106 protein-coding genes, 3 tRNA genes and 2 pseudogenes (2 of these 111 only partly in view) are annotated in these 115343 nt (G+C 54.2%); 50 read left to right on the top strand and 61 right to left on the bottom strand.

The annotated features are described in order from the left end of the window. The 19 genes from tilS to rpsB all read right to left on the bottom strand — a co-directional run. Positions 1-428, bottom strand: partial view of a tRNA lysidine(34) synthetase TilS gene (tilS, locus tag CPA59_RS05020; protein ID WP_107758815.1) — the 5' end (the start) only. It extends 946 nt beyond the left edge of the window; only the first 428 of its 1374 coding nucleotides appear in the window; it begins with the start codon at positions 426-428; the stop codon falls past the left edge of the window. Beyond that, complete coding sequence (locus tag CPA59_RS05015) at positions 418-807, bottom strand: VOC family protein (protein WP_049854464.1); 390 nt, start codon at positions 805-807, stop codon at positions 418-420. The genes tilS and CPA59_RS05015 overlap by 11 nt, the downstream gene beginning before the upstream one ends. Before the next feature lie 184 nt (positions 808-991). Beyond that, positions 992-1951 carry an acetyl-CoA carboxylase carboxyl transferase subunit alpha gene (gene accA, locus CPA59_RS05010; protein WP_038661476.1) on the bottom strand — a complete coding sequence of 320 codons (960 nt, stop codon included), beginning with the start codon at positions 1949-1951 and terminating at the stop codon, positions 992-994. 12 nt (positions 1952-1963) lie between these two features. After that, positions 1964-5446, bottom strand: coding sequence for a DNA polymerase III subunit alpha (dnaE, locus tag CPA59_RS05005; protein ID WP_107758814.1), 3483 nt, complete (start codon positions 5444-5446; stop codon positions 1964-1966). Between the two features lie 75 nt (positions 5447-5521). Beyond that, a complete protein-coding gene (gene rnhB, locus CPA59_RS05000; RefSeq protein WP_107758813.1) occupies positions 5522-6118 on the bottom strand; it encodes a ribonuclease HII in 597 nt (198 codons plus the stop codon). Next, the gene (lpxB, locus tag CPA59_RS04995) at positions 6115-7263 is read right to left on the bottom strand and encodes a lipid-A-disaccharide synthase (RefSeq protein ID WP_107758812.1); all 1149 of its coding nucleotides are present in this window, start codon (positions 7261-7263) and stop codon (positions 6115-6117) included. Before lpxB ends, rnhB begins: the two co-directional genes overlap by 4 nt. A 3-nt stretch (positions 7264-7266) precedes the next feature. Continuing rightward, a complete protein-coding gene (gene lpxA, locus CPA59_RS04990) occupies positions 7267-8055 on the bottom strand; it encodes an acyl-ACP--UDP-N-acetylglucosamine O-acyltransferase (protein ID WP_038661490.1) in 789 nt (262 codons plus the stop codon). 3 nt (positions 8056-8058) lie between these two features. Continuing rightward, a complete protein-coding gene (fabZ, locus tag CPA59_RS04985) occupies positions 8059-8514 on the bottom strand; it encodes a 3-hydroxyacyl-ACP dehydratase FabZ (protein ID WP_013316761.1) in 456 nt (151 codons plus the stop codon). A gap of 149 nt (positions 8515-8663) precedes the next feature. Next, positions 8664-9686, bottom strand: coding sequence for a UDP-3-O-(3-hydroxymyristoyl)glucosamine N-acyltransferase (gene lpxD / locus CPA59_RS04980; RefSeq protein WP_038661494.1), 1023 nt, complete (start codon positions 9684-9686; stop codon positions 8664-8666). Between the two features lie 3 nt (positions 9687-9689). Further along, a complete protein-coding gene (skp, locus tag CPA59_RS04975) occupies positions 9690-10187 on the bottom strand; it encodes a molecular chaperone Skp (protein WP_107758811.1) in 498 nt (165 codons plus the stop codon). A 145-nt stretch (positions 10188-10332) separates the two neighbouring features. After that, complete coding sequence (gene bamA / locus CPA59_RS04970; protein WP_038918088.1) at positions 10333-12750, bottom strand: outer membrane protein assembly factor BamA; 2418 nt, start codon at positions 12748-12750, stop codon at positions 10333-10335. A 34-nt stretch (positions 12751-12784) separates the two neighbouring features. Further along, positions 12785-14140 carry a sigma E protease regulator RseP gene (gene rseP, locus CPA59_RS04965; RefSeq protein WP_038918087.1) on the bottom strand — a complete coding sequence of 452 codons (1356 nt, stop codon included), beginning with the start codon at positions 14138-14140 and terminating at the stop codon, positions 12785-12787. 21 nt (positions 14141-14161) lie between these two features. Beyond that, positions 14162-15019, bottom strand: coding sequence for a phosphatidate cytidylyltransferase (gene cdsA / locus CPA59_RS04960; protein WP_107758810.1), 858 nt, complete (start codon positions 15017-15019; stop codon positions 14162-14164). Positions 15020-15028: 9 nt separating this feature from the next. After that, the gene (gene ispU, locus CPA59_RS04955; RefSeq protein ID WP_038918085.1) at positions 15029-15790 is read right to left on the bottom strand and encodes a (2E,6E)-farnesyl-diphosphate-specific ditrans,polycis-undecaprenyl-diphosphate synthase; all 762 of its coding nucleotides are present in this window, start codon (positions 15788-15790) and stop codon (positions 15029-15031) included. Between the two features lie 181 nt (positions 15791-15971). Next, positions 15972-17165 carry a 1-deoxy-D-xylulose-5-phosphate reductoisomerase gene (ispC, locus tag CPA59_RS04950; RefSeq protein ID WP_038918083.1) on the bottom strand — a complete coding sequence of 398 codons (1194 nt, stop codon included), beginning with the start codon at positions 17163-17165 and terminating at the stop codon, positions 15972-15974. A gap of 199 nt (positions 17166-17364) precedes the next feature. Beyond that, entirely contained in the window at positions 17365-17922 is a 558-nt protein-coding gene (gene frr / locus CPA59_RS04945; protein WP_024104878.1) for a ribosome recycling factor, read from the bottom strand. A 266-nt stretch (positions 17923-18188) separates the two neighbouring features. Further along, positions 18189-18920 carry a UMP kinase gene (gene pyrH, locus CPA59_RS04940; RefSeq protein ID WP_013316752.1) on the bottom strand — a complete coding sequence of 244 codons (732 nt, stop codon included), beginning with the start codon at positions 18918-18920 and terminating at the stop codon, positions 18189-18191. A gap of 169 nt (positions 18921-19089) precedes the next feature. Next, positions 19090-19947 (bottom strand): translation elongation factor Ts, encoded by an 858-nt coding sequence (gene tsf / locus CPA59_RS04935; protein WP_038918082.1) that lies wholly within the window; start codon positions 19945-19947, stop codon positions 19090-19092. A gap of 125 nt (positions 19948-20072) precedes the next feature. Beyond that, positions 20073-20798, bottom strand: coding sequence for a 30S ribosomal protein S2 (rpsB, locus tag CPA59_RS04930; RefSeq protein WP_033569777.1), 726 nt, complete (start codon positions 20796-20798; stop codon positions 20073-20075). 364 nt (positions 20799-21162) lie between these two features. On the opposite strand from rpsB, the gene map reads away from it, so the two are divergent. From map to CPA59_RS04910, 4 genes are all read left to right on the top strand, one after another. Continuing rightward, positions 21163-21957 carry a type I methionyl aminopeptidase gene (gene map, locus CPA59_RS04925; protein ID WP_038918081.1) on the top strand — a complete coding sequence of 265 codons (795 nt, stop codon included), beginning with the start codon at positions 21163-21165 and terminating at the stop codon, positions 21955-21957. A gap of 52 nt (positions 21958-22009) precedes the next feature. After that, positions 22010-24691 (top strand): bifunctional uridylyltransferase/uridylyl-removing protein GlnD, encoded by a 2682-nt coding sequence (gene glnD, locus CPA59_RS04920; RefSeq protein WP_107758809.1) that lies wholly within the window; start codon positions 22010-22012, stop codon positions 24689-24691. 65 nt (positions 24692-24756) lie between these two features. Next, positions 24757-25581 carry a 2,3,4,5-tetrahydropyridine-2,6-dicarboxylate N-succinyltransferase gene (gene dapD, locus CPA59_RS04915; RefSeq protein ID WP_038661525.1) on the top strand — a complete coding sequence of 275 codons (825 nt, stop codon included), beginning with the start codon at positions 24757-24759 and terminating at the stop codon, positions 25579-25581. A gap of 122 nt (positions 25582-25703) precedes the next feature. Beyond that, a complete protein-coding gene (locus tag CPA59_RS04910) occupies positions 25704-26090 on the top strand; it encodes a DUF3461 family protein (protein WP_038661528.1) in 387 nt (128 codons plus the stop codon). Positions 26091-26179: 89 nt separating this feature from the next. Here the strand turns inward: CPA59_RS04910 and CPA59_RS04905 are convergent, their stop codons facing one another. The 4 genes from CPA59_RS04905 to syd form a co-directional block, all read right to left on the bottom strand. Next, positions 26180-26632 carry a flavodoxin gene (locus CPA59_RS04905; RefSeq protein ID WP_038918078.1) on the bottom strand — a complete coding sequence of 151 codons (453 nt, stop codon included), beginning with the start codon at positions 26630-26632 and terminating at the stop codon, positions 26180-26182. Between the two features lie 28 nt (positions 26633-26660). After that, positions 26661-27434 (bottom strand): tRNA pseudouridine(65) synthase TruC, encoded by a 774-nt coding sequence (truC, locus tag CPA59_RS04900; protein ID WP_100849054.1) that lies wholly within the window; start codon positions 27432-27434, stop codon positions 26661-26663. 2 nt (positions 27435-27436) lie between these two features. Continuing rightward, entirely contained in the window at positions 27437-27757 is a 321-nt protein-coding gene (locus CPA59_RS04895; protein ID WP_038918076.1) for a YqcC family protein, read from the bottom strand. Positions 27758-28437: 680 nt separating this feature from the next. Next, positions 28438-28986, bottom strand: coding sequence for a SecY-interacting protein (syd, locus tag CPA59_RS04890; protein WP_038918074.1), 549 nt, complete (start codon positions 28984-28986; stop codon positions 28438-28440). A gap of 261 nt (positions 28987-29247) precedes the next feature. Here syd and ppnN point away from each other — a divergent pair, with 261 nt between their 5' ends. Beyond that, a complete protein-coding gene (gene ppnN / locus CPA59_RS04885; RefSeq protein ID WP_107758808.1) occupies positions 29248-30612 on the top strand; it encodes a nucleotide 5'-monophosphate nucleosidase PpnN in 1365 nt (454 codons plus the stop codon). 53 nt (positions 30613-30665) lie between these two features. After that, positions 30666-31427, top strand: coding sequence for a flap endonuclease Xni (gene xni / locus CPA59_RS04880; RefSeq protein ID WP_107758807.1), 762 nt, complete (start codon positions 30666-30668; stop codon positions 31425-31427). A 52-nt stretch (positions 31428-31479) separates the two neighbouring features. On the opposite strand, the gene rlmM is transcribed toward xni, so the two are convergent. The 4 genes from rlmM to CPA59_RS04860 form a co-directional block, all read right to left on the bottom strand. Next, a complete protein-coding gene (rlmM, locus tag CPA59_RS04875) occupies positions 31480-32580 on the bottom strand; it encodes a 23S rRNA (cytidine(2498)-2'-O)-methyltransferase RlmM (protein ID WP_038918072.1) in 1101 nt (366 codons plus the stop codon). A 1-nt stretch (position 32581) separates the two neighbouring features. Further along, entirely contained in the window at positions 32582-32968 is a 387-nt protein-coding gene (locus CPA59_RS04870) for a DUF423 domain-containing protein (protein WP_038661549.1), read from the bottom strand. A gap of 49 nt (positions 32969-33017) precedes the next feature. After that, positions 33018-33944: a transcriptional regulator GcvA gene (locus tag CPA59_RS04865; protein ID WP_038661551.1), complete on the bottom strand. Its 927-nt coding sequence runs from the start codon at positions 33942-33944 to the stop codon at positions 33018-33020. Between the two features lie 353 nt (positions 33945-34297). Continuing rightward, complete coding sequence (locus CPA59_RS04860; protein WP_039691636.1) at positions 34298-34519, bottom strand: YgdI/YgdR family lipoprotein; 222 nt, start codon at positions 34517-34519, stop codon at positions 34298-34300. A gap of 171 nt (positions 34520-34690) precedes the next feature. Here CPA59_RS04860 and csdA point away from each other — a divergent pair, with 171 nt between their 5' ends. Together csdA and csdE are read left to right on the top strand one after the other, a co-directional pair. After that, a complete protein-coding gene (gene csdA / locus CPA59_RS04855; protein ID WP_107758806.1) occupies positions 34691-35896 on the top strand; it encodes a cysteine desulfurase CsdA in 1206 nt (401 codons plus the stop codon). Between the two features lie 3 nt (positions 35897-35899). Next, positions 35900-36343, top strand: a complete 444-nt coding sequence (gene csdE, locus CPA59_RS04850; RefSeq protein ID WP_049854456.1) for a cysteine desulfurase sulfur acceptor subunit CsdE — start codon at positions 35900-35902, stop codon at positions 36341-36343. On the opposite strand, the gene tcdA is transcribed toward csdE, so the two are convergent. Further along, a complete protein-coding gene (gene tcdA / locus CPA59_RS04845; protein ID WP_100849052.1) occupies positions 36331-37164 on the bottom strand; it encodes a tRNA cyclic N6-threonylcarbamoyladenosine(37) synthase TcdA in 834 nt (277 codons plus the stop codon). The two genes, csdE and tcdA, sit on opposite strands and share 13 nt — an antisense overlap. A 218-nt stretch (positions 37165-37382) precedes the next feature. Between tcdA and CPA59_RS04840 the strand changes: the two genes are divergently transcribed. From CPA59_RS04840 to CPA59_RS04825, 4 genes are read left to right on the top strand one after another with little or no spacing between them, the layout of a single operon-like run. Next, complete coding sequence (locus CPA59_RS04840; RefSeq protein WP_100849051.1) at positions 37383-37829, top strand: GNAT family N-acetyltransferase; 447 nt, start codon at positions 37383-37385, stop codon at positions 37827-37829. A gap of 23 nt (positions 37830-37852) precedes the next feature. Continuing rightward, positions 37853-38863: a D-2-hydroxyacid dehydrogenase family protein gene (locus tag CPA59_RS04835; RefSeq protein ID WP_049854454.1), complete on the top strand. Its 1011-nt coding sequence runs from the start codon at positions 37853-37855 to the stop codon at positions 38861-38863. Further along, positions 38863-39342 carry a GNAT family N-acetyltransferase gene (locus tag CPA59_RS04830; protein WP_038918066.1) on the top strand — a complete coding sequence of 160 codons (480 nt, stop codon included), beginning with the start codon at positions 38863-38865 and terminating at the stop codon, positions 39340-39342. Before CPA59_RS04835 ends, CPA59_RS04830 begins: the two co-directional genes overlap by 1 nt. 53 nt (positions 39343-39395) lie before the next feature. Continuing rightward, a complete protein-coding gene (locus CPA59_RS04825; protein ID WP_107758805.1) occupies positions 39396-39908 on the top strand; it encodes a GNAT family N-acetyltransferase in 513 nt (170 codons plus the stop codon). A 59-nt stretch (positions 39909-39967) separates the two neighbouring features. Here CPA59_RS04825 and mltA read toward each other — a convergent pair whose 3' ends face one another. After that, on the bottom strand, positions 39968-41119 hold the full coding sequence (gene mltA, locus CPA59_RS04820; protein WP_107758804.1) for a murein transglycosylase A: 1152 nt from the start codon (positions 41117-41119) through the stop codon (positions 39968-39970). A gap of 210 nt (positions 41120-41329) precedes the next feature. Between mltA and CPA59_RS04815 the strand changes: the two genes are divergently transcribed. Together CPA59_RS04815 and CPA59_RS04810 are read left to right on the top strand one after the other, a co-directional pair. Then, positions 41330-41406 (top strand) — tRNA-Met (locus CPA59_RS04815). A gap of 39 nt (positions 41407-41445) precedes the next feature. Further along, positions 41446-41522, top strand: a tRNA-Met gene (locus CPA59_RS04810). 79 nt (positions 41523-41601) lie between these two features. On the opposite strand, the gene amiC is transcribed toward CPA59_RS04810, so the two are convergent. Next, positions 41602-42840 (bottom strand): N-acetylmuramoyl-L-alanine amidase AmiC, encoded by a 1239-nt coding sequence (amiC, locus tag CPA59_RS04805; protein ID WP_038918062.1) that lies wholly within the window; start codon positions 42838-42840, stop codon positions 41602-41604. 224 nt (positions 42841-43064) lie between these two features. Here amiC and argA point away from each other — a divergent pair, with 224 nt between their 5' ends. Beyond that, positions 43065-44390 carry an amino-acid N-acetyltransferase gene (gene argA / locus CPA59_RS04800; protein WP_013316727.1) on the top strand — a complete coding sequence of 442 codons (1326 nt, stop codon included), beginning with the start codon at positions 43065-43067 and terminating at the stop codon, positions 44388-44390. Positions 44391-44511: 121 nt separating this feature from the next. Here the strand turns inward: argA and ptrA are convergent, their stop codons facing one another. From ptrA to rppH, 9 genes are all read right to left on the bottom strand, one after another. Then, entirely contained in the window at positions 44512-47409 is a 2898-nt protein-coding gene (gene ptrA, locus CPA59_RS04795) for a pitrilysin (protein WP_107760767.1), read from the bottom strand. A 39-nt stretch (positions 47410-47448) separates the two neighbouring features. Then, the gene (locus CPA59_RS04790) at positions 47449-47856 is read right to left on the bottom strand and encodes a prepilin-type N-terminal cleavage/methylation domain-containing protein (protein ID WP_038918061.1); all 408 of its coding nucleotides are present in this window, start codon (positions 47854-47856) and stop codon (positions 47449-47451) included. Beyond that, positions 47822-48268, bottom strand: coding sequence for a YgdB family protein (locus CPA59_RS04785; RefSeq protein ID WP_174213728.1), 447 nt, complete (start codon positions 48266-48268; stop codon positions 47822-47824). Before CPA59_RS04785 ends, CPA59_RS04790 begins: the two co-directional genes overlap by 35 nt. After that, positions 48258-48851: a prepilin peptidase-dependent protein gene (locus CPA59_RS04780; RefSeq protein ID WP_107758803.1), complete on the bottom strand. Its 594-nt coding sequence runs from the start codon at positions 48849-48851 to the stop codon at positions 48258-48260. Before CPA59_RS04780 ends, CPA59_RS04785 begins: the two co-directional genes overlap by 11 nt. Further along, the gene (locus CPA59_RS04775) at positions 48845-49336 is read right to left on the bottom strand and encodes a prepilin peptidase-dependent protein (RefSeq protein ID WP_107760765.1); all 492 of its coding nucleotides are present in this window, start codon (positions 49334-49336) and stop codon (positions 48845-48847) included. The genes CPA59_RS04780 and CPA59_RS04775 overlap by 7 nt, the downstream gene beginning before the upstream one ends. Positions 49337-49585: 249 nt before the next feature. Further along, positions 49586-50380: a thymidylate synthase gene (thyA, locus tag CPA59_RS04770; RefSeq protein ID WP_038918059.1), complete on the bottom strand. Its 795-nt coding sequence runs from the start codon at positions 50378-50380 to the stop codon at positions 49586-49588. 31 nt (positions 50381-50411) lie between these two features. Continuing rightward, positions 50412-51275, bottom strand: a complete 864-nt coding sequence (gene lgt, locus CPA59_RS04765; protein WP_038918058.1) for a prolipoprotein diacylglyceryl transferase — start codon at positions 51273-51275, stop codon at positions 50412-50414. Positions 51276-51468: 193 nt separating this feature from the next. Further along, on the bottom strand, positions 51469-53715 hold the full coding sequence (ptsP, locus tag CPA59_RS04760; RefSeq protein ID WP_049854492.1) for a phosphoenolpyruvate--protein phosphotransferase: 2247 nt from the start codon (positions 53713-53715) through the stop codon (positions 51469-51471). 14 nt (positions 53716-53729) lie between these two features. Continuing rightward, the gene (gene rppH, locus CPA59_RS04755) at positions 53730-54257 is read right to left on the bottom strand and encodes an RNA pyrophosphohydrolase (RefSeq protein ID WP_038661599.1); all 528 of its coding nucleotides are present in this window, start codon (positions 54255-54257) and stop codon (positions 53730-53732) included. Positions 54258-55029: 772 nt separating this feature from the next. Between rppH and mutH the strand changes: the two genes are divergently transcribed. The 4 genes from mutH to CPA59_RS04730 all read left to right on the top strand — a co-directional run bounded on the left by mutH (position 55030) and on the right by CPA59_RS04730 (position 58159). Further along, positions 55030-55716: a DNA mismatch repair endonuclease MutH gene (gene mutH / locus CPA59_RS04745; RefSeq protein WP_038918057.1), complete on the top strand. Its 687-nt coding sequence runs from the start codon at positions 55030-55032 to the stop codon at positions 55714-55716. A 98-nt stretch (positions 55717-55814) separates the two neighbouring features. Further along, the gene (locus CPA59_RS04740) at positions 55815-56531 is read left to right on the top strand and encodes a TerC family protein (protein WP_038661605.1); all 717 of its coding nucleotides are present in this window, start codon (positions 55815-55817) and stop codon (positions 56529-56531) included. A 153-nt stretch (positions 56532-56684) separates the two neighbouring features. After that, positions 56685-56903: a YgdI/YgdR family lipoprotein gene (locus tag CPA59_RS04735; RefSeq protein WP_038661608.1), complete on the top strand. Its 219-nt coding sequence runs from the start codon at positions 56685-56687 to the stop codon at positions 56901-56903. Between the two features lie 215 nt (positions 56904-57118). Continuing rightward, complete coding sequence (locus CPA59_RS04730; RefSeq protein ID WP_107758801.1) at positions 57119-58159, top strand: NADP(H)-dependent aldo-keto reductase; 1041 nt, start codon at positions 57119-57121, stop codon at positions 58157-58159. A 56-nt stretch (positions 58160-58215) separates the two neighbouring features. Here CPA59_RS04730 and CPA59_RS04725 read toward each other — a convergent pair whose 3' ends face one another. From CPA59_RS04725 to trmB, 4 genes are all read right to left on the bottom strand, one after another. Next, positions 58216-61236, bottom strand: coding sequence for an autotransporter domain-containing protein (locus tag CPA59_RS04725; RefSeq protein ID WP_255412267.1), 3021 nt, complete (start codon positions 61234-61236; stop codon positions 58216-58218). 1143 nt (positions 61237-62379) lie between these two features. After that, on the bottom strand, positions 62380-63099 hold the full coding sequence (locus CPA59_RS04715) for a DUF2884 domain-containing protein (RefSeq protein WP_107758799.1): 720 nt from the start codon (positions 63097-63099) through the stop codon (positions 62380-62382). Positions 63100-63207: 108 nt separating this feature from the next. Next, a complete protein-coding gene (locus tag CPA59_RS04710) occupies positions 63208-63552 on the bottom strand; it encodes a YggL family protein (protein ID WP_107758798.1) in 345 nt (114 codons plus the stop codon). Then, positions 63552-64271: a tRNA (guanosine(46)-N7)-methyltransferase TrmB gene (gene trmB / locus CPA59_RS04705; protein ID WP_107758797.1), complete on the bottom strand. Its 720-nt coding sequence runs from the start codon at positions 64269-64271 to the stop codon at positions 63552-63554. Before trmB ends, CPA59_RS04710 begins: the two co-directional genes overlap by 1 nt. A 158-nt stretch (positions 64272-64429) precedes the next feature. On the opposite strand from trmB, the gene mutY reads away from it, so the two are divergent. The 4 genes from mutY to ansP all read left to right on the top strand — a co-directional run bounded on the left by mutY (position 64430) and on the right by ansP (position 68849). Then, complete coding sequence (mutY, locus tag CPA59_RS04700; RefSeq protein WP_100850410.1) at positions 64430-65515, top strand: A/G-specific adenine glycosylase; 1086 nt, start codon at positions 64430-64432, stop codon at positions 65513-65515. A gap of 2 nt (positions 65516-65517) precedes the next feature. After that, on the top strand, positions 65518-65790 hold the full coding sequence (locus CPA59_RS04695; RefSeq protein WP_013316704.1) for an oxidative damage protection protein: 273 nt from the start codon (positions 65518-65520) through the stop codon (positions 65788-65790). Positions 65791-65844: 54 nt separating this feature from the next. Next, complete coding sequence (gene mltC, locus CPA59_RS04690) at positions 65845-66927, top strand: membrane-bound lytic murein transglycosylase MltC (protein WP_107758796.1); 1083 nt, start codon at positions 65845-65847, stop codon at positions 66925-66927. Between the two features lie 464 nt (positions 66928-67391). Beyond that, positions 67392-68849 carry an L-asparagine permease gene (gene ansP, locus CPA59_RS04685; RefSeq protein WP_038918049.1) on the top strand — a complete coding sequence of 486 codons (1458 nt, stop codon included), beginning with the start codon at positions 67392-67394 and terminating at the stop codon, positions 68847-68849. Positions 68850-68922: 73 nt separating this feature from the next. Here the strand turns inward: ansP and CPA59_RS04680 are convergent, their stop codons facing one another. Further along, on the bottom strand, positions 68923-71076 hold the full coding sequence (locus CPA59_RS04680; protein WP_107758795.1) for an ornithine decarboxylase: 2154 nt from the start codon (positions 71074-71076) through the stop codon (positions 68923-68925). 665 nt (positions 71077-71741) lie between these two features. On the opposite strand from CPA59_RS04680, the gene CPA59_RS04675 reads away from it, so the two are divergent. Both CPA59_RS04675 and CPA59_RS04670 read left to right on the top strand, forming a co-directional pair. Then, a tRNA-Phe gene (locus CPA59_RS04675) sits at positions 71742-71817 on the top strand. A gap of 161 nt (positions 71818-71978) precedes the next feature. After that, positions 71979-73226 (top strand): integrase arm-type DNA-binding domain-containing protein, encoded by a 1248-nt coding sequence (locus tag CPA59_RS04670; RefSeq protein WP_107758794.1) that lies wholly within the window; start codon positions 71979-71981, stop codon positions 73224-73226. Between the two features lie 141 nt (positions 73227-73367). Here CPA59_RS04670 and CPA59_RS22970 read toward each other — a convergent pair whose 3' ends face one another. Then, positions 73368-73538, bottom strand: coding sequence for a hypothetical protein (locus CPA59_RS22970; protein ID WP_162847981.1), 171 nt, complete (start codon positions 73536-73538; stop codon positions 73368-73370). A gap of 140 nt (positions 73539-73678) precedes the next feature. On the opposite strand from CPA59_RS22970, the gene CPA59_RS04665 reads away from it, so the two are divergent. From CPA59_RS04665 to CPA59_RS04635, 7 genes are all read left to right on the top strand, one after another. Beyond that, positions 73679-74020 (top strand): hypothetical protein, encoded by a 342-nt coding sequence (locus CPA59_RS04665; RefSeq protein ID WP_107758793.1) that lies wholly within the window; start codon positions 73679-73681, stop codon positions 74018-74020. 902 nt (positions 74021-74922) lie between these two features. Next, positions 74923-75666: a MobC family replication-relaxation protein gene (mobC, locus tag CPA59_RS04655; RefSeq protein ID WP_107758791.1), complete on the top strand. Its 744-nt coding sequence runs from the start codon at positions 74923-74925 to the stop codon at positions 75664-75666. Between the two features lie 58 nt (positions 75667-75724). Then, on the top strand, positions 75725-75943 hold the full coding sequence (gene ccdA / locus CPA59_RS04650) for a type II toxin-antitoxin system antitoxin CcdA (RefSeq protein ID WP_038918044.1): 219 nt from the start codon (positions 75725-75727) through the stop codon (positions 75941-75943). A 2-nt stretch (positions 75944-75945) separates the two neighbouring features. After that, positions 75946-76251, top strand: coding sequence for a type II toxin-antitoxin system toxin CcdB (ccdB, locus tag CPA59_RS04645; protein ID WP_107758790.1), 306 nt, complete (start codon positions 75946-75948; stop codon positions 76249-76251). Between the two features lie 429 nt (positions 76252-76680). Next, positions 76681-76956, top strand: a complete 276-nt coding sequence (locus tag CPA59_RS23080) for a restriction endonuclease (protein ID WP_255412266.1) — start codon at positions 76681-76683, stop codon at positions 76954-76956. After that, the gene (locus CPA59_RS04640; RefSeq protein ID WP_255412265.1) at positions 76866-78407 is read left to right on the top strand and encodes a site-specific DNA-methyltransferase; all 1542 of its coding nucleotides are present in this window, start codon (positions 76866-76868) and stop codon (positions 78405-78407) included. The genes CPA59_RS23080 and CPA59_RS04640 overlap by 91 nt, the downstream gene beginning before the upstream one ends. Beyond that, positions 78398-81031, top strand: coding sequence for a DEAD/DEAH box helicase (locus CPA59_RS04635; RefSeq protein ID WP_107758789.1), 2634 nt, complete (start codon positions 78398-78400; stop codon positions 81029-81031). The genes CPA59_RS04640 and CPA59_RS04635 overlap by 10 nt, the downstream gene beginning before the upstream one ends. 93 nt (positions 81032-81124) lie before the next feature. Here the strand turns inward: CPA59_RS04635 and CPA59_RS04630 are convergent, their stop codons facing one another. The 5 genes from CPA59_RS04630 to CPA59_RS04610 form a co-directional block, all read right to left on the bottom strand. After that, positions 81125-84121 (bottom strand): DEAD/DEAH box helicase family protein, encoded by a 2997-nt coding sequence (locus CPA59_RS04630; protein WP_107758788.1) that lies wholly within the window; start codon positions 84119-84121, stop codon positions 81125-81127. Further along, a complete protein-coding gene (locus CPA59_RS04625; protein ID WP_107758787.1) occupies positions 84121-86112 on the bottom strand; it encodes a site-specific DNA-methyltransferase in 1992 nt (663 codons plus the stop codon). The genes CPA59_RS04630 and CPA59_RS04625 overlap by 1 nt, the downstream gene beginning before the upstream one ends. Positions 86113-86363: 251 nt before the next feature. Then, positions 86364-87488: a site-specific integrase gene (locus CPA59_RS04620; protein WP_038918036.1), complete on the bottom strand. Its 1125-nt coding sequence runs from the start codon at positions 87486-87488 to the stop codon at positions 86364-86366. A gap of 117 nt (positions 87489-87605) precedes the next feature. Next, a complete protein-coding gene (locus tag CPA59_RS04615) occupies positions 87606-87830 on the bottom strand; it encodes a DUF1778 domain-containing protein (protein ID WP_107758786.1) in 225 nt (74 codons plus the stop codon). Positions 87831-88153: 323 nt separating this feature from the next. Further along, on the bottom strand, positions 88154-88396 hold the full coding sequence (locus tag CPA59_RS04610) for a helix-turn-helix transcriptional regulator (RefSeq protein ID WP_107758785.1): 243 nt from the start codon (positions 88394-88396) through the stop codon (positions 88154-88156). Positions 88397-88501: 105 nt separating this feature from the next. Between CPA59_RS04610 and CPA59_RS04605 the strand changes: the two genes are divergently transcribed. The 5 genes from CPA59_RS04605 to CPA59_RS22820 all read left to right on the top strand — a co-directional run bounded on the left by CPA59_RS04605 (position 88502) and on the right by CPA59_RS22820 (position 89898). Next, on the top strand, positions 88502-88756 hold the full coding sequence (locus CPA59_RS04605; protein ID WP_049854491.1) for a helix-turn-helix domain-containing protein: 255 nt from the start codon (positions 88502-88504) through the stop codon (positions 88754-88756). Between the two features lie 84 nt (positions 88757-88840). Next, positions 88841-89089: a helix-turn-helix domain-containing protein gene (locus CPA59_RS04600; RefSeq protein ID WP_039691666.1), complete on the top strand. Its 249-nt coding sequence runs from the start codon at positions 88841-88843 to the stop codon at positions 89087-89089. Positions 89090-89256: 167 nt separating this feature from the next. Then, complete coding sequence (locus CPA59_RS23275; protein WP_369831428.1) at positions 89257-89322, top strand: hypothetical protein; 66 nt, start codon at positions 89257-89259, stop codon at positions 89320-89322. Beyond that, positions 89303-89617, top strand: coding sequence for a CcdB family protein (locus tag CPA59_RS04590; protein WP_049854443.1), 315 nt, complete (start codon positions 89303-89305; stop codon positions 89615-89617). The genes CPA59_RS23275 and CPA59_RS04590 overlap by 20 nt, the downstream gene beginning before the upstream one ends. Positions 89618-89748: 131 nt before the next feature. Next, on the top strand, positions 89749-89898 hold the full coding sequence (locus CPA59_RS22820; protein WP_071605160.1) for a transposase: 150 nt from the start codon (positions 89749-89751) through the stop codon (positions 89896-89898). On the opposite strand, the gene CPA59_RS04585 is transcribed toward CPA59_RS22820, so the two are convergent. The 6 genes and pseudogenes from CPA59_RS04585 to CPA59_RS04560 all read right to left on the bottom strand — a co-directional run bounded on the left by CPA59_RS04585 (position 89882) and on the right by CPA59_RS04560 (position 97603). Then, complete coding sequence (locus tag CPA59_RS04585; protein WP_107758784.1) at positions 89882-91024, bottom strand: Fic family protein; 1143 nt, start codon at positions 91022-91024, stop codon at positions 89882-89884. The two genes, CPA59_RS22820 and CPA59_RS04585, sit on opposite strands and share 17 nt — an antisense overlap. A 237-nt stretch (positions 91025-91261) precedes the next feature. Then, a pseudogene (locus tag CPA59_RS04580) lies at positions 91262-91629 on the bottom strand (GNAT family N-acetyltransferase); the annotation flags it as partial. A 238-nt stretch (positions 91630-91867) separates the two neighbouring features. After that, the gene (locus tag CPA59_RS04575) at positions 91868-92674 is read right to left on the bottom strand and encodes an oxidoreductase (protein ID WP_107758783.1); all 807 of its coding nucleotides are present in this window, start codon (positions 92672-92674) and stop codon (positions 91868-91870) included. 45 nt (positions 92675-92719) lie between these two features. Next, positions 92720-95782, bottom strand: coding sequence for an efflux RND transporter permease subunit (locus tag CPA59_RS04570; RefSeq protein ID WP_107758782.1), 3063 nt, complete (start codon positions 95780-95782; stop codon positions 92720-92722). Next, a complete protein-coding gene (locus tag CPA59_RS04565; RefSeq protein ID WP_107758781.1) occupies positions 95779-96891 on the bottom strand; it encodes an efflux RND transporter periplasmic adaptor subunit in 1113 nt (370 codons plus the stop codon). The genes CPA59_RS04570 and CPA59_RS04565 overlap by 4 nt, the downstream gene beginning before the upstream one ends. Before the next feature lie 94 nt (positions 96892-96985). Beyond that, positions 96986-97603: a TetR/AcrR family transcriptional regulator gene (locus CPA59_RS04560; RefSeq protein WP_100850408.1), complete on the bottom strand. Its 618-nt coding sequence runs from the start codon at positions 97601-97603 to the stop codon at positions 96986-96988. Between the two features lie 124 nt (positions 97604-97727). Here CPA59_RS04560 and CPA59_RS04555 point away from each other — a divergent pair, with 124 nt between their 5' ends. The 7 genes and pseudogenes from CPA59_RS04555 (at position 97728) to CPA59_RS04520 (ending at position 105827) form a co-directional block, all read left to right on the top strand. Next, positions 97728-99209 (top strand): efflux transporter outer membrane subunit, encoded by a 1482-nt coding sequence (locus tag CPA59_RS04555; RefSeq protein WP_107758780.1) that lies wholly within the window; start codon positions 97728-97730, stop codon positions 99207-99209. A 32-nt stretch (positions 99210-99241) separates the two neighbouring features. Continuing rightward, the gene (locus CPA59_RS04550; protein WP_049854437.1) at positions 99242-100651 is read left to right on the top strand and encodes an MATE family efflux transporter; all 1410 of its coding nucleotides are present in this window, start codon (positions 99242-99244) and stop codon (positions 100649-100651) included. Positions 100652-100752: 101 nt separating this feature from the next. Beyond that, positions 100753-101053 (top strand): annotated as a pseudogene (locus CPA59_RS04545) (transposase); the annotation flags it as partial. A 236-nt stretch (positions 101054-101289) separates the two neighbouring features. Next, positions 101290-102393, top strand: coding sequence for a hypothetical protein (locus tag CPA59_RS04540; RefSeq protein ID WP_255412264.1), 1104 nt, complete (start codon positions 101290-101292; stop codon positions 102391-102393). 664 nt (positions 102394-103057) lie between these two features. Further along, positions 103058-104194, top strand: coding sequence for a linear amide C-N hydrolase (locus tag CPA59_RS04530; protein WP_038918025.1), 1137 nt, complete (start codon positions 103058-103060; stop codon positions 104192-104194). Between the two features lie 245 nt (positions 104195-104439). After that, on the top strand, positions 104440-105108 hold the full coding sequence (locus CPA59_RS04525) for a glycoside hydrolase domain-containing protein (protein ID WP_107758778.1): 669 nt from the start codon (positions 104440-104442) through the stop codon (positions 105106-105108). Between the two features lie 74 nt (positions 105109-105182). Next, positions 105183-105827 carry a hypothetical protein gene (locus CPA59_RS04520; RefSeq protein WP_107758777.1) on the top strand — a complete coding sequence of 215 codons (645 nt, stop codon included), beginning with the start codon at positions 105183-105185 and terminating at the stop codon, positions 105825-105827. Between the two features lie 174 nt (positions 105828-106001). On the opposite strand, the gene CPA59_RS22965 is transcribed toward CPA59_RS04520, so the two are convergent. Both CPA59_RS22965 and CPA59_RS04515 read right to left on the bottom strand, forming a co-directional pair. Further along, positions 106002-106151, bottom strand: a complete 150-nt coding sequence (locus CPA59_RS22965) for a hypothetical protein (RefSeq protein ID WP_162942909.1) — start codon at positions 106149-106151, stop codon at positions 106002-106004. 9 nt (positions 106152-106160) lie between these two features. After that, entirely contained in the window at positions 106161-107015 is an 855-nt protein-coding gene (locus CPA59_RS04515) for a hypothetical protein (RefSeq protein WP_038918023.1), read from the bottom strand. Between the two features lie 475 nt (positions 107016-107490). Between CPA59_RS04515 and CPA59_RS04510 the strand changes: the two genes are divergently transcribed. From CPA59_RS04510 to CPA59_RS04485, 6 genes are all read left to right on the top strand, one after another. After that, a complete protein-coding gene (locus CPA59_RS04510; RefSeq protein WP_038918022.1) occupies positions 107491-107880 on the top strand; it encodes a hypothetical protein in 390 nt (129 codons plus the stop codon). A gap of 19 nt (positions 107881-107899) precedes the next feature. Continuing rightward, on the top strand, positions 107900-108292 hold the full coding sequence (locus CPA59_RS04505) for a hypothetical protein (protein ID WP_107758776.1): 393 nt from the start codon (positions 107900-107902) through the stop codon (positions 108290-108292). 1 nt (position 108293) lies between these two features. After that, positions 108294-109370, top strand: coding sequence for a hypothetical protein (locus tag CPA59_RS04500; RefSeq protein ID WP_107758775.1), 1077 nt, complete (start codon positions 108294-108296; stop codon positions 109368-109370). Positions 109371-109388: 18 nt separating this feature from the next. Continuing rightward, the gene (locus CPA59_RS04495; protein WP_107758774.1) at positions 109389-110501 is read left to right on the top strand and encodes an HBL/NHE enterotoxin family protein; all 1113 of its coding nucleotides are present in this window, start codon (positions 109389-109391) and stop codon (positions 110499-110501) included. A 66-nt stretch (positions 110502-110567) separates the two neighbouring features. Continuing rightward, on the top strand, positions 110568-111620 hold the full coding sequence (locus CPA59_RS04490; RefSeq protein WP_049854433.1) for a hypothetical protein: 1053 nt from the start codon (positions 110568-110570) through the stop codon (positions 111618-111620). 122 nt (positions 111621-111742) lie between these two features. Continuing rightward, on the top strand, positions 111743-112270 hold the full coding sequence (locus CPA59_RS04485) for a GTPase (RefSeq protein WP_107758773.1): 528 nt from the start codon (positions 111743-111745) through the stop codon (positions 112268-112270). Between the two features lie 173 nt (positions 112271-112443). Here CPA59_RS04485 and CPA59_RS04480 read toward each other — a convergent pair whose 3' ends face one another. The 3 genes in view from CPA59_RS04480 to CPA59_RS04470 are tightly spaced (each overlapping or abutting the next) and all read right to left on the bottom strand, a layout consistent with a single transcriptional unit that may run on beyond the window. Further along, a complete protein-coding gene (locus CPA59_RS04480; RefSeq protein WP_107758772.1) occupies positions 112444-113736 on the bottom strand; it encodes an efflux RND transporter periplasmic adaptor subunit in 1293 nt (430 codons plus the stop codon). Then, positions 113729-115195, bottom strand: a complete 1467-nt coding sequence (locus CPA59_RS04475) for a TolC family protein (RefSeq protein ID WP_107758771.1) — start codon at positions 115193-115195, stop codon at positions 113729-113731. The genes CPA59_RS04480 and CPA59_RS04475 overlap by 8 nt, the downstream gene beginning before the upstream one ends. Next, a protein-coding gene (locus CPA59_RS04470) for an ABC transporter permease (protein WP_107758770.1) crosses the window boundary here: on the bottom strand, positions 115188-115343 show its end. 1131 nt of this gene lie beyond the right edge of the window; only the last 156 of its 1287 coding nucleotides appear in the window; the start codon falls outside the window, past its right edge — the gene reads right to left on this strand; it ends in the stop codon at positions 115188-115190. The genes CPA59_RS04475 and CPA59_RS04470 overlap by 8 nt, the downstream gene beginning before the upstream one ends.

Genomic DNA, 115343 nt, shown 5'->3' with positions numbered 1-115343 from the left:
TCATCCTGATGTTGGGCCGTCAGCAGCGTTTCCCCGTCATGCAAATGTTGTTGCAACGCCTGATAACGCGCGGACCGCGCAGCGGCTTCAACGCCGCCGTCGCGGGCATCCACCTGAACCTGCAACACATCAAACGGCACCTGCCAGCGCAGGCACTGGGCGCGGCAATGTTCAGCCCACGCATCGGCATGCGCGCTCAGGCCGTGATGCACATACACCGCCCGCAGAGGCAATTCCTGTAAAGACAATTCCTGTAAAGACAATACCGGTAAAGACGATACACGCCGTCGGCGTAAACGCATCATCAAATGCAGCAGCACGCTGGAGTCCAGCCCGCCGCTGTAGGCCACCAGATAGTGCCCATCGGCCGCAATCTGCGCGTCAATCGCCGTCAGCAGTTCGGGAAAAATATCGGTATCAGCGTTCATACAACTCAAGCGGCAATCCGTCCGGATCGGCAAAGAAGGTAAAACGGCGGCCGGTATACTCGTCTGTCCGCACCGGCTCGCAGTCCACCCCCGCCTCGTTCAGCGCAATGACCGCCTGTTCGATATCGTCAACCGCAAACGCCAGATGACGCAGCCCGCAGGCTTCCGGTCGGCTGACGCGTGCCGGCGGCGAAGGGAATGAAAACAGTTCGATCAGATAAGCGCCGTTAAGCGCCAGATCGCCTTTCCAGGAGTCACGGGCCGCCCGGTAGACCTCCTGTTGCAGCGTAAAACCGAGCACGTCGCAATAGAAACGCTTACTGCGCTCATAATCCGAGGCAATAATCGCGATATGGTGAACATCCAGCAATGTCAGCATAAGAGTGGTTCCCTTGAATGGCGCGCCACCACGCTCGCCGATGCCATGTCATGGTTGAGGAGAAAATGCGGGTCGAACAATAAGCCGCCGCGGTGATGGCACGTCGCGTAACACCGTTATCAGCATAACAAAAAGTCCGCGATCGTTCCCAATCGCGGACTTGTTTGATGCATAGCGAGGTAAATCAGCAGTAGCCGTAATTCATCAAACGCTGGTAACGGCGGTTCAGCAATTCCTGTTCGCTCAGCGTATCCAGTTCGTTCAGGTCAGACAGCAACTGTGATTTCAGCGATGCGGCCATTGCTGCTACATCACGATGGGCTGAGCCCAGCGGTTCCGGAATCACCGAGTCAATCAGCTTCAGCTCTTTCAGACGCGGTGCGGTAATCCCCATCGCTTCCGCAGCCAGCGGCGCTTTGTCGGCGCTTTTCCACAGAATCGAGGCGCAGCCTTCCGGCGAAATAACTGAATAGGTGCTGTACTGCAGCATGTTCACCTTGTCGCCGACACCGATAGCCAGCGCGCCGCCGGAGCCGCCTTCGCCAATCACCGTACAGACGATCGGTACACGCAGGCTGGACATTTCGCGCAGGTTGCGGGCGATCGCTTCAGACTGGCCGCGCTCTTCCGCCCCTACGCCCGGATACGCGCCCGGGGTGTCGATAAAGGTGATGATCGGCATTTTGAAACGTTCAGCAGTCTCCATCAGGCGTAGCGCCTTGCGGTAACCTTCCGGCGCCGGCATCCCGAAATTGCGACGGATTTTTTCTTTGGTTTCGCGGCCTTTCTGATGACCAATAATCATAACCGGACGCCCGTCAAGACGGGCGATGCCCCCGACGATTGCCTTGTCATCGGCATAGGCGCGATCGCCGGCCAGTTCGTCAAAGTCGGAGAAAATGTGCTGAACGTAGTCCAGGGTATAAGGACGCTGTGGATGGCGCGCCAGTTGGGCAATCTGCCAGGCGCCCAGATCGGCGAAGATTTTGCGCGTCAGCTCTACGCTCTTTTCACGCAGACGCTTAACTTCTTCATCCAGATTAATATCCAATTTTTCATCTTGGCGGCTGACTGCGGTCAGGGAATCAATCTTTGCTTCCAACTCTGCAATCGGCTGCTCAAAATCAAGAAAATTCAGACTCATAGTATTCCTATTTTAGTCAAATTCCAGTTCTACCTGTTCATTACCAACCAGGGTACGTAAATCATTCAGCAACCCATCGGTGGGCGTGATACGCCATGCCGCACCGAAACGTAGCCGGGCACGCGCGTCCTGGCGCTGGTAGTAGAGATGCACCGGAATCGTCCCCGATCGATGGGGTTCCAACGACTGACGGAGACGGTTTAACAACTGGTCATCAATTTGCCTGTCAGTCAGCGAGATAGCAAGCCCGCGCGCGTATTTTTCCCGCGCTTCGCTGATATCCATTAGCTCTCTGACCGTCATTTTAAGTCCGCCGCTGAAGTCATCAAAGCTGACCTGTCCGCTGGCAATCAAAATGCGATCCTGCTCCAGCAGGTGCTGATATTTTTCCAGCGCGTCGGTAAACAGCATCACTTCCAGACGACCGGAACGATCATCCAGCGTACAGACGCCAATACGGTTGCCCCGTTTGGTCACCATCACCCGGGCGGCGAGCACCAACCCGACGGCAGTGGTCATTTTTCCCCGCTCCGTGGGGTGCATGTCTTTTAAACGCACGCCTCCCGCGTAGCGTTCAATTTCCTTCAGATACTGATTGATGGGGTGTCCGGTCAGGTACAACCCCAATGTTTCCCTTTCGCCGTCCAGCACCACCTGTTCCGGCCACGGCGGCACCGTGCTGTAGGATTGCTCCACCTGCTCAGGCGTTTCCGCCAGCACCCCGAACATATCCGCCTGACCGATAGCCTCCGCTTTCGCGTGCTGTTCCGCCGACTTCATGGCATCCGCCAGCGAATTCATCAACGCCGCCCGGTGCGGCCCCAGCCGGTCAAACGCGCCGGACATAATCAGCTTTTCCAGCACCCGCCGGTTCAGCTTTTTGATATCGGTACGGGCGCAGAGATCAAACAAATCGCGGAAATAACCATCGTTATTACGCGCTTCAATGATGGCTTCGATCGGCCCTTCACCCACGCCTTTGATGGCGCCGATGCCGTAGACGATCTCGCCGTCATCGTTGACGTGAAAATGGTACAGACCGCTGTTGATGTCCGGCGGCAGGATCTTCAGCCCCATACGCCAGCATTCGTCCACCAATCCGACGATCTTGTCGGTGTTGTCCATATCCGCGGTCATCACCGCCGCCATGAACTCCGCCGGATAATGGGCCTTCAGCCACAGCGTTTGATACGATACCAGCGCGTAGGCGGCCGAATGCGACTTGTTAAAGCCGTAACCGGCGAACTTCTCCACCAGGTCGAAGATTTTCATCGACAGCTCGCCGTCGACGCCCATATTCTCCGCGCCCTCTTTAAATACCGAGCGCTGCTTGGCCATCTCTTCGGGCTTTTTCTTACCCATCGCACGACGCAGCATATCCGCGCCGCCAAGGGTATACCCCGCCAGCACCTGGGCAATCTGCATCACTTGTTCCTGATACAGGATGATACCATAGGTCGGTTCCAGCACCGGTTTCAGCGTCTCATGCTGCCACTCGATATCCGGGTAGGAAATCGCTTCACGCCCGTGTTTACGGTCGATAAAGTTATCCACCATGCCCGACTGCAGCGGCCCCGGACGAAACAGGGCCACCAGTGCGATCATATCCTCAAAGCAGTCCGGCTTAAGGCGTTTGATCAGGTCTTTCATGCCGCGCGATTCAAGCTGGAATACCGCCGTGGTTTCCGAGCGTTGCAGCATATCGAAACTTTTCTTGTCGTCCAGCGGGATGGCGGCGATATCCACCGGCTCCAGCCCTTGCTTGCCGCGCCGGGCGTTGATCATCTCCAGCGCCCAGTTGATGATGGTCAGCGTGCGCAGGCCGAGGAAGTCGAATTTCACCAGACCGGCGTATTCCACGTCGCTTTTGTCGAACTGGGTGACCGGGTGGTTGCCTTCCGGGTCGCAGTACAGCGGCGCAAAATCGGTAATTTTGGTAGGCGAAATCACCACGCCCCCGGCGTGCTTGCCGGCGTTGCGGGTCACCCCTTCCAGTTTGCGCGCCATGTCGATCAGCGCCTTAACCTCTTCGTCCGCTTCGTAAATTTCACCCAGTTGCGGCTCGGCGGCGAAGGCTTTCTCCAGCGTCATGCCAGGGTCGGGCGGCACCAGTTTGGAAATGCGATCGACAAAACCGTACGGATGCCCCAGTACCCGGCCAACGTCGCGGATAACCGCTTTGGCAGCCATGGTACCGAAGGTGATGATCTGCGACACCGCGTCGCGGCCGTACATGTCCGCCACGTGATCAATCACCAGATCGCGTTTTTCCATGCAGAAGTCGACGTCAAAGTCAGGCATCGAAACACGCTCCGGGTTAAGGAAGCGTTCGAACAGCAGGTCAAACTCCAGCGGATCCAGATCGGTGATTTTCAGCGCATACGCCACCAGCGAGCCGGCGCCGGAGCCGCGTCCCGGCCCTACCGGCACGTCGTTGTCCTTCGACCACTGGATAAATTCCATTACGATCAGGAAGTAACCGGGAAAACCCATCTGGTTGATGACGTTGAGTTCGATTTCCAGACGTTCGTCGTATTCCGGGCGGCGCTGGGCGCGAACCTCTTCATCCGGGAACAGGAATTCCAGTCGTTCTTCCAACCCTTTTTTGGAGCACATCACCAAATAGTCTTCGGTCGACATGTCGCCGGTAGGGAATTGCGGCAGGAAATACTCGCCGAGCCGAATGGTGACATTACAGCGTTTGGCTATCTCTACGGTGTTGATGAGCGCTTCGGGGATATCGGCAAACAGCTCGCACATCTCCTCCTCGCTGCGCATGTACTGCTGCACGCTATAATTTCGGGGGCGTTTCGGGTCGTCCAGCGTGAAGCCGTCATGAATCGCCACGCGGATCTCATGGGCCTCGAAGTCATCCTGACTGATGAAGCAGACCTCGTTGGTGGCGACCACCGGCAAGCCATGCGCGGTCGCCAGCTCCACCGCCGCATGCAGGTAGCTTTCCTCATCCGGCCGGCCGGTACGGATCAGCTCCAGATAAAACCGCTGCGGAAAATGCTGCTGATAAAAGGCGACGCTCTGTTCCACCAGCACCTGATTGCCGCGCAGCAAAAACTTGCCGATGTCGCCGTGGCGCCCGCCGGACAACAGCAACAACCCGGCCTGATACTCCACCAGCCATGCTCGATCAATCGTGGGCCCGGCCGCGCCGTACCCGCGCTGATAGGCGCGGGAAATCAACAGCGTCAGGTTCTGATAACCTTCGTTGTTCATCGCCAGAATGGTGAGGTGCGCCAGTTCGTCGCCCAGCTCTTCACTCTGCAGATAAAAATCCGCACCGATGATTGGCTTGATGCCGGCGCCGTGCGCGCCGCCATAGAATTTCACCAGCCCGCACAGGTTGGTAAAATCGGTGATCGCCAGCGCCGGCATCCCCAGCGCAGCCGCTTTTTTTACCAACGGGCCGGTTTTCGCCAGCCCATCGATCATGGAATAGTCACTGTGAACACGCAGGTGAACAAAACGTGGTTCGGCCATTTCCGGATCCCATAATCTCTTCAGTAACCCGCCTGGTGAACAACATCAGGCACATATGCGTTTTATGCGTTTGCGTTATGCCAGGTCCAGCGCCCGTTTGACCGGGGCGAAACTGCGCCTGTGATGAAGGGTGGCGCCCAGCGTCGCCAGCTTTTCAAGATGATACGCCGTAGGATACCCCTTGTGCTGCGCAAATCCATACTCTGGAAACTGCTGGTCCAGCACTTCCATTTCGCGATCTCGCGTCACTTTGGCCAGAATCGAGGCCGCGCTGATTTCCGCCACCCGGCTGTCGCCTTTGACCACCGCCTGCGACGGCATCGGCAACGATGGGCAGCGATTACCGTCGATCAGCACAAAATCCGGCGTGATGGGCAATCCGGCTACCGCGCGCTGCATCGCCAGCATGGTGGCGTGCAGAATATTGAGCGTATCGATCTCTTCCGGTTCAGCGCGGCCAAGACTCCAGGCCAGCGCTTTTTCACGGATTTCGTCGTACAGCGCCACACGGCGCTTCTCGCTAAGCGTTTTGGAATCCGCCAGCCCGGCAATCGGCCGGTTGGGGTCCAGAATTACCGCCGCCGTAACCACCGCGCCCACCAGAGGGCCGCGGCCCACTTCATCCACACCGGCAATACAATGCGCCTGGGGATAAACAAAAACCTCACTCATGACCGCCACAGCTCCAGTACAGCCTGCGCCGCCTGCTCATCGGCGTCGCATCGAATCTGCTCATGCAGGTGCAAAAAGACCTGCTGCAATTGCTGCGCCGCTTCGCCGCCAGCCAGCCAGGGCTGCAGCGCCGCCGACAGTTTGTCAGGCGTGCAGTCATCCTGCAGCAATTCCCTGACCAGCTCGCGCCCGGCCAGCAAATTGGGCAACGACACCCACGGCGTTTTCACCAGTCGTTTCGCCAGCCAGAACGTGAAGGGCTTCATCCGATATCCAACCACCATCGGACTCTTCGCCAGCATGCACTCCAGCGCGGCCGTACCGGACGCGAGTAGTGTGGCGTCGCTGGCGATCATCGCTTCACGCGCCTGCCCGTCCAGCAGGCGAACATCCATCTCTGGCGCAACCTCAGCTTTAATCTGTTCAAACTGTTCGCGGCGACGTTGGTTAACCATCGGCACCACGACTTCCAGCCTAGGATAGGTTTGCCGCAGCAATTGCGCCGTTTTCAGAAAATCGGCGCTCAGCATTTCCACTTCGGCGCTTCGGCTGCCGGGCAGTAGCGCCAGACAACGCGCATCCTCAGCCAGCCCGAGCGCACGCCGGGCCGCAGCTTTGTCCGGATGCAACGGCATTGCATCCGCCATGGTATGGCCGATAAAACGGCAAGGGACATTGAAACGATCGTAAAACGCTTTTTCGAACGGCAGAAACGCCAGCACCAGATTGGTGGCTTTACCGATTTTAAACACACGATTCTGCCGCCATGCCCACACCGACGGGCTGACATAGTGAATGGTTTTGATGCCATTCTGCTTGAGGCGGCCTTCCAGAGTAATGTTGAAATCGGGGGCGTCGATGCCGACAAACACATCCGGCTGCAATTCGCTGAAGCGCTGCGTCAGGTCGCGACGGATCTTCAGTAAGCGCGGCAGGCGCCCCAGCACCTCCACCACGCCCATCACCGCCAGCTCTTCCATCTCGTACCAGGCTTCGCAACCTTCCGCCTGCATACGCGGCCCGGCCACGCCGACAAAGCGGGCATCGGGCACGTGCGTTTTCAGCGCGCGGATCAGGCCTGCGCCAAGAATATCGCCGGAGGTTTCTCCGGCGACCAGTCCGATAGTCAGGGGACGCGGCGTCATAACTTAGCGAATAATGCCGCGCGTCGAGCGGGTAAAGAAATCAAGGTATGCCTGTACCGCCGGGTGCTCCGCCGCCAGCGCTTCAAGATCGGCTTTCACTTCGTCCAGCGTTCTGCCGCTGCGATAGATCAGCTTGTAAGCGTTGCGGATAGCATGCAGGGTTTCTTTTTCAAACCCACGGCGCTTCAGCCCTTCAATGTTGATGCCGAACGGCGTGGCGTGGTTGCCCTGCGCGATCAGATACGGCGGGACATCCTGCGCCACACCGGAGCAGCCGCCCACCATCACGTGCGCGCCAATTACGCAGAACTGATGCACCGCCGTCATGCCGCCAATGATCGCGAAATCATCAACGGAGACATGACCGCCCAGCGTGGCGTTGTTCGCCAGGATACAGCGATTGCCAATGACGCAATCGTGAGCGATATGCGTATTGATCATCAGCAGGTTATCATTACCGACTTTAGTCAACCCGCCGCCCTGCGCTGTGCCACGGTGAATGGTCACGCTTTCACGGATACGGTTACGGTCGCCCACTTCAACGCGAGTCGGCTCGCCTGCGTATTTCAGGTCCTGATTGACTTCACCAATCGTGACAAACTGATAGATTTCGTTATCACAACCAATCTTGGTGATACCGTTAATGACGACATGAGATTTCAGTACCGTACCCGCGCCGATTTCAACCTGCGCACCGATATGGCAGAACGGCCCAATATGCACACCGGCGCCGATAACAGCGCCGTCTTCAACAATCGAACTGGGGTGAATAAAGGCGGTTTGATCAATCACGAATCAGCCCTCCCGACGACGAGCGCACATCATTTCAGCTTCACAAGCAATTTCACCATCAACTTTGGCAACGCCCTTGAATCGCGCGATACCGCGGCGTTCCTTGAGGAACTCGACTTCCAGAATCATCTGATCGCCCGGCGCAACAGGACGTTTGAAACGCGCTTCGTCTACAGCGGCGAAATAGTACAGCTCGCCCGGTTCCAGTTTACCCAGGCTCTTGAACGCCAGAATACCGGTAGCCTGAGCCATAGCTTCCAGAATCAGCACGCCGGGAAAAATCGGTTTACCAGGGAAATGCCCCTGAAAGAACGGCTCGTTAAAAGAGACATTTTTTACCGCGCGCAGGAATTTTCCTTTCTCAAAATCCAGTACACGATCCACCAGCAAGAACGGATAGCGGTGCGGTAGTAGATCCAGAATCTCTTCGATATGCAGAGTATGCGTGTCTGTATTCAAAATACTCTTCCTGTCAATAAAAACGATAGCATCAACAACACGGCCTGCACATTCCCCAACCAGGGAGGAACAACATGCAGGCCGCAAATAAAAATTGCGCACACGGCGCCAGTCTTGCGTCCGAAACGCAGGGTTGCGAATACGGGTGATTAACGGTCTTCGAGCTTACGCTCGACAGCTTTGAGCCGTTTGCTCATCTCGTCAATATTCATCACCAGCGCTGCAGTCTTACGCCAGACCTTGTTCGGCTGCAATGGGATACCGGAAGAATAAACGCCCGGCTCAGTGATAGGCCGCATGACCATCCCCATCCCTGTGACTGTAACCTTGTCGCAAATCTCCATGTGACCATTGATCACGCTGGCGCCACCAATCATGCAGTACCGGCCAATCTTCAGACTGCCCGCCATGATTACCCCGCCAGCAACCGCGGTATTGTCCCCAATCACAACGTTGTGTGCAATCTGACATTGGTTATCAATGATGACACCGTTACCAATAATGGTATCGTCCAGCGCGCCGCGATCGATGGTGGTACTGGCGCCAATCTCGACACGATCGCCGATGATGACCGTTCCCAGCTGGGGAATTTTGATCCAGTTACCGCGATCATTAGCGTAACCAAATCCATCCGAACCGATTACCGCACCGGACTGAATCAGGCACTGTTCGCCCAATACGACGTTATGGTAAATCGTGACATTGGCCCATAACCGGGTTCCAGCCCCGATACGGGCATTCTTGCCGATAAAGCAGCCCGCGCCAACGATCGCGCCATTACCCAGTTCCACGCCGGATTCGATAACAGCATTCGCGCCCACCGAAACCCCATCTCCTAAACGCGCATCAGGAGCAATCACCGCGGAAGGTGCGATCCCCTGTGCAGGCGCCGGCGTTGTATCCATCAACTGCGCCATACGCGCATAGGCCAAATAAGGATTCTTTACTACCAGAGCGGCCTTGTCGCAAAACGGCAAATCGGCCTCTGTCAGCACCACGGCGGAAGCCTGAGTGCTGCTCAGTTGCTCGCGATAGCGGCTATCGGATAAAAACGTAATCTGTCCTGCCTGCGCTGAATGCATAGAAGCAACAGCGGTGATGACGATATCGCCATCACCGTGTAATTGTGCATCCAACTGTTGAGCCAAGGCGTCCAGTCGAATTGAAAACATGAATTATTTAACCTGTTTCAGCACATCTGCAGTAATGTCTTTCGCGTTGTCAGCATAGGCAACCGCGTTAGCGTCGATAACCACATCATAGCCCTGCTTAGTGGCAACCGCTTTGACCGCGTCCTGAATACGGCTCAGGATCTTGTTGCGCTCTTCCATCTGACGACGACGGTTGTCCTGATCGAACGCCTGAGCTTTGCTGGAGAATTGCTCGCGCTGGGCCATCACGTCGCTTTCCATTTTGGAGCGTTCGCTGACTTTCATGGTAGAACCATCACGCTGCAGTTTCTGCATTTTTTCCTGCAGAGCACGTTCCATAGACTGCAGCTCAGAGGCGCGGCCTTTGAACTCGTTCTCCAGCTGTTTGCCCACTGCTTCACGCTGCGGCAGCTGTTGGAAGATGCTGGAAACATTGACAATCGCAATCTTGTCGGCAGCCTGGGCGCCGGCAGATACAGCCAGCGTTAAACCTAAACCTGCGGCATACAACCACTTTTTCACTTTGAAACTCCTCACCCTAAGTATTTCTGCGCTGATCGCGCTTATCGTAATCGCGACATCGGCGGCCAAGCTGTACACTCAAGCCGCCGCCGGATGCCGGTACATCTTCCTTTTCCTTTCAACCTCGAACACCAGGCAGTTCTGCTTACCAGGTCTTACCGATGTTAAACTGGAACTGCTCGGAGCGATCCCCATCGTATTTCTTAAACGGCTGGGCATACGAGAACACCAGCGGCCCCAGCGGCGACATCCATTGCACAGCAAGACCTGAAGACATACGAATATTACCAGGCGTACTGTAATCCGGCACGCCGGCAGCCAGCGTCTGAGCGGTGTTTTCCCAGTGAGTATCCCACACAGTACCGGCATCGACGAAGAAAGATGTACGGATAGAACTGGAGTACTTGTCGCTAATGAACGGCGTCGGCACGATCAGTTCCGCACTGGCGACCGCCATTGCGTTACCACCCACCGCATCTCTCATTTTAGTGGAGTCAATGCTGCAAGACGACACGCTCTCTGAACCGCACCCGGTGTAGTAGGCCGCTTTCGGACCGATGGTATTGGAGCGGAAACCACGCACCGAACTAGAGCCGCCCGCAAAGAAGTTGTCGTAGAACGGCACTTCCTTACCACTCAGACCATCGGCATAACCGGCTTTGGTTCTCGCCATCAGCACCCAGTTGTGGTTTTCGCTGAGCGGGAAGTAACTCGCCGAATCGAAGGTCAGTTTATAGTATTCGTTGTCCGAACCCGGCACGGTCACCTTGGCGTTCAGGTTGGCGCGGTTGCCCGCTGTCGGGAAGTAACCGCGGTCAAGGTTATTGTAGGTCCAGCCAGACGTCAGGAAGAAGTCGTTGGCGTCGAAACTGGCGCTCGACGTGGTACGTGGATCCGGATCCACGCCGGCTTTGTTCAGATAACGCCACATCGCCACCTGCGGCTTCATATCCGACAGGGAGTTGTGTACATAATCAAGGCCGACGCGCAACGAGTTGTTTTCGTTGATCGGGAAGCCCAGCGTCGTGCCCGCACCGTAACTTTGGTTGGTGTAGTCGGACAGGTCCGCATCCAACGCTTTAAAGTTGTTGTAGAAAATACGGCCGCCGAGGCTGACGCCATCCACCGTGAAGTATGGATCGGTCATCGACAGTTCGACATAGGTCTGGTAGTCGTTGCGGGTACCGCTGATGCCAACCGAGTTACCGGTCCCCAGCCAGTTGTCCTGCTGGACGCCGGCCTGGAAGCTGATGCCGCTTTCAGTACCGAAACCGACACCGAAGTTAAGGCTACCGGTGTTACGCTCCTTGACCTTGTACACCACGTCTACCTGATCAGGCGTTCCCGGTACGCGCTGGGTCTCAACATCCACACTTTCGAAATAGCCAAGGCGGTTCAGTCGTTCTTTACCCTGCTGCACCAGATCGTTGCCGAGCCAGCCGCCTTCCATCTGACGCATTTCGCGGCGCAGTACGGAGTCTTTGGAAACATCGTTGCCGTCAAAGCGAATGCGGCGTACGGTGAAGCGGTTGCCGGCATCCACGTTGATGTTCAGGCGCACGGTCTTGTCGCTATCGTTGATTTCCGGCTGGGTCACCACGCGGGGATAGGCATAGCCATAACGTCCCAGCAGTTTTTTGATGTCCTCTTCCATCCGGGTCACTTTGGTGCCGTTATACAGCTCGCCCGGCTGGACGCGGGTCAAATCTTCGATTTCGGTGGCATGACCAACCAGATTACCGCGCACCACCACGCCGGACAGCTTGTACTGATCGCCTTCGGTGATGTTGACGGTGATGTAGATGCCTTTCTTGTCAGGCGTCAGGCTGACCTGGGTGGAATCGATATTGAAGCGCGCATAACCGCGGTCGAGATAAAAACTGCGCAGGGTTTCCAGGTCGCCGGAAAGTTTCTGCTTCTCGTATTTGCGATCACCGACCACGTTCCACCACGGCACTTCGTCACGTAACTGGAAGCGGGAAATCAATTCATCAGAGCTGAAGGACTTGTTGCCGACGATGTTGATTTGCTGGATCTTGGCGGATACCCCTTCGGTAAACACCAGTTTGAGGTCGACGCGATTGCGGGGCAGCGGCGTCACGACGGCTTTCACCGTGGCGCTGTATTTACCTACGCTGTAGTAGAAATCTTCCAGTCCTTTTTCGATGTTGGACAAGGTGGTGCGGTCCAGCGCCTCACCGACGCGAACACCGGAGGCCTCAAGATTCTCTTTGAGCATCTCCTCTTTCACCGCCTTGTTGCCGGAGAAGGTCAGGCTGGCAATCGTCGGACGCTCCTTGACCTGAATCAGCAGTGAATCCCCATCGCGCAGGACACGGACATCTTCGAAGTTTCCGGTCGCAAACAAAGCCCGAATGGTGTTACCGATATCCTCGTCAGTGACGGAATCTCCCACCCGGACAGGCATGCTGAGCAATGCCGCACCGACGGCAACCCGCTGCAGGCCCTCGAAATGAATATCTTTCACTACGAACCCGTCTGCACCGTATACGGTGGCGCTGCTAAACAGCAGCGACGCTATGAGCAACTTTTTCATCGCCATCGTTGTTATGCGTTTTTCCTAACCTGTTCCACACCTAAAGGCGGGAGAAATCATTGAAAAGTGCGAGTCCCATTAACATCATCAGCAACACCGTGCCAATGCGATAGCTAACGTCCTGCACACGCTCGGAAACCGGTCCGCCCTTCAGCTTTTCAATCGCCAGAAAGAGCAGATGACCACCATCCAGTACTGGCAGCGGGAACAGATTGATAATCCCCAGGTTGACGCTGATCAACGCCAAAAACATCAGGTAATACACCAATCCGTAGTCTGCTGACATGCCTGCTCCCTGCGCGATGGAGATCGGGCCGCTCAGATTATTCAGCTTCACGTCACCGGTAATCAGCTTACCCAGCATACTGACTGTCAGTTTCATCAACAGCCAGGTTTTATTCCCGGCTTCATAGATGGCGCTGAACGGCCCATACTGGCGCACGGTCTTGTACTCATCAGGCAAAGGGGTGACTTTCGGCACTACACCGGCAAACCCTTCCAGCCGGTTCTTCCCCACCGTTTTGCTATCAGGCGTCAGAGCAACGGACAGCGAGTCACCGCCTCTTTCCACCTCCAGCGTAATCGGTTTGCCTGGGTTATCACGCACGGCAATGACAAACTGCTGCCAACGAGCCAACAGCTGACCATCGACTTTAACGATCCTGTCCCCGACTTGCAAACCCGCTTTTTCAGCCGCGGAACGCGGCTGAACCTGCGTCAGTACCGCTTCGACCTGCGGTCCTTTGGGCACAATCCCCAGCGATACCGCCGGATCCTGCCTTTCCGGATCGAAATGCCAGTCTTGCAGTTCAAGCCGCTTACTCTCGGTTCTGGCGACGCCCAGCGGCGCAGTTTCAATCACCACGTCAGGTTCGCCAATCTTGCCAATCAGGGCCAAACGCGCGCTATCCCAGTCAGGCGTTTCGATGCCATCAATCGACTTTAGTTCCATCCCCGGCGAAATTTGGGCCTGTGCGGCAATCGAACCGGGTAAAACCTCGCCAACCACCGGGCGGACGCCCGGCACGCCAATAATGAACACCAGCCAATAGGCGATAACGGCGAAAATGAAGTTCGCGATCGGTCCGGCGCTGACAATCGCCGCCCGTTGCCAGACGGTCTTATGATTGAATGCCTGATGCTCAAGCCCCGCAGGCACCTCATCAACCCGGCCATCCAGCATTTTCACATAGCCGCCCAACGGAATCAGCGCGATCACATACTCGGTTCCCTGACGATCACGGCGACGCCACAGCGCCTTGCCGAAACCGATGGAGAAACGTTCGACGCGAACGCCGCAACGGCGGGCAACCCAGAAATGCCCAAATTCGTGCACGGTGATCAGCACACCGAGTGCGACGATAAATGCGGCCAGGCTCCAGAGAATATTCAGCATAAACAGACTCTACCTGTATTCCTAAACGGCCTTGAACAGCAGCAGCATCAGGCAGGCAAATACCGGAATGGCTGCGGTCAGGCTGTCAATACGATCCAGTACCCCACCGTGACCCGGAATCAGATGACTGCTGTCCTTGATGCCGGCCTCACGCTTGAACATGCTCTCAGTCAGATCGCCCAATACCGAAGCCAGCGTCGCTACTACGGAGCAAACCAGCAAGGTAAAGGTAGAAACAGACAATGGCGCATAGTGGCTAAACAGTAACGCAATCATCGCCGACGTTGCCAGCCCGCCGATAAATCCCTCCCAGGTTTTTCCCGGCGAGACTTTCGGCGCCAGCTTATGCCGGCCGAACAGTTTGCCAAACAGGTAGGCGCCGCTATCGGCGCCCCAAACCAGCACCATCACATACAGCAACCACCAGGCGCCGCTAAAAGGGTTGGTTTCATATTCGAACTGGCGCAGCGCCACCATCCCCCAGAAAAAAGGCACAATGGTCAACAGGCCGAAACACAGACGCAGTAGGCGGGAATGACGCCACACCGCAGCGGAAGACGGATAAAACAGGACCATCAGCAACGCCACGCCCCACCAGGCAAGGGAGAGCCATAGCGAAAGGCAAACCGGTACAAGCGCAACGGAATAATGATAATCAGGCAGAGTCAGCAGCATCGCCGCCAGCACGAAACCGCAGGCGATGGAAAGCCAGATTCGCTGTGTGTAAGAAACCAGACCAGCCAGTTGACCCCACTCCCAGGCGGCCAGCATACAGACAGCCAGCGTTACCAGAGAGAAAACCAACGGCGGCAGGAAAAAAAGCGCCGCAATAACCAAAGGAATAAGAACCAGCGCAGTAATCAGGCGATACTTCAGCAAAAATACCCCCTACGATGCACCCGCATCGTCAGGTGTGGTTCCCCCAAAGCGACGCTCACGTTGAGCAAAGGCATGAATGGCACCTTCAAAGGTTTGTTCGTCAAAATCCGGCCAGAGAACATCGGTAAAATAGAGTTCTGCATACGCAATCTGCCACAGCAGGAAATTGCTGATGCGATGTTCTCCACTGGTTCTTATTAGCAGATCAACCGGAGCCAGATCGTTCAAGCACATGTAGCGACTCAGAGTCGACTCGTCAATGGTATCAGGACGCAGCAACCCTTCCTGAACCTGTTCGGCGATTTTTCTGACCCCGTGGATAATATCCCAACGCCCGCCATAATTCGCGGCAATATTCAGGGTGAGACCAGTATTATTTTCCGTCACAGCCTCTGAGCGGCGAATAAGTCCCTGCAATCGACTACTGAAGCGACTGATATCACCGATGACTCTCAGACGGACATTGTGCTTGTGCAAATTCTTGACTTCGCTATCCAGCACGCGCACAAACAGTTCCATCAGCGCAGAAACCTCCTGCGCCGGACGATTCCAGTTTTCGCTGCTGAACGCATATAGCGTCAGTGCTTCAAGGTTCTGGCCGACCGCATAACTGATCGCACGGCGTACTGACTTCACTCCCGCCTGATGACCGAAGATCCGCAGCTTTCCCCTCTGTTTAGCCCAGCGGCCATTGCCATCCATGATTATCGCTACATGGCGCGGACCGTTAGGTAACAACTTCTGACTACCTTGTTGATTTTCGGAGGGCATAGCGTGTATTGATTTCCTCGAGCAAGAAAATGATTATTCCAGTCGCGCCAAACCTGACAGCATAAAAAAAGCTGTGAACACACAGCTTTCCATCACCGTGGCTTTTATTAATAACCACCTGCATCAAGCGGCGCAGACTATACCATTTCAGGCGCATGTGAACAAACACACCAGCGTAAGGTTACTGATAACGCCGCAATACATTTTCTGCGGCTTGTCTTGCCCAGGTATCGATAGACAATACATCATCAACGCTTTGCGGTTCAGGTAATGTCAACTGTTCCATCACGCTCTGATTGACTGCGGCGATATCGGTAAAACGAATACCGGATTGTAAAAATGCCGCAACCGCAATTTCATTTGCCGCATTGAGTGCCGTCGTAGCGGCTTGCCCCTGATTGCATGCGTCGATCGCCAGACGCAGACAAGGGTACCGCTGGAAATCCGGCGCAGAGAAGGTCAAAGCCCCTAACTGGCAGAAATCAAGCGCCGGCGCGCCGGAAAAAACGCGATCGGGGTAGGCCATCGCATAGGCTATGGGGGTTCGCATATCGGGCGTTCCCAACTGAGCCATCACACTGCCATCCCGGTAACGCACCATGGAATGGATGACTGATTGGGGATGGATAACCACTTCCATCTGTGCTTCCGAGGCGTTAAACAGCCAGCGCGCCTCGATATATTCCAGTCCCTTATTCATCATGGTGGCGGAATCCACCGAAATTTTTCGCCCCATAGACCAGTTTGGATGGGCGCACGCCTGATCAGGGGTGACGCAATCCAATGCGGCAAACGGAATCTCGCGGAATGGCCCACCTGAACCGGTCAGCACAACCCGCTCAACCCCGTATTGCTTCAGGGAAGCATATCCCAGTTGCCGTTGGATTGGCTCAGGTAAACTCTGAAAAATGGCGCTGTGTTCACTATCAACCGGCAACAGTTGCGCCCCGTTCTTCGAAACCTCGTCCATAAACAGACGGCCGCAGGTCACCAGAGATTCTTTATTGGCCAGCAGCACCTGCTTGCCGGCGCGAATCGCCGACAATGCCGGCAACAAACCGGCTGCGCCAACAATCGCCGCCATCACCTGATCGACCTCGTCCAGCGCCGCCAGCTCACAGGCAGCCTTCTCGCCTGACAGCACGGTTGTCCGACTACCGGCTTCGTTTAAGCGGATGCGGAGTTCACGCGCAGCGTCTTCGTCTGCCATTGAGGCGTATGCCGGGCAAAACTCCAGGCACTGTTCCGCCATCAGGGAAACATTGCGTCCGGCAACCAGTGCCGTTATCGAAAATTTGTCTGGATTGGCCCTGACCACGGCCAGGGAACTGACGCCAATAGAACCGGTGGAACCGAGGATTGTCAGTTGCTTCATGAATATGACCTGATAAAACTGGGTTTGATAACAGGCGTGGTGCCAGTCTGTAACGTCAGCGCTGGCCTGTCGATAAGGCTGGCGTGAAAATGCGCGGCGTTACGCAAAACATCCCGCATCCAAAAGCTGAAAAACAAAACGCCGCAGGAGGCGCGGGCCTGACCCTGCACCTGCCGCGGCGCTGTGCCTGACTGACGGATTAGAAATCCATCAGTTCTTTTTCTTTCTCGGCCAGAACGGCATCGATCTTCTTGATAAAGCTGTCAGTGAGCTTCTGAACGTCGTCCTGAGAACGGCGTTCATCATCTTCGCTGATGGTCTTATCTTTCAGTTGCGCCTTCAGCTTGTCGTTGGCATCACGGCGAACGTTACGTACCGCCACTCGGCTCTGCTCGGCTTCGCCGCGCACCACCTTGATCAGGTCTTTACGACGTTCTTCCGTCAGCGGCGGCAGCGGAACGCGGATAACCGTACCGGCGGACATCGGGTTAAGACCCAGATCGGATGCCATGATGGCTTTTTCCACCGCCGGGCCCAACGTCCGGTCAAATACGGTGACGGCCAGCGTACGCGTGTCTTCCACCACGATGTTGGCTAACTGGCGTAACGGGGTTGCGCTACCGTAATATTCCACATGAATGCCGTCCAGAAGACTGGGGGACGCGCGGCCAGTACGCACTTTGCTGATCTGGTTCTTGAAAGCTTCTACGCATTTGTCCATGCGCGTTTCAGCGTCTTTTCTGATTTCATTAATCACGTTGTGAACCCTTGAAAACTGGTTGCCAGTCAGGTCACGCGCGGCTTGCATGACCCAGCGAATCATTGATTACCAGCGGCAGGCTGGCGATGTATGGCGCAATCTTGTATACCCGTCATATTTCAAGTTGCAGGTGTGTTGGCTGCGTTCGTTCACCCGAATCACTTACCTGAGTAAGCTCATCGGGATTCTCTCTCTTGCCGCCTTCCTGCAACTCGAATTATTTGGGCATATCACCAAAACAAGATATTACCTTAAATTAGACGTCAGCCGTTATTACTGATCAACGTCCCTTCTTTTTCGCCCATGACGACGCGACGCAGCGCCCCCGGCTTATTCATATTGAACACCCGGATCGGCAGGTTGTGGTCACGCGCCAGCGTAAAGGCCGCCAGATCCATCACTTTAAGTTCGCGCTCCAGCACTTCCTGATAGCTCAACGATTCGTAGAGCGTCGCATTGGGATCTTTAACCGGGTCAGCCGAAAATACGCCATCCACTTTGGTGGCTTTCAGTACGACATCAGCTTCGATTTCAATCCCGCGCAGGCAAGCAGCGGAGTCGGTGGTGAAGAAGGGGTTGCCGGTACCGGCGGAGAAAATCACCACGCGGTTGTTGCGCAGCAGGCTGATGGCTTCAGCCCAGCTGTAGTTATCGCACACGCCATTGAGCGGAATGGCCGACATCAGGCGGGCGTTGACATAAGCACGATGCAGCGAATCACGCATCGCCAGACCGTTCATGACGGTAGCCAACATCCCCATATGATCACCCACCACACGGTTCATGCCTGCTTTGGCCAGACCAGCGCCGCGGAACAGGTTGCCGCCGCCGATCACTACACCGACCTGAATGCCCAACTCAACCAGTTCCTTCACTTCCTGGGCCATGCGATCGAGGATGCTCGCATCGATACCGAAACCTTCAGCTCCCTGCAGCGCTTCGCCACTCAGCTTCAGCAGGATACGTTGATATACGGGTTTTGCGTTGGTTGCCATGGTGTTCTTGTCCTAACAGGCTGTCATCGTACTGGGGGTTATTACTGCCACACCCGGCACACCATCGATAGGGGCCAGATGCCATGAAATTGCTTGTATCACGAATTACAGGTATCGCGAATAGTTTGGCTGGATAAAAAGGAACCGCCAACTGGCGGCTCCTTTTTTATTAAGACTGCTTGCTCATTGCTGCGACTTCGGCAGCAAAGTCAACTTCAGCTTTCTCGATGCCTTCACCCACTTCGTAGCGGATGAAGCTGCTCACGGAGGCATTGTGCTCTTTCAGCAACTGGCCAACGGTTTTGTTCGGGTCCATTACGAAGTTCTGACCGGTCAGAGAGATCTCGCCGGTGAACTTACGCATGCGGCCTTCAACCATTTTTTCAGCGATTTCGCGCGGCTTGCCGGACTGCATGGCGATGTCCAGCTGGATCTGATGCTCGCGGGCAACGACGTCAGCCGGCACGTCTTCAGCATGAACGTATTCCGGTTTGCTGGCGGCGATGTGCATGGCAACGTGCTTGATCAGCTCTTCGTCGGCACCGGTAGCGGCAACCATAACGCCGATACGAGCGCCGTGCATGTAAGAACCCAGCGCGTCGCCAGTCTGAACGGCGATACGACGGATGTTGATGTTTTCACCGATTTTCGCTACCAGCGCGGTGCGCTGTTCTTCGAATTTCGCTTTCAGAACTTCAACATCAGTGATGCGTTCGTTCAGCGCAGCGGCGATAACTTCTTCGCCAAACGCTTTGAAGCCGGCGTCTTTTGCTACGAAGTCAGTTTCGCAGTTCAGTTCAACGATGACGCCGTATTTGCCGTCAGCGGCAATTTTGGTCAGGATCACGCCTTCAGCAGCAACGCGACCTGCTTTTTTCGCAGCTTTAGCCTGGCCGGATTTACGCATGTTGTCGATTGCCAGCTCGATGTCGCCATTGGCTTCAACCAGAGCTTTTTTACATTCCATCATGCCTGCGCCGGTACGTTCGCGCAGTTCTTTTACCAGGGCAGCGGTAATTTCAGCCATTATCTTTTCCTCGGTTATCTCGTGGGGGAGATAAGTAAGAGATAAGTAAAAAGGGGGCCTGACAAGGCCCCCTAACCAACATATGTCAATACCTGGTTAATAAGGGCTCAACAGAGCTGGCCTTATTATTCAGCTTCGACGAAGCTCTCTTCTGCCTGTTCAGCCAGATCCTGAGAACGGCCTTCACGGACAGAGGCGGCAACAGCGCTCAGGTACAGGGTTACTGCACGGATGGCGTCGTCGTTACCAGGGATGATGTAGTCAACGCCATCCGGATCGGAGTTGGTATCAACAATTGCAAATACCGGGATACCCAGGTTGTTTGCTTCTTTGATAGCAATGTGTTCGTGATCGGCGTCGATAACGAACAGCGCGTCAGGCAGACCGCCCATGTCTTTGATACCGCCCAGGCTGTTTTCCAGCTTGTCCAGTTCACGGGTGCGCAGCAGCGCTTCTTTCTTGGTCAGCTTGTCGAACGTGCCGTCCTGAGCCTGAGTTTCCAGATCTTTCAAACGTTTGATGGACTGACGAACGGTTTTCCAGTTAGTCAGCATACCGCCCAGCCAGCGATGGTTCACGAAGAACTGGTCGCAACCGGTAGCAGCTTCTTTTACCGCTTCGCTTGCTGCGCGTTTAGTACCGACAAACAGGATCTTGCCCTTGCGGGAAGAAATTTTGCTCAGCTCAGCCAGGGCTTCGTTGAACATCGGTACAGTTTTCTCAAGGTTGATGATGTGAACTTTGTTGCGTGCACCGAAGATGAACGGTTTCATTTTCGGGTTCCAGTAACGAGTCTGGTGACCAAAGTGTACGCCCGCCTTGAGCATGTCGCGCATGGAAACAGTTGCCATGATTACCTCTGTAGATTAAGTATGGGGTTATGCCTCCACGTGTCCCATTGCGCCGACCTGAATGGAAAACCATTCTGGCACCCCGGCGAATGTGTCGACACGTGTGTGTTATACACATAGTGAGTTCAGTTTGAACCAGTCGGTATTCAGTTGCCTGAACGCCAGCCGGATCACCGGCGCGCTTTATACCATAAACCGCCCCCGGACACCAACTTTTGTTGCATTCTACCGTGACGCCCCAAGCCCCGGATGACAGCTTCGTGACGGAATGATGATTTGGCAGTGTCAGGCTGGGCTGATACCATAAATCACTATTTACCGACCCTCTTTCGCCGGAAAAGGCGATACCTGTGGACTGAATTCAATGGCAATCTCAATCAAAACCTCTGAAGATATCGAAAAAATGCGTGTGGCCGGCCGCCTGGCGGCGGAAGTGCTGGAAATCATCGAGCCGCACGTGGTTCCAGGCGTAAGCACCGGCGAGCTGGACCGAATCTGTCATGATCACATCACCAACAAGCAAAACGCGATTTCCGCCAGCCTCGGCTACCACGGCTTCCCGAAATCCGTCTGCATCTCCGTTAACGAAGTGGTGTGCCACGGCATTCCGAGCGACGAGAAAATCCTCAAAGACGGCGATATCGTCAACATCGACGTCACGGTGATCAAAGACGATTTTCACGGCGACACCTCCAAAATGTTCATTGTCGGCAAACCGACCATTCTGGGGGAGCGCCTGTGCAAGGTGACGCAGGAAAGTCTGTATCTGGCGCTGCGGATGATTAAACCGGGCGTCCGATTGCGCACGCTGGGCCGCGAAATCCAGAAATTCGTGGAAGCGCAGGATTTCTCCGTGGTGCGCGAGTACTGCGGTCATGGCATCGGCCGTGGTTTCCATGAAGAGCCGCAGGTGCTGCACTATGACGCCGACGACGGCGGCGTGGTGCTGCAGCCGGGCATGGCGTTTACCGTGGAACCGATGGTCAACGCCGGCGATTACCGTATCCGCACCATGAAAGACGGCTGGACGGTAAAAACCAAGGATCGCAGCTTGTCGGCGCAATACGAGCATACTATTGTGGTGACTGAAAACGGCTGCGAAATAATGACGTTGCGTAAGGATGACACCATCCCCAACATCATCACGCATCAGGAATAATTGAGCATAAGCCGGCTGATGCCGGCTTTTTTTATGTTTATGGTGGCGCAACATGATCGACAGAGACCTTCCGCACGATATCCCCGGTTCCACCACCACGGTTCATCCGGCACCGGCTTCTCCCCTTACCTTCACGGACGACATGCTGAAATGTCAGACGCTGAAAACCCATCTGGAACAGTTCCAGAGCTGGCTGGCGGAGGAGTTCAAAGCCGGCGTCAGCGCGGAAGCGTTGATCGATGCCCGCACGCTGTTTATCGATCACCTGATGCAACGGCTATGGCGCTTTTACGGTTTTGAGAGTACGCCGCAAACCGCGCTGGTAGCGGTAGGCGGCTACGGGCGAGGAGAATTGCACCCGCTGTCGGACATTGACCTGCTGGTCCTGAGCCAGCACAAGCTGACGGACGCTCAGTCACAGACTATCGGCACCTTTATCACGTTGCTGTGGGATCTGCGGCTGGAAGTCGGCCACAGCGTGCGCACGCTGGACGAATGTCTGGAAGAAGGCCGGGCGGATATTTCCGTCGCCACCAACCTGATCGAATCCCGCATGATTTGCGGGGACGTCGCGTTGTTCCTGATGCTGCAAAAACACATTTTCAGCGACGCGTTCTGGCCATCGGAAACCTTCTTTCCCGCCAAGATCGCCGAGCAGCGGGAACGCCACCAGCGCTACCACAGCACCAGTTACAATCTGGAGCCGGATATCAAGAGCAGCCCCGGCGGACTGCGGGATATCCACACCCTGCTGTGGGTCGCCCGTCGTCATTTTGGCGCCACGTCGCTCAACGAAATGGTCGGGTTCGGTTTTCTGACCGAAGCTGAACGCAACGAACTGAATGAGTGCCAGAGTTTTCTGTGGCGCATTCGCTTCGCGCTGCATTTGATCCTGCCCCGTTACGATAACCGCCTGTTGTTCGACCGCCAGCTCAACGTGGCGCAACTGCTGCAATATCAGGGCGAAGGCAACGCGCCGGTAGAACACATGATGAAAGACTTCTACCGTATGACGCGTCGGGTGGGCGAACTGAATCAGATGCTGCTGCAACTGTTTGACGAAGCCATCCTGGCGCTGGACGCCAGCGAGAAACCCCGTCCGCTGGACGAGGAATTCCAGTTGCGCGGCCAGCTTATCGACCTGCGTGACGAAACCCTGTTCGAGCGCAAGCCCGAAGCCATTATCCGCATGTTCTACCTGATGGTGCGCAATCAGGAAATCAGCGGCATCTATTCAACAACCCTGCGGCATCTGCGCCATGCGCGCCGGCATCTGAGCCAGCCGCTGTGCACTATTCCTGAAGCGCGCAGCCTGTTCATGAACATTCTGCGCCACCCGCGCGCCGTCAGCCGGGCGTTGCTGCCGATGCACACCCACAGCGTGCTGTGGGCCTATATGCCGCTGTGGGGCAACATCGTCGGGCAGATGCAATTTGACCTGTTCCACGCCTATACCGTGGATGAGCACACCATCCGGGTGCTGCTGAAACTGGAAAGTTTTACCGAAGAGGCCACTCGCGCGTCGCATCCGCTGTGCGTAGAGCTATACCCGCGACTGCCGCAGCCGGAACTGTTGTTGCTGGCCGCCTTGTTCCACGACATCGCCAAAGGTCGCGGCGGCGACCACTCGGAACTGGGCGCCAAGGACGCGCTGGAGTTCGCCGCGCTGCACGGATTGAATTCACGAGAAACCCAACTGGTCGCCTGGCTGGTGCGCTGTCATCTGTTGATGTCGGTCACCGCGCAACGCCGCGACATTCAGGACCCGGCGGTAATCCAGCAATTCGCCGAACAGGTGCAGAGCGAAACCCGGTTGCGCTACCTGCTGAATCTGACCGTAGCGGATATCTGCGCCACCAATGAGACGCTGTGGAACAGCTGGAAACAGAGCCTGCTGCGCGAATTGTATTTCGCCACCGAGAAGCAACTGCGCCGCGGCATGCAGAACTCGCCGGACCTGCGCGAACGGGTGCGCCATCACCGCTTGCAGGCGCTGGCGCTGTTGCGCATGGACAATATCGACGAGGAAGCGCTGCACCACATCTGGAGCCGCTGCCGCGCCGACTACTTCCTGCGCCATTCCCCGAATCAATTGGCCTGGCACGCCCGCCATCTGCTGGAGCATGACGTCAGTAAACCGATGGTGCTGATCAGCCACCAGGCCAGTCGCGGCGGCACCGAAATTTTTATCTGGAGCCCGGACCGCCCTTACCTGTTCGCCGCGGTCGCCGGTGAACTGGACAGGCGTAACCTGAGCGTACACGACGCCCAGATCTTCACCAGCCGCGACGGTATGGCAATGGACACCTTTATCGTACTGGAGCCGGACGGCAGCCCGCTGGCGCCGGATCGTCACGAGATGATCCGCCACGCCATCGAGCAGGCGCTGACCCAACGGGATTACCAGCATCCGAGAGCACGTCGGCCCTCCTCCCGCCTGCGCCACTTTAGCGTGCCGACGGAAGTCGGTTTTCTGCCGACGCATAACGACCGGCGCAGTTATATGGAGCTAATCGCGCTCGACCAACCCGGCCTGCTGGCGCGGGTGGGCGAAGTGTTCGCCGACCTTAATCTGTCGCTGCACGGCGCCCGTATTTCCACCATCGGCGAACGAGTAGAAGACCTGTTTATTCTGGCAGATAGCGAAAGACGGGCATTAAGCCCCGAATTACGGCTTAAGTTGCAACAACGGTTGACAGAAGCCCTCGACCCAAACGATAAAGTAGCTTCTTAAATGTTAAGCCGCGTCCCGCATGGCGGCGCGCGGCCTGGTTTGATTAATCACGAAAGAGAAACAGGATGCAGCAATTACAGAACATCATCGAAACCGCATTTGAGCGTCGCGCAGACATCACCCCGGCCAATGTGGACACGGTGACGCGCGAAGCGGTGAATCAGGTTATCAGCCAGTTGGACAGCGGCGTGCTGCGTGTGGCTGAGAAAATCAACGGCCAGTGGGTGACGCATCAGTGGCTGAAGAAAGCGGTGCTGCTCTCTTTCCGCATCAATGACAACCAACTGATGGAAGGAGCCGAAACCCGCTACTACGACAAAGTGCCGATGAAATTCGCCGGTTACGACGAAGCGCGTTTCCAGCGTGAGGGTTTCCGCGTCGTGCCGCCAGCCAGCGTACGTCAGGGCGCGTTTATCGCCCGTAACACCGTACTGATGCCGTCTTACGTCAACATCGGCGCCTATGTCGATGAAGGCTCGATGGTTGACACCTGGGCGACCGTCGGCTCCTGCGCTCAGATCGGCAAAAACGTGCACCTGTCCGGCGGCGTCGGCATCGGCGGCGTTCTGGAACCGTTGCAGGCTAACCCGACCATCATCGAAGACAACTGCTTCATCGGCGCCCGCTCCGAAGTCGTGGAAGGCGTGATCGTGGAAGAAGGCTCGGTGATCTCAATGGGCGTGTTCATCGGCCAGAGCACCAAAATCTACGACCGTGAAACCGGCGAAGTGCATTACGGCCGCGTACCGGCGGGCTCGGTAGTCGTATCCGGCAACCTGCCATCTAAAGACGGCAGCTACAGCCTCTACTGCGCAGTGATCGTGAAAAAAGTGGATGCGAAAACCCGCGGTAAAGTGGGAATTAATGAGTTATTACGCACTATCGACTAATACCACTATCGACTAAACTGAATGGCGGGTTATGACCCGCCATTTTTTACGGCATCAAGCCGTCACGACCAACAATACTGGCCCAGTTTTTCAAGCCGACGTAAAACAAGAAAGGTGGTGTTATGTACGACAATCTGAAAAGTCTTGGGATTTCCAACCCGGAAGATATCGACCGCTATAGCCTCCGCCAGGAAGCCAGCAACGATATTCTGAAAATTTACTTTCGCAAGGATAAAGGGGAATTTTTCGCTAAAAGCGTCAAGTTCAAATATCCGCGCCAGCGCAAAACCATCGTCGCAGATAACGCCGGGCAGGGTTACAAAGAAATCAACGAGATCAGCCCCAATCTGCGCTATGTCGTGGACGAGCTCGATCAGATTTGCCAGCGCGATCAGGTTGAGGTGGATTTGAAGCGCAAGATTCTGTCCGACCTGCGTCATCTGGAAAGCGTAGTCACCAACAAGATCAGCGAAATCGAAGCCGATCTGGAAAAACTGACCCAGCGCTGAGTGGGTGTCGTCGACAAGGCTGTAACGCAGCCGATTCAGCATAAGAAACGGGGCCTGGAAGGCCCCGTTTTCACAACCGGCTCCCGGCATTACTTATCCAGCAACGCGGCCCAGGACTCCACCCACGGGCAGGAAACCACTTCGGGTTCCGGATGCTCGGCCGCATCAATTTCCAGCAACTCGCCCAGGCGCTTCGCGCCCATCTCCTGCAACAACGCATCAAACTGATGGCCGCCGCCGCAGAAGTTATCGTAGCTGCTGTCGCCCAGCGCAATCAGCCCGTAGCGTAAATCCGGCTGATAACCGACTTTTTCACGCAGCGCTTCGTACAACGGCACGATAGACTCCGGCAACTGCCCCTGACCGGTGGTGGAGGTCACCACCAGCACCGTCAGCTGGCTGTAAGCCAGCCAGTCATCTACCGAAGCCTCTTCGAAAATCTTTACCTCATGCCCGTGCGTCTTAAGGATGCTTTCCGCTTCCTCCGCCACCAGCAACGCGTTGCCGTACACCGTGCCAACAAAAATACCGACTTGCGCCATGACGCTGATTCTCCTGTTTATGCTGACGTCAGGCGTTATCCTGACCCGACGCCTGAGGAAACTCAACCCTTTCAACATCAGGGAGACTGCCTTGCCAGCCGAATTGCGTCATTACGCCCTGCCAGGGTTCGTCCCAGCGTGCCGATATTACCAGCGGCTCGTTGGTAACCGGGTGAGTCAGCGACAAGCGGCTGGCGTGCAACATCAGGCGGGCGCAGTCGAAGTGCGCCGCCATACCGCGGTTCTGGCGCAGGTCGCCGTGGGTAGTATCCCCAATAATAGGATGACGCAAATGCGCCATATGTCGCCGCAACTGGTGCTTGCGTCCGGTCCTGGGGCTCAATTCCAGCAGGCTGTAGCGAGAGGTGTCATAACGCCCGATCGCCACCGGCATCTCGGCACACGCCAGTACCCGATAGTGGCTGACGGCAGGCTGCGGCGCTTTGTCGGGGTCGGCGTATTTATCGGCGATGCGATCCAGCTCTTCCGTCAGCGCATAATCAATCACGCCGTCTTCCATCACATAGCCGCGAACCACCGCATGATAGGTTTTCTCCATCTGATGCTGCTCGAACTGCTGCGCCAGTAGCCGCGCCACCTCAGGGGACAACGCCATCAACAGCACGCCGGAAGTAGGACGGTCCAGACGGTGCACGGTAAACACGTGCTGACCAATCTGGTCGCGTACCGTTTGCATCACCACCACTTTTTCCTTGCGATCCAGCCAGCTACGGTGCACCAGCCAGCCTGCCGGTTTATTCACCGCAATCAGATGCTCATCCTGATAGACAATCTCCAGCATCCTCATTCCTCAAACAATACGTCCAACGCACGCAACTGCGTCAGCAATTCACCGACATCATCCGAACGCCCGTCGAACGCCACCTCAAAATAAGGCAGGATGGCAAGCCGGGCCGGCAACGGCGCGCCGCTGTCCAGTAATGCGTGCATACGCGGCAGAAATACCCATTGCAGCCACTGTTCGGCCGCCATCGTATCAATGCAGAACGGCTCCTGACTGGCAAACGCCGCCTCATCAGGCGCAGAAGACTGCCATAACGGGCTCGCCTTCAGGGCATGCTCGATAGCGAACAGCGATTGTCGGATGCGAATCTCTACACTCATGGGCCGGGGTCTCATCAGGCTTGGTAACAGGGCGGCAAAGCATAGCATCGTTGTCCTGTTCTGGCATCCCGGATGCATCCCCCGCAACCGGAATGCGCGTACTGAGCGGCAACAGGTAAAAACGAAAAGAGGGAACCGATTTCTCGGTTCCCTCTTAGTTCGTTTGCAGCAGTCCCGCTACCTTGTTGCTTCCCTGCTCGTCCTTGAAAACTTGTCCTTGATGGTCTTCCTAACCCACAATCCTTGCTGGCGATCCCTCTTTCATCCGTGACGGTCGATCCTTCATAATCATCCGTGATCGCATTCCTTTAGGCTCCTGCCCCACCGGCATTCCCAGGCCGGCTCTCATTCTCCTTCCTGGAGGTGTCCCTTATTTCATCCTGAAAAAAGAGTCTGGTTGTAACAGCAATTGACTCCCTGCCCTCCTGGCATGGTCGACATACCCTGTTACCGTGTTACGAAACTGAATAATAAGATGTATTAATTAAACCGAATCAGCAAGCCACCCAAACGCCCCAATAGCCGCATAAAAAACGCGGTTTATTGACGAACACCATTAATTCATTAATTAATAATGCAAAAATTAAACGGAAATCTTAGTTTAATATTAAAGATAAGAGATCGCTTACACGCAATGTAAGAGATCTCTCACACATCGAAAAGCGAAACGCGATTCAGCATTATGGAATCAATGGCAACAGCTTATACAGAAAATCAACCAGATCCGATGACAACACTCGACGCTGGCGTGTTCCAAATTCTTCCAGCACAACTTCGCCGCTCAGGTTGCACAAAGAGATTAGCGCCATTTCAGAATGCGTTGTCGCAAGAAATAACGTAGGTGACAATTTTAGTCGTTTTTGTGTCAAAAGGTGACCAATCAGGTTCTCCTGCAGACGGATAAAATCGTCTTCGCTCCAGGCCTGAAGCAGCGTGCATTCCAAATCATCAAAGCGAGCCGTCATGTCGCCGGCGAACTGGCTGGTGAAAAAGGCATGCGCATCCGGGTGCAGTTGAATCTCCAGCGCCCGTTCAACGCCATCCAGCCGCGCAGGCACGACCGGCGCCTGCGGCAACCAGTGCACCCGGCTATCCTGCGTGGCGACGATGCAGGGCGAGGCCACGCCGTACAAATCCTCGCTGGCTGGCGGATGGCCCGTTTCCCGTTGCCATAATTCGACATAACGCTGGGTGAATGCGTTCAGCGCCTGTGATACCTGCTGCTCCATCTTACCTCTCAATCTGAGTCTGTCGGATTTCACTGAATACACATTCTATCCCGACTATAGCGCCTGCCGTCGACAGAATACGCATCAAAGTGCGTAACGCCGCGCAACTTTATCGTTGGAAGGTCACCCTGCATTGGCAAAAGGCTCTTCGACACGTTAAGGTGAGATAGCAAAGAAACGTATCACACAAACGCATCGAACCTGCGTGTTGGGCAAACGTCTTGGACAACTGTCGTCGCACACTGCGTTTCAGGGAGTAGTATGATCACACATATCAGCCCGTTAGGGTCCATGGATTTACTGTCGCAGTTGGAAGTGGATATGCTGAAAAGCACCGCCAGCAGCGATCTTTACCGGCTATTCCGCAATTGTTCCCTCGCCGTCCTGAACTCCGGCAGTCAGACGGACAACAGCAAGGAGTTGCTCTCCCGCTACGAGGATTTCGACATCAACGTGCTGCGCCGTGAGCGCGGTGTGAAACTGGAACTGGTCAACCCGCCGGAAGAAGCATTTGTCGACGGGCAGATTATCCGTTCGTTGCAGGCCAACCTGTTCGCCGTGCTGCGCGATATCCTGTTTGTGAACGGCCAGATCGCCAGCGCCGGGCGTTATCAAAACCTGGATCTCGAAGATTCCACCCATATCACCAATCTTGTGTTCTCCATCCTGCGCAACGCCAGAGCGCTGCACGTGGGCGAGGAGCCGAATCTGGTAGTGTGCTGGGGCGGTCATTCGATCAATGAAACCGAATACCTGTACGCCCGCAAAGTCGGCAGCCAGCTCGGCTTACGCGAGTTGAACATCTGTACCGGTTGCGGACCGGGCGCGATGGAAGCCCCGATGAAAGGCGCCGCCGTGGGCCATGCCCAGCAGCGTTACCGGGACGGGCGTTTCATCGGCATGACCGAGCCGTCCATCATCGCCGCCGAGCCGCCCAATCCGCTGGTGAATGAACTGATCATCATGCCAGATATTGAAAAACGTCTGGAAGCGTTTGTGCGCATCGGCCACGGCATCGTAATTTTCCCGGGCGGGGTTGGCACCGCGGAAGAGTTTCTCTATCTGCTGGGCATCATGATGGACCCGGCCAACAGCGAGCAGGTGTTGCCGATTATTCTTACCGGCCCGCAGGAAAGCGCCGACTACTTCCAGGTGCTTGACGAGTTCATCGTTAGTACGCTGGGTCGCCAGGCGCGCCGTTATTATTCCATCATCATCAACGACGCCGCCGAAGTGGCCCGGCAGATGAAAAAAACCATGCCGCAGGTGAAAGAACACCGCCGCCACACCGGCGACGCCTACAGCTTCAACTGGTCGCTGCGTATCGCGCCGGACTTGCAACTGCCGTTCGAGCCGACGCACGAGAACATGGCTAACCTCAATCTGCATCCCGACCAGCCGGCCGAACAGTTGGCCGCCACGTTGCGCCGGGCGTTTTCCGGTATCGTGGCCGGTAACGTCAAAGAGGCGGGTATTCGGGCCATCGAAGAATACGGCCCTTACAAATTGCACGGCAATGCCGACATCATGAAAAGCATGGACCGGCTGTTGCAGGACTTCGTGTCCCAGCAGCGTATGAAGCTGCCTGGCAGCGCTTACGTCCCGTGCTACGAAATCTGTTCCTGACCATCAGTTCGCCGCCGGCGTTAGGCCGGCGGCGACTCACATGACTACCGCTTATGGCCGTACATCTGCTTATTGTCGACGCGCTCAACCTGATCCGACGCATTCATGCGGTACAAGGTTCCCCTTGCCTGACTGCCTGCCGGCACGCGCTGGGCCAGTTGATACAGCACAGTCAACCCACGCATGCCGTTGCCGTCTTTGATGACGAACAGCGGGATCAGAGCTGGCGCCACCAGTTGCTGCCGGAATACAAGGCCGGCCGCGCGCCCATGCCGGAAAATCTGTCGCAGGAACTGCCGCAGATCAGGGACGCCTTTCTGGCATCCGGGGTGGAGAGCTGGCACTCGCCGGGCAACGAAGCTGACGATCTGGCCGCCACGCTGGCTTGTAAAGTCGCCGCGCAAGGGCATCAAGCCACCATTGTCTCGACCGACAAGGGTTACTGTCAGTTACTGGCGCCGACCATTCGTATTCGGGATTACTTTCAGAAGCGCTGGCTGGACGTGCCGTTCATCCAGCAGGAGTTCGGCGTTCAACCCGAGCAGTTGCCGGATTACTGGGGGCTGGCGGGGATCAGCAGCAGCAAAATCCCCGGCGTAAGCGGCATTGGGCCGAAAACCGCCGCCCAGCTGTTGCAACAGGCTGGTTCGCTGGAGGCGCTATACCAGCAGTTGGAGCAGGTACCGGAGAAATGGCGCCGCAAGCTGGAAGCCCAGCAGGACATGGCTTACCGCAGCCGTCAGGTCGCCACGCTCAGAACCGATCTGGTACTCAATGGCAACCTGCAGCAGCTACGCCTGCCCGCATCGGGTTAAACGGCGTTAATCACCGACACGTACAGGCATCACGCCCGGCAACGGCAGAAACTCAACGTTCGTCGCGCCGGCCGGGAATCGCACCCCAGATACGCCGTGCATGAACGGTGACTTCTTCACGATCGTGATAGAGGTGTTTGGCATGAATCTCAAAATTGATGCCGTTTTCCTCCATCCGCTGCGCCAGTAAGGCCAGATTCTGGGTCACTTCTTCATAGCGCTTTTTCATCGGCAGCTTAAGGTTGAAGATCACTTCGCGACACCAGCCATTGACCAGCCAGTCAGCCATACGGCTGGTGACTTTGGCCGGTTTTTCCACCATATCGCACACCAGCCAGTAGATATTGTTACGCGGCGGCTCAAAGCGGAAACCGTCCGCCTGATGGTGGATCACCTGCCCGGTATCCATCAGGCTCGGCGCCATCATGCCGTTATCGACGGCGTGAACCATCATACTGCGTTTCACCAGTTGATAGGTCCAGCCGCCGGGGCAAGCGCCCAGATCCACCGCAAACATACCGCTGGAGAGGCGTTCGTCCCATTCGTCCGCCGGCACGAACACATGGAATGCTTCTTCCAGCTTCAGCGTCGAGCGGCTTGGGGCGTCCGCAGGGAACTTCAGCCGCGGAATCCCCATATAGAACGGTGAATTGTTATTGCTGTAGGAATAACCGACATAGCAGCAACCGGGAGCGATGAACAACACATGAATAACCGGACGGCTGGCTTTCTCCTGTGCCAGCAGGATGCGGTTTTCCCGCAGCGCAGCGCGCAGCGGCACCGTGAACTTGCGGCAGAACTTCATCAGTTCCTTGCTTTCGTTGGTATCCGGCACTTCAACCCGCAGCTCTCCGGCGCGCTCCAGCGCCCCGGTCAGCATCCCGACGATCGGCGTGATGCGATCCTCCGGCGGCAGATCGCGCAACAATTCGCCGCATACCATCATCTGACGCGCAAATATCAGTTCCTGGAACGGTAATTCCTTAATCAGCCGATCGGCGTCTTCGTGCTGGTAGCACTCAAACATCACATACCCGCTGTTATCCTTTACCCGTACAAAGCCATAGACGTTATAACGCGCCGCCTTGTCGGTAATTTCCGCCGCGCACTCTTTCTCAAACCCAGGGCGGCAGTACAAAATCACTTTATTCATGCTACTCAGCCTTTTTCTTTAAGCGTAAGGCTCCAATTAACAGTAACAGCCAGCCCGTCAGGAAGCACGCGCCCCCCACCGGAGTGACAAATACCCATAGTTTGAGGTGCGACAACGCCAGACAGTACAGGCTGCCGCTAAACAGCAGCGTACCCAGCGCCAGAAACGCCGCACTCCAGTAAAACCAAACATTCGCCCGTTGATGCATCGCCGCCGACAGCGCCAGAATCGCCAGCGTGTGAAACGCCTGATACTGGAGCCCGGTGTGCAGCCAGGACATTTCCGCTTCGCCCAGCGATTTACTCAACACATGCGTGCCGAACGCCCCCAACGCCACATATACAAACCCGCTGATAGCGGCGAATATCAGCATGAAACGGCTGTTCATCGTTTGATCTATTCCATATATCAAGAAAAAGAGGCTGAACCCGGCGGATTCAGCGCGCACTGTTGTCGTAGCGGAAGCGGAACTTTTCCTGTTCGCTGGCCGCACGAGCCAGAATCCATTGGCGAAAGGCGGCTATTTTACCCAGTTCCGCCTGACTGTCATGACAAACCAGATAAAACGCGTTTTTGCTGACCAGCACATCATTGAACGGACACACCAGTCTGCCCGCTTCAATTTCCGTCTGCGCCATCACATTGTTGGCCAGCGCGACCCCCTGGCCGTGAATCGCCGCCTGCAACACCATCGCGCTATGACTGAAAATCGGCCCTTGTTGCACATTAATCTGAGTTATCCCCAACTGGCGGGTATAGGCCATCCAGTCACGCCGCGAGGCGTCATGCAACAGCGTATGCCATATCAGGTCCCCCGGCGTTTTCAGCGGGTGCTCCCCGGCCAATAATTGCGGCGCGCAAACCGGCAACAGATACTCCGCGTACAGCTTTTCCACCCGTAATCCCGGCCAGTTGCCGCGTCCGTAGAAGATCGCCACGTCCACATCATCCGACAGTCGTTCCTCTTCCCGGTCCACCGCCTGAATTCGCACATCAATGCCCGGATATTCCGTGTTGAAACTCGACAGACGCGGCACCAGCCAGTGAATGGCGAAGCTAGGCAGCAGACTCACCGTCAGCGCGCCTTTGGCGCTACGAGCCTGCAGCTTGCGGGTCGCTTCATTAAGGGCGGAAAAGATTTCCTTGATGTCCAGAAAGTAGCTCTGCCCTTCTTCCGTCAGCAACAGCGAACGGTTACGGCGGCGGAACAGTTTCAGGCCGAGAAAATCTTCCAGCGATTTGATCTGATGGCTGACGGCAGCCTGGGTAACGAATAACTCTTCGGCCGCGCGGGTAAAACTGAGGTGGCGGGCAGCAGCGTCAAAGACGCGCAAAGCATTGAGAGGCGGCAATCGTTTCGACATAAACCGGATTCTTCGTATGCGGCTTACCCCGGTAAACACTACCGCGATTTGCCATTAGTTTTTGTAATCCGAGGCATTATAAATTGTCCGTTGAGGATGCACCAGCAAATACCTATAGTAGCGCCACTTCCCTGAGCCGGAACGAAAAGTGCGTAAGGTTGACCGATGTGCTTTTGGCTTGTGGTTGTGATGTTGTGTTTGCTATTTGTTTACTGTCTGCATTTCAGACGTGGTAGCGATGCTACCTTTTCATTTCCTGTACATTTACCCTGTCTGTCTAAGTGATTTTTGCATAGCACCGCGTTTTGCGGTGCTTTTTTTTTGCCCATATTGCATTGACCAGAAGATATCGATCACTTCGCTTCCGTCATCGATCTCAGCGCATCACGATTAATCTGTTGATGATGACCATAGGCATCGGTGTAACTGATGAGGCCGGTCTCTTCATCCACCTTCGGCTTGCCATCGGCAATGATGGTCCGTCCGTCGGAGGTTTCCAGCACATAATGGCTGGAGCAGGCTGACAGCGATAATGCCAGGCCCAGAGCGACAAGAATTACAATTTTATTCTTCATACTTAACTCCTGGTATTTTTTAATGCCTTCATAAAGGCATTAGTCATTATTAAACTCCGAATCAAGCAAGGTTAAGGGTAGCAAGCTGAACGAGGTTTTCGTTCAGGATCGTCCTAAACTTGTTTCAGCCGCAAAAATGGGACAGGATCTGTCGCTCAACAGAGGATCGACATGAAACCGTTCAACGCCCCGTATTTTCGCCAGCAATTTCCCGCGCTTCGCCAGCCCGGCGTCTATCTTGACAGCGCAGCCACGGCGCTGAAGCCCGACGCGGTTATCGCCGCGGTTCAGCACCACTACGCCAGTGAAACGGGCAATGTTCATCGCAGCCAGCACCGCGCCGCCCGGCAGTTGTCGGAAGCGTTTGAGCAGGCGCGCGAAAAAGTAGCGGATTTCATTGGCGCAGCGCAGGCACGCGGCATCGTCTGGACCAAAGGCACGACGGAAGCGATCAATCTGGTGGCGCAATGTTATGCCCGCCCACGGTTACAACCCGGCGATGAGATCCTGGTTAGCGAAGCCGAGCACCATGCCAATCTGATCCCGTGGCTGATGGTGGCGCAGCAAACAGGAGCGCGGGTGGTAAAGCTGCCGATTGGCGCGGATAGTCTGCCCGATCTTCAGCTGTTGCCCTCATTGATCAACGCCCGGACCCGCCTGCTGGCTATCGGGCAGATGTCGAATGTGACCGGCGGCATGCCGGACCTGAAACGAGCGATTACGCTGGCGCATCAGGCCGGCGCGGTGGTGATGGTCGACGGCGCGCAGGGCATTGCGCACACGACGACCGACGTGACGGCGCTGGATATCGACTTTTACGCGTTCTCCGGCCATAAACTGTATGGCCCTACCGGCATCGGCGTGCTGTACGGCAAACCGGCCCTGCTGGAAACCATGCCGCCCTGGCAGGGCGGCGGAAAAATGATGACGGCAGTGTCGTTTGACGGTTTCACGCCGCAAGCCATTCCCCAGCGCTTCGAAGCCGGTACGCAGCACATTGCCGGGGTGATCGGCCTGGCTGCCGCCATTGACTGGTGGCAGCAACAGGACCGCCCGGCGGCGGATCGGCATAGCGTCGCGCTGGCGAGCGATGCGGAACAGCAGTTGAGCGCGTTACCCGGTTTTCGCAGCTTCCGCGCTTCCGGTTCCAGCCTGTTGTCGTTCACTATCGAAGGCGTGCACCACCACGATCTGGTGACCCTGCTGGCAGAGGACGGCATCGCTCTGAGAGCCGGACACCATTGCGCTCAGCCGCTGATGGCGGCGCTGGGCGTGCCCGGCACGCTGCGGGCCTCATTTGCGCCCTATAACCAACAGCAGGACGTGGACCATCTGGTCCTGGCTACCCAAAAAGCGCTTGAATTACTGATGGATTGATTGATGATGACCGATTCTACACGCCATCCGTTTGGCACTGAAATTGATGAAGCGGCGCTGACGACGCGTTTTGACGCCTGTCGCTCCTGGGAAGAACGCTACCGTCAGTTGATCCTGCTGAGCAAATCCTTGCCGTCGCTGCCGGACGCACGTCGTCAGGAACATATCGAACTGTCCGGTTGTGAAAACCGCGTCTGGCTGGGATATCAACGGCGGACGGACGGCGCCCTGCATTTTTACGGCGACAGCGACGGCCGCATCGTACGTGGGCTGCTGGCAATCCTATTGACGGCGGTGGAAGGCAAAACCGCGCAAATGCTGCAACAGCAAGACCCGCTGGCTTTGTTTGACCGGCTGGGACTGCGCGCCGAACTCAGCGCATCACGCGCCGGCGGGCTGGCCGCGCTGGCCAGCCGCATCCACGACATCGCCCGTCACGAATCCTGATTCAACGCGACGGCCTGCGCCTGCCGGGCATCGCGCGCCATCATTTTTTTCAACGCATGGGAAACCGCCACAAAGCCAAAAGTGGCGGTCACCATGGTCGCCGCGCCGAAGCCTGAGGCGCAATCCATACGTTTCACGCCGTCAGCGGTGCTGCGAGACGCGCAAACCGAACCATCCGGTTGTGGGTACATCAGCGGCTCGCTGGAAAACACGCAGTCGATGCCGAGCTTGCCCTTGCTGTTTTTAACGATATTAAAATCGTGCTTCAACCGCTCGCGTAACTTGGCCGCCAGCGGATCCTGAATGGTTTTCGCCAGATCGGCGACCTCAATACGGGTCGGGTCAATCTGCCCTCCCGCTCCTCCCGTGGTCACCACCGGCACTTTATTGCGGCGACACCAGGCCAGCAGCGCGGCTTTGGGGCGCACGCTATCGATAGCGTCAATCACATAGCTGAAATTGTTGTCCAGCAGTTCCGCCACATTATCGGCGCTGATGAAATCATCGACGCAGGTCACCCGGCATTCCGGGTTAATCGCCAGAATTCGCTCCGCCATCACCTCGGTTTTCAACTGCCCGGTGTGCTGACGCAGGGCATGAATCTGCCGGTTGGTGTTGCTGACGCACACATCATCCATGTCAATCAGGGTAATCGCGCCGATACCGGTGCGCGCCAGCGCTTCCGCCGCCCAGGACCCTACCCCGCCAATGCCGATCACGCACACATGCGCGCCGGCAAACAGCGACAACGCCCGCTGACCGTACAAACGCGCCGTACCGCCAAAGCGTTGCAGATAACTCTCGGATAATTGCGTACTCATCGCCCACCTTCACTCAATCACAAACGGCAGCGATGATACCCCAGTCAGGACCATTTGCGCAGCGGATAACGGCAATCTATTCCACACGCTGCGTTTCTCCACAGCCGGCACTTGCACCCTGCCGTCATTATTTACCGTTTTGACAGGTGACGACTTTAGGTGAGCTGTGGCACTTTAACTGATGACGCTCATTAGGCGGCGCTCCGCCGGAGGAAACCATGCATCCTGAACTGATCCCCGCCACCGAATCGGATATCGATTTCCTGCTGCAACTGCGCAGGCTGACTATGGGGAAATATCTGGCGGACATCGGCGCATCGACAGACAGCGACAGCCTGATGCGGCGCGTTCGCTACGAGTTTGAACACGCCCATATCGTGCGGGTGGAGGGGCAGCCCGCCGGGTTGTTCAAATATCGCTTCATGCCGCAGGAACAGCACTGGTATCTGATTCAGATTCAGATCCACCCGGATTTTCAGAACCGCGGCCTCGGCAAGCTATTGATTGAAACCCTGCTCGCGCAGGCATCGGCGCAGGGCCAACCGGTGGTGTTGAGCGTGCTGAAAAATAATCCGGCGCGCCATCTTTACCACCGGCTGGGATTTCGGGTCACCGACCAAAACGACCGGGAATTCATCATGACCTGCCGCCCTCAGCCGCAATAAAAAAACAGACAAGGAGCCCCTGCATGAACATCGCCATATTGGATGACTATCAGGATATCGTCAGACAGCTGAACTGCTTTTCACTGCTGAACGGCCATCAGGTACGGATTCTGAATCAGACCTATACCGATACCGCCCAACTGGCAGCACAGTTGCAAGATGCTCAAGCGCTGGTGCTGATTCGTGAACGTACCCGTATTACTGATGAATTGCTGGCTCAACTGCCGAACCTGAAGTTAATCAGCCAGACCGGCAAGGTGAGCCAGCACCTCAGCGTTGACGCCTGTACCCGGCATGGCGTCGCGGTGGCCGAAGGCACCGGCTCGCCGGTGGCGCCCGCCGAATTGTGCTGGAGTTTGATCATGGCGGCTTCGCGCCATCTGCCTTGTTACCGCGACCAGTTAGCTCAGGGTCACTGGCAACAGAACGGCAGGTTGGGATTGGGAAGAACGCTGCATGGCCTGACGCTCGGCATCTGGGGATACGGAAAAATCGGACAGCGTATCGCCCGGTACGGCGCGGCATTCGGCATGACGGTGTTGGTGTGGGGCAGCGAGACGTCACGTGAACTGGCGCGCCAGCACGGTTTTACCGCCGCCGACAGCAAGGCTGCGTTTTTTGCCGACGCCGACGTGCTGTCGCTGCATCTGCGTTTGAACGACGCCACCCGTCATAGCGTAACGCAGCCGGACCTGGCATTGATGAAACCGGATTCGTTGTTCGTCAACATCAGCCGCGCCGAACTGGTGGAGCCGGGCGCGCTATGGCGCGAGCTGTCCGCCCATCCCGGCAAACAGGCCGCGCTGGATGTCTTCGACCACGAACCCGCAACGCCGGCAAACGAACCGTTGCTGGCGCTGCCTAATGTGCTGGCCACGCCGCATATCGGCTATGTCGAGCGCAACAGCTACGAGCTTTATTTTAAAACCGCGTTTGAGAACGTGGCGGCATTTGCCACTGGGCGCCCGGCCAATCTGGTCAACGGCCCGGCGCTTTTTACCCCCAGCCGAAACGCCGCAACAGGAGCCGATTGATGCAACCTCCCGCGATCACGCTGCGTAAAGCCCGCCGAAACGATGCGCAAACGGCGTTTGACCTGCGTAACCGCGCCATCCTGCACGGCTGCCGCCATGACTATGCGCCAGAGCAACTGCAGCGCTGGGCCAGCGGCACCCTCAGCGAGGCTTTCGAGAACACCGTCACTCACCATTTTCACCTGGCGGAGAGAGCCGGCCGGATCGTAGCAACGGGTATGATCAACCTCCACACCGGCATGATCGACGCGGTGTTTGTCGACCCGGAGGCGATGGGGCAAGGGGTGGGCAAACGGATGATGCAACATCTCGAAACGCAGGCTCGCGCGGCAGGTCTGGCGGAAATTCGGCTCGACGCCAGCCTGAACGCCGCACCGTTTTACCGCTCGCTGGGCTTTTCAGGCGATGAAGTCAGCCTCTACCACTCGCCACGGGGCTTCTCGCTGGCCTGTATCCCGATGGTCAAGGTTATCGACTGACAATATCTCGACAAGCGATAGGCTGTTATTCCGGTTCCCAGCACGAGAAAAAAATGAGCGATATCATTATCAGACGTACCGAAGCACGCGATGCCGCCGCCGTAGCCAGCATTTATGAAGGGGAACATGCCTACTCAGGCACACTGCAACTACCTTATCCGTCACTGGCTGTGTGGGAATCGCGTTTGAACCACATGCCGGAGAATGTTTATAGCCTGGTTGCTGAATGGGAAGGCGAACTGGTGGGCAATCTGGGATTTGAAATATTCAGCAACCCGCGCCGCCGCCATGCCGGAACCTTTGGCATGGGCGTCAAGGATGCGCATCAGCATCGGGGAGTTGGCAGCGCCCTGTTGTCAGCCTTGACCGACCTGACGGACAACTGGCTGAACATCCACCGTATTGAGCTAACCGTTTACACCGATAACGACGCCGCGCTGGCGCTATACAGAAAATTCGGCTTTGTCGTCGAAGGCGAGTCCAAAGATTACGCCTTCCGCCATGGTCGTTTCACGGATGTCTTTCACATGGCGAGAATACGCCCGGCAAATACAACCAACCGGTAGGCCTGCGGAAGAGGAATGTCCCGCCGCGATACAGCAATAGTACGGCGGGACGAAAATCATTAGTTGGAACTACTGACCAGTCCACCAGCCCCGGTGCTGTTGCCTGCGCTGAGCAACGGCATGGCAGAAGAAGACTGCGCGTTTCTTAATACCCACACCCGACCGTAATGATTGTAGAACCCGGCGGCGTGTCCGGCATCCGTCCCAATACCCTGATAAATATCGAAATGTTGTCCTTTTATCGCACCGCCGACATCCAGCGCGACCATTAAACGCATCTCATATTTGCCGGTAAATTTGCCCTGATTATCCAGCAACGGCACTTCCGCCAGCAGCGTGGTACCGGCCGGGATCAGCGAGCGGTCAGACGCCACAGAGGCTTTAGCTACCAACGGCACCGCGCTGGCGCCCTTCACCGGCATCGATGCCATCGGTTTAAAGAACACGAAAGAGGGATTCTGCACCAGTAATTCCCGGACTTCCGCTTCGGTATGCCGGTCGGCCCACTGTCGGATGGCCTGCATCGACATCTCTTCTCTGGGCACCTCGCCGCGATCAATCAACACTTTGCCGATACTGCGGTAAGCATGACCGTTTTTGCCGGCATAACCGAAAAAGGTCAACGGGCTGCCATCGCCGAAATCCACATAACCGCTGCCCTGCACTTCCATCATGAAGTTGTCCATCAGCGAATTAGTCCAGGCGATAGCCAGTTCGTTGCTCAGCGCGCCGGAATAAATGGCGGAGCGATCCGGCAGACGGCCGTTCTTGCGTACGCGAGGCATGGCGTACAGTGGGAAACGGAACTCGCCCTGACGGTAGTGGCGCGCCTGCACCACCGGGGTGTAGTAGCCGGTAAACTGCACGTTGCCAAAGCTGTCGACGCCTTCCATCTGCCAGGCGCCGAGGCCGAACTGCGTCAGTTGACGGGTATCGCCGCCAGCCTGAATCCAGTTCTGAATGGCCTGAAAAATATCGCTGTTGCGGGAGTAGAGTCCGGGAGAGGATGCCTGAATCTGGCTGATCTGTTGGGAAAAATCGACCGTGTTTACCGGCTTGCCGTTAGCGTTCGGCGCGTTGACCCATTCCAGTGGCTGATCGAGACGGCCATCTTTATATTGCTGACCACGATCGCTGGGTCGGGTCTGACAACCGGCCAGTATGGCGATGACGACCCCGGTCAACACGTACTTCCCCCACCATCCTTTCATTTCCGTGCTCTCTTCTTGCTTGAGTGTGAAACCACGCAGAACGATAACAAACAGGCGGGGAGAATAAAACGCATCGCATCAAAACGACACTCGGCAGTCTAAAAAATCAACGTAATGCCGACATTTCCATCATCCGTCGGCAAAAGCGTAAACTATTTGCAAAAAGAGGTTGCATCGAAGCGAACGCGGAGTATAGTGCGCATCCACGGACGCGGGGTGGAGCAGCCTGGTAGCTCGTCGGGCTCATAACCCGAAGGTCGTCGGTTCAAATCCGGCCCCCGCAACCAATTGATGTACCAGCATCATATCAGAAGAAAGAAGACGGACGCGGGGTGGAGCAGCCTGGTAGCTCGTCGGGCTCATAACCCGAAGGTCGTCGGTTCAAATCCGGCCCCCGCAACCAATAAATAGACACCCGAACGGGTGTTTTTTTATGCCTGCAATTCAGGCATTTCTTTCCGGCACAGTACGCCTTTCGGCGCTTATCGCACCTGAGCCGCAAAATAGGCTTTGATCCCTTCCAGAATCGATTGCGCCACCTGTTGCTGAAAACGGCTGGTGCGCAGCTTGCGCTCCTCTTCCAGATTGCTGATAAACGCCGTTTCCACCAGCACCGACGGAATATCCGGCGCCTTCAGCACCGCAAACCCGGCCTGATCGACGCTGTTTTTGTGCAGGTGATTGACCTTGCCCAGCCGATGCAGAATTTCTTTGCCGAATTTCAGACTGTCGTTGATGGTCACGGTTTGCACCATGTCAAACATGGTGCTGTCCAGATAGCGGTCGCCGCTCAGGCTGACGCCGCCAATCAAATCCGATTCGTTCTGGGTTTGCGCCAGATAACGCGCCGCTGAACTGGTCGCGCCTTTTTTTGACAACGCAAACACTGAGGAACCGCGGGCGGCCCGGCTGGTGAAAGCATCGGCATGGATGGAGACAAACAGGTCGGCGCGCTGTTTGCGCGCTTTAGCCACCCGCACTTTGAGCGGAATGAACACATCCTCATTGCGGGTCATGTAGACCTTCATGTTGTGCTCACGCTCGATCAGCGCTTTCAGGCGTCGGGCAATTTGCAGCACCACGTCTTTTTCGCGGGTCCGGTTTTTGCCGATGGCGCCAGGGTCTTCTCCGCCGTGCCCCGGATCAAGCATGATAACCAGCGGCCTTTCGCGCCCCGCCTTGCCGTCTTTGGGCTTTTCCGGCGGTAGCGTCCGTTCCAGATCGCCTTTATTGTAATCTTCCAGCAACGCCAGCAACGGGTCATCAGCGTCGTCATAACGACCGGCGGCGGGATATAAATCCATCACCAGACGGTTCCGGAAGCCTGCGACCGGCGCCAACGTAAACAGTTTAGGATTGACCTTCTGCCTTAATTCCAGCACCAGACGCACGGTATTCTTGTCGAACTGCCCGGCGCGCGCCGTTTTGATGAAAGGATCCGGCCGTTCGAATTGCCGACCGGCATTTTTCAGCACGCTATTCAACGAGGCATTTTCAATATCCACCACCAGACGATCGGGATTTTCCAGCATAAACTGGCGATACTTAAGCGGCTGGCTGGACTCCAGCGTCACACGGCTATAGGCGGAAGAAGGCCACACCCGCACGGCAATCACCTGCGAGGCGGCGGCCAGCCCGATGCCGCTGATACTCAGTAACCAGGTGGCGGCGGCGCCCTGTAATAAATGACGACGGGTCAGATGGTGCTTCGGATCAGACATGCAACTCCGGTAATGGCTAAAGAAATCAGGCAGATTGATAAAAACGTCAAAAACTTTAACCAATACGCATCAGACTGTCATGCAAAAATCATTTTTATGTTTTTTACTGTGATAAGCAGACTTCGCTGAACTATCGGGCCAGACCGAAAAGTTATCGCTTGCCTTTTAGTTTACGAAGAATAAAAATACGAAAATATCGAATAAAAATTCAAAGAGGGCTCGCAGTGAAGGAACGTAGTACAGAACTGGTTCAAGGCTTCCGCCACTCAGTTCCTTACATCAACGCACATCGTGGTAAAACATTTGTCATCATGCTCGGCGGCGAAGCTATCGAACATGAAAATTTTGCCAAAATCGTCAATGATATCGGGCTGTTGCACAGTCTGGGCATCAAGCTGGTGGTGGTTTACGGCGCACGCCCCCAGATCGATGCGAACCTGATGGCCCATCACTACGAGCCTCGCTACCACAAACATACCCGCGTAACGGACAGCACCACGCTGGAACTGGTGAAACAGGCGGCAGGCATGCTGCAACTGGACATCACCGCCCGGCTGTCGATGAGCCTGTTGAACACGCCGCTACAGGGCGCGCACATTAACGTGGTCAGCGGCAACTTTATCATCGCCCAGCCGTTGGGCGTGGATGATGGCGTCGACTACTGCCACAGCGGGCGCATTCGCCGCATTGACGAAGAAGCGCTGCATCGTCAGTTGGACAGCGGCGCTATCGTGCTGTTGGGTCCGGTGGCGGTTTCCGTCACCGGTGAAAGCTTCAACCTGACATCGGAAGAAGTCGCCACCCAGCTGGCTATCAAACTCAGGGCCGAAAAGATGATCGGTTTCTGCGCCTCCCAGGGCGTGACCAATATCGAAGGCAGTATTGTGTCCGAACTGTTGCCAGACGAAGCCCAGCAGCGCATTCAGTCACTGGAGGAAGCCGGTGACTATAACTCCGAGATTGTGCGTTTCCTGCGCGGTGCGGTGAAAGCCTGCCGCAGCGGAGTACGCCGCAGCCACCTGATCAGCTATCAGGAAGATGGCGCGCTGTTGCAGGAACTGTTCTCCCGTGACGGCATCGGCACCCAGATCGTGATGGAAAGCGCCGAGCAAATCCGCCGGGCGACCATCAATGACATCGGCGGTATTCTGGAGCTGATTCGCCCGCTGGAGCAACAAGGCATTCTGGTGCGCCGTTCGCGCGAACAACTGGAAATGGAGATCGACAAATTCACCGTGGTGGTCCGCGATAATCTGACTATCGCCTGCGCTGCACTCTATCCGTTTCCGGAGGAGAGCATCGGTGAAATGGCCTGCGTGGCGGTGCACCCGGAATACCGCAACTCGTCGCGTGGCGATCAGTTACTGCATCATATCGCCGTACAGGCTCGCCAGCAGGGGCTCAAACGCCTGTTTGTGCTGACCACCCACAGCATCCACTGGTTCCAGGAACGCGGTTTCCAGCCGGCGGAGGTCGCCGTATTACCGAAACGCAAGCAGGAGCTTTACAACTACCAGCGTCGCTCCAAGATTCTGGTCATCGACCTGTAAGGCAAATAACGCGTGGTTCATCGCCACGCGTTACCCGCTCGGTTTCCCTGCTTTTCCTTGTGCCAGCCATTTCTCCTGGCGCAGGCATTCATACTTTCAGCAGCACCTACTGTCCGGCGCCTTACTGGGTTTCCGTCTGTTTTTGTTCCACCGGTTTCAACGTCAGCGTTCGTTGCAGTGCGGAAGTCGATGCATAGGATTGCCATTCCGACGGCCGGGCATAGTCAGCCTGCCCACTCGCACTGCCGGAAATCTGGGATAGAATCGCCAGCCCCTGTGGATGCAGCGCCTGCCGGAAAAAGTCGGTTAACTGCGCCGACGAAATAGACGCCAGTTGTCCAATCAACTGCTGGCGGGTATCGAAGGCAAAATTCTCCCGTTCCAGATCGCCGCGCAGGCGGGCCGCCTCTTCATCCAGCGTCTGAGGCGGCTGACTGAGCGCATTGATCAACCCCTGCTTATTCTGGGCAAACGTCTCTGCGTTCATGGCGCTCAGGCGCTGCTCCGCCTTGCCAAAAAAGTCCTGATAACGTTGATAGAGGTAGGCAGGCTGCTGGCTGTTGCTTTGCAGCAGGAAACCAATCCCCCACTGGCGATCGACAGAGATCGGGGTGGCGAACACGGCATAGCCCAGCTGTTCGTCAGTACGCAACTGATTAAAGAACCAGGGATGAATGATCTGACCCAGCAGCTTACTGTAAGCCGCGCTCTGTACTTCGTCATACCCTGTCGGAATATATACCGCCGCCAGCGCCGAATCGGTGCTGGTCGCGCTGCGTTGCAGCGTGGCTCGCTGTGGCTGGCTGATGCTGACGGATTGTCCGCGCCACCATTCGGTGCCGCCGCAGCCAAGACGTTCACGCAGGCTGTGCGACAAGCTAACCACCTTGTCCTGTTCCAGATTGCCGACCACCAGCATTTCCGGCGCTGCCTGATGCAGTAAGGCCTTGCGGTATTCCATCAGCTCCTGCAGCGTAATATCCTTCAGCAAATTGCGCCGCTCGCTTCGTTCGCTATAAGGCACGCTCGACAACCCCTTAATCGGGAACATCGCCTGCTCGTACGCTTTGGCCTTCTCGGCTGCATCCAACTGCTCGGCGTACCAGGATTTTGCCTGTTCCAGCTGTTCTTCCGTCGAGCTGAAGCTGGCGTATTGTTCCACCAGCGTCAGCAATAGCTCCGGCAGATGTTGGGTGTAGCCGCTGGCCGTCATCATCAGCCCGTCATTGCTGCCGGTGGAGAAGCTGATGCCGCCCACCGATGCCTGATAGCTGAGCGCATCCAGCGCCACGCCGGCCAGATAATCATTCAGGGCGAACAGCACCTGATGACGGGCGGAATCGCTCGCCATCCGGTTACGCAGCATCAGCGTGATATCGGCTTTGGGTTCGCTGGCGAAATGGCGGCTCGGCATGTAAAACACGCGCAGCCCCGGCTGGTCGACCACTTTCTTCGGATGCGTAATAGCGGCATCCGCGGCAATCAGCGAAAAACTATCCGGGATGTAAGGGTTGGGCGTCGGCAGACTGAGCGCCAGCGACTGTGCCGTCTTCTGCCACTGCGCCATCCGCTCGTCGCCAATCTTGTCTACCTGATAAGGCGCGCCAACAAAATACGCCTCTTTATTGTGGGGCTGCTCCGGGCTTATTACCCAGATACGCGCGTTTTGCGGCGTCATGGCCGACAGCCGCGCCTTGATCGCCTCAGGATCGAACCGATCCGCCAGATAAGGTCCTTCAAGGGTATATTCCACCGGTAGCCGCAGCATGGTATCCGCCAGCCACTCCACATAGCTCATATCGCGGGTAAGAGAGGGGTAGCGGAAATCAATACCCAGCACCCGTGATATCTCATCGAAGTAACGCGGCTGAATCCCTTCCTTACGCAGTTTTTCCAGATAGCTGAACACCCCGGCGATCACGTTATCCTGCTGTGCCAGTCCTTTGTCGGTCAAATCAACGCTGATATTGAAGACGCCGCTGTCGCGCTCGGACATGGGATCAGAACTGGCGCGTACCGACTCGGCCAGACCTTGTTTTTGCAGCCAGTCAGAAAGCGTGTTCTGGCTGCGATTGCCGATCAGGTAGCTGATGTAGGTATCCGTTTTGCTGCGAAACGCCGGGCTGTTGTTATCGATCCGAAATTCAATCTTCAACTGCTTGCGGGGTTGCGCTGGGACATAATGAATGAATAACCCGCGCTGTTCATCAGTCACCACAGGGGCGGCAATCGGCGGTACGCTGGCCTGACGATTGGCTATCCGCCCGAAGGTCGAGGCGGCGATGGCAGCCAGATCCGGCAACGGCAACTTGCCGTAAATCACGCCTTTCATCAGGTTGGCGGAGTAGTAGCGCTGGTAGAAATTGACCAGTTCATCATGCAGTTTACTGCCGGGCTTATCACTGAGGGTTTCCAGGTTGCCGCCGGCGAAGCGGGAGCCGGGATGCGCCGGGTTAATGGTTTCGGCTTCCACCTGCTCCATGCGCAAGCCATCGCGAGCGCGGGCCATGGTCAACTCCGCATTTACCGCGTGGCGCTCACGATCGGCGTTGACCGGATCGAGCAGTGGTTCGGCAATCGCATCGGCCAGCCGGTCGACGGCGGGCTGCAACGCATCGTTTTCCACTTCGAGATAGAAAGCGGTGCGATAAGACGCCGTGCTGGCATTATGGCTGCCGCCGTGCATTTTCAGAAATTCGGCTAGCCCATCCGCCTGCGGATAACGCGTCGACCCCATCAGCAGCATGTGTTCCAGATAGTGGGCCAGACCCGGCTGTTGCGGGGGATTATCCAGCGAACCGACCGGTATCGCCAGCGCCGCCAACGAACGGGTGGCCTGCGTATCGGACACCAGCAGAACCGTCATACCGTTATCAAGCCGTATCGCCTGATACTGCCGAACGTCATTCTCACTCTTTCTTATCGTCTCGGGTAGCGGCTGCCAGCCATCCGCCGCCTGACTGATCGGAAACCAGAAACACAGCAATAAAGCGCTTAACCAAATACAAGATTTCCGCATCAACATCTCCAAAGGCGTTATACAGGCAGTTATTCCAGGCTATGGGCTGTCACGTTGCACAACTGCGTCAGGGGTATCACAAAACCAGCGGCCGAGCACCGCACGATAGCGATAGGGCGTCACTACGGTCACCGTCACACGGCGACAGGCCGGAGGATGTCGTTGTTCTTCCCGGCTCACACGCCATCCGGCGGGAACGCTCCGCGACGACGATGAAACGCTGTCTGCGCCTTCAGTTTCCAGTTGCTGATGAGCCAGCCGCCACGCCTGACGCTGCTGCATCTGATGCAACAACGATTGCTGAAGTACCTGATGATATTGCAAGAGGCCGACCAACGAAACCGCAAATAACAGCGCGGCGACCAACGTTTCCGGCAGACTGAACCCAGCGCAGGGCTCACGACGCGACCTTTCATTGCGCCGGGACACAGGCCGGCTCCGCCGCATCCGGGCAAAAATCCAGCCATCCGCCCGCGACGGGCCGGATGCCGCCGTCGGCCGCTGCGGCATCGGCCATTACCCGGTGATAAAACGCCAGTGGCTGCGGATTACCGGCTATCCGCCCCTCCCCCCGCAATAGCCCGGAATGGTCTTCGCCACTTATACGCAGACAGGCGCGTAACTGCGCCGACTGCCGAGCCTGACACTGCCACTCGCCGGTGGTTTGCCAGCGCAACCCCATTCCCCAGTTCAGCGACGACAGCCCCTGATTGAATGCCTGCCAGAAGCGCTGTTCGTCAATTCCCTGCTGCAACTGAATATCCAGTTGGCGCTGCAATCCGCCCAACATTAACAAGCCGATCATCATAACCAGCATCACTATCACCAGTATGCTGCCCTGCTGCCGCCTACCCTGCATGATTCCTCCCTGCCACCAGGCTGTCGACCTGCCGCCGCCGTGTCGAACGCGCGGTCCAGTACCCCTCCAGCAATATCCGATAACGCGGTTGCGCACCGGACGTCTCCTTCGTTACCTCAAAACGGGCGATGGTCACTTCGCTGGGATCCAGCAATTTCTCCCAGCGGTTGCCCTGACAACGGGGGCCGCCCGTTTGCACCTCCAGCGTGCCATCGCGCAGGCGATAGCTGAAAAACTCCGGCTCCGACTGTTCCCCCGTTTCCCAACGACCATTGCGGTTGACGTCATAAGCCACTGATAGGCAACTCACCTGTTTCGTGGCGCCGGCCTCCAGCGTCAGCGCGCTTCCCTGACAGCGGCCGGCGCAAAATCCGGCGCGCCGAATGTCTTTCTCTATTCCGAACAGGGTCTGCCCCAGCAACTGTTCCAGCCGGATCAGGCTGGCACTATCCTGCGTCTGGACCCGCAGCAACGGCAGCAGCTGCGCCACCGCCAGCATGATCAGGCTGCTCATCCCCATCGCCAGCATCACTTCCGGCAGGGTAAACCCGCCTGCGGCTTTCCCGGTTAATCTGTTCAACATAACGGGATCCCCTGAACTGGCCGGGACTCGCTGCAAAGGCGCAAGCGCCCGCGTGCCGAGATCACCAGCCTCACGCGCCCAGCCGGGTTGCTCAGGGTGAGATGCCCAGCCTGTGCGGCATTACGCAGGCCGTAAAACACCAGCCGCTCGCTGGTGGTTTCGGCGATCGCCGTATCCCGCACCGCGCGGGTAAAAACGAAAGCGCTTTCCAGCGGACAGGAAGCCGGTTCGGCGCCATTCCCAATACACCAGCTATCACCAGCCGACTTGAACCACAGACTTTCGGTCTGATTGCGCCAGTAGGCGTTGGCCTGTATGCGCGTCATGAATGCCAGCAGGTGCCGGGCGTGCTGCTCCAGCAAAAGCGCCTGGCGATAAGCCAGCCAGCTATGCAGCCCGCCGCCTGTCAGCAAAGCCACAATGGTGATCACCACGATGAGTTCCAGCAGGGAAAAACCCTGTTGCCGTACGCTGTTTCTGTTCATGACCGCCATTCTAAAGCGCGGTATCAGCGTGAATAGCGCCAGAGGATGGGGTTACGAGGCGCTTCGCAGGCAAGATGCGGGGCGGCGGCAACATACAGAGAAACTGCGCGGCCGCTCGCAAATCAGGAGAGAGGACAAAAAAACCGCCCAACGGCAAGATGTCCGACTGATCAGCAGGAAACCGCGATTTCCATTGTCAGCAACATCCGCCGTTGGGCGGTATCAGGTGATATCAGAGCAGGATAAGACTCAGACGGCTACCGGCGCCTTGATGGCGGGGTGCGGGTCATAACCCTCTATGTCGAAATCGTCAAACTGGTAATCAAACAGCGACGCCGGACGGCGTTTGATCACCAGCCGCGGCAAAGGACGCGGCTCGCGGCTAAGCTGCAGACGAGTCTGCTCAAGGTGGTTGTTGTAGAGGTGGGTGTCGCCGCCGGTCCAGACGAAATCACCCACTTCCAGGTCACACTGCTGCGCCATCATATGCACCAGCAGCGCGTAGCTGGCGATGTTGAACGGCAGGCCGAGGAAAATGTCGCAGGAGCGCTGGTACAACTGGCAGGAGAGTTTGCCGTTCGCGACATAAAACTGGAAAAAAGCGTGGCAGGGCGCCAGCGCCATTTTGTCCAGCTCGCCCACATTCCAGGCGGAAACGATGATGCGGCGGGAATCCGGGTCCTGTTTCAGCTGTTTTAGCACCGTCTGCAACTGGTCGATCTGACGGCCGTCCGCCGCCCCCCAGGCGCGCCATTGCTTGCCGTAAACCGGCCCCAGGTCGCCATTTTCATCCGCCCATTCATCCCAAATGGTGACCTTGTTGTCATGCAGGTAGCCGATATTGGTATCGCCGTTCAGAAACCACAGCAGCTCATGGATGATGGAGCGCAGGTGGCAACGCTTGGTGGTCACCAGCGGAAAGCCATCCTGCAGGTTGAAACGCATCTGATGGCCGAAAATCGATAACGTCCCCGTGCCCGTGCGGTCATCCTTGGGAGTCCCTTCTTCAAGCACCTTTTTCATCAGTTCCAGATACTGTTTCATACCACCTCACCTACTTAATTTTTATCAACATTTACTGCCGGGCAGACTGGCGACGATACGCCCAGACCATCATCAGGATTCCGGCCAATACCATCGGCACCGACAGGATCTGCCCCATACTGACGCCGCCGAACAGCCCCAGTTGAGCATCCGGCTGGCGGAAGAATTCCACAATAATGCGGAAGCAGCCGTAGCCGATCAGGAACAGGCCGGATACGCTGCCCATCGGGCGTGCTTTGCGAATGAACACATTCAGAATGATAAACAGCACTACCCCTTCCAGCACCAGTTCATACAACTGCGACGGGTGGCGGGGCAATACGCCGTATTGATTGAAGATCGCCTGCCACTGCGGGTTGCCGGCCGCCAGCGCCATGTCTTCGCCGCGCGACCCCGGAAACAGCATCGCCCACGGCGCATCGGTACTGACGCGGCCCCACAGCTCGCCATTGATGAAGTTGCCCAGACGCCCGGCGCCCAGACCAAAAGGAATCAGCGGGGCAATGAAATCAGATACCTGGAAGAAATGACGTTTGGTGCGATGCGCAAACCACAGCATGACCGCGATGACGCCCAGCAGGCCGCCGTGGAAAGACATGCCGCCGTCCCACACGCGGAACAGATAGAGCGGGTTATCCAGAAACGACGGGAAAGCGTAGAACAGCACATAACCCAGACGACCACCTACAAATACGCCGAGGAACCCGAAATAGAGCAGGTTTTCCACCTCTTCCTTGCGCCATCCGCTACCCGGTTTGTTCGCCCGGCGTACCGCCAGCCACATGGCAAACACAAACCCGACCAAATACATCAATCCATACCAGTGCAGGGAAACCGGCCCTAACGAAAAAATTACCGGATCAAACTGGGGAAATACCAGATAGCTCGTCGTCATCGATCACCACATTATCGTTGCTTTGTCCCTGATTTCGGGGCTATTCAAGGGCCGGAAGGAAGGCAGGGCTTCCGTCAGCCGTCCGCGGTTGCGCATGATAGCATAGCCAATGGAAACAGTTGGCGACGAGGGGATAAAAGAACTGTAAACATTTCCGGCATGGATCCGGTATGAAAATGGAGCGACGCCGCGCTCAGCGCCCGCCGCGAATCAGGCCGCCCAGCCCGCGTTCTTCAATGAAAATCGACGCCCACTGGCGCACTTCGCTGGCGGTTTGCGCCCTGAGCACCTTGTCCGTCAACTGGCGGGTCTCTTCCTCGCCAATCCGGCGCAGCAGGTATTTGATGCGGGCGACGCTACGACCGTTCATGCTTAGCGTGCGGTATCCCAGCCCGATCAGCAGCAGTGCGCCCATCGGCTCGCCGGCCATCTCGCCGCACACCGATACCGGCAACGAATATTGTCGGCAATGAGTGATGATCATGTTCAGCGCCTGCAGCATCGACGGATGCAGGCTGTCGTACAGGGCGCCGACATGCGGGTTATTACGATCCACCGCCAGCAGATACTGGGTCAGGTCATTGGTGCCGACGGAGACAAAATCGATGCGGGACGCCAGATGCGGCAACAGAAACAGCACCGACGGCACTTCGATCATAATGCCGATGCGCGGACGCGGCTGCGGAAAACCGAGCATTTCCGACACTTCCGCCGCGGCGCGATCGATCAACCGCTTTGCCTCATCGATCTCATCCAGGCTGTTGATCATCGGCAGTAAAATGCTCAGGTTGCCGATATGCGCATTGGCGCGCAGCATGGCGCGAACCTGAATCATGAAAATTTCCGGCTGATCGAGCGTTACGCGAATGCCGCGCCAGCCCAGACAAGGATTTTCTTCACTGATAGGCAGGTAAGGCAGTTGCTTGTCCGCGCCGATATCCAGCGTACGCAACATCACCGGGCGGGACGGATAAAGCCGCAACATGCCTTCATATTGCGTCATCTGCTCCTCTTCCGAGGGAAAGCCGTTTTGCAGCATGAACGGGATTTCGGTGCGGTACAGCCCTACGCCGTCCACCTGATTGATGAAACGCTTTTCATGTTCGGCGCTCAGACCGGCGTTGAGCATCACGTCCACCCGCTCGCCGCTTTTCAGCACCGCCGGGCGTTCCATGTCATCTTCCGCCAGCCGGGTAAGCTCGTTTTCCTCGCTCAGCAGACGCTGATACTCCTGCACCAGCACCGGTTCAGGGTCCACCAGCAACTCGCCGCGATAGCCATCCAGCACCAGCAGACGCTGATGCAACAGCTCGGGTTGGATATCGGCGCCCATCAGCGTGGGAATGCCCATCGCCCGCACCAGAATGGCGGCGTGGGAATTGGCGGCGCCGTCGTACGCGACCACGCCGGCCAGGCGCTCCTGCGGCACCTCCGCCAGCAGCGTGGCGGTCAGTTCATCCGCCACCAGAATGAAACGCTCCGGCCACTGACCGTTGCTCTGGGCGTTGTCATCAAGATGGAACAGTAGACGCTGACCCAGCGCCCGCAGGTCGCTGGAACGATCGCGCAGGTAAGGATCCTGCAGGCTGGCGAACTGCGCGGCAAACCGTTCGATCACCACTTTGACCGCCCATTCGGCCACGCTGCCGGTATCCACCTCCTGAAACAGTTCGCGTTTGAGGCGCGCGTCGTTGAGCAGGTGGGAATAGAAATCGAAGATCGCCGCGCTCTCTTTCTGCGCACTGGCGCTGAAACGCTTACTGAAACGGCGGAACTCCGCCCCGGCCTCCTCCATCGCCATCAGCAGCCGGGACCGTTCGCGGTCGCTATCCAGACTGGAGGCCGGAAATACCAGCTCCAGCGACGGCTGGCTGCGGTCCTGCCAGCCGGGGGCGATCGCCACGCCGGAAGACGCCGCCATCGCCTTGATGCGCGTCTGCCGGTATTGCCCGAACAGCGCTTTCATCTGAGACTGGGACAGAATGGCCGCCATCTGGGTGGCCAGCGTCACCATGAACGATTCTTCGTTTTTGTCGAACTGCCGGTGTTCGCGCTGCTGGACTACCAGCACGCCCAGCAATTGACGCCGGTGGATCACCGGCACGCCCAGAAACGAGCGGAAATGTTGTTCACGTACGGCAGGAATGAATTTGAAGCTGGGGTGGCTTTGCGCATCCGCCAGATTGATGGGCTCCGCCCGTTCGCCGACCAGGCCGACAATCCCCTGACCAAACGCCAGCGTAATGGTGCGGCCGCGCGGCTTTTTCAGCCCGCGCGTCGCCATCAGGTAATAACACTGACGATCGTGATCGGCCAGATAGATGGAGCAGACTTCCGTATCCATCGCCAGACAGGTTTCATTCACCAGAATATCCAACGCATCACTCAGTCGGGCCGCGGCCGCAACCTTCTCAATAATTTCTCGCAGTCGCGTGAGCATCATGATGTGTCGGATTATCCTCGTTTTCGTCTGGTTCCTGATGACATTCGGGTAGCCGAATTCTCCTGTAGCTGCATCACGGCGATGACAAACTCCTTCATCACCTTTCGATAAACGTCACGTTTGAACGACACCACCTGGCGTACCGGATACCAGTAGCTCACCCAGCGCCACCCGTCGAATTCCGGGGTGCCGCTGCTTTGCATATTGATGTCTGATTCATTACACATTAACTGTAGCAGAAACCATTTTTGCTTTTGGCCGATACATACCGGTTTTGTATCCCAACGCACCAAACGTTTTGGCAATTTATAGCGTAACCAGCTTCGGGTGGAAGCCAGGATACGAACATCCTTTTTCCGCAGCCCAACCTCTTCGAACAGTTCGCGGTACATCGCTTGTTCCGCGCTTTCTCCGGGGTTGATTCCCCCTTGAGGAAACTGCCAGGAGTGCTGACCGTAGCGACGGGCCCACAATACCTGACCCTGCCGATTACAAATTACAATACCAACATTCGGGCGGTAGCCATCATCGTCGATCACCGGACTACCTCGATAAACTAGAATGCAAAGATGACTCGATTGTTTCACACTACTGACAGACGGTAAACTACCGCTTTACATCCCTTTTATTGATGCCGCTTCCGGCTATCACGCCGGACATCGGCGGCTCAGGCCGCCGCCTCGCTGCTCCCGCTCCACGCTGATAAATCGACGTTAACCCACAGATAGGATCAAAGTTATAAACATTCATACGGCAATTCCGTCGGTTTATTCACTTTTTCTGTGGACATCTTTGTGAAGAACATCATGAAAAAGTGCGTAAAACTCATTTCAACCTTCACGTCCCCGAGATCTCACCCGCTAAATTGCCATTCCCTTTCAACCAATTAACCTGCCTTTCCCCGATTTCTCCACCGCCTGATGCAGCCCGATTCCGATGTGGTTTTCGGAGTGGCGAAAGATCGCACTACGCCGGTGTTATCCACAGGCAACCGACGAAAACCAGCCAAAAAATCGGCAAAACCAGCAAAAGCAGCGCCAGTCAAGGCTGTAAATCAAAACAGTGATCCCGAGTTATCCCGGTTATCCCAAAAAACTGTGGATAACATAGTGTAAAATCCTGTTCATTGTCGGTGTCTTGTCATGAACAAAAACCGACAGCGTGTTTTTCCCTGTGAAGACAGGGAGAAAAATCATAAAGGAATCATGCTATTATTATTTTTTATCTGAATAGCTGAATGCCTGACGTTATCCTCCGTTATGGCTGTACTTTTTTTAATCACCCTTGTTATCAGTAACGGATACGCAATCCATGCAGACACCCATCCCCCATCAGGACGCGCCGGACAGTGAACAGGCCCTGCTGCTGCGGGCGCAGGCGCTGGCCGGCTATTCGCTGGCGGAACTGGCCCGAATCGCCCAACTGCCGCTGCCCGCCAACCTTAAGCGAGACAAAGGGTGGATCGGCGTACTGCTGGAGCGCTTTCTGGGCGCCAGCGCCGGCAGTAAGCCGGAGCAGGACTTCCCTGACATCGGGATTGAGCTGAAAACCATCCCGGTGGATGAACAGGGGCGGCCGCTGGAAACCACCTTTGTCTGCGTGGCGCCGCTAACCGGCAACAGCGGCGTGACCTGGGAAAGCAGCCATGTGCGCCGCAAGCTGACCAGAGTGCTGTGGATTCCGGTGGAAGGTTCGCGTCCTATCCCGCTGGGGGAGCGCCGCATCGGCGCGCCGTTGTTATGGAGCCCCAGCCCGGAGGAAGAGCGGCAACTACAGCAGGACTGGGAAGAACTGATGGACTTGATCGTGCTGGGCAAAGTGGAAAGCATCACCGCCCGTCACGGCGAGGTGTTGCAGTTGCGCCCCAAGGCCGCCAACAGCCGGGCGTTGACTGAAGCCATTGGCGAGCACGGGCAACCGATTCTGACGCTGCCGCGCGGCTTTTACCTGAAGAAAACCTTCACCACGCCGTTACTGGCCCGGCATTTTCTGCTGTAATGCCCTCCGGGCGGGACACAGCCTAAATCCTCTTGCCTGTACGGCAGCAGGCCAGAGATAATGGTCATTTACGTTTCGTTTAAGGAAGCACTGAGATAATGTTCGATTGGATCGCGGATCCCAACGCCTGGCTGGCGCTGGGGACACTCACCATACTGGAAATCGTACTTGGCATCGACAACATCATCTTTTTGTCGCTGGTCGTCGCCAAGCTTCCCAAACATCAGCAGAACAAAGCCCGCCGTATCGGCCTGATGGGCGCGATGCTGATGCGCCTCGGTCTGCTGGCGTCCATCGCCTGGGTTATCAGACTCACCAATCCGCTGTTTAGCGTGTTCGGGCAGGAGGTTTCCGCCCGCGACCTGATTCTGTTCCTCGGCGGCCTGTTCCTGATCTGGAAATCCAGCAAGGAGATCCACGAAACCATTGAAGGCGGCGCGGAAGACCATACCTCGCAGGTGCATTCCTTCTTTGGCGCCATCGTGCAGATTATGCTGCTGGACATCATCTTCAGCCTGGATTCGGTAATTACCGCCGTAGGTCTGTCCGACCATCTGTTCATTATGATGGCCGCCGTGGTGATTGCCGTCGGCGTGATGATGTTCTCCGCCCGCACCATCGGCGAATTTGTCGATCGTCACCCGTCGGTGAAAATGCTGGCGTTGTCATTCCTGATTCTGGTGGGCTTTACCCTGATTCTGGAAAGCGTCGATATCCATGTGCCGAAAGGCTACATCTACTTCGCCATGTTCTTCTCCATGTCGGTAGAGGCGCTGAACCTGATGCGCGGCAAGAAATCCGTCAAAAAGCGGTAATTCCCCTGCGGGAAACGGCCAGCGCGCCGTTTCCCGCCCCATCCTTACGTATCTTTTTAATTTTTTTGCCATAAATCCTAACCTCGCCCGGGCAACGCTTTGCTAGACTGAAAAGACGTTCAGTTTTTTTGCTAAATAACAGGTAAATTCAGCATGCGATTTCGGATAAAAACCGCCGTTGCCCTGACTTTTGTCGTCCTGCTTTCCGGCTGCGCCAGCCACTATGTTATCGCCACCAAAGACGGTCAGATGTTGCTGACCAAGGGAAAACCGACGCTGGATCCGGCTACAGGTCTGCTCAGTTATACTGATGAAGAAGGCGTGAAACACCAGATCAACAACGACAACATTTCCCAGGTGATTGAACGTTAGAGCGGTTATTCGCATCAGCCGGGCCAGATTCGGAGATTCTGTTTGGCCCCGCCATCCCCACCGCCTTTTTTGTCTGGGGGAAAAACTATTTTTCCCCGCATTAATGCCCGGCCTTCCCGCACAAAGAGTCTTCCCCCCTCGTCACGGCTTGGTTATAGTCGAAATTGCGGTGCCGTCGCACCCGCGTTACTCAGAAGAATAAAAAGGACACTGCAATGCTCTATCACCGTATTCCCCACAGCAGTTTGGAAGTCAGTACGCTGGGTCTGGGCACCATGACCTTTGGCGAACAGAATAGCGAAGCGGATGCCCACGCCCAGTTGGATCTCGCGGTCGCCGCCGGCGTTAATCTGATTGATACCGCGGAAATCTACCCGGTTCCGCCACGTTCGGAAACGCAAGGTCTGACGGAAAGCTATATCGGTTCCTGGCTGAAAAGCCGCGGCGGGCGCGAAAAGCTGATCATCGCCAGCAAAGTCGCCGGACCGGTGCGCGGCAACGACAACAGCCTGCGTCCGCAGCAGGCGCTGGATCGCAAAAATATCCGCGCCGCGCTGGACGACAGCCTCAAGCGTCTGAACACCGACTACATCGATCTGTATCAGTTGCACTGGCCGCAGCGCCAGACCAACAGCTTCGGCAAACTGAGCTATCAGTACACCAGCGAAAAGCCGGCCGTCACGCTGCTGGAAACGCTGGAAGCGCTGAACGAGCAGGTGCGCGCCGGTAAAATTCGTTATATCGGCGTGTCGAACGAAACCCCGTGGGGCGTGATGCGCTATCTGCAACTGGCGGAAAAGCACGACCTGCCGCGCATTGTCTCTATCCAGAATCCCTATAGCCTGCTGAACCGCAGCTTCGAAGTCGGGCTGGCGGAAATCAGCCAGCATGAAGGAGTGGAACTGCTGGCCTACTCGCCGCTGGCGTTCGGCACACTGACGGGCAAATACCTGAACGGCGCTAAACCGGCCGGCGCGCGCAATACGCTGTTTAGCCGCTTTGTGCGCTACTCGGCGCCCCATACCCAGCAGGCCATCGCCGAATACGTGGCGCTGGCGCAAAAACACGGTCTGGATCCGGCGCAGATGGCGCTGGCGTTTGTACGTCAGCAGCCGTTTGTCGCCAGCACCCTGCTCGGCGCCACCACGCTGGAACAATTAAAGATTAACCTGGACAGCCTTGACCTGACGCTCGGCGAAGACGTGCTGACGGAACTGGAAGCCATCCACCGTCGCTTTACCATTCCCGCGCCCTGACCTCACAACGCGCCTTCCTTTCGGGAAGGCGCGTTTTACCTCAAAACGCCATGCTGTCAGAACGCCATACTGAACAGGGCCTGCGCGCTGTCGTCTTTAACCCGGGTTGCGCGATCGCCCTGATACCCCAGCGACAGGTGGATGTTGCGGGAGAAGTCCACCGCGACGCCCGCCCGCATCAAGCGGGTATTGTCCGCCAGCGGCAAACCTTCGGTAGTAAAAGCATCGCCGCCGGAAACAAAGCGCAGCCGGACCTGATTATCGTCGCGGGTTAAGCGGCGCTGATAGCCGATATCCCCATACAGTGACACCGGCAAGCGTGACAATGGCTGTACTTTCAGACGCAGGCCGCCGGTTGCAAAGGCCGCGCGGGTGGTGTCCTTCGCAAATGCCAGCGCCGCGCCGTTTCCGCTCTCCTGCCCGCTCTGATTCTGTAGCCAAACCCAGGCGGTGTTGCCATACGGCTCTACGCTCACGGTATTAAAGAAATCAAACCGATGGCTGGCTTCGACAAACCCCTGTACCAGATTAGCGCGATAATCGCCCGTCGCCTGGCCGCTCACCCCGGAGACGTTGATGCCGCGCTGGCTGTCGAGGGTGAGATAGCTGTAGCTGAGTCCGGAGCGCAGGTCGAGCGCCAGCGCCCGTCCGGACAGGTAAACGCCGGCATGCCAGGCGTCCAGATCACCGCGTGACGCGCGATCGTCCATGGTGATCCGCCCTTTTTCCGCTCCAACGGCAAATCCCAGCGTCCCCTGTTCCCCCCAATGCCCGCCGTTGCCAAGCAGCAGACCATAGCCATTGTATTTCATGCCCGCCTGCGCGCCGTCGCCGTCCTGACGGCCGTCATACCCCCAGCTACTCACCCAGGGCTCGGCGCCTTTGCCCGCACCGCTCATGGTGCTGTTCAGGATATCGCGTACCGAGCGGCTGTTTCGAATCAGCGCATTGCGCGCCGTGGCGTAGAACTCGCCGTTGAGATTATCAAAGGCGCGCCGCGCGCTGTCGGCATCCTGCTGGTCGGCAATGGCGTTCAGCACCGCGGTGCCCGACTGGTTGTCAATGGCGTTTGCGACCGATTTCTGATTGGCGGTTTGCGCCACGTCGCTGAAACGGACGTTGTTACGCACCACGCTGACGAACGCGCTTTGCGGGTTGTAGGTAAGCGCGTCGGCCAAAAACAGCGAGTTGTTAGTCGACTCCAGCTTGTCGAACGCGCCGCTTAGCGTTCCTCCCGCCTGCACCAGCGCGAACCGATCGCCCAGATGTCCGCTGGTCCGCCCGACCAGCTTCACGGTTCCCGCCAGTTGGGCATTATTAGTTACCACCAGTTGGTCGGCGTTGCCCTGCTGATCAATCTCAAATTCATAAATCGAACCGGGATCAAAACGTACATTGCCGACCGTCAGCGTCCCGACCGAATTGCCGGGCGACAGCGTACCGCCATTCTGCACTACCACCGAGCCGTTGATGGCGCCGTGCCCGCCCAGCACCGCGCCGGATTGCACCCAGGCGTCTCCCGCCAGGCTGCCGGAGCCGCCAGCGACCTTGCCCACGATCAGCTTGCCGCCTTCCACCACGGTCGGGCCGGCGAAAGTATCATTGCCGGTCAGATACAAGGTACCGGCGCCCTGCTTACGCAAGCCGACATCCAGCCCGGACAGCGCGCTGCCGCTGGCGGTGTTTTTCACCTGACCGATATCGTTGCTCCAGGTGCTGTCGATGCCCTTGGTATCAATCGAATAGAGAGCAAAGTTCCCGCCAAAGGCACCGCTGCTGAGATCGCTGTTCACCAGACGTTTGGCGTTCAGCAAGCCGGGGCCTTGCACCGCTTTGAAGGCATTAACCACCCCCTGACCAAACAGCGCCTGATAGTCGCTTTGCGTCATCACGGTAATATTCTGGTCGGCGGCGGCGCTCAGAATCGCAGCGCGAACCTGGTCGTCCGTCATGACGCTATATGTGCTGTTAATCTTCAGCGAGCTTATCAGCGTGGTCAGTTCGTCGTCGGTAAACGTAATGCCGGTATGGGTGGAGTAGACCTTAACGGCGGAGCCGGTCAGCGACCGGTTTTCATCATACTGCTCGTTGGCCAGCACCACCGCTTTCGGTAAATTACTGCCGGTCAGCGGCGTCGCGGTAGACAGCAGCACATCGGCAATCTGCTTGCCGCTCATGTAGGGAAACGCCTGACTGACCAGCGCGCCGACGCCGGCGACATAGGGTGAAGCAAACGAGGTGCCGTTGATGCTAACATAGGTGTTGTTGGCGGAGGAGGTGATGACATTCACGCCCGGCGCCAGCAGGCTGTAGTCGGTAGCGCCCTGCGCCAGGTTGCTGAAGGTGGCGATAAACGCCGCGCTGCTGGTGGGCTGAGACGGATCGTACGCCATGACGTTAATCCAGCTGTTGGCGATATTGTCTTGCAAGCCATTATTGTCCAGCACCGTAGGCAACGCAGCAAACAGCGCCGGCGTCAGGTGCCCTTCGTTCCCGGCCGCCATCACCATTAACTGCCCCTGACTGGCCAGCACATCCGCCGCGCTGGTATATACCGGCACCATCGTATTTAACAAAAAATCCTGCATGGCGGCGGAATAAGAGGAAATCTGGTCGGGATAAAACAGAAAGTTCCAGCTGTTGCTGATGATTTTCACATCCGGGCGGTTGCCCATATCGACCATACCCTGAAATAGCGCATTGACGGTATTATCCGTTCCCAGCGTTAGCAGGTTCGAATTATAGGCCACGCCCTGCATGCCGAAACCATTCCTTGCCGCGCCAATGACCCCGGCCACCCAATACCCATGCGAGCTGCCTCTGCTGGGGTCGCTGATCCAGTGTGAACCGGCGTCCACCTTGCCATTGAATTCGTCATTACCGGACAGATCGCCGACGCGGTTAATAATCCCGACCGTTACCCCGGCGCCGCTGTATCCCAACGCGTAGGCTTCGGCGACATGCATGGAATCCAGCGCCGCGCCGTTAAACATATATTCGCGGGTCCGAAAATCCTCAGCGGTAGCGGCCAGCGCCGGATGTAATACGGAGCCCGTCAATTGGGCCAGCAGCAGCACGGCGATCAACCGCCTGTTAAATCGCTTTTTATCTTGCGCGTTCCCACTGTGATAAAAATCCGTTTTTATACGGTGAAAAACTACTGGTTTTCTGACATAAGAAAACCCTAACGTATTAAACGTCATGCGCATATGACACATCCTGGCGATATTAAAGAATAATAAAATCCCAATAAACGAATCGCGAGATCCGATAATCAAGCATTACGGGTGCATTTATCTGCTGTGCGGGAAGCGTCGCTTTATCCGATATATTCGCCACACTTCAAGTTGCAGATGAGCAAGACATCTGCATACCTGAGTTATTTAGGGTATACATTCGAAAAAACGATACTGAATAAAGAAATAAAATTGATGATTTTCGTTGAACGAAAAAACGCACACACGCCATCATCTTATTGATGAAAATACCATTTATCTGGCAATAACCTGTAATCATCGACCGTCATCCCTTGTTAGACTCACACATTCCATTGATTCAGCAACACACTATTTTTATCTTTTACGCCATTGTCCTATGCCGGACTCTGCGCCGTAGCGCTATGCCGCGCCACAACCAAACCACATGTCGTGCTGCATGCCGTACTACATGCCATGATTATGTGCATGACTTTATGTATAACGAAAACCTGCGTTTCTTAACGATATCTTTACACGACAAAAATGAACAAAACAAGCCCTTTAATTTACGTTTTGATGAATTAAATAAATTTCCAATCCACAGGAAACAAATGGAAAAATAAAGCAACATTCAGGGACAGAGAGGAAACATTGTTTATAAACAAACGCACCTTGTTAATACATAACGCTCATGAATATAACTACAACTTAATCATTCCAGATAGATATTCAGGTGAAAGGAGAAATGATGGCTGGCACACTAAAGCACTATTGTCGCCTTGGTGAGGCACACGATAAGCGATACCTGCCATTTCCGTTTACTCCTCAATACGATAACGCCACAAGCGTAATTAGCATTGCCAACTGGCTGATAAAGTATTTTCCATTCGTTGTCGGTATTGTCGGGATACAGTTATGCAGACAGGATGCTACTGTTCGGAAGAATTAAGGAAAGCATATCTGAATAATCAGGCAATCAAGGGCAAACGCGCAAAACAGCATTTGCCCTTTTATAAAGAAGGGTTATTTAATCGACTGCAATAACGTCTGGCGTTGATTTTCCAGCGCGGTCACCCGATTGCAGACATCGCGGCCGAAGCGCTGAAAATCCATTTCCTGATTGTTCCACTCGGTCTGGATCGCTTTCTGCAGACCGCCCAGATTACCCATCATTGCCTGCAGCGGATTACCGCCGCCACCGCTGCCCATCTGTTTGACGCCCATTTCATTCAGGCTGTCCTGCAAGACGCCGCCCAGACTGCGTTCGACAATCTGCCGTCCGTCCTGCTCAACCTGCTTAATCGCCTGATGATGAAAGGTCAGGCCATCGCTACGGTGTTCGATAATCCGGTTCATCTGCTGCTTTAACTGTTCGTCCAGCGTGCCGAGACGGTTGCGCACATTACTGTCGCTGCCCAACTGTTGCACAATCACCTTGTCCAGCGCCTGACGAGCTTTCTCCAGATGTTGCTTTGCGCCTTCGTCAATCCACGGCAACTGCTGGCGCAGTTCAGACTGGTACGCTTTGGCTTGTTGACGCTGTCCGGCATTGAGATTCAGCGCGCTGCCGTTGCTCAGCATGTCGCCCTGCGGCGAAATCTGCAGATTGCCGCTGGCACCGACCACTTTCACACTCTGCGGGCTGATGATGATGTCGTCCTGAGGTTGAACATTGCACTGATAGGCCGCCTGCGCTTGCCAGGCCAGCAACATCAATGCACCTAAGGTCATTTTACGCAACATAAAGACTCCTGAAAAAACAGCGCCCGACGCCAGCCGAAACGACCGGCCGCCAAGACCGACAGCCGTCATCACCGGCTGAACCGCCGGTGATGACGAAGAATGCGCGGTTTAACCGAGGTTGGCGGGCAGATCCCACCAGATGTCAAACAGATCGCTGACCGCCACGTCCGTCATCTGGTTCGCGTCCAGCCATTTGCGTACCAGTTCACGATGTTCATCGGTGCAATTACCCAGTTTTTGCAGGCACACCAGCCCTTCCCACTGTAGATAACCGCTACCTTCAAACGCCAGCCCATTCGGCTCGATCACTTCATCGACGAACAGGTCCAGCGAGCTGTCGATCGCTTCTACGCTGGTCCCCTGCGGGAAACGCCAGCTTACCGAGAAGCCGAATTCCTGAAATTCATCGATGTGCAGCTTTTTACGTAAACGACGACTCCGATTCTTAGCCATTATTGATTCCTCTCAAACATCAGATCCCAGACACCATGCCCCAGCCGCTGGCCGCGGGCTTCAAATTTGGTCAATGGCCGCGACGCTGGGCGCGGCACATAATCATTATGGTCCGACAGGTTGCGATAACCTGCGAGCGAACTCATCACTTCGAGCATATGTTGCGCATAAGGTTCCCAGTCGGTCGCCATATGGAACACGCCGCCGCCGGCCAGCTTGCTGCGCACCAGCTCGGCAAAAGGCACTTGCACAATGCGGCGTTTATTATGGCGCGCCTTGTGCCACGGATCGGGGAAAAACAGCTGCACCATAGCAAGCGAACCGTCAGGGATCATGCGCTCCAGCACTTCCACCGCGTCATGGCACATCACCCGCAGGTTGTCGACGCCCGCTTCCTGCGCCGCGCCCAGACAAGCCCCTACGCCGGGCACATGCACTTCTATACCGATAAAATTCTGTTCCGGATGCTGCTGCGCCATCGTAACCAGAGACGCCCCCATCCCAAAACCGATCTCCAGCACCACTGGCGCATCGCGCCCGAATAGCCGGGCGAAATCCAGCGCCTCATTCTGATACTCCACGCCCATCACCGGCCAAAAATCATCCAGCGCCTGTTGCTGCCCTTTGGTCAGGCGGCCCTGGCGGCGCACGAAACTGCGGATTCTGCGCAGCGGGCGTCCGTTTTCATCAAATTCCGGAGAGATGACGTTATTGATCATAATGCTTTCTGTAAGTCTGATTGGGTTGGGAAAACGCGCATTATCCAAGGATACGGTTGTTTAGCAAGTAGCCGGAGGCGGAAAGTTCCGGTTTACAGTACATTCACTCTGTGCTGCAATCGCTGTCAAATTTTTACCAGCCGGATAACGACGCCTCTATGATGCAAGCGCAACAGTTCGCGCAACAGGTACTGGAGTGGTACGAGCGCTACGGCCGTAAAACCCTGCCCTGGCAACTCGAAAAGACCCCCTATAAAGTCTGGCTGTCGGAAGTCATGCTGCAACAGACTCAGGTGACCACCGTCATTCCCTATTTTGAACGGTTCATGGCGCGTTTTCCCACGGTGGCCGAACTGGCGGCGGCGCCGCTGGATGAAGTGCTGCATCTATGGACCGGGCTGGGTTATTACGCCCGCGCCCGCAACCTGCACAAGGCGGCGCAGACCATCGTCGACCGCCACGGCGGCGAGTTTCCGACCCGTTTTGACGACATCGTCGATCTGCCCGGCGTGGGCCGCTCCACCGCCGGCGCCATTCTCTCGCTGTCGCTCGGTCAGCACTACCCGATTCTGGACGGCAACGTCAAACGGGTGCTGGCGCGCTGCTACGCCGTAGCCGGCTGGCCGGGGAAAAAAGAGGTCGAGAAACGGCTCTGGACGCTGAGCGAAACCGTCACGCCCGCACTCGGGGTCGAAAAATTCAATCAGGCGATGATGGATCTGGGTGCAATGGTCTGCACCCGCAGCCGCCCGAAATGCGAACTGTGTCCGCTGAGCAACGGCTGCGTCGCTTACGCCAATCATAGCTGGGCCGAGTATCCCGGCAAAAAACCCAAACAAACGCTGCCGGAAAAAACCGCCTGGTTTCTGCTGCTGCAAAATGCGCAGACGGTGTGGCTGGAACAGCGCCCGGCAGTCGGCCTGTGGGGCGGTCTGTATTGCTTCCCGCAGTTCGCCAGCCCGGATGACCTGACGCAATGGCTCGACCAGCGCGGCATCCGGCGGCAGGCGTTGCGTCAGGGTATTGCTTTTCGCCATACCTTCAGCCACTTCCATCTGGATATTGTGCCGATGTGGCTGGATCTTTCCGACCAGGGTTCCTGCATGGATGAAGGTGCCGGTCTCTGGTATAACTTAGCGCAGCCGCCGTCCGTAGGGCTCGCCGCCCCGGTGGAACGGCTGCTACGCCAGTTGGCTCAGCCGCAATCGATCTTCGCTGAAGCCTGCGCACATGATGAGGAATAAGCATGAGCAGAACCATTTTCTGTACCTTTTTACAACGCGACGCCGAAGGGCTCGACTTCCAGCTCTACCCCGGCGAGCTGGGCAAACGCATCTATAACGAAATTTCAAAGGAAGCCTGGTCCCAGTGGCAGACCAAGCAGACCATGCTTATCAACGAGAAAAAGCTCAACATGATGAATGTGGAGCATCGTAAGCTGCTGGAGCAGGAGATGGTGCAGTTCCTGTTCGAAGGCAAGGACGTGCATATCGACGGTTACACCCCACCGCAACATTAAATGACAGGGGCCGCCAGGCCCTGACGCGTCCCTGATCCCGTACGGCTTGATACGATGAAGAAACTGTTTGCTTTGCTGCTTGTTGCCCCGTTGTTGATTTCCTGCTCCAGCAAAAAAGGAGGCGAGAACAACGAGGCTTTTATCAAAGACACCAACGCCTTCGACATTTTGATGGGGCAATTCGCCAACAACATCGAAAACATCTGGGGATTGAACGAGGTTCTGATCGCCGGCCCCAAAGACTACGTCAAATACTCCGACCAATACATGACGCGTAGTCACGTCAACTTCGACGCCGGTAGCATCACCATCGAAACCATTTCTTCTACCAATTATCAGGCCAGCCTGCGTCAGGCGATCATCACCACCCTGCTGATGGGCGATAACGCCAGCAACACCGACCTCTATTCCGACGCCAACGACATCCAGATCAGCCGAGAGCCGTTGCTGTACGGTCAGGTGCTGGATAACACCGGCCAGCCGATTCGCTGGGAAGGCCGCGCCGGCAACTTTGCCGATTATCTGATTCAGAACAAGCTACAGCGCCGCACCTCCGGCATGCGCGTGATCTGGTCGGTCACCATTCAACTGGTGCCGAACCACCTGGATCAACGCGCGCACAAATACCTGCCGATGGTGCGTCAGGCCTCCGAACGCTACGGTATCGACGCCTCGCTGATCCTGGCCATCATGCAGACCGAATCCAGTTTCAACCCCTACGCGGTCAGCCGTTCCGACGCGCTGGGGTTGATGCAGGTGGTACAGCACAGCGCCGGCCGCGACGTGTTCAAAATGAAGGGCAAATGGGGACAACCCAGCCGCAGCTACCTGTTTGACCCGGAAAACAACATCGACACCGGCACGGCTTATCTGTCGATGCTGAAAAATGTCTACCTGTCGGGCATTCAGGACCCGACGTCGCAGCGCTACGCCGTCATCACCGCCTATAACGGCGGCGCAGGCAGCGTACTGCGAGTGTTCTCCAGCGATAAGGACGCCGCATTCAGCCGCATCAATAGCATGTCGCCCGGCGAGGTCTACCAGACCCTGACGACGCGCCATCCGTCCGCTGAATCGCGGCATTATCTGTATAAGGTCAACACCGCGCAGAAAAACTATCGCGGCTACAGTCGCTGACGGCACAGCGTCAGCCCCGAACAAGCGGTGTTCCTGTCCGGCACAGGACACCGCTCGCCGGCTCCCGGTCAGCGTTTTTCTGCTACCCCCTCTCTCGCCGCCATGATTACATCAGCAATGATTAACAAATAACCAATGCAAACGATTGGTTACAGTCATAAGCAAACACTATCTCAACAGCATTTAATAGCCTTAAAGACTTGAAAATAAATAATTTACGGATTAATCGTTTGATATAAATAAAAACCAAAGCACACAAACAAAACAAACCCACCGGATTAGCGCAGAGAATTTTTGCCTCTCGGGTCAGGAAACGGTAGCATCGCTGACGTTTTTTGGCCCGGCCCCGGCAGGGAGTCCGTTTCCGGCTCGGCCCGAAAAACACCATCCACTCAATGAGCCAGGCTGTGACACAACAGCCAATTTCATTCTCCTGAATGACAGACAAGGGAATCAAACGGGCAATGAATCAACACAAAAATGAGACCGAACACCACGCCAAACGACGCTGGCTCGATTCACATGAAGCGGGTTATCACAAAAGCATGGGTAACCGTCAGGTGCAGATGATCGCCATCGGCGGTTCGATTGGCACCGGTTTATTTCTGGGCGCAGGCGCACGACTGCAGATGGCCGGCCCGGCGCTGGCGCTGGTTTATCTGGTGTGCGGCATCTTCTCTTTCTTCATTCTGCGGGCGCTGGGCGAACTGATCGTACACCGTCCGTCCAGCGGCAGCTTTGTTTCCTACGCCCGCGAGTTTCTGGGTGAAAAAGCTTCGTATGTCGCCGGCTGGATGTACTTCCTCAACTGGGCGATGACCGGCATCGTCGATATCACCGCGGTCGCGCTCTACATGCACTACTGGGGCACTTTTGCCGACGTACCGCAATGGATGTTCGCGCTCGGCGCGCTGGCGATCGTCACCACCATGAACATGATTGGCGTGAAATGGTTCGCCGAGATGGAGTTCTGGTTCGCGCTGATCAAGGTCGCCGCGATTTCCCTGTTCCTGGTCGTTGGCACCATTTTCCTCGGTACCGGCAAAACGCTGGACGGCAACGTACCGGGGCTGCACCTGATTACCGATAACGGCGGCCTGTTCCCGCACGGCCTGTTGCCGGCGCTGGTACTGATTCAGGGCGTAATTTTCGCCTTCGCCGGGGTAGAGCTGATCGGCACCGCCGCCGGCGAGTGTAAAGACCCGGAAAAAACGCTGCCCAAAGCGGTCAACAGCGTGATCTGGCGTATCGGCCTGTTCTACGTCGGGTCGATCATTCTGCTGGTGTGCCTGCTGCCGTGGAATGCCTACCAGGCCGGGCAAAGCCCGTTCGTCACCTTCTTCAGCAAACTGGGCGTGCCTTATATCGGCACCATCATGAATATCGTGGTGCTGTCGGCGGCGCTCTCCAGCCTCAACTCCGGGCTGTATTCCACCGGTCGCATCCTGCGTTCGCTGTCTCAGGGCGGCTCCGCGCCGAAATTCCTCGGTAATATGAACGCGCAATCGGTGCCTTACGCCGGGATTCTGGTCACCGTCTGCATCCACATTATCGGGGTGTTTCTGAATTACATCGTGCCGTCGCAGGTGTTTGAAATCGTCCTGAACGTGGCTTCGCTCGGCATCATCACCTCCTGGGCCTTCATCATCATCTGCCAGATGAAGCTGCGTCAGGCCATTAATCAGGGCAAAGCCAGCCCGGTCGCCTTCCGTATGCCGCTGGCGCCGTTCTCTTCCTGGCTGACGCTGGCGTTTCTGTTCAGCGTGCTGGTGCTGATGGCGCTGGATTATCCGAACGGTACCTGGACTATCGCCACCATCCCGGTGCTGGCGATCCTGCTGATTGCCGGCTGGTACGGACTGCGTAAACAGAAAGAAGAAGTTAACCGGCTGAAAGCGGAACACGAGAAAGCCGCGGTCTGATGACCGATAGCGATAAAAAAACCGGGGGTTTATTTCCCCCGGTTTTCTCTTTGGTTGATACCGTGCAAGTCAGTTAGCGAGCAATCACATTCGCGCACAGGCGTTTGCTGCCGTCTTCCTGCGCCACGCTGTAGACGCCCTGCAATTCCGGCGCAAAACCCGGCATCAGGTTGATGCCTGCCTCCAGCGCCTGGAAATAACGCAGCACCGCCCCGCCCCAGATTTCCCCCGGCACCACGCACAGCACGCCCGGCGGGTAAGGCAACGCCCCTTCCGCCGCGATGCGCCCTTCCGCGTCGGCCAGCGGCACCAGATCCACCTCGCCGCGGATATACGCAGTGTGAGCATCCTGCGGTAACACTACCGCCTGCGGGAAAGAGGCTTTGCGGAACATCTCTTTTTGCAGCCGCTTCACATCGTGGCTGACGTAAAAATCGTGCATTTCCTGACACAAGCGACGCAAGGTATAACCGGTATAGCGCTGCTCATATTTCTGATACAGGTTGGGCAAGACTTCGCTTAACGGCGCATCCTGCTCGATCAGTTGCTCGAACTGCACCAGCGCCGCTACCAGACGTTCCATCTTCACCCGGTCTTCCGCCGGGGTCAGCAGGAACAAAATCGAGTTAAGATCGCATTTTTCCGGAATGATGCCGTGTTCGCGCAGATAGTTGGCGAGAATGGTCGCCGGAATACCAAATTCGGTATAAGCGCCGGTCACCGCGTCAATCCCCGGCGTAGTCAGCAGCAGTTTGCACGGGTCGACAAAATACTGTTGCTGCGCATAGCCTTCGAAGGCGTGCCAGTTGTCGCTCGGCTCGAAGTTGAAGAAACGCACGTCCTGCGCCATCACGTCGGTGTCATGGTCCTGCCAGCGCATACCGCCTACCGTCGGCGGCACGAACGGCTTGATCAGGGAACAATGCTCCAGCAATTGCTTGCGCGCCTCGATCCCCAGCCTGACGCACTCCATCCACAACCGGCGGCCGCTCGGCCCCTCGTGCATTTTGGCGTTGACGTCCAGCGCGGCGAATAACGGATAAAACGGGCTGGTGGATGCGTGCAACATGAACGCATTGTTGAGGCGTTTGTGCGGGCAGAAGCGCTTCTGTCCGCGAATATGGTTGTCTTTCTTGTGAATTTGCGAAGTCTGCGAGAAACCGGCTTGCTGCTTATGCACCGACTGGGTAACGAAAATCCCCGGATCGTTCTCGTTAAGGTCCAGCAACAGCGGCGAGCACTGTTCCATCATCGGGATAAATTGCTCGTATCCCACCCAGGCGGAGTCGAACAGGATGTAGTCGCACAGATGACCGATGCTGTCCACCACCTGCCGGGCGTTATAGATAGTACCGTCGTAGGTGCCAAGCTGAATCACCGCCAGGCGGAACGGACGGGCTTCATCGGCACGCTCTGGCGCGACTTCGCGCACCAGCTTACGCAGGTAGCCGTCGTCAAAACAGTGCGCGTCCACCCCACCGATAAAACCGAATGGGTTGCGGGCGGTTTCCAGATAAACCGGCGTCGCGCCGGCCTGAATCAGCGCACCATGATGATTGGATTTGTGGTTATTGCGGTCGAACAACACCAGATCGCCGCGCGTCAGCAAGGCGTTGGTCACCACTTTGTTAGCCGCTGAGGTACCGTTCAGCACAAAGTAGGTTTTGTCGGCGTTGAACACGGTGGCCGCGAACTTCTGCGCCTTTTTGGCCGCCCCTTCATGAATCAGCAGATCGCCCAGCTTCACATCCGCGTTGCAGATATCGGACCGGAACAGGTTTTCGCCGTAAAAATCGAAAAACTGGCGACCCGCCGGATGCTTGCGAAAAAACGCCCCGCCCTGATGACCCGGACAGGCAAAAGTGGTGTTGCGCATGCCGACATACTTGGACAGCGTGTCAAAGAACGGCGGCAACAACCGCGCCTGATACTCCGCCGCCGCTTTTTCCAACTGGAGCGCGTGCTCCCCGCCTTTATCCAGACTCAGCCACTCGCTGCCCGGCGGCAGTACTTCCTGACTGGTATGCCACGACTCCCGCACTACGAATGCCGGAATACCGAAACCGGAGTGATGCATCACCGACAGGATGCCGCTGCGCGCCTCCTCAACCGATACCACCACGGCCGCGATGTCGGTAAAATCGGTTTGACTGAGCGCCACAACCGGACGCAGGGTGATTAGACGGGAGGCAACCGCCGCATTAGCCGCAATTTTTAACTGTTTCATGTAACCAAACCCAAACGGTTAAGAATGAGTGCACGTGTCTAAAAGACACCTCGCAGGGATAACGCCACGCTTTAAGCGTAACGCACCCGATCAACTACTGCCCAAAACGACGAACAGCATGCCGGCCAACCACGACAAACGTATGACCCGCGCTGATAGCGCAGGCAAACATCACATCATCTGGGACCAGCACCGTCCGATAGACATCAGTAAAATCAGAGACCGGCTCTATTTTTAATCATGCCTAACAGGGAGCGTCAGCACGCCTCACCGCATGGTGGCGAGGGATAATCGGGAAAACAGGGACGGGGTTAACGCAGGGCGTTCAGGGTGCGGCGACAGCAGCAGAGATCCGGCGCACGGCGTCTGTACCATGAGCATTGAATCCGACATATCCGCAACCCTCTAATAACCGCAGGTGAAAGGTAAGTTAAAAACCGCGCAATAGTGGCATTATTTTTCGCCGAATTCAAGAAAACGAATGTGACAGTATTTATCGACGCAACACCGCGCGCCGTCTGGCCTGCCACGTCATCGCAGGAACGTTCCGGCACGCCGGAAACCGGCTGCCAATGGAGGTAACTGACTGAAAATAGACCAACCGCAGCGTTTATGACAGAAACTCGTTGACGCTCCCCACGATATACGGTTTAATGCGCCCCGTTGCCCGGATAGCTCAGTCGGTAGAGCAGGGGATTGAAAATCCCCGTGTCCTTGGTTCGATTCCGAGTCCGGGCACCACCTTTCCTTTTTTATGCCTCCTTATCAATTCCTATGTGTATGTAATTCAATAACTTGGCGTAAAAATCTTTTCCGATGCGTTTTGATTTATCCCTTCGTATCGGGGAATTTGTGGGTCAGATTGCGGGTCATTCAGTTCGATGAACGGGAGTGACCCTCATATGTTAACTGACAGCAAAGTCCGATCCGCGAAACCTCTCGCAAAATCTTATAAACTCACCGACTCGCAAGGTCTGTACCTCACGGTATCCACCAGCGGCGCTAAGCTATGGTATTTCCGCGGTAAAGAAAGCCGTCTGGCCTTTGGCCCCTACCCTCAAACCACGCTGGCGGAAGCCCGTGAAAAACGCGATGCAGCGCGTAAGCTGCTGGCATCCGGCATCAGCCCTTCTCAGCTTCGCAAAACGAACAACCCCGCCGTTGATGAATCCCGCACCTTTCAGTATGTCGCTCAGGCGTGGCACACCAGCAGCCTGAAACTCTGGTCAGACGCCCACGCCGATAAAATTCTCACCTGCCTGAAACGCTACGTTTTCCCCTCCATTGGTGCGATGGATATCGCGCAGGTTGAAACCCGCCATCTGGCGCAGTTGGTTAAGGCGATTGACGACAAAGGGGTGCATGACGTCGCCGGACGGGTACGCCAGCATCTGACCAAAATCATGCGCTACGCCGTGCAGCAAGGCACCATCAAATACAATCCGGCTTACGATTTGAATGGCGTCGTGACCCCGGTCGCGACCCAACATCACCCCGCCCTGCCGCTTAAACGCCTGCCTGAGCTGCTGGCGAAGATTGAGAACTACAAAGGCCGGATGCTGACCCGTCTGGCGCTGGAGCTGAATCTGCATGTTTTTCTGCGCTCCAGCGAACTCCGTTTTGCCCGCTGGGATGAATTCAACCTCAAAGCGCATATCTGGAGCGTGCCCGCCCAGCGAGAAGCGGTAGACGACGTGAGATTTTCAGAGCGTGGCGCAAAAATGAAGGATGAACATCTGGTGCCGCTGTCACGGCAGGCGGTCGCCCTGCTGAAACAGATTCAGGCGCTTTCCTGCGAATCGGTCTTCGTTTTTCCCGGCGCACATACCCTGAACAAGCCGATGAGTGAGAACACCATCAACAAGGCGTTGCGCGTGATTGGCTATGACACTAAAACCGAAATCTGTGGGCATGGTTTCAGAACCATGGCGTGTAGCGCCCTGAACGAGTCCGGGCGCTGGTCAAAGGATGCCATTGAGCGGCAGATGAGCCACAAAGAGCGCAACGGCGTGCGGGCGGCTTATGTGCATAAAGCGGAGCATCTGGAAGCCAGAATCGAAATGATGCAATGGTGGTCGGATTATCTGGACGTCAACCGTGAGGGCTACGTTGCACCGTATATTTATGCGCGGAGTCATTCGGCTGGCTAACGCGCTGCGCTTGTTGGCTCCTGACGGGGTTTCTATGTGATAGAAAACCCGTCAGGAGCGTTGTCGTAAAACCATTCGAGCATTCTGCCAAACGTCTCTTACACGTTAGTATTTGCTACATCGACTGACTCAAATCACCGTTCAGCCTTTTGGTTCAATACCACGCGTCTGGAGTTCCTTACGCAGAACACGCTTGATCCACGTAGCCAATGTCTTGTCGCCATCCTTATGGGCTTGTTCTTCTAATTGCGCACGAAACTCGTGGGACAGTCGAATTTGATACTGGTCTGTTTTTGTTTTTTCACTTGACATTGTAATTACAAATTCCATAGCATGGTATAGTTGTAATTACACCGCAATTACATGGTGTTTTGCAACAGTAAAGAGCGAAGCCCGGCAGTGCTAGGAACACTAACCGGGCTTCTGACCACAACATTATGAGGACTAATGCTATGGCTGACACCGATAGTAACACGGGCGCGTCTTATCAATCACTGCCGGATTATGAGAACCGTTACTCCGCCATGAGTGCCGCGCTGGCTCGTCTGGACTTTTCAAACATGGACAATGATGAACTCTCGCTGATCACAGAATATTGCGCCGAAACACAGGCCGGACTTTGCCATTGCCTGAATTTCATTGGCGATGCGCTAATTACCTTTGCCGATAATGACGTGTGCGAATCGACGCCAGAAAGCTTGTGCCAGTTGGGACACGGGCTAACCGCAATCAGTTTACTCATCCCTGCCCTTAGCGATATGCACAAACGCGCACATTCACTCACCGCCAGATAGCCATCTGAATATGTTCTGCCTGATTAAAGCTCTGCCGTTAGGTCAGAGCTTTTTTGCTTTCGTGGCTGAATAACAATAACTCTCCCCATCCGATATTGAGTTGTTTGCAGGCAACCTCTTCCTTTCCCGATAGCCTTCCCTACTGGCTGATTTCAGTGGGGATAGATATGCCAGCACGTTTTATTTTCGCAACGCTGACCGCGCTCAACAGACCATTAAGCCACGACGCAGAACGCGACGGGGTTAGGCGGTTGAATACCTGCGCTTCGCGGGCATTCAACCGTGGCGTGAGGCAAGTAAATGCCCTTTCGCAGAAAGGGGACATTTGCGTCGTCCGAACCCACCGGCGAGCGTTTCCCCCAGGGGAAACCGAGCAGGCCGGGGGGAGCCGAATAAATTTTGCCGCCCCAGCGAGCAAAAAGACGCGCCCACGCGTCGGTTTATTTGGGGGGCTTCAGCCCCGCACACCGTCGTGGCTAAGTCTCCGGCCACAAGCCGGTAGCGAGGCGCGACTACCCACTTTGAAGGCGTTTTCCCATTTTTTCGCTGACCGGAACGGGCAAAAGAAAAAGTGGGCTAAAAACGGCGTCTCAAAGGGGGTAGTCGCGCGTAGCGCGCGACGGTGTGCCGCCGTTGACATTGGGGGTTTTGGCGTGGCGTCCAGCCGCGATATTACCCCCATGTGCCAGGCAATAAGGGCGTCCAGCCCGCATGAACTGGCACACGCCGTTCTGTGCCGGGAAATATATTTTTCGGCACATGACCGCATCGCGGTCACCTCTTTATCCCCACAAGATCGCCTCATGACGTCGACTCATGCCAGTGGGCGAAGGTATTCCCCCATGCAATGAGGCGATAAAACCGAAAGAGCGAACACCCCAGTAAAATGCGAAGGAGGAACCATGCTGATTTCTGATTACCGTGAACGCCGGGCGCGTAGTCACGAAAAAATGCGACTTCTGCTCACCTTTCTGAAAGAAGAAACCTACAGCGATTTTAAAACGCTGATGCTGCTTTTTGATTATAAAAATCACAAACCGCTGTATCTGTTGCTGGCAAAGGCCATCGACATGGGATTCATTCAAAAGCAGACGTTTTGCACAAGGATGGAGAAAATCTCACTGTGGGGGATCACTAACGACGGATTATCCGTTGTCGTCACACCCCATGAGGATGGTTTTCCTGCACGGTTTGAGCCCTCGAAAGTCACTGGCTGGACGCTGATGCAGCGCCTTGATCGTCAGCTAGCACGGCTCCTTCTTGAGAAGAAAGGCGCTTATGGGTGGATCAGCGGCTCTGATTCAACATTCCTCAGCCGCTATGAGGTATATCATCGCCCGGCTGGGGTGATAACGTTACCAGACGGAACCGTCATCGCCGTTGAGAATGAACGCCATCTGAAAACCAAGGCCCGTTATCAGGCAATTATCACCCAACATTTGATAACTCGTACTCAAAAACGTTGGATGTATGTCTTCTACATCGTGCCCAATCCACAGATAAAGCGAGCTATTGAACGGATGTTCAATAGCGTGAAATACGCCATCGTCAACCATCAGCGTATCCCGCTGGAAGCGAAGCACCGCCATGTTTTTCGGGTTTATACGGTTGATGAGTTGAGGGGTTTGGATTTGAATCTTGGCTAATTGCTGAACAACCATGCGAAGTATATACTCAGAGTATGCATAAAAGAGGATCACTATCATGAAACACCGCGTCAGCGTTACCGTGGACAAAGACAATTATCAGGTTCTGAGTGCCGCCGGGGTCAATATTTCCGGGCTGGTGAATGAGGCCATTGGCAAAGAAGCCCGCCGCATCAGGGCTGAAGAGTGGAAGAAGGAGAATCGCGAAGGGATGGAAGAAGTCGCCCGATTTATCGCACAGAATGGCTCCTTTGCGGATGAAAACAGGAACTGGTGATCATGCAATTCATTGTTTATCAATATAAAAGATCCAGCCACTACAAAATGTTTGTCGATGTGCAAAGCGATATTGTTGAAACACCAAAACGGCGCATGGTCATCCCGCTTATCGAATCGCATCAGCTGTCTGAGAAAGTGAATAAAACGCTGTTCCCGCTGATCCGCATCGATGGGGAAGATTATCGGCTGATGACCACTGAGCTATCTAGCGTTCCCGTCGAAGTCATTGGTGAAGTGATTGCGGATCTTGGCGGCTACGCAGATGAGATCAAGGATGCTATTAATCTTATGTTTTGGGGGATATGAGAGGAGTTCAGCGTGTTCGCATTGAATCTTACGTTTAGCGCTCCCCCGACTGAACATTACTAGCATTTCATAAATGATATTAAATTTAATAACTTAGCTATGAGCTAACACCATTACCCCGCGCTTTTGATGGACGCCGCCTTATTGAGGTATTTACTCATGGATATGTGGATAAAAACCAACTTTCTATTCAATCCGGTGCGTGACGTCATTCCACTTCCAGCCAGCCCCTCAGCCAGCTATATGATAAACAGCATGATTTTAACACCTATCGGAGGCATTCAACCATATTGATTAAATTTAATTTAAATACAACAACTTAAAAAATATTTTTACCTAGAAGACGCACCGGATTGAATATCCGCTGACTGGTATTACACGACCCAAGTCCTGCCCTCAGCATAATAAAATTGGACAGGATCCTGACTAATGCCAACGTTAAATTGGATCGGCAAAGAAGCCGTTATTAAGCATCACAAAGATGTTCCCTTTCGTTTGCTTGAGCATGATGCGGATTTATCACATGGACAAGACGATAGTGGAAATATTATTATTCAAGGTGATAATCTACACGCACTAAAAGCATTATTACCACGTTATGCAGGCCAAGTTAAATGTATTTATATCGACCCCCTTATAATACTGGAAATGAAGGTTGGGTATACAACGATAACGTCAATAGCCCTGAAATTAGAAAATGGTTAGGGGAGGTTGTCGGTAAAGAAGGTGAAACTTTAGATCGTCATGACCGCTGGCTATGCATGATGTATCCCAGATTAGTATTGTTAAAACAATTTCTTCGTAATGATGGTGTTATTTTTGTATCTATTGACGATAACGAAATTTCATCATTACGACTATTAATGGATGAAATATTTGGAACGGAAAATATCGTCGGCACGATAGCATGGAAAAATGCCACAGACAATAATCCAACTAGAATTGTTCCTGAGCATGAATATATAGTTTGTTTTGCACGAAAAAAATCACAATTGGATAGAATCTGGAAATCATCCACTATAGCAAGTAAAGAAAAAATGCTTGAGATAGAAAAATTAATTTTATCCAAAACAATAGACCAAGAAAACAGAGATATTAACTTCAGAAATTGGTTAAAGGATAATAAACCATACATATGGCCATTTCAAGACTATAAGTTTATAGATGAACATGGAATATATACAGGAATTCGTGGTGTTCACAACCCAGGGAAAGAAGGTTATCGCTACGATGTTATTCACCCAGTGACTAAAAAACCGTGTAAAGAGCCTTTGATGGGATATCGTTTCCCACAAGAAACAATGCATAGGCTTATTGAAGAGGAACGCATCATTTTTGGTAAAGATGAAACCAAGATTATTGAGCTAAAGGTTTATCTTAAAGATTATCAGGCAAAGTTATCTAGTGTTTATGAGCTTGATGGTAGGACAGGAACAAATGAAATTAAAGACATTTTCCCTGAGAGCAAACGTCATTTTGACTATCCTAAAACAACTCAGATAATAAAAGATCTTATATCTTTCTCAACCAGTAAAAATGACATTATTTTAGATAGTTTTGCTGGTTCAGGAACTACGGCTCACGCAGTATTACAACAAAACTCCGAAGATGGCGGGAATCGTAAATTTATTCTCGTAGAAATGGATGAAAATATCTCAAAAAATGTAACATCAGAAAGAGTAAGGCGTATCTGTGCGGGATATAAAAATGCCAAAGGAAAATATACTGCCCCATTATATGGTGGTTTCAAATATTTTCGTCTTTCTAAAGACCCATTATTTCTACCGAATGGCCCTATTCGCCATGATGTGACATTCAATCAACTACGTGAATTTATCTGGTTTATGGAAACCGGCTCAGGCTTAACGGTATCACCTTTAGCCAAGGAACAGCCAGCCACACCATTCCTCGGTGTACATCAGGAAAAAGCCGTCTTTCTTCTGTACAACGGCATATTGAAAGATCGCTCAGATATTGGCGGTAATGTTCTTAATCATCGTTCCCTGAAGTTTCTTGATGAAATCACTCCACCACATTTTTCCGGTACGCGAGTCGTATATGGTGCTCGCTCCCGGTTTGATAAGAAGAAACTCAATCAGTTAGACATTACCTTCCATCAACTTCCCTATGAACTGGCGGTGAAAACATGGCTCTGAACAGTCTGAAATCATACCAGGAACAACTTCTTGATGATTTCTCTTCGTACCTTTCCCGCTGTAGGGAATTGCAAGATCCAGCAGAGGCTTTCCGCGAATTCACACTCAAAGGTTTCGGCCGAGCACTGCCTTATTACCCCTTACCTGGCGCAGAAGCGATACCTTATATTTGTTTACGGGTTCCAACCGGTGGCGGGAAAACCCGTATCGCCGGTCAGTCGATAAAACGCGTTAACGAATATTTTCTTGGTATAGAGCACGCCCTAATCTTATGGCTGGTTCCATCAGATCCCATTCGTGAACAAACACTTCACTCACTGAAAACGCCCGGGGAACTACTATATCAAGATATGCGTGATCTGTTCGGTTCAGTACATGTGTTGGATATTCACGAAGCTTTATATATACAACCAGCCACGTTAAATACCGGAAACACAATTATCGTCGCCACGATGCAGAGTTTTAAGCGAGATACTGACGATGGTTTGAGAGTCTATCGTCAAAACGGCAGCCTAATGCCGCATTTCTCTGGTACTTCGTCAGAACAAAAGGGGGAACATTCACTCATGGATGTCATCCGGCTACGCCACCCTTTTGTTATTGTTGATGAAGCGCATAATCAGGGAACACCCTTGGCTGTCGACACTCTTGTCCGCTTTAACCCCGCGTGCATACTTGAGTTGACCGCCACCCCTGACCGTGCGAATCAACCATCCAATGTCCTCAGGAGTGTCTCCGCTGCAACCTTGCAAGCGGAAGATATGCTGAAGTTACCTTTGGAGCTCACTGTTCATCCAGAATGGCAGCGGTCTATGGCAGAAGCTATTAGCCGACTACGGCAGTTGGAAGAAGAGGCTGCTCAGGAATTCCAGCAAACCGGTGAAGTAATCAAACCTGTTGTGATGTTGATACAAGCCGAGCGCCAAGCAAAAGAGCAAGAGACATTTACGCCGGAGCGCGTTAAACAGCATCTGATTAATGATTTCAACATACCCGCTGATACCATAGCTGTAGCGACAGGAGCTCACGATGAATTATCGGGTAAAAAACCGGGGGATCCTGACTATCCTCAGTTCATCATTACTGTCGATAAACTACGTGAAGGATGGGATTGCCCTTTTGCGTATGTACTATTCTCTTTCCGCAATACTACTTCCGCTACGGCGGTAGAACAAATCCTCGGCCGAATATTACGTATGCCGCATGTTAAAAGAAAATTACATGAGGCACTTAATCGTTGTTATGCCTACGTCGTATCATCAGAATTTGCGGCAACAGTTCAGGGATTGCGTGATGGATTAGTTCAAAGTGGTTTTGAACGGCTCGAAACACAAAGTTTGATTCAAACCCACGGAGAACCGCCATCAACAGGAGATCTCTTCGCGCCCCAAGGCGATTTGGTTATTCCTTTACCCGAATCCGATAATAGTCTCGTCCTTCCAGATGAAAGCGCTCTGGAAACCTTACCGAAATCACTTCGTGACAAGCTAGAGATCTCACCAGAGAGCGGTACTCTGACATTAAAAGGTGGCGCTAATAATAAACAGATCCAACAATTGGCCGACACATTCAAGCATCCAGAAATTGCTAAAGACATTCTCAACCGGCTTGAAATGGCGTCATCCAGACAAAATGCATCACTACAAAAGGAAATAACACCCGCAGATCGGGGACATACTGCGCATATACCTTTACTCACATACCGACAATCTGGGTTCTTTGATGTGTTTGATGAAACTCCACTTTTAGATGCTGACTGGGAAATAGAGGATTTTGACCCAGTGCTTTCTGATAGCGAATTCACCCATGATGTAGAAACCATGTATCGCGCTGCATTAAATATTTCTCAATTAGAGAAAATCGAATGTAGTGTTTATGAACGATTAGATAATCAACTGGCATTATTCGGTAAAGAACATGGCTGGGAAGCTACTGATCTGATCTATTGGCTGGACCGCAATCTACCTTTCCCTTATTCCGAACGGGACAAAAAGGTCGCATGGATCAATGTAGTGGTTGATTATTTGTTGGAAAAAAGAGAGTTCTCTCTGGACGAATTGGCCTACCGAAAGTTTCGTTTGCGCGGTGCGTTGGAACGAAAAATGGCAGCAGGGCTAGTGCTCGCCAAGCAACGCATCTTCAACGACTTGTTTGATGACGAATCACAATTCGCAGTGCTAGACGAACATGCCGTTTCGTTGGAGCCTGGGCGATATGCTTACGATTTTCGTTATGCAGGGTTTATTCAGCTCAAACGTCATTTCTATCCCGTTATAGGTAATCTGAAAGATGTTGGAGAAGAATTTGAATGTGCCGAATTTATTGCCAACAGGCTCGAGGGTGTCGATTGGTGGTTACGTAATGTGGAGAAAAAACCAACCTCTTTCTGGTTGCAAACGGCCTCAGACCGATTCTATCCTGACTTTTTGATACAAATGAGCAATGGCCCACTCGTTGCTGTTGAGTATAAAGGATCGCATATCAGTGATACCCGAGATAGCCGAGAAAAGAAACGAATCGGAGAACTGTGGGCCAGACGCAGTGAGGGTCGATGCCTCTTTGTCTGGGTTGAAAATAAAGACTGGTCAATAATTCGTGAGGCTGTATCTCATGTAATCTCCTGATACAGAAATCTGGTAAACCTGCCGTCAAAGAGGCAGGTTTACCACTGATTATCCAGCCTATTCCTCACAGGCCCATACCGCTACAGCAGACACTCAGATATTCCACTGTTCAGGTACTGAAACCGCATACTCGATGCCAATTTCTCTGAAGTGTGCCTCGGCAGACTTGATTTTGGCATTTTCGGAGGGTCTCCTTTTTTGTTCATCCATAGTGCTCTTGGTTTCACGCACCATGTAGATTCGATCCTCGCCTTCTTCGGATTTGATGATGGCCCAGTCGGGGTTATAAGGGCCAACCGGCGTGTCGATCTGGAATCTTGGAGGAAGCTTCATAAACAGCCTGATATCCTCGCGGTGATCGAGAAACTCGGCGAACTTTCGCTCCGGGCTGTCCGGCCCGCCATCAAACACGACGTAATCAAAATCGGTTTTCTCAGGGTGTTCGACGCGGTACAAATGCTCTTTGAAGAAATCCTTTTCGGCAAGGCCATCGGCTTGCAACTCGCGGAGTTCATAGATGGAGCCGCCGATCTTTTCATACTGAACGCCTTCAACAATGACGCGCTGTAGTTCACCCTCTACGCAACGGCGTACCATCGCCATGAAGTCGTTCGGATTGGCAATGAACTCATCCAATCTTCCGCTACCAATGAGAATATCCACCAGCGTCTTGCGTGTAAGAGACGTACCTTGCTGCAACTCACCGATAATGTCCGGCAGGTCATAACTGCCTTTGAGATCAACAGTTCGTGCCCCCAGTTCTAGCCCTTGCGTGCCGCCACGTAGCACCCTGACACCAGCACGAGTGACATCAATACGTAACGGCTGGATTTTGGGTTCAGCCTTGATCGCCTTTATGCACGTCTCAACCAGCATAGGGTGTTTAACTGTCACCCGATAAGTGGTTTTCTGGCTGATAGCGCTCCAAAGCCTCTCAAAATCCGGCGAGGCGTAGAGCTCTTTGTTGAATTTCCGTTTGGCCCGCGCACTTACGGGCTTCACATATTTCTCAATACCCGCATTAAGGATGCAGTGGATAATATCTGTTTCGTAGGGCCTGAACTCAGTTGGCAAATGTAATGAAAATCCTGCTGCATCCGGCAGAAACATGGAAGTTGTCTTACCATCCTTGATGAATCCTGCATTTTCCAGATGCTTGAATATGGCAGAAGACATCCTGAACCCCAGCATGTCATCGGTCATCGCACCATGAGGATCCCGTTTCATCAACTTGGCAAATTCATTGGGGCGTACCTGTCCGATGGCTACCCCTGCCTCCCTGTATTCAGCTTGCAGGTTCTGAGCGAACGTAGCATAAGACTCGTTAGCAACTACCGTGAGTTGTGCAACGCTACGATCGGAAACACGCTCATAGCCTTTTACTGTTTTCGTCACTGGCAGGCGCAGACCACGTCCCAAGGTTTGCCGACGTTCCGTTTCCGCGCCCATTTCACGCAGCGTACAAATCTGAAACACGTTAGGATTGTCCCAGCCCTCGCGCAGTGCGGAATGGCTAAAGATGAAGCGCACAGGCTCATCACCATCCAGCAAGCGCTGCTTATCTTGCATGATGAGTTTGTAAGCGTCATCGTCTTTGACCGCCGTACCAGATGAATCCACAAAGGTCGTGCCACCACGCATTTTCAATTGGGAAAAATACGCCCGCCGTAACTCGCCAGGATCCTGCGGCAGCAATTTTTGGTAGACGTCAGACTTGCTACGCTCTTCTCTGAACACCTCATCGAACCACTTGGTAAACTCGCCGTTTGCATCTTCGTTATTGACCCCGTCGCCGAGAAAACTCGCCACTTTGTCTACGAAAAACAGACTCAATACTTTAATCCCCTTCGGGTGCAACATCGCTTCCTTGCGCAAATGCTCACGCACGGTTTCCCGAATCATCTCCTTGTAAATCGCGCCCGTTGCGCCCCCGAGGGATTCGCCTTCATGCAGCAGGTTTCCGTTCGGCGTCAGTTCAATACTGGCTGATTCACCGAAAGCGGCGATGCTCAACGCATTAATACGCCAGCCTGCATAAGCCGGATTTCCAGTGACGTCTGACAATTCCTGATGCGGTTTGACCTTTTTGCTACGGCGCGCGATAGAGCCATCGGCCTTGCGGCAAGCCAGTTCAAGCTTCGCGGCTTTCGTGTCTTTCACTTCGAGCAACTTGACGTAAGGAGCCACATCCGCACCGTGCTGTGCGACTTCAGCCACGACGATCTGTTTCACCAAACCGAGATCGTGCGCGTCAACCGGATCGAGCCGGTAAACCAGATTTCGCCGTTGCTTATGCGTAGCTGAGTAGCGTAGCGTGAACACGGGGTCAAAATCACCCACAGCAGACTGCGATAGCAGTGATTCCATATTTTGTGGTTCATCCATGATCACCACAGGACGCGTGCCTTTCAGATAATCCAACGGCCGCAAGCCATTAAGCTTATCGTAAGGTTTGTGAATAATGCGCTTATTCTCGTTTTTATTCTTGTCACTACGTACCGCATCAATCGTCATGACTAAGATTTGCACATTAGTCGCAGTAGTAAAGGCTTGTACTTCCTCAGCCTTATCGCCGCGGTAGACATTTGCATCGAAAGGCTGCGCCGGATAGAGACTGCGGAAGTGCTCCCGCATCAGACGAATGCTGGTGTTAACCCCCTCACGGATGGCGACGCTGGGAACCAGGACGATAAACTTGGTGAAACCATATTTCTTTGCCAGTTCGAAAACAGTACGCAGATAAACGTAAGTTTTGCCCGTACCGGTCTCCATTTCGATGTCGAAATCCAGTTTGTCATCAACCAGCTTTTCGCTTACTTCCAGCCCGTTGCGATCCTGTACCGTTTGTAAGTTAGCAAGGATAGTGCCTTCATCCAGTACCAGATTATTGCCGATAGCGCCGATCTCCTGTTCGATGCCTAAATCCAGTTCACCTTCCCGACTGGCAACATTGCCACGCAAGGCAATCGCGATCTTGTCGGCATCCTTTGGCTGACCATCGAACAAATCCACCACGGCGTTGATGGCATCAAGCTGATATTGCTGCTGCGAATCAAATTGAAAGCCCGTATTTTGAGAATGATGGTTCATCACGCCGTCCTCAGCTCAATACCTTTGCTTCTGGCATATTGAGCAATATTGGTTTTCAATTCATCGTCGCCGTGGAAAACATCTTCCAGAACGATCAGGCGCGTAGGTTCGGCATTCACCAGTTCCCGCAATTGTTCCAATGAGGGTTTGGTTCGCTCGTTTAAGTAGGCTAGCAGGCGTGGCTTATCGGTATCGCCAGCGATGGCATGGATGTCCAGCCCGGCGATAGTCTGCATACTGAGATGTTCGTTCAACGAATAGCCGAGTTTCAACAGCAGCTCAGTAAGCAGGTCATCGGGACTGGCATCATCAACGCTACTGCCACGCAGGTCGAGCAAATGCTGGGTTAGCTTGTCAGGTTCGATATCGCTGGTGACGCGCCATTTGGTGAAATTGGTGTCCGTCAGCTTATAGGCGCGGAAGCCGGTATCTATATTGCTTTCTGCAACATCGGATTTTATTTTCTCGCCCGCTAGTTCGATGCGCTTGCGCGAGATATCAGCAATAGTGGCAAAGCCTGCCTTGCGCGCTTCTGAAGCTTCAGGAGTAGGTTCAGGTAGTTGTACCATGATAAAGCGACGCTTGCCGTTGTCTTCAGCATTAAGCTGCATTACGGCGTGGGCAGTGGTGGCACTGCCGGCAAAGAAATCGAGAATTATGGACTCTTTGTCCCGCGATGTTCCCCATTGAAGTAAACGCTTCAGGAGAGAAGTCGGTTTTGGATAATCGAATATCCCTTTTGAACCAAAGAGAGCAGCAATTTCCTTTGTTCCATCCTTCGTTGTACCAGCATCCAGTAACACAGAACTTGGCGTTTTGGTATCTCCACGCGCTATACGCTCCAGATAGAACAATTTTCGTTTTGGGCCTGTTTTTCCATCACGACCAAATGAAACACGTTCGTCGTTGATTAGCCTTCTCATATCTTTGCTGTTTATTGACCAGGATCTTCCTTGTGGCGGAAAATGCTCGACACCTGTATTAGGATTTATTACTGAATACATCGTATCACCGCCAGGTTTATTGGCATCAAGAGGCACTGGTTTCCACGGACCTCTAGGATCGTTATCAGGATTGCTGTATTCAGACTCATCTAGCGCATCACCATAAAACTGCAAGGCTGATTTGCTTCTGGCATATGCAAGAATATGGTTGTGATTTCTTGATACTTCGTGATCGTCTGAAATTGACGTCCTTGAACGCCAAATAATGTTTGCAATCAGATTATTTTCCCCAAAAACCTCATCGCAAATCTTAAAAAGATGCGCATGTTCAATATCATCAATTGATATAAAAATCACTCCATCATCGGTGAGCAGATTACGGGCTAACTTAAGGCGCGGGTACATCATGTTCAACCAGTTAGAGTGGTAGCGCCCCTCGGTCTCGCTATTGGTGGAAACTTTCTTACCTTCCTCGTTCACCTGCCGCGTCCACTCCAGATAGCTGCCCAGCCCCTCTTTGTAGTTATCGGGATAAACAAAATCCTTGCCGGTGTTGTAAGGCGGGTCGATATAAATCAGCTTGACCTTGTTGTGATAGTGTCGTTGCAGGATCTTCAGTACTTCGAGATTGTCTCCCTCAATAAACGCATTCTGCGTCGTATCCCAGTCTTTTGAGTTGGCTAAGTCTGGTTTCAGTGTTGCAGTAGTCGGTGCCTGTGCGGCACGCAACGCGCACCTTTTGCCCGGCCAGAACAATCCAAAGCGTTCATTACTGTCAGCCATATCATCGGCCAGCAGTTCACGAAGTTTTTCAACATCCAGCTTGCCATCAGCAACAATCTCTGGAATTAGTTCGGCAAGCTGACCAGCCAGTTCAGTACGGAAATTCGGAGTTGTACTCGGGATCTCAAAGAGGTCGTTGCTGATATCGGAAAGTGATGAAAAAAATTCATCCTGTCGGCCCTTAGCAAAAGCATCAATACTGCAACGTTGTTCCGCATTTTCTTTCTGTTTAGCGTTATATTCAGTAATACGTTCATTTGCCATACTGATAATCCGGTGTGTTTTAGTGATGTTGTACATAACATATGGATGTTACGAGTCATTGAGTCGATAGCAAAACTTAATTTAGCACTTCAGAGTGGGGATGCCTGCTGATTTTGCCTGATGCCGCACCGGATTATCAGTGTGATATGTAAAACACGTCGTCTGAATAGACAGTTTGGTTAGTCGAGGTTCCCGACATAAAAAATGACGATATTTAGCTCAACATCGTCATCTAAAGGTTATCTGCATCGCTACAGTGGGCTGATAAGAACCCTATCAACCGAATTCACTGAGATAGCGCCGGGTGGCGGAAGCCTCTTACCGTTTTTCGCTGCTATAGCCTGAAATCGAAGTAATTCCACAGAGGCAATTTTCAAGGCATCATCATGCGTTGAAGCCGTCACAGACAGGTTATCAAGATCGGAAAATTTCAGTGTAACCGTTGTATCATCGACATCAATATCCGCTGGGTAAGGAACAAAGATGGATGCTAGTTTTTTAGCCTGTTTCTTATGTGCATCCAGTTTGCTCACGAGGTGTGTTGCACGAAGGTGGGTATAGCGTTTCAACATATTCATTGATTTATGACCTGATATCGCAGCCACTTCCATAACATTTAACGTTCCCAGTTCAAAGAATCGGCTGATTGCCTCATGTCTGAGATCGTGAAAATGTAGATCGTCGATAGCCAGAGCCTTCAAAGCCACACGCCATGCGCTTTTAAACCCACTCGACGTGTAGCTAAAAATATAGCCATTCTCATGATGTGGCCGTTCACCCAAGCCACACAGAATTTGCCGTGCTTTTGATGATAATGGAACGTCTCGCGATGTCCCATTTTTCGTCAAAGGCAAATGGGCAACACCAAGGCGAAGATCGGTATATTCCCATCTCAACGACAAAATTTCGCCTTGCCGCATTCCCGTTTCCAATGCGATCTGAAAAATAGCCAATAATTCAGGATTTTTATCTTTGAAGTATCTGGTTAGCTGTCGTTCTTCCTGAGTGGTTAACCTTCGGGTACGGCCTGACGATACGGTAGGCTTGCGAACATTTTCAACAGGGTTTATAGAGCATGTGCCCCACTCAACTTTTGCCAGATTATAAAGCGCCGATAACAATGCTAATTCCAGTCGCACAGTATTCGCACTTATCGGCTTTTGCGTTCTGGCGTTAAATTCCGATAATCTATTATCTCTATATTCTGCAATGTCTATGGATGAAATTTCATCCATATTTCTATTAGCCAAACGCGAACGCTTGATAACATTGATTCGATAGAACTCCTGCAATTGTCCTCGTTTATGTCGCGAAACCGTGGAAAAATACTTATCCAACGCTTTACTTAACAGTATCTTTTTTATACGTTTTTTCACTACTATTGTCTTCCCTATTGGTCAAAGGGAAAGACAATACAACAAATTAGAGAGCGCATTTAGGTCTCTGCTCGCATGAACCTTCCAATGCGGCGTGGGGTGGCTCAGGGGCTGAGCTCATTTTTTCTGTTCCCACGGTGCAAGTGTTTGCATGGTGTTGCAAAGTGAGGCATTTGGTGCAGGAGGCTGATCCAAGCGGACGAGGAATTCCTGATAAGCATCTGGACCTGCCATGATAATCGGCTGATCGATCAACGTCTCCTCAGTAACGGCTTGTTCATCAGGCTCGGTACGTAAATTTAATGCCACGCGTTTAGCAGAAACGTCTTTTGATGACGACATAATGTCATCCCTCGCGGTTCCTTCTGGAGAATAATTATACAGTTTGCATAAGGCTTATATCATTACGATTTGTAGCCTGGGAATCGAACCGAAGGAACGAACCGGGCGTTTTTCGCATATATGCATCCCATCATTCTAATCTATCTATGAAAACACGGGCCAACCTACGGGTCTTGACAACAGTCACGGTTAAAATTTATGCTACATTTCAACTTAATAGAAAGCTGAATGATTCCGAGTCCGGGCACCACTTATTCAGAAAAACCAGCCTACAGGCTGGTTTTTTGCTTTTGGGGAACCAGGTTTGATTATCTACGAAGGGATTATTGCGTCTCCCCTTCCCCATGATTCTGGCTCATATCCTGATAGCGTGACGGCCAGATATCCTTCGGCTGCTTTCCCAATGCACCAGCAATTAATCTCTCACCTTTCGGCCAATGTCTTATCAATGCGTTAGCGAGTGTTGAAGACGCTAATCCAGATGCTCTTGATACCGCCGCCAGCGTTGTGCCTCGCTTTCTTAACCCGGCAATGATGTCTGCCGGATGCCAATCGTGCTTATCCATTTATCTAACCTCTCCCTCTAGATGAACCAATTCGATTATCCCATTTTGGGATAAAAAAGAAAATGGTTGATATTCGATTTTGGGATATCAATCAAGGTCACCAAAATGGCATCGATTTATTCATTAGAATATCAATCAGTTATAAAAATTTTGCGGGAAGCCAGAATCAAGCAAGGCATAACCCAAGAAAATTTAGCCAATGCTTTAGGTCGACCTCAGTCCTTTGTAGCCAAAATCGAGAATGGGGAACGCAGGCTGGATGTTGTCGAATTTGCCCACATAGCTCACCTGCTATCTGTAGATGCATCCACAGTTTTAGAAAAAATAGTGCATAAAATACAGAAAGATAACATTAAGTAATCAACGCAAACATCTATTTATCCCATTTTGGGATAAATCACTAAGCAACTGATATTTGATCCCAAATGTTATGGGGTTGAATTGATGGCTTCTATTTACTCTGATGAATATCAAATCGTTATCAAGGCATTACGTGAAGCACGGATTGCCAAAGGCATCACACAGGGAAACCTGGCACTCGCGCTAGATCGTCCTCAATCGTTCATCGCTAAAGTTGAGAATGGAGAAAGAAGGTTAGATATCGTGGAATTTATCCATATCGCCCGTTTACTTTCTCTAGACCCCTCCAGCATCATTGCTAAGATCCCTATAAAATATAAAGCGCTTGGATAAAGAAGAGCACGGCAATGAAACACCGAATTAGCATTGTCGTATACAGCGACGATTATCAGGTTCCTAATGGTAATTAGATAAATATTTCTGTTCTGGAGAATAACGTCATAGATGAAGAAGCCAGTCATCTAAAGGCTGAGGCATGAAAGAAGGAAAACCGCGAAGAAATGGAGGAAGTCGCCAAATTTATCGCACAGCATAGTCCTCTCTCTGATGAAAACAGGAACTGGTGATCGTGTAGTTTTTGTTTATCAATACAAACGAGTTAGTCATTGCAAAATATTTGTCGATGTGCGAAGCGCTATTGTCGATACACCAGGGCGGCGAATGGTCATTCTGCTTATCGAATCGCATCACCAGTCTGAGAAAGTGAATAAGACGTTGCTCCCGCAGATCCGCATCAACGACGAGAATTACCGGCTGATGACCACTGAACTATCGAGCGTTCCGGTTGAGGTTATTGGCGAAACTATCGCTGATCTTGGCGAGTACACGGATGAGATTAAGGATGCTATTAATCTTATTTAATGGGGGATTAGAAAGACATCAATACCATTCATCGAACGAAATCTAATATATTGTAAGTATCCCACTAAACCGGACCATTCACTTTTAGCGATCTTCCGACATACTGATTATGTCCCTCTGAGGAGATCGCTATGCGTAAAGCTCGATTCATTGCACACCCGGTCATCGCTGTTTTGAAGTCCACCGAAGCAGGACGTACCATAAAAGATGTCTGCCGCGAAGCGCGGATATCTAAAAGTAATAATTCTACAATTAATGCCTACTTCACAAATCAGGAATAAACCCTTCTTCACGCAGTACCTTAATCACCCCACGAATCAGATATGAGTTAGAAAACTTCGCCGTATAGGAACGAGCGCCTTCTTCCACTGGCTGGAGCAGTCCCCGATCGATCAACTTACCGAGCTGATAAGTCACCTGCGCCGGTTTTAGGTCAGGTAAAGCGGTACGGAGATCACCCGCTTTTATCGTCCCTAGCTCGACGGCGCGTTTCAGAACTTTAGATTCCAGCGAGTTTATCAGCCCTCTTTCAGATGAGAAGTCGAGCGCCGGATACAGTATTTTTGTACTCAAAAAAGCATGGTTTGTCAGTTGATCGACTTTCTTCAACTCAGATGAAATTCCCGAAAGTACATACAAACACCATTCTTCTAAACCCTGCTCAGTTCCTTTATCCGCTAATGAAAGCATGGCGTAATAACGCTCGCGATCATTACAAAATACCGCTGTCGGATTGAGAACCCGGCCACCTGCCTGAACATTAAAACCATACTTGATCAATAACGCATAGGTCAGCAGTCTGACCGTTCTGCCATTACCGTTGCCAAATGGGTGTATCCAGCCAAAGCGATGGTGCACCAGCGCAATCTTCATCAGATCATATTTTGGTTTATCAGCACGGTTAATAAAGGCGGTCAGTTCTGCCATATAATCAGGAACGCGGATGTGATCCGGCGGTAAATGGTCAGACTGAGCGATGCTGACGTTATGTTGTCGATAGGCACCGGGAGTTTTATCACCTTCCTGTTGCAACCCGACAACCGCCAGACTATGTAGCTCGCGGATAAAATATTCCGTTATGTCATCACCATTATTTAGATGCTCGTCGATGAATTCCATCGCAGCTTCAATATTGTTGATTTCTTTCAGTTGATCCGTCGAACTTTGCGTCCCTTCGACTTTGCTTTCAACATAATCGGCAAGCGTGGTGTGGTTTCCCTCAATCCTCGCAGAGCCCAGACTTTCCAGCATGTGGAAAACGGCCTTCAACTGCGCAAACAGGATAGGGTGAACATCCGTTTCCAGCCTCAGATGCCGGAGTAACTCCAGTTCCGTCAGCGCGTCGACTAAAGGGGAGTCAAAACTGGGGTTCAGAAGCGAGAGTTCAAAGTGATTAAATTGAGCCATGATATGTAGTTATCTCAAACCGAGCATGACGACATCTCAAAATGATAGCAAAAATATCAATATAATCCATAAATTACAAATCACATTATTTATGATTATCTCAAAAAATACAAAGCCGACATATCAAATCTACGTTTAAAAGATGTTCAATATGGAGAGAAACAGGCCGTTGCCTGTGCAAATATCCCACTAAAACAAACCATTCATTTTTAATGATTCACGAGCACAACATCAATTTCAAATTGATAAACTCCCCAGCAAATCCCCCAACGTTACCATCAGCATCATCGGGTCTATCGGTGAAGGCTCAAACCCCACTCGCAGATAAAATTCCCGCGCATCATCAGACAACGCATGGACCAGCATCCCGCGAATGCCGATAGTTTCAGCAACCTGAATTACCCGCAGCCCGGCATCGCGCACCAGCGCCCGACCAATGCCCTGACCATACAATGATGTATCTACCGCCAGACGCCCCAGCACCACCACCGGGATCGGATCGGGCATGTTGCGGCGAAAGCGTCCGGGAGCGGCATTCGTTGCTACAGCACGTAGGCCAATGAGTAATACGCCAGTACCTTAGCGTCATCGCAGCAAACGAATGAACCGAAGGAACGAACTGGGCATTTTTTATCGTATGCATCCCATCATTCTGACCTATCTATGAAAACACGAGTCACGCCATGATTCTTGACAGCAAAGCAGGCGGGACCAAACGGTTTCGGTCCCCCCTCCTCCAATGGCCCGACAACACCTGTTCCTGTCACGGCGATGCGTACCGTGTTTCCCGTACTCATGGCGTATCTCCCTAAGGTGCTGATGGGTTGAGGACTAACTGGATTTTCAACTGAGCCCGAAGGTTTTGCGTAAACTGGCATCGACAGGCCCGGCAGGCATAAAGCGACGCAATTTGCGCAATAGAGAGGCTTGCCCCGCCGGGGTACGGCGCATCTGCCACGGCCCCAGAGCCGCATCAACAATCGTGGTTGCCACCCCCTCAGGATCGGGAGCACTTTTGACACTGTTGACGATGGCTTGTGATGCCTGCCCCCGCTCGCGATCGTAGCTGTCGATTTTGGCGCTGGCCTGCGGCGCATTGATATCCAGATTGGTTCGGGTGAAGGACGGTTCCACCAGCGTGACGCGGATACCAAACTGGCGTACTTCGTGATCCAAACTTTCCATAAGTCCTTCCACCGCGTGTTTGGAGGCGGAGTACAACCCCATGTACGGCGCCGGGAGGAAACCGAGCACCGAACTAACATTGACGATCCTCCCGCTACCCTGTGCCCGCATATGCGGCAACACCGCCTGTACCGTGCGCAACAGACTGAACACGTTGGTATCGAACAGCGCGGCGGCCTCCGCTATCGACGTCTCTTCCACTGCGCCGACTAAGCTCGTTCCTGCGTTATTGATAAGCACGTCAATGCGTTGAGTTCGCTCAACGATAGACTGAATGCCGCGCTGTACGGCGTCATCGTCACGCACATCCATGTCGATAAGCTCCACACCGGGCAAGGTATTCGCCGTATTGATGTTGCGCACAGTGCCGAAGACGACACAGCCCTGGCTGGCAAATTTCTGTGCTACGGCACGTCCTATGCCTGATGACACCCCGGTAACCACCACAACCTTTTGTTTTGACATAGCAAGTCCTCTCAAATCGGATAATAGGAGTGAATTTATGGATCACTAGTGACGGACCGCCTTGATCCTGAACCAGATGGAATACATGGCCGGCAGGAACACCAGTGTGAGGATCGTTCCGGCCAGGGTGCCGCCAATCAGCGTGTAGGCCAGCGTTCCCCAGAACACCGAATGGGTGAGCGGGATAAACGCCAGAATTGCCGCCAGCGCCGTCAGGATTACCGGTCGAGCCCGCTGCACGGTGGCTTCGACGACTGCACGGAACGGATCCAAACCAGCCTGTTCGTTGTGGTGAATTTGTCCAATCAGTATCAGCGTGTTGCGCATCAGGATCCCCGACAACGCGATAAGACCAACCAGTGCGTTGATGCCGAATGGTTGCTGGAACAGGATCAGCGTCGGCACCACGCCGATCAACCCCAGCGGGCTGGTCAGGAACACCATCACCATCGCCGAGAGCGAGCGCACCTGTAAGACGATGATGAGCAGTGTGATAGCCAGCATGATGGGGAAGATCGGCAACATGGCAGCCGTTGCCTTACCTGACTCTTCAATCGACCCTGCTTCTATGATGTGGTAACCACTCGGCAGCTTTTCGATGATGGGCTGAAGCCGGCGGGTTATCTCGGTTGATACATCCGGCGGCTGTAAACCGTCGGCGATGTCGCCCCGGACGGTGATGGTCGGCATGCGGTCGCGCCGACGCATAATCGACTCTTCCATACGCACATCAACCGCGCCCACTTGAGATAGCGGGATACGCTGCCCGTTAGCGCCAGCCAGCGTGAAGTCGCCAATTTGAGCCGGGTCGAGTCGGGTATTTCCAGCCGAGCGCGCCACAACCTGCACGGTGCGGATATCCTCTCGTACCGAGGTGACAGGCACGCCGGTCAGCAAGAATTGCAGTTGCTGCGCCACCGCGCTGGAGGTCAGCCCGACAGCCTGCAATCGATCCTGCTGCAAGGTGAAGTGCAGCGTAGGCGTGCGTGTACCCCAGTCGGCGTTGACGGTGCGCATCATCGGGCTGGCATCCATGACCTGCTGCACCTCAGCGGCGATGTGGCGTAATTGGTCAGGATTCGGCCCCGTAACCCGATAAGCCACCGGGAACGGTGAATAGGGCCCGAATACCAATTGAGTGACGCGTAAGCGGGCCTCAGGGGCCAGGCCATCGGCGATAGCCTGACGCAGCCGGTATTTCAACGCTTCGCGTTCATTCTGGTTGTCGGTGCGCACCACAATTTTGGCAAACGACGGATCAGGTAACTCAGGTCCCATTGAGAAATAGAAGCGTGGCGCTCCCTGGCCGATGTAGGTGGTGACGATCCTGGCCTCCTTTTGTTTGGCCAGCCAGGCTTCCACTTTCGCCGCGCTGGCGCTGGTTTGGGTGATCGCCGTGCCGTAAGGCATCTGTACCTCGACCAACACTTCCGGACGATCAGAGATCGGGAAGAACTGTTTCTTGACCACAGACATACCGAGTATGGCCAGGGTGAACAGGCCTACGACTGAACCGGCAACCAGCCACTTGCGGGTGATGACGCGTCCCAGCAGTTGACGGAAACGGTTATAGCGCGGCGTATCGTAGAGTGCCTCATGGCCGCCTTCGACCTTCCTGAAATCGGGCAGTAGTTTGACGCCGAGATAAGGCGTGAACACCACCGCGACCACCCATGAGGCAATGAGCGCGATGCCGACGATCCAGAACATGTTGCTGGTGTACTCACCCGCAGTAGATCGGGCGAAACCATTCGGCATGAAGCCGACGGCCGTGACCAGCGTGCCGGAGAGCATGGGTGCCGCGGTATGGCTCCAGGCATAAGCAGAAGCGGCGATGCGACTGTAGCCTTCTTCCATCTTCACCACCATCATTTCAATAGCGATGATGGCGTCATCCACCAACAGTCCCAGCGCCAGAATCAGCGAGCCCAGGGTGATGCGGTCGAAGTTCTTGCCTGTCGCCAGCATCACCACAAACACCACAGCCAGCGTCAACGGCACGGCGGCAGCAACCACAACACCCACACGCCAGCCCATGCTGAGGAAACTCACCAGCATCACCACCAGCAGTGCGGCGAAGAATTTCATCATGAACTCATCGACCGCAGAGCTGATGTTTACCGCCTGATCGGTCACTTTGGTCAGGCTCATGCCTAAAGGTAAGCCAGCGTTGATCGTTTTGACCTCGCCATCCAGCGCCTTGCCCAGATCGAGCCCGTTCCAGCCGTCGCGCATGATGATGCCGAGCAGCAGGGCCGGTTCGCCTCCGCTGCGCACCATGAAGGTAGCCGGGTCTTCATAGCCACGCTTGACGGTGGCGATATCCGACAGTTTCAGGGTTCGACCTTGCGTCACCACCGGCGTATCACGGATTTTCCGTAATTCATCGAACGCGCCGTCCAGACGAATAAACACCTCCGGACCGTTGGTCTCAATGGAACCAGCAGGGGTCAGGGCGTTCTGGTTATTGAGCGCGGCGAACACGGCCTGCGGGCTGACTCCCAGCGTTGCAAGCCGCTCATGCGAGAACTCAACATAGATGCGTTCCGATTGCTCGCCGATAATATTGACCTTTTTTACGCCGGGAACATGCAGCAGCCGCTGGCGCAGCGTCTCCGCGTCGCGCACCAACAGCCGCTGTGGTTCGCCTTTCGCCTTGAGTGCAAACAGGGCGAACGTCACATCGGAATACTCGTCGTTCACAAACGGCCCAACTACGCCGGGCGGCAGGTTACGCACCTCGTCACCGACCTTTTTACGGGCCTGATAGAACTCTTCCTGCACGTCGGACGGCGGCGTGCGGTCCTGCAATGTCAGCGTGGTGAAGGCAAGACCGGGGCGGGTGTACGTCTCGGTACGGTCATACCAGCGCAGTTCCTGCATGCGCTTCTCGATCTTTTCAGCGACCTGATCCTGCATCTCCTGTGCGGTAGCGCCGGGCCAGGCCGTGATGATCGTCATCACCTTGATCGTAAATGCCGGGTCTTCGGCACGGCCCAGTTTGAAGAAGGAGATCCCCCCCGCCAGCGAGATCAACAGAATCAGGAACAGGGTGATGGCGCGTTCGCGTACAGCGAACGCCGACAGGTTGAAACGGCTTTCGCTCACGGGCGACCTCCAGCAACAGTCGTAGCGGCAACCTCAGCGACCCGCACCGCTTCACCTTCGCGCAGCAGATGTGCGCCGAGCGCAACTATCCGTTCACCCTGCTGTATCTGCCCAGTGAGTCGGATGTCGTCGTCCCCCATGTGCTGGACGGCTACCGGACGCCAGGTTACCGTCGCCGGTTCACCACGAATGACCCATACGCCCGGCCCTTTGCCGGCGTCAAATAAGGAACCTATCGGCACCTGCAAGCTATCTTGTGTGGAGGCCTGTTCTTCTGGTACCTGGATCGTAACCGTTGTTCCCAACGGGGCGTCGGCCAGTTCACCTTGCAGTACATAGCGCGCTTCGAATGTGCGCGTCAGCTTGTCTGCCGTGTTGGAGAGTTGTCGCAGGGTGGCCGGACTGCCGTTGACTGCTTTGCCGAAACGTGTCGCCAGCCCGGTTGATCCGAGCGTGGGGCGCAACGTTTCCGGTAACTGAATAACCGCTTCACGCTGCCCAGCCTGAGCCAGGCGAACCACAGTCTGCCCGGCATTGACCACCTGGCCCGGCTCGGCCAGCGTGTCCATGACGATGCCATCACCATCGGCGATCAGGACGGCATAGCGGCTGGCATTGCGGGCAACGTCGGCCTGCGCTTGTGCCGCACTGAGCTGGGCTTTGGCCGCATCTGCCGCCGCTTTCATCTGGTCATAGGCTGATGCCGATATCGCCCCGGTTCCGCGCAGGCCGCGATAACGGGCTTCATCTTCGGCAGTTTGCAGCGCTCGCGCACGGGCGGCGGCTACCGCCTCCTGCTGCGCACGCGCGGCGAGATCCAGATCGACAGGGTCAAGACGCATGAGCGGCTGACCACGTTTGACCGCTTGCCCCGTATCCACCAGCCGCTCCAGCACTTTGCCGGAGACACGAAATCCCAGCTCACTCTCTATCCGGGCAGCCACAGTCCCCGTGAAAGATCGTGATTCAATCCCCGCTCCCCGGACGATTGCGGCGCGCACCAGCGGTGCTTCAGTACGTGGATCGGATGGTGCTTTTTCACCGCAAGCGGCCAGGGCGAGCGGCAATGTGCAGATGACTGCAAATGAAAGGAAGCGGCGACGAGCCATAGTAGAGTCCCCTTGGCTGATTAATCAGGAGACTCATCTTTAATCATGTGACCAATTTAGTCAACAGTCACTTAATGGCATCGTAACCGCTGTACTATGGCGATAAGCTGCGGAGTATCAGGCTGGACAATTGCGCCGGCGCCTCATCGGTGTGGTCAAAACTATGCTGCAAAATCAGTGGATTAAGGTAAGGTCGCATGACGAGATAAATCGCTGCTGTCGTTTCATCAAGAGGGGTCTTGCGTTCAAAATCCCCGCTCTTCCGACCTTCCTGCAAGATGTCCTGCAGTAATATCTGGATGCGTTCCTCATAGGCGCGCGCTGCCTGCCAGCGTTCGGTTGCGGCCGAAGCTGCAATTTCATAAAGCTTTCGATCCTTGAAGAACAAACGAAGGCTCGCTTCAACGATGGCCTTAAACATCCGCCGCAACTTCTCCGGCGGCCGCCCGGCTTCCTCAACAGCAGCCCGCACTTCAGCTTCGATCTCTCGCAGGCAGTTGGCGCAAATCATCTCACCAATCACCTGCTTAGATGAGAAGAACTTATAAATATAGGCCTTGGAAAAACCGATGGCTTTGGCGAGGTCAGAAACGGTGGTCTTTTCATAGCCATACCGGCTGAAGTGTTCGGTCGCTGCGCTAACTATTTGATCTCGAACATCATGGTCAGCCGGGCCCCGGTTCGAAACGGGATAAGGGTTTTCTTTACTCATGGTCTGCAATTTACCCCTGACGTAATACATAGGGGGCAGTTTACCCCCCTGACCTACCCGTTGACAACGAGTGACTATTTTGTAATATGGTCACAATTCAGCACTGTGCCTACATGGGAAAAATATGTTACCCAAGCCTCCTTTTATCGTACTTACCGTGGCTGGTCTGTTAGCCGGTTGCGCCGTCGGCCCTGATTACAACCGGCCCGATACGCCAATGCAGGAAAAATACCTTGGTCAGGCGGCAGTCAATCAACGACATGCTGCCACCCGTGCTGCGCTTCTTACATGGTGGGAGGGATTCGGCGATCCGCAATTGACTCGATTTGTCACCCTCGCGCTGGAACAGAATCTCGATCTCGCGCAGGCATCCGCACGGGTGCTGCAGGCTCGTGCCGGTCTTGGTGCGGCGAATGCCGCACTACTGCCTTCCGGCAATATTTCCGGTCAGGCGAGCAGAGCTTACCAGTCTGTCGAAACCCCGTTGGGGAAAGTATTGAATTCGACACCTGATTTTGACCGCTACGGCAATGCTTACGAGGCCAATCTCGGCGCCAGTTGGGAACTGGATGTGTTCGGCGGTTTGCGCCGTGGACGAGAAACCGCACTCGCTGAGTATCAGGCATCTGAAGCGGGGGCGGTAGCAACGCGTCTGGCGGTAGCCGCGCAGACCGCCGACATCTACATCACCATTCGTGGATTGCAGGCTCGTCTGAACGTTGCCCGTCGGCAAGTACAGACGGAACAGGAACTGCTCTCGACCGTTAATCGCTTGTATGACCAGGGGCTGGCGGCGGAACTTCAGGTGAGGCAAACCGAAGGCGTACTGGCGCAGGTGCAGGCATCGGTACCCGTTTTACAAACGGCGCTGGATGCAGCCATGAACGCACTGGATGTGATGCTGGGTTCTGTACCCGGTACGCACCGGGCAGCGCTGGCTGACGCGGGATCCATTCCAGCCGCTCCGCAAATCGCCGCGACCGGATCGCCGGGCGAGCTGCTTCGGCGCCGGCCAGACCTGATCGTGGCTGAACGTCGCTTAGCCGCATCCAACGCGCGTATTGGCGTCGCCGTTGCCGAATATTACCCCAAATTTTCCCTGAGTGGGCTGCTTGGCAGCACGACGACGGTATCCAGCGGCAACCTGTTTACCGGTGGCGCCAGCCAATCGTCCGGTGTGATAGGCCTGCGCTGGCGGCTATTCGACTTTGGCCGCATCAACGCACAGATCAACCAGGCCAAAGGCCAGGAAGCCGAGATGCTGGCAGCCTATCGGCTGGCGGTACTACGGGCCGCTGAAGATGTGGAAAACGCCTTCTCGGCGCTGGTTAACCATGAAGAGCAAGCCCGGGTGCTTATGCGAGGAGTTGACTCATTGAGCCGGGCGCGGGATGCCGCGTTTACGGCTTATCAGCATGGCACCCTTAGCCTGATAGAGGTGCTGCAAGCCGACGAAAATATGCTGCGGGCTTCCGATGCGCAACTACAGGCACAAACCGAATCCGCACGCGCGGCGGTAGCGGCTTTCAAAGCGCTCGGCGGCGGCTGGCAACCCGGTGAAACGGGAACGGTCGCGCCCAGTCAGCGCGGCCATAACGGCGTTTAAATTTTATACATAACACTGAGTGTCGGGCCTGAATGATGACTAAGTTATTACCGAACGTAAACCGAAGCCATGAGCCGACCGCAAGACAATTGACCACGGATATGCTGGCCGGCCCCATCCTGCCGGTCATGCTTCGTCTGGCGTTGCCGACGGTTGCGGTTATGGTGGTGCAGACGCTGGTAGGCGTGATAGAAACCTACTTCGTGAGTTCGCTTGGAGCTGATGTTCTGGCCGGGGTGGCTGTTGTATTTCCCGTGCTGATGCTGATGCAAATGATGGCGAACGGCGGCATTGGCGGCGGATTATCATCGGCGGTGGCGCGGGCATCCGGCGCGGGTCAATGGCAGGATGCTCAGGCGCTGGTGTGGCATGGCGTTATTATTGCTGGTGTTATGGGAGCCGCCTTTGCCGCCCTTGTCCTCATTGGCGGTGATACCTTGTATCACTTGATGGGCGTTAAAGGGCCAGCGCTTGCGGCGGCGGTTACCTATTCGAGCGTTGTCTTTGCAGGGGCGCCGCTGATCTGGGTGGTTGCGTTGTTGTCAGCCGCGCTACGTGGAGCGGGCGATACTAAGACTCCTGCACGTATCACCCTGTTGGGGGCCGCGATCCTACTGCCTTTGTCACCAGCCTTGATTTTAGGGTGGGGGCCAATACCATCATTTGGCGTCGCCGGGGCTGGTATGGCGATTCTGGTCTATTACCTCTTCGCCACCCTATTGCTGGTAAAGCACATGCGGTCAGCTAAAAGCGTTATCAGGCTATCAACGGCGCCGCTGCGCTCACGGTTGTTCAAGGATATTCTTGGCGTTGGTCTGCTATCCGCTATCGGTACCGTGCAAATCAATTTGACCGTTGCCGTAGTGACCGCCGCAGTAGGTCGGTTTGGACCTGATGCTATTGCCGGGTATGGCATCGCCTCAAGGCTGGATTATCTACAAATCCCTCTGCTGTTTGGTCTTGGTACGGCCATCATGACCATGGTCGGCGTCAATCTTGGAGCGAAGCAAGTGCGACGCGCGCAACGCATTGCCTGGGTTGGCGCAGCCGTCGCGTTTACGTTTACGGAGCTAATCGGACTTGGCGTGGCGGCCTATCCACACCTCTGGCTCACTCTTTTTAGCGCAGATCAGCCCATCGTGACGGCGGGAACCCGCTACCTACAGAACGTAGCGCCGTTCTATGGCGCTATAGGCATCGGCATGGCACTCTATTTCGCCGGTCAAGGTGCGAAACGCGTGCTCTGGCCCGTATTAGCCGGAACCGCACGCATGGCTATCGCGGCTTTGGTGGGATGGCTGGCTGTTACACAGTTTGATGCTGACTTGTCATCGCTTTTCAAGATCGTCGCGCTGAGTGCTTTTGTTTATGGTGCCATAACTGTAGCAGCCAGCTTAGGCATTGGACGGTCAAACCGTTTGGCCATATCGACTGGGGCTTGATTTGGCAAAGTAACATCAAGCTTATCGGGGTAGCCTAATACATCGCCACGGTTTACAGACACCTCAAAGTCATTTGAAATGACTTAAAAAAAGAGGTGCCTATGAGCGGTAAACGTTATCCCGAAGAGTTTAAAATCGGAGCGCTGAAACAGGTTGTTGGTCTCGGCCATTCTGTTTATAGCGTGGCAACACGCCTTCATATCACCACCCATAGCCTTTACGCCTGGGTAAAGAAGTACGGCTCGGGCTCTTCCACCAATAACGTTCAGTCAGATGCTCAGGCTGAGATTCGACGGCTCCAGAAGAAACTAAAGCAATTTACTGACGGGGCTAATTAAGCAGTTTTGGCTTGAGTCCGGTTGCGTATATGGCTACCGCACGATCCACCTCGAACTTCAAAAATAAGGTAAATACATCTAATGATTTGGCTATTAGAAATAGTAACCTCATTGAAACAAATTTTACCTTTATTAAAGTAATTCAATCTCATCTAATAGAAAAACAATGATATCATCAATATGTTATTATATGCGTTTCATTATCGTTTATAAAACAAACCATCATCCACCTATCCGATTTTTAATAAATTACGCAATAACTTCTTCTTGATAATGATTTTTCGATAGGAGAAAACCATCTTGAAATTACTAATAAAAATATTCATCCTTATATTAATATCGGGCTGCACAAATCTAGTAAATAATAAAGCAAACAAGCCGGTAGCTATCTCGCGCAGTACTGATGCTATAGCGGTGGCATCAAGAATATCTCTTCCCGTGATGTCTAAGGTAGTAGCAGGAAATCGTTTTTACTATGTCCGGCTGCGGATTGGAGATGGACCGGAAACTAATGTTATCCTTGATACAGGTTCTATCGGGCTCCGGGCTATATCTACGGTAGTACCCCATAGAAATCAGTTTGGCCGAACTATTGTTTACAGCTATGAGAGCGGCAACGAATTACACGGTAGTGTTTCAAATGAGCGCATTACCGCAGGTGAACATCAACTTGGAACCATACCGATTCAAGTTGTCGATCAACTAAGATGTAGTGCGCAGGTGCCGAATTGCACGGTAGCCAAGCTTGCCCCTTCCACCCCATTTGCACAAGGCATTGACGGCCGTAGTAGCCAAGAATTTGGTGGCATCATGGGTATTCGGCTCTATTCACATGATCGATTGATACCCAATCCTTTAAGAGCCGCGGGCTTTAAGGGGTGGATTGTGCAACTTCCGCGCCCTGGAGAAGAGCAAGGAGCACTTATTCTCAACCCATCAATGGCAGAATTAAAAGGGTTTACTCGAATCAAAGTAGATAAAAACGGGTCTGTTCCCGCTTGCCTTGATAGTGGCAACGCTACGCAGATCCTATGCCTTCCAACTGTGCTAGATAGCGGCGATCCGCATGTTTTTATTTTTGAACGCAATGTTAAGAACCATGTGATGTCACCGGGCACTTTAGTAAAACTGAGTCTATTTGATGGCGATAGAGACGATCAAAAAGTGGTCTTAAAATTCACTTCAGCCCAAAATCCAGGAAAAGAATCAAAGGAATTATTGCACTACAATCCGGCATTGATTTCTTTTAAATCGCTTAACAGGGTGTATGACACACCATTTATTAATTCTGGGTATTTACCGTTTCTTGATTACTTAATTTATTTTGATGCTAAGGATAGCGTTATAGGCATGCAGGAACGAAAAATCGCTAATCCCTCAGGACAACAAACCGTAGCGAATTGACCCTTACTCGAAATGATGTTAATTCCCCTGAACGGAGGTGGTGCCGATGAAAAGTCGCGATTCACCGAAGAACATTGCCCTGACGCAAGAGTAACTAAGCACGCCGGTAGCCAAGGTCTATCGATGCTATTTCCTTTTGATGGCCGACACAGAGCGTGTCATCGTCCAGAACCCGTCTCATCTCGGAATTAAGCTGCGAACGGCGTAGCGTCGTAGATCACCTCAGTTTCCAGGGCCTTGTTACTCATTTTGGTCATGATAGTTTCCTTCGTTATGAAAAGAAAACGTAGTCTGGAGCAACGTAGTGACAGATCCTGTCACCACGGTTAGAGGGATGGCCACCGCCATGCGTGACGTTGAAGAAGCCGTTGAATTTATCGATGAAGAACTGAAACCATTTCCACACTGATCGTAAGATTAATATTACAAAGAAAACATATGCCTTCGCAGAAGGCGATTAAACAGTAGCAATTATCGCAATTCAAAACCGGCGGATAACTAAATCAGAACGAGAAATAAAAATTAAAATATTATTGCGACGAAAATATAAAAACAAAAAATTAATCCACTAAAAATAATCAACAATTGAAAATCTAAAAAATACGAATGCAATGACAGATGCCATCTATAATTAGTTGGCATTGAAAAACTGAAAGGAAAAAACATGAAGAGAAATAATAAGCGAGTTAACTCTGTTGCTTGCATTATATCGCTGGGCGCATTAATACTTAGCTCATCCGTAACGTTTGCCTGCACACGGCTAGTTTATCTGGGTGATAATAATGAAACGATCACCGCTCGCTCGATGGACTGGAAAAAAGATGTGGGAACAAACTTATGGGTATTCCCACGCGAGTTACCTCGTTCTGGCGAAGCGGGACAGCACTCGCTTAAGTGGGTGTCTAAATATGGCAGCGTCATCGCATCGGCTTACGATATCTCGACAACAGATGGCATCAATGAAAAAGGGTTAGCCGCCAATTTGCTGTGGCTGGTAGAATCAAAATATCCCACTACTGCGCCTACCGCTGAAAAACCGGGGCTAAGTATCGCCGCCTGGGCGCAATATGTACTGGATAACTTCGCCACCGTCGACGAGGCGGTTCAGGCGCTAAAGCAGGATAAATTTACGCTGGTCACCGCCAATGTTCCTGACGAAGAACGGCTGGCAACGCTGCATTTGTCATTATCCGATGCATCCGGCGATAGTGCGATTATTGAATATATTGACGGCAAACAGGTCATTCACCATAGCCGGGAGTATCAGGTAATGACCAATTCGCCAGTTTTCAACCAGCAATTGGCGCTCAATGCCTACTGGAAAGAGATAGGTGGAAGCGTCATGTTGCCGGGCACGAATCGGGCGGCGGATCGTTTTGTGCGCGCCTCATTCTATGTGGATAATATTGCCAAAAATGAAGGGCATGATAAAGCTTTAGCCAGTGCATTCAGTGTGATACGTAATGTTTCCGTTCCCTACGGTTATACTCTGAAGAATGAATCGGACAAACCGAACAAACTGGATAAATTGAATAAGCCGGCTGGACCAAATGAACCTGATCAACCGAATATCGCCTCAACCCGGTGGCGTAGCGTAATTGATCATAAATCCATGCAATATTTCTTTGAATCGGCCTTATCTCCCAATATCTTTTGGGTCGATCTGAAAAAGATTGATTTCTCTCCACGTGATGGCAGCGCCATGAAACTGGATCTGGGGCCGAACCAAAGTACGATCTACTCCGGGCAGGTTTCAGAGCAATTTAAGAAAGCAGAGCCCTTCAAGTTCGCCGGAATATAAGGTATCACACCAGATTATCCCTTCTCTATGGAGGGATAATCATCTGGCGGATGATATATCAATAGCATGTCAGATAGCCAATTGGTATGAACCAGGAATATACCAGAAAGTATTTAGCGTGCTGGTCAGCGATAGCTGCCAACGCCACTAAGATACTTTTCCACCGATAACGCGAATTAACACGAGCAGTTTTACATCCTGAAGCCGCAAGAGAGAATCTCGCACTATTTTGATATGAGGATATTATGCCGACATATTTCGCTGGATTTGATTCTTCTACATTCCCCGGAAATGAACTGATGGGCTGGTTCCAAGAAAATACCAACCTGACATGGTGTGGGTATTATCTTGCCGCAGCGCCGAGCCATGAAGATACGAGCTGGATGGGACAACGGGCAACCCTGCAGTCTGACGGCTGGGGATTAGCGCCAATATACGTTGGGCAGCAAGTCACCGGTCCGGGTTCTCATGAAGTAACGCCGTCGCAGGGTTCAGAAGACGGCCAACACACGGTGCAACTCATGAATAGCGAGGGCTTTCCCGCCAACAGTTGGGTCTATCTGGATCTCGAAAATGGCCCGCCTTACCCAACTGCGCAATCCGGCTATGTACAGGCGTGGGCAAGCGCGGTGCAAGCCGGAGGATATCTCGCAGGAATTTACTGCTCTCATGACCTGGCTGCCGCGGTACAGCAACAATTACCTGCCAGCCGTATCTGGGCATTCAGGGTAAACACAACCGAACAGGAACCCTTTCCTGGCACAGATTTTCCGACGGTAGCGCCGGATGGGTGTGGATATCCGGAAGCCACAATGTGGCAACTACGACAAAACTGTGTAGTTACCGCTGGTGATGACGCCTGTTCTCTGACGGTGGACCTCAGCAGCAGTACGGTTAAGGATCCTTCCTGCTAAAACAGGCAATCACTCATAAACCGTCCCTGTCATCAATCAGGTATGACATAAACCAATACAACCGGTAGGTTCAGATGTTTATGCAAAATTCATGTTTCAGCCGCTTTTTATCTGCTTTTTTCCGTCGGCACAGCCTGCTGGTCATGTTGATGGTCGGTCTGGTCTTGCCCGCGTTGGTACAGGCGGCAGAGACGAATACGACATCCCCTCTTCCCCCGGCGGCGATATCGTTGCCGCCGATGTCCAGCCCGGCCAGCGTATCCGGAATAGCCGGTTCCGGACAGTTGCTCCCACCAACACAGGTGAATTCATTGCCTTATATCGCCGTTAGTCCATTACCCAAAACTTTGACGTATTTGATTCTGGCCGGCATCACGCTGATATGGGTGTGCGCGCTTGGCGTGGTGACAAAAACACTGCGCAAAGATCAATGGAGTTTGAAGAATGCGCTTGAGGAGGAAGTCGAGCTGCCCGCCGGTACGCCGCCGCCGGCATCCGGCGTCATGCCATTGATGGTAGCCAGTACCTCGAGGCTGATCGCGTTGATAGGGACTATCATTCTCGGGACGTTTTTTCTGGCGATTGGCTATTATGTGGTCTGGCAGCTCTGTAACGGTCAACCCATCCAGGATGCGCTCGATGCCTGGAGCTATTTTCTGGCTGGTACAACATTGTTCCTGCCCTACGGCTTTAACAAGGCATCGTCATTATTTAAGTAACCGAAAAAGCCATATGGATAGCGCACACAGGCTGGCCCGGTAGCTATCTTGAATAATATTTTTAGGCTGTCCCCTTAATGATGCGTTCCGCATTTCACCCTGAAAATAGCACGGTGGACTGAATTAGCGACACGCATAATTAAAGGGTACAGCCTGATAGTGCCGGATTTCACGTCAATGAGGAAAGGTGGCCTTGACTGTCCACAACCCATTAGGCTGTTTTATTTTTTCCACTACGGCCCCTTCACTTTCAAAATCTTTTACTACTTCGTCAACCTGATCAGATGGGATATCGGTGAGTTCATTAACCGGTTTCTGGTTCATAGCCGCTCCTTATTTAATAGGTATTTCTTCAACAGCCTTTTCCCTTGCAACCGAGTAAGTAGCGCCTCTGATAAACAAAGTAATTGAAACGCCCGTCAACCCATTGGCACTCATCCATGAAGTGATCTTTTTCTCATTCAACTTATTGATGTTATTACCATCAGGCTTCCAGAATTTACGAATCAAATCACCGGCATCATCCTGCTCATAAGACGATGAAATTATCGCGGCGATCTCATTATCCGCTTGCGATTTCAGCACGCCAGCCTGTTTATTGACCTCACTAACCGCACCAATAATAGTGCCTGATTGGTAATACGCTTCTATATCCACCAGCCCTCTCATCAACGAATAATCCCTGACGCCTGATTTCATACCTGAATAGATGAGCACCAGTGTTTTTTGCCGGCTTGCCAGCATCTGCGAAATCAAGGCTGGCAGCGTAGAATCATAATATGCATTTTTATCAACAGACGACTTTACACCCGTCACCGTTGCCGATGTGGCTGATAATATCGCTTGCGTGCTCGACACTGTTGATACCGCCGCTGTTGCGCCCAGCGCTAAAACCAGAGAGTCCGCACCAATGCTCAGCTTTTTATTTTCAACCAATAATCCATTGATAAACTGATTAAAATTAATATCTATCGCACGTATTCTGGCCGACAAGACTTCGTTTCTATATCTCTTCTTTTCATCATCATTTAGCTTTGCATTGTATATCCCAATAACATCCTGCTCAAAGTAAGGTTTTAGCATTATCAGGTCATTTTTCACATCATATGACCGTTCCGGCATACCTGATATCGTAGAACATCCAGAGAGAATCAAGCCAGAAAAAACCAAAAAAAGCATGCTTTTCATTCAGCCTCCATCCGTATTAATTAATTCACTCATAAATTATTTCATAGCCATTGATAAAATTAAGACTGCATTTAAAACATTAGAAAGAAACATTCGATAAATAATCAACAAATGAAATGAATTATGAGAAACTAGAAATAGTCATTGCCTGCAATTATATTGCAATTGACACCCATGAAAAAACCATTTCAACAAAAATATTGTGGTTATTTCCATACCGCTCTCAATAAAATAATATTACAACCAACCGTAAAAACAACCTTCATAGAATACAATCAGTTACGCTACTAAAGTCTGATACCAACGTAAGTAAATAAAAGAAAACACAGCCAAACTTATTTGACCATCACAGATTCATGATATAGACATAAAAATAATAAAAATCCACCACCGAAATTATTGGAATAATTCACACGAAAACCAAAAATAAATTAAAAACCGTGTTCCTCATTGAGAAATAAGGGCAACAACAGCAATGAAAATTATCAATGTACTTATTGTGGTAAATACCACCGGCACCCTCACGTCTGGAAATATTACCGGGTACGCCTATCTGGTGGATAGTAACGGTTTTTTGGGGTCCTGGGGAGAAGGCAGCGCAGCCTTGCATACCGTGGCTCAGAATGGCGACCAAATTCAATGGCACGCCGTGCCGGTAAGTCCGTGGGGTGATGTGACTATCACCGGTTTTTCCGGGCCGCTGGTGGAACAAGGCATTTGCCAGCCGCAAAAAGAAGCGGCGGACGGCAGCCCCTGGCTTGGCTGGGTGGAATCGCGAGGGCAGTTCTCATTCTTTTCCTATGAAGTGACCGTGTTGGTGGGAGAAAAAACCTTCTCCCTCAATGCCGCCATCGATGTGGTGTAACAAAACGAGGAGAAATGAAATGAACGAAATTGACGTACTTATCGTGGTGGATGCCGAAGGCGCGCTGGCGTCCGGCAATCTGGGTTCCAATGTGTACCTGATCGATACCAACAAATATATCGGTTCCGGTAACGAAGGTCAGGAGGAGTTGAAGACCGCCTGTCAGGACGGCCAGGTGATCAACTGGCATGTCACCGGCGTTTCGCTGTCCAGCGACGTGTCCATCATTTCGTTCACGGGCCAGATGGTGAATGACAAAGTATGCGTCCCTGCCGCAGTGAACAGCGTCAATGGCACGTACTGGCAAGGCCGGGTGGAAGCGCAAGGCACCACCGGCAGTCAGCAATATTCCGTGGTTCTCGGCCTGGACGGCCGTTCCATGACTTTTGACCCTTTCATAGTGATCAGCTGATATGTTAAGTCCATCCGTATACGACGCACAAAACCTGCTCACCGACGCTTTCAATCAGGTGATGCAGCTCGATAGCTACGCCTTCACCTGTAGCAACACTATCATCGGCAAACTGCCTGATGACCCTGACTGGCTCGCTTCGGTGCGCAGCCGGATGTCAATGCTGAGTGATGCCGGCAACCACTGGGCTCAGGACAAGCCCGATCTCTGGGGGAGTATTCTTCTCCAGTTCCCTGACTACGCCTCAACCTTCGCCGGAGTGGTAAGCGCTACCGCGCAAAAAAACAAACCGTCGCAGAGCCAATGGCTGGAGCTCCTGAAGAATGTGCTTCTGCCCCAGTTGAACAACGCGGTGGAAGCCACCGGCACCGCTGCTGATGCGTTAAATAGCCACCAGCAAGCCTTCGCCGATATCCAACCCTTGCTCGATAAAAGCATCAGCGAAGGCTGGCAATCTCTGGGTCAGGAAGAGCAACAGATGCAGGACATTGCCGCCAAACTGCAGCACCTGCAGGATCTGGTGGCGTCCCTGCAAAGCAGTATCACCAGTGAAGATATCAGTACCGGCAAAGAAATCGCCACCACCACCGTCAAACTGCTTTACAAGGTAGCCACCGCAGCAGGAGAAAGCGTCTCCTTTCTGGAAATGGCGTCAATGGCCGTCACCATCGGCAAGTACTTCTATAACGAAATAGCGGACACCGCCGAGATAGCCAGCACCCTGAAAGAAATTGCCGACCTTCAGGATCAAGCCTCCGACGCCGCCCAGGCGGCGGCTGGGACCAAGCTGGTGCTGCAACTGTTAAACAACCTCGAACTGACCTTTTCCAAAATCGGACAAGGGGCTTCCGACTTGAAAAGTTTATGGAGCAATGAGCGCGACAAAGTCACCGAAGCCATCAACGCGCTTGAGGCCGGCGCCGACCCTGGGCAATTGCTCGATCTTTTCACGCTGCCAACCGCCAACACCAACTGGCAGACGCTTGCCGCCTTCGCCAGCGGCATTCCGCAACGGGTAGCCCAGGTTGGTTCACCTGTGATTCTCAACCCGCAACAACCCAACGAGTATTCAGCCTAATCCCTAAAGGAGCGAGATATGAGCAGCAACGTGACTACCCTGCAAAACAAGACCCAGAAAGCCTTTCTCAGCCTTAACCTGATCACTCAGGCCTGCCACGGCGTTCTCAACACCGCGTTCGTTCAACCACCGTCAAAACCCAGTTGGTATGACGGCCTGTCCGCCAAGCTGGATGCGGCTCAGGCTCACGCCAGCGACTGGATCGACAACCTGGCGCCGGATATCACCAGCGGCGTCCCTCTGGCGGTAGTCGATTATGGAACGACCTACACAGCCATCAGCCAGCAAATCCAGCAGATTGTAAAAGCGCATCCCAATGCTAGTGGAGCAGATGACCAAAATGTCCAACAGGTCGCCAAGTTAATCGCCGCATTGCGCGATCAACTCGCCGACATGTTAAGCAGCATGGATACCACCTCGCAAAAACTCAAAACGTGGGGTGACAAAATGCAAAAGTCCCACGATGCGCTGACTTCCGGGGCTAGCGATATTCAATCGGCAGAAACCGACCTCACCAGTGATGTCGCTAAAATGAACCAAGCTATCAAGACATTACATGACATCATCACCGCAGAAAACATCGCACTGGCTGCCAGTATTGGCGCAACTTTCCTCGGCATTATCCTCGGTATACTCGGCATCATCTTACTGCCGGAGACATTGGGTGTCAGTGCCATATGGAGTGTCGGCGGAGTAATGTGCGGTATTGGTGGCCTTCTGGCCATAGGGGGAGCCGTTGGCTGGGGGGAAATGCAGAAAAAAATAAACAATAACTTTGATGAAATCGCGCAAGACCAAAAAGAATTGGATGCCGATAAGCAACAGATCGTAGCTTTGCAGGGTCTGGCTGCTGCCAGCCAGCAGGCCGTCACCTATATCAATACCGCCACTTCCGCCCTGTCCGAGTTTCGCACCAGTTGGGCCATGTTCGATGGCGAATTACAGAGCGTCGCCAACAAGCTGTCACAAGCGGAAGATTCCCTTTCGACCATTGTTCAGGGAGCCATCTCGAGTGGGGCCGACACGGAGTGGAATATGGTTATCAACTTCGCCCAGCAGTTGGCGGACCTGCCGGTTTCCGTCCAGAAGGGCACCATGACGATGAATGGCCCCATACAGCAAGCCTCCTAACATCCGCCCTTTACTCCCTCGCCCTTTTCAAAAGGGCGAGATCACACCATCCCTCAAGGAGATCCCATGACGTTTAGCGCGCAAGCCTGCAATGCCCAAATCGACCACTCACAATGCGCTATGGCGCTATTGCATTCCTCCTGTCAGGCATTGATTGAAGCGGAAATCCAATCGGTCAATGCGTCCTGGTATTCGCAGCTCGACCAGGATCTGGGTAATGCCCAGCAATTGGTCGTGTCCTGGCGTCGCAGCGGCACCCTGTATTTCCAGAGCGACATCCTGAACGCCATCGCTACCTGTGGTAACGCCATCACCGCCGCGCAGGGGCCTCTCACCCGGCTATTCCAGCAACTGGAAACGCAATTTTCTCCTGCTCTGCGGGAACAGACCGTGAACCAGTTACAGGCGCTGTCCCCACCGCTACAGGCCATGTTGGGCCAGATGGACAACTACATCTCGACATTAAAGGGGTTTGAAGATCAGATGGTGAGCGCCGAACAAACCATGCAGCAGACAATCGCGCAGGTTCAGGCACAAGAGACCAGCATTAGCCTCACGATTGACGCTATCAATACGCAGATCAGCAACCTTCGCACTCAAATCGGGAAAGACCGACAAACAATCGCTAATGCACAGGCGGCAGAGCACCAGAACATTCTCGAAACGATATTTGGCATTCTTCTGGCGCCGATTACTGGAGGGCTCTCCCTCATTCTGGCCGGCATTGGCGTCGCCTCTCTCGTTGAAGCCAAAAGCCAGATAGCCGATATGCAGAGCCAAATCAGCCAGTACCAGCAAAAAATCATCCAGCAGCAAGACGGCCTGAGCAACGACCAGCGCACGGTGGCCTGCCTCAAGGGGCTAACACTAAGCAGCGGCTACGTCATCAGCGACATTGATACCATTAACCAAACGCTGGATAACCTGCGCACTACCTGGAATCTCTATCAGGGTGAAATGGACGCCATCATTCAGCACCTGAACCAGGCTACGGATAGCAGCGTCGCCGTCCTCGCTAACGCCTGGTTCCAGAGCGCTTGCGCAGAGTGGCGACTGATTCAGTCCCATGTCACGACAATCAGCAATGCGCAGACAACGACACAGTTTGTGACGGTGTGATTGAAATATAAAAAAATAATAATTTTCCTTATACCATAGGGGGAATGAGACATTCGCTGTGGCGGCGGCGCCCGGCCGTGCGCTCACCTGGATACCAGACCCGGCGCTGTAGGGAGAAGACGATGAAGCTTTCAGATTTAGGAGACAGAATTTGCATTATGGGGCCGTCGAACAGCGGCAAATCTACCCTTGCTAATGCGATTTCGCAGAAACGTAATCTGGAAGTGATCCATCTGGACCAACTTTTTCATGTCCCCCATTCAAACTGGCAAGAACGCCCTCTGAGTGAGTTTATGTTATTGCATGAGCTGGCAATAAATAAGGAAAGCTGGGTCATCGATGGCAATTACAAAAGATGCCTGCCGCAGCGTTTGTCCCGCGCCACGGGACTGATTCTGCTGGATGTCTCTACGCTGTCGAGCTTGCTGCGTTATGTAAACCGGACGCTATTTCAATATAAGCGCTATGGTGGTCTGGAAGGGGGGCAAGACCGGCTTAACTGGAAAATGTTCCATCATATTGCTGCCGTCACGCCTAAAAACCGAAAACACTATGCTGAACTCTTTGACACGTTGACCATACCAAAAATCAAACTGACCTCGATTAACGACATTAATAAACAGTTTGATGAATGGGAGCTCACGAGATAGCCATCTCAATCATCAGCCATATTGGCCCGTCATAACAGTCCACCATAAATAATCCGCCATAAATCATCCGCCATAATCCCCCGTTATTGATAAGCGTCGTTTTCAATACGTGGATATCGCGACCGGCCCGGCCTGTAAGCTGCTTTCATCCGGGCGCGATGCATCAATCGGCTTCATTCCGCAGCGCCGCTGCTGTTCGTGATTTCGACGTACCCTGGACCTTCAGGCAGCCCCTTCACTTCCACGCCTTGCGGCACCGCCACGCCCGGCACCACCGCACGTTGCTGCGGCACGCTGTCGGCATCCTGACGGAAGAGAACATAGCTGTTGCCGGCCTCGTCCGTGTGCAATGCCTCGACGGGAACGGCGATGCCGTGCTCATTACGATACGTGACCACCGACAGCCGGGCGCTCATCCCCAGCCGCAGACGCTGGCGCTGTTCCGCCGGCGGAGTAGCAAGAGTCACCAGCACATCGTAGCGGGCGCTGGCGGCGGCCATGTCGCCAGCGCGCCCTTCAATACCGATGGTCTGGATACGGCCGTTCAGCGTCAGCCCGGCAAAACCGTCGCCGCTGATCTCCACCGCCATCCCTTCGTGCAACTGATGCAGGTCGGCCTCTTCGAGACTGGCTACGACCTGTAGGCGATCAGGATTGATCAGCCCGAACAGCGGCATCCCCTGATTGGCCCGCATCCCCGGCTGCAATGGCTGGCGTTTATCGGTTTCCGGCGCGGCGGGGCGCACCAGTACGCCCGCAAACGGCGCACGCACCACCTGCTGCGCCTGCATCGCCATCAGCGTTTGATGGCGCGACTGAGCGTTAGCCAGTTCCATCTCGGCGATCTGACGGTTTTCGCCACGCCCCCGGTCCAGCGCCGCCTGCAATTCCTCCTGCGCGGCGGACAGATCGAGCCGTTGCGCCTGAGCCTGTTGAGCCAGCGCATCGACTTCCATTCTGGCGACGATGCCGCGCTCAAACAGGGTGCGGGTATCTTTCAGGTTGGCCTCGGTGTTCGTCAGGCTGATACGCGCGTTATTCAGGGTACGTCGCGCCCGCGCCACATCCTGACCTTGTTCCCAGTGCTGCATGTCCTGCACCGTGCGCTGCGCTTTTAGCAAGTCGGCCAGCGCCTGACGCAGTTGGATATCCAGCAGGCCGGTATCCAGCGTCAGCAACGGCTGGCCCGCTTCCACCCGTTGCCCTTCATTGACCAGCACGTCTTTGATCATGCCGTCAAACGGCGCGGAGAGCGTCAACGTGGCGGCGGCCTGAATCCGCCCGGTCAACCCCAGACGGTTTTCCAGCACCTGCGGTTCAACGCGTAGCCATTGCGTCTGCGGCATGGCGCTGGTCGCTGGCGGCCAGAACGTCCAGATAGTCGCCGCTACGCCCAGCGCGAGGGCGACCATCAGCGCCATACGCCGGCGCAGCGGGCGTTGCCGGTATCGTGAAAGATTAATCATTGAGTGAGATATCCCAGCTTTGCAACGTCGTACCCAGCGTTTGATCCAGATCGGCCTGGGTGTTGAGATAGGTAATCAGGGCGCTGAGCCGGGCGTTTTCGGCGTTACGCAGATCGGTTTCAAAACTCAGCACCTGAAAGTTGCTGGAGCGCCCGGCGGTGAGTTTTTCCCGTTCGATATCCAGCTTGCGACGCGAAAGATCCCGCGCGCGCTGGGCTATCTCAAACTGGCGCCAGCGGGTGCCGATATCGCGCACGGCGTTGGTGACGTCGCGCTCCAGTTGCTGGCGGCTTTCGGCGAGCTGAATGCGTTGATTCTGCACGTTAACCCGCGCCTGCACCTCCGCCTGCTGCTGACTCATATCGCCGATGGGAATGTCCACCTGCACGCCGACATAGTTCTCCCAGTTGCGCGACCCGCCCACCGCGCTGTTGCGATCGCGCAGCTGACTGGTTCCTCCTACCAGCGACACATCCCACAGGCGGTCATTGCGCGCCACCGCCAGACTAATGTCGGCCTGTTTATCGACGATCAGTTGCGTAAGGTAGGCGGGTTGCAGCGCCTCGGCCTGAGACAACGCGGCGGCGGGGCTGACGTCGACGCGGCTGGCCTGCAACCGCTCGGTCGCGCGGACAGGCGTGCGCAAATCCAGCGCCAGCAGTTGCAGCAGCGCCAGGCGGCTAACGTCAAGCTGATTGATCGCTTCTTCACGGGACAGCTCCTGAGTCGCGACATCCGCTTCCGTCTGGATGATTTCGAATTCGGCCATGCGCCCGGCGGCGATCAGAGAGCGGTTGACCTCCAGCAACTGGCGTGAACGCGCCAGCGCTTCATCGGCGATGTTCAATTGCTCCTGCGCCTGCAGCAACGCCCGATAGGCCATGATGACTTGGGTGATAGTTCGGGCGACGGTGGCCTTCAGCGTCAGCCGGTTGATCTGCTCGGACAGCTTTGCCAGCCGCACCGGCGCGGTGGCGATCTCTTTACCTGCACCGCGCAGCAACGGCTGGATAACCGTGATCGTGGCGCCGTCATTGCGGGTACGACCGGCTTCATCCGCCAGCGTGGAGCGGTGCGTCCAGGCCAGACTCACGCGGGTGCCATAAGGCGTCAGCAGCGTAGTGGTAGGCGCGATTTCGCCCTGACGGTAGCGGTCATCCTGATTGCGCGCCGCCAGATAGCTGCCGCTCAACACCAGCTTGGGAGTAAAGCGGTCTTCGGCCACCAGCAGGTCGAATTTCTGCGCGACGCGATCCAGATAGGCGCTACGAATGGCGCGGTTATCGCGCAAGCCAAGATAGATAGCGTCGCTTAGCGTCAGATCGATAATCTGCGCGTTGGGAGACAAGGTGCTGCTGCCCGCACGGGTCGCCTGAGAAGGCAGCAGGCGGTCGGTCAACGCGGCGGACGCATCCAGCCCAACCAGCAGCAACAGGACGAGGGCAACCGTTCTAATCATCACGCAGCGCCTTTACCGGCTCCAGCCGGGCCGCCGTCAGGGCGGGATGCAGACCAAAGAACACCCCGACCGCCAGCGAACTGATAATGCCCAAAGGCAGCGACAGCGGGGACAAAGCAAAAGTCCAGCCGGACATGTTCACAAACAA

Origin of the sequence: Dickeya sp. Secpp 1600 (assembly GCF_003049805.1) — a bacterium.
Lineage (GTDB): Bacteria > Pseudomonadota > Gammaproteobacteria > Enterobacterales > Enterobacteriaceae > Dickeya > Dickeya fangzhongdai.
The sequence above is the reverse complement of the archived record's forward strand: the minus strand, read 5'-3'. Positions and strand labels throughout refer to the sequence as shown.

Bases quoted from the DNA above. Each gene is read 5' to 3' on its own strand.
- CPA59_RS05015 (WP_049854464.1), bottom strand. From the start codon at position 807: ATGCTGACATTGCTGGATGTTCACCATATCGCGATTATTGCCTCGGAT.
- accA (WP_038661476.1), bottom strand. From the start codon at position 1,951: ATGAGTCTGAATTTTCTTGATTTTGAGCAGCCGATTGCAGAGTTGGAA.
- dnaE (WP_107758814.1), bottom strand. From the start codon at position 5,446: ATGGCCGAACCACGTTTTGTTCACCTGCGTGTTCACAGTGACTATTCC.
- rnhB (WP_107758813.1), bottom strand. From the start codon at position 6,118: ATGAGTGAGGTTTTTGTTTATCCCCAGGCGCATTGTATTGCCGGTGTG.
- lpxB (WP_107758812.1), bottom strand. From the start codon at position 7,263: ATGACGCCGCGTCCCCTGACTATCGGACTGGTCGCCGGAGAAACCTCC.
- lpxD (WP_038661494.1), bottom strand. From the start codon at position 9,686: ATGTTTTCAATTCGACTGGACGCCTTGGCTCAACAGTTGGATGCACAA.
- bamA (WP_038918088.1), bottom strand. From the start codon at position 12,750: ATGGCGATGAAAAAGTTGCTCATAGCGTCGCTGCTGTTTAGCAGCGCC.
- rseP (WP_038918087.1), bottom strand. From the start codon at position 14,140: ATGCTGAATATTCTCTGGAGCCTGGCCGCATTTATCGTCGCACTCGGT.
- ispU (WP_038918085.1), bottom strand. From the start codon at position 15,790: ATGCCCTCCGAAAATCAACAAGGTAGTCAGAAGTTGTTACCTAACGGT.
- ispC (WP_038918083.1), bottom strand. From the start codon at position 17,165: ATGAAGCAACTGACAATCCTCGGTTCCACCGGTTCTATTGGCGTCAGT.
- pyrH (WP_013316752.1), bottom strand. From the start codon at position 18,920: ATGGCAACCAACGCAAAACCCGTATATCAACGTATCCTGCTGAAGCTG.
- tsf (WP_038918082.1), bottom strand. From the start codon at position 19,947: ATGGCTGAAATTACCGCTGCCCTGGTAAAAGAACTGCGCGAACGTACC.
- rpsB (WP_033569777.1), bottom strand. From the start codon at position 20,798: ATGGCAACTGTTTCCATGCGCGACATGCTCAAGGCGGGCGTACACTTT.
- map (WP_038918081.1), top strand. From the start codon at position 21,163: ATGGCAATCTCAATCAAAACCTCTGAAGATATCGAAAAAATGCGTGTG.
- glnD (WP_107758809.1), top strand. From the start codon at position 22,010: ATGATCGACAGAGACCTTCCGCACGATATCCCCGGTTCCACCACCACG.
- dapD (WP_038661525.1), top strand. From the start codon at position 24,757: ATGCAGCAATTACAGAACATCATCGAAACCGCATTTGAGCGTCGCGCA.
- CPA59_RS04910 (WP_038661528.1), top strand. From the start codon at position 25,704: ATGTACGACAATCTGAAAAGTCTTGGGATTTCCAACCCGGAAGATATC.
- CPA59_RS04905 (WP_038918078.1), bottom strand. From the start codon at position 26,632: ATGGCGCAAGTCGGTATTTTTGTTGGCACGGTGTACGGCAACGCGTTG.
- truC (WP_100849054.1), bottom strand. From the start codon at position 27,434: ATGCTGGAGATTGTCTATCAGGATGAGCATCTGATTGCGGTGAATAAA.
- CPA59_RS04895 (WP_038918076.1), bottom strand. From the start codon at position 27,757: ATGAGTGTAGAGATTCGCATCCGACAATCGCTGTTCGCTATCGAGCAT.
- syd (WP_038918074.1), bottom strand. From the start codon at position 28,986: ATGGAGCAGCAGGTATCACAGGCGCTGAACGCATTCACCCAGCGTTAT.
- ppnN (WP_107758808.1), top strand. From the start codon at position 29,248: ATGATCACACATATCAGCCCGTTAGGGTCCATGGATTTACTGTCGCAG.
- xni (WP_107758807.1), top strand. From the start codon at position 30,666: ATGGCCGTACATCTGCTTATTGTCGACGCGCTCAACCTGATCCGACGC.
- rlmM (WP_038918072.1), bottom strand. From the start codon at position 32,580: ATGAATAAAGTGATTTTGTACTGCCGCCCTGGGTTTGAGAAAGAGTGC.
- CPA59_RS04870 (WP_038661549.1), bottom strand. From the start codon at position 32,968: ATGAACAGCCGTTTCATGCTGATATTCGCCGCTATCAGCGGGTTTGTA.
- CPA59_RS04865 (WP_038661551.1), bottom strand. From the start codon at position 33,944: ATGTCGAAACGATTGCCGCCTCTCAATGCTTTGCGCGTCTTTGACGCT.
- CPA59_RS04860 (WP_039691636.1), bottom strand. From the start codon at position 34,519: ATGAAGAATAAAATTGTAATTCTTGTCGCTCTGGGCCTGGCATTATCG.
- csdA (WP_107758806.1), top strand. From the start codon at position 34,691: ATGAAACCGTTCAACGCCCCGTATTTTCGCCAGCAATTTCCCGCGCTT.
- csdE (WP_049854456.1), top strand. From the start codon at position 35,900: ATGATGACCGATTCTACACGCCATCCGTTTGGCACTGAAATTGATGAA.
- tcdA (WP_100849052.1), bottom strand. From the start codon at position 37,164: ATGAGTACGCAATTATCCGAGAGTTATCTGCAACGCTTTGGCGGTACG.
- CPA59_RS04840 (WP_100849051.1), top strand. From the start codon at position 37,383: ATGCATCCTGAACTGATCCCCGCCACCGAATCGGATATCGATTTCCTG.
- CPA59_RS04835 (WP_049854454.1), top strand. From the start codon at position 37,853: ATGAACATCGCCATATTGGATGACTATCAGGATATCGTCAGACAGCTG.
- CPA59_RS04830 (WP_038918066.1), top strand. From the start codon at position 38,863: ATGCAACCTCCCGCGATCACGCTGCGTAAAGCCCGCCGAAACGATGCG.
- CPA59_RS04825 (WP_107758805.1), top strand. From the start codon at position 39,396: ATGAGCGATATCATTATCAGACGTACCGAAGCACGCGATGCCGCCGCC.
- mltA (WP_107758804.1), bottom strand. From the start codon at position 41,119: ATGAAAGGATGGTGGGGGAAGTACGTGTTGACCGGGGTCGTCATCGCC.
- amiC (WP_038918062.1), bottom strand. From the start codon at position 42,840: ATGTCTGATCCGAAGCACCATCTGACCCGTCGTCATTTATTACAGGGC.
- ptrA (WP_107760767.1), bottom strand. From the start codon at position 47,409: ATGCGGAAATCTTGTATTTGGTTAAGCGCTTTATTGCTGTGTTTCTGG.
- CPA59_RS04790 (WP_038918061.1), bottom strand. From the start codon at position 47,856: ATGCGGCGGAGCCGGCCTGTGTCCCGGCGCAATGAAAGGTCGCGTCGT.
- CPA59_RS04785 (WP_174213728.1), bottom strand. From the start codon at position 48,268: ATGCAGGGTAGGCGGCAGCAGGGCAGCATACTGGTGATAGTGATGCTG.
- CPA59_RS04780 (WP_107758803.1), bottom strand. From the start codon at position 48,851: ATGTTGAACAGATTAACCGGGAAAGCCGCAGGCGGGTTTACCCTGCCG.
- CPA59_RS04775 (WP_107760765.1), bottom strand. From the start codon at position 49,336: ATGAACAGAAACAGCGTACGGCAACAGGGTTTTTCCCTGCTGGAACTC.
- thyA (WP_038918059.1), bottom strand. From the start codon at position 50,380: ATGAAACAGTATCTGGAACTGATGAAAAAGGTGCTTGAAGAAGGGACT.
- lgt (WP_038918058.1), bottom strand. From the start codon at position 51,275: ATGACGACGAGCTATCTGGTATTTCCCCAGTTTGATCCGGTAATTTTT.
- ptsP (WP_049854492.1), bottom strand. From the start codon at position 53,715: ATGCTCACGCGACTGCGAGAAATTATTGAGAAGGTTGCGGCCGCGGCC.
- mutH (WP_038918057.1), top strand. From the start codon at position 55,030: ATGCAGACACCCATCCCCCATCAGGACGCGCCGGACAGTGAACAGGCC.
- CPA59_RS04740 (WP_038661605.1), top strand. From the start codon at position 55,815: ATGTTCGATTGGATCGCGGATCCCAACGCCTGGCTGGCGCTGGGGACA.
- CPA59_RS04735 (WP_038661608.1), top strand. From the start codon at position 56,685: ATGCGATTTCGGATAAAAACCGCCGTTGCCCTGACTTTTGTCGTCCTG.
- CPA59_RS04730 (WP_107758801.1), top strand. From the start codon at position 57,119: ATGCTCTATCACCGTATTCCCCACAGCAGTTTGGAAGTCAGTACGCTG.
- CPA59_RS04715 (WP_107758799.1), bottom strand. From the start codon at position 63,099: ATGTTGCGTAAAATGACCTTAGGTGCATTGATGTTGCTGGCCTGGCAA.
- CPA59_RS04710 (WP_107758798.1), bottom strand. From the start codon at position 63,552: ATGGCTAAGAATCGGAGTCGTCGTTTACGTAAAAAGCTGCACATCGAT.
- trmB (WP_107758797.1), bottom strand. From the start codon at position 64,271: ATGATCAATAACGTCATCTCTCCGGAATTTGATGAAAACGGACGCCCG.
- mutY (WP_100850410.1), top strand. From the start codon at position 64,430: ATGATGCAAGCGCAACAGTTCGCGCAACAGGTACTGGAGTGGTACGAG.
- CPA59_RS04695 (WP_013316704.1), top strand. From the start codon at position 65,518: ATGAGCAGAACCATTTTCTGTACCTTTTTACAACGCGACGCCGAAGGG.
- mltC (WP_107758796.1), top strand. From the start codon at position 65,845: ATGAAGAAACTGTTTGCTTTGCTGCTTGTTGCCCCGTTGTTGATTTCC.
- ansP (WP_038918049.1), top strand. From the start codon at position 67,392: ATGAATCAACACAAAAATGAGACCGAACACCACGCCAAACGACGCTGG.
- CPA59_RS04680 (WP_107758795.1), bottom strand. From the start codon at position 71,076: ATGAAACAGTTAAAAATTGCGGCTAATGCGGCGGTTGCCTCCCGTCTA.
- CPA59_RS04670 (WP_107758794.1), top strand. From the start codon at position 71,979: ATGTTAACTGACAGCAAAGTCCGATCCGCGAAACCTCTCGCAAAATCT.
- CPA59_RS22970 (WP_162847981.1), bottom strand. From the start codon at position 73,538: ATGTCAAGTGAAAAAACAAAAACAGACCAGTATCAAATTCGACTGTCC.
- CPA59_RS04665 (WP_107758793.1), top strand. From the start codon at position 73,679: ATGGCTGACACCGATAGTAACACGGGCGCGTCTTATCAATCACTGCCG.
- mobC (WP_107758791.1), top strand. From the start codon at position 74,923: ATGCTGATTTCTGATTACCGTGAACGCCGGGCGCGTAGTCACGAAAAA.
- ccdA (WP_038918044.1), top strand. From the start codon at position 75,725: ATGAAACACCGCGTCAGCGTTACCGTGGACAAAGACAATTATCAGGTT.
- ccdB (WP_107758790.1), top strand. From the start codon at position 75,946: ATGCAATTCATTGTTTATCAATATAAAAGATCCAGCCACTACAAAATG.
- CPA59_RS23080 (WP_255412266.1), top strand. From the start codon at position 76,681: ATGCCAACGTTAAATTGGATCGGCAAAGAAGCCGTTATTAAGCATCAC.
- CPA59_RS04640 (WP_255412265.1), top strand. From the start codon at position 76,866: ATGTATTTATATCGACCCCCTTATAATACTGGAAATGAAGGTTGGGTA.
- CPA59_RS04635 (WP_107758789.1), top strand. From the start codon at position 78,398: ATGGCTCTGAACAGTCTGAAATCATACCAGGAACAACTTCTTGATGAT.
- CPA59_RS04630 (WP_107758788.1), bottom strand. From the start codon at position 84,121: ATGAACCATCATTCTCAAAATACGGGCTTTCAATTTGATTCGCAGCAG.
- CPA59_RS04625 (WP_107758787.1), bottom strand. From the start codon at position 86,112: ATGGCAAATGAACGTATTACTGAATATAACGCTAAACAGAAAGAAAAT.
- CPA59_RS04615 (WP_107758786.1), bottom strand. From the start codon at position 87,830: ATGTCGTCATCAAAAGACGTTTCTGCTAAACGCGTGGCATTAAATTTA.
- CPA59_RS04610 (WP_107758785.1), bottom strand. From the start codon at position 88,396: ATGGATAAGCACGATTGGCATCCGGCAGACATCATTGCCGGGTTAAGA.
- CPA59_RS04605 (WP_049854491.1), top strand. From the start codon at position 88,502: ATGGCATCGATTTATTCATTAGAATATCAATCAGTTATAAAAATTTTG.
- CPA59_RS04600 (WP_039691666.1), top strand. From the start codon at position 88,841: ATGGCTTCTATTTACTCTGATGAATATCAAATCGTTATCAAGGCATTA.
- CPA59_RS04590 (WP_049854443.1), top strand. From the start codon at position 89,303: ATGAAAACAGGAACTGGTGATCGTGTAGTTTTTGTTTATCAATACAAA.
- CPA59_RS22820 (WP_071605160.1), top strand. From the start codon at position 89,749: ATGCGTAAAGCTCGATTCATTGCACACCCGGTCATCGCTGTTTTGAAG.
- CPA59_RS04585 (WP_107758784.1), bottom strand. From the start codon at position 91,024: ATGGCTCAATTTAATCACTTTGAACTCTCGCTTCTGAACCCCAGTTTT.
- CPA59_RS04575 (WP_107758783.1), bottom strand. From the start codon at position 92,674: ATGTCAAAACAAAAGGTTGTGGTGGTTACCGGGGTGTCATCAGGCATA.
- CPA59_RS04565 (WP_107758781.1), bottom strand. From the start codon at position 96,891: ATGGCTCGTCGCCGCTTCCTTTCATTTGCAGTCATCTGCACATTGCCG.
- CPA59_RS04560 (WP_100850408.1), bottom strand. From the start codon at position 97,603: ATGAGTAAAGAAAACCCTTATCCCGTTTCGAACCGGGGCCCGGCTGAC.
- CPA59_RS04555 (WP_107758780.1), top strand. From the start codon at position 97,728: ATGTTACCCAAGCCTCCTTTTATCGTACTTACCGTGGCTGGTCTGTTA.
- CPA59_RS04550 (WP_049854437.1), top strand. From the start codon at position 99,242: ATGATGACTAAGTTATTACCGAACGTAAACCGAAGCCATGAGCCGACC.
- CPA59_RS04530 (WP_038918025.1), top strand. From the start codon at position 103,058: ATGAAGAGAAATAATAAGCGAGTTAACTCTGTTGCTTGCATTATATCG.
- CPA59_RS04525 (WP_107758778.1), top strand. From the start codon at position 104,440: ATGCCGACATATTTCGCTGGATTTGATTCTTCTACATTCCCCGGAAAT.
- CPA59_RS04520 (WP_107758777.1), top strand. From the start codon at position 105,183: ATGTTTATGCAAAATTCATGTTTCAGCCGCTTTTTATCTGCTTTTTTC.
- CPA59_RS22965 (WP_162942909.1), bottom strand. From the start codon at position 106,151: ATGAACCAGAAACCGGTTAATGAACTCACCGATATCCCATCTGATCAG.
- CPA59_RS04515 (WP_038918023.1), bottom strand. From the start codon at position 107,015: ATGAAAAGCATGCTTTTTTTGGTTTTTTCTGGCTTGATTCTCTCTGGA.
- CPA59_RS04510 (WP_038918022.1), top strand. From the start codon at position 107,491: ATGAAAATTATCAATGTACTTATTGTGGTAAATACCACCGGCACCCTC.
- CPA59_RS04505 (WP_107758776.1), top strand. From the start codon at position 107,900: ATGAACGAAATTGACGTACTTATCGTGGTGGATGCCGAAGGCGCGCTG.
- CPA59_RS04500 (WP_107758775.1), top strand. From the start codon at position 108,294: ATGTTAAGTCCATCCGTATACGACGCACAAAACCTGCTCACCGACGCT.
- CPA59_RS04495 (WP_107758774.1), top strand. From the start codon at position 109,389: ATGAGCAGCAACGTGACTACCCTGCAAAACAAGACCCAGAAAGCCTTT.
- CPA59_RS04490 (WP_049854433.1), top strand. From the start codon at position 110,568: ATGACGTTTAGCGCGCAAGCCTGCAATGCCCAAATCGACCACTCACAA.
- CPA59_RS04485 (WP_107758773.1), top strand. From the start codon at position 111,743: ATGAAGCTTTCAGATTTAGGAGACAGAATTTGCATTATGGGGCCGTCG.
- CPA59_RS04480 (WP_107758772.1), bottom strand. From the start codon at position 113,736: ATGATTAATCTTTCACGATACCGGCAACGCCCGCTGCGCCGGCGTATG.
- CPA59_RS04475 (WP_107758771.1), bottom strand. From the start codon at position 115,195: ATGATTAGAACGGTTGCCCTCGTCCTGTTGCTGCTGGTTGGGCTGGAT.